This window comes from Sphingopyxis macrogoltabida (genome assembly GCF_001307295.1).
GTDB classification, from domain to species: domain Bacteria; phylum Pseudomonadota; class Alphaproteobacteria; order Sphingomonadales; family Sphingomonadaceae; genus Sphingopyxis; species Sphingopyxis macrogoltabida_B.
In genome coordinates this window covers 625,409-740,751 of record NZ_CP012700.1, presented here as the reverse complement: position 1 = coordinate 740,751, position 115,343 = coordinate 625,409, and the positions used below count along the sequence as shown (strand labels likewise).

Below are 115,343 nucleotides of genomic sequence, written 5' to 3'. Positions count from 1 at the left end.
CGCCGGTGTGGCAATTAACGCACGCCTTGTCGGTCACCGCAACGAACGGCTCGACGTGGCACGACTGGCAATCATTCTTCAGGCTGGCGTGCGCGCTCGACAGCGGTCCGGACAACCAGGCGGTGTCGGCATGATAACCGTCGGGGCGCTCGTCCACTTGTCTGTAGCTGTACCACGCCCAGATCGGCCCGATCAGGAAGGCGGCCAGCATCAAGAGGCCGAACACCCACGCCCCCATGCGCTTGCCGGGCATCACCCCGGCGAGCGAAAAGGCCTTGGCCTCGTCGACGTCCTTCGACGATTGCGACAGCTCGTCGATCCGCTCGACGAGCAGGATGATGTCGTCGCCCTCGCGCGCGATCGTCAGCCGGTGGCCGCCGAAGCGCAGTTCGGCGCCCGCGGCGCTGTCGATATCGGCGGTGTCGACCGAGCGGCCGTTGATGTCGAAGCCCAGCCCTTCGCTCGCCGCGACGCGGACGTGGCGCCCGTCGGCGCTGCTGATCGTCGCATGATGGGGATTTACCGCGAGATCGGCGACGTGGATCGTGTTGCTGCCCTCGCGGCCGAGCGTGATCGTCTCGCCGGGCAGCGGCGCATCGCGGATGATCTGTTTGCCCGTCTTCGTCGTCGAGATGCGGCGCAGGATGAAGCTCATCGGTCCCGCCTCACCAGTAGAAAAAGACGCTGACGATGTGCGCCGACAGCGCCGCGATCAGCGCGAAGGTCAGCGGCACATGCACATAAAGCCAGATTTCGAGCAACGCGCGGATGCGAAGATGCTGGCGCAGCCGCCCGAGCGCCGCCTGCTTCTGCGACAGCAGCCCGACCACCTTCTCGCGCGCCTCGGCATCGCTGCTCCGCGATGCGGAAAGCGCGCGGTGCGCCGCCGCCGTCGCGCAATCGGGGTAGCGGCCCGACAGCCGCGCCCCGATGCCACCCGCGAACGGGTCCTCGTCGAGCGCCGCGAGCACCGGCGCCGTGTCCTCGGGCGTCAGCGGCTGCGCCGCCGTATGGAGCTGGCGGTCGAAGGCGCGGATCGCCTCGAGCATCTGCATCTGCGTCATCTCGTCGCGGTTGTTCGACAGCGCCGCGGGCAGGGTCGCATAGACGACGACACCATAAAGCCCCGACAGAATGACGAGCATCATCAGCGCCCAAGCCAGCGTGTGGACGTTCCAGCCGAGCTGGAAGCCGGTGTGCCAGGTGCCGATGACAATCAGGCTCAGCCCCAGATAGACATGCGCCGAGGTCCATGCCTTTAGCGACCAGTGATCGCTCGTCATCTTGCGCTTGCGATAACCCAATGCGGTGAGCCACAAGATCAGCCCGGCGCCGATGGTGCCGAGCGTATAGCCGTACCAGCTCCCGCCATTATGCCGCGGCGTCACGTCGACCAGTGCGTAGCTGACGATCACGAGCAGGCAAAGGCTGGCCGAGATCTTGGCCCAGCGGAAACCCGCATAGCGCAGGAAACCCTCGTGCCGCCGTTCGCGCACGCGCTCGACCTGCGTGGCCTTGTTGCGGCGGCGCTGGAACAGGCTCGCCATCAGTCGGCGTCCTCTTGCAGCCGCGCGATCGACAGGAACTCCTCGGGCGACACGCGGATTGCGGCGCCGGTCGGGCACGCCCGCACGCAGGCGGGCCCGCCCGCGATGCCCTTGCACATGTCGCATTTGACCGCGATCTTCTTCGGCTTCTCCTCACCCAGCTGCTTCTTCGTCCATTTGGGCGACGGTTCGCCGGGGCCGGGGCCGAAGCCGGTGAGCAGCCAGCGCAGCAGGCTCGGCTTTTGGGGTGGCGCCGCCTCCATGCGGATCACGCCATAGGGGCAGTTGCGCATGCAGTTGCCGCAGCCGATGCAACCCGGCTCCATGAACACCTCACCATCGGGGCCGCGGTGGATCACGTTCGGCGGGCAGTCGGCCATGCAGTGCGGATGCTCGCAGTGGCGACAACTCGTCGGGACGTGCAGATGCGCAAAGGTCTTGCCCGCCTCGCGGTCGAGCCGAGACAGGCCTTCGTGGCTGTCGGCGCACGCTTTCTCGCAATTGTCGCAGCCGACGCAGAGATTCTCGTCGATCAGGAGCGCGTCGGTCGCTTCGCCGAGCCCCTCCTTCATGATGAAGCTCGCGGTGTCCGAATAGAGGTCGACCGCGCTCGAATAGCTTGCCTTGCGCGATTCGATAAAGCTGTTCATCTGCGCGCGTTCAGCGACCGCCGCCTCGGTCGCCTCGCGCACCTGCGGCCGCGCGGCGAGCATCTTGCGAAAGCTTTCACCAGTCAGCTTGATGAGTTCGGCGCCCACCGCCGCCTTCACCGTGGCGTTGCGCGGCTCGCCGCTCAGCACGCCCATCTCGCCAAAAAAGCTGCCCGCGGGCAAATAGCGGAGGAAGATCGGCTTGCCGCCGATATCCTTCTCGACCACCATCGATCCCGAGCGGATGACATAGACGTCGTCGCCCTGCTCGCCCTCGGTCAGCACCGTCTTGCCCGCAGGCACGCGCTCGACCTCCGCCGTGTCGACGACTTCGGCCAGATCGTCGACCGTCAGCCCGCCCTTGAAGATCTGCAGCAACTGGCGTTCGAGCGAGATGCGGTTGATCACGCGCTTGGCGCCGGGCACCGCCGCCATCAGCTTGAGCGCCGCGGTGCGCGAGACCTCGACGAAGATGCTGTCCTCGCCGGCGCGGATCGTCGCGCCGCGCTTGCGGCCCGAAATCAGCCCGACCTCGCCGAAGATCGATCCCTGTTCGATCGGCACGGTGATGCCGGGACCGACCTCGACCTCGGCATGGCCATCGGCGATGGCGAACAGCGACGATCCCGGCTCGCCCTTTTCGAACACCACATCGCCCTTGCGATAGAAAGCGACCTTCGAATCGAGCATGAATTCGCGCATCTGGAGCGGCGAGACATCGGCGAAGATGCGGATGCGGGTGCGCAGATACTCGAGCCATTCGCTGACCGGTTTCTGCTGCGGCAGCCCTGCGAAGATTGCGGCGAGATCCTTTTCGTCGGCGGGGGTCAGCGCGGTATTGCCGTTGATGAACTCGACGACATCATAGCCCTGGTTCATGCAATGCTTGATCAGCGGATAGCCGGCGAGCGCACCGATCACGAAAATGCCGGGGACGGTCGATTCAAAGGTCGGCGACAGCTTCGGAAAGGCTTCGCGGTCGGGCCCGGTGAACTCGATCCCCATCGATTCGACGAAACCGCGCGGCGCGACCGAACCCAGCCGCGCGACGATCACGTCGCACTGGATCTTCTCGTCGCCGGTCGGCGTTTCGAGCGTCAGCCAGCCGGGCTCGACCAGTTTCGGCTGTGTCTCGGTGCGGATCGACATGAAGCCGTTCTCGCCCGCCTCCATCATGTCGGAGACATTCTTCGCCTTGGCGCGCGCGAAATCCTTCGAGCGGTTGAGGATGGTGACGGTATTTTCGAGCGCTTCTTCGGCGACGCCGAGGGCGTTTTCGATCCCCGCATCGCCCGATCCGACGACGGTGATATGCTTGTCCTTGAAATCCTCCGGGTCGTCGACCTGATAGATGATATGCGGCAGGTCGGCGCCGCCGCAGCGCATGCGGTTCGGATTGCCCTGCGTGCCGATCGCCAGCACGATATTCTCGGCCTTGTAGACCTCGCCCTTGGCGGTCTTGATCTCGAACGCGCCCTGCTGCCCCGTCACTTCGGTGACTTCGGCATGCTTGACGACATTCACCTTGTTATTGGCGGCGTCCTCGTCCCAGTTGCCGAGGATATATTCGCGCGCGCCCTCGGCGAAACGGCAGTCGGAACGCAGGTCGAGCCGCTCGGGCGTCGCAAGCACGCGCTTGCCCTTCTGATATTTGAAGATCGTATCGGAAAGATGGTCGGTCTTTTCGAGCAGGACGTGGCTCAGCCCGAGCTGCCCGGCACGCGACGCGGCGCTGAGTCCCGCGGGGCCCGAACCGATGATCGCAACCTTGACCGCGTCACTCATGCACGCGCGCCTTCGCGGCCGAAAGCCCTGATCGAAAAGACATGGAACGCGTGAACGGGCATCCTATTCCCCCCAACCGCTTGCCCCCAAGCGACCTTCATATGGATGCGACCCGGACTTATGTCCTGAAGATGAAGCTATGCCCTTGAAAGCGGGAAAAGGTCAACCGGCGAGGCGGAGCTGCGAGACGTTCGCAATAGCCCGATTCAGGCGAGCTCGAAAATCGCCGCGATGCGGTCCGAAGCCACCGGCTCGAACCGCGCCCAGCCGTCGGGGCCCAGCTTTTCGAGCGGGCGGAAGCGTGCCTTGTACGCCATGCGCGCCGATCCCTCGATCCAGTAGCCGAGATAGACATAGGGCAGGCCGGCGTTCGCGGCGCGGATCACATGGTCGGCGATGATATAGGTGCCGAGCCCCTCGCGCATCGGGTGCGCCGCGTCGAAGAAGCTGTAGATCATCGACAGCCCGTCGCCCTGCCGGTCGGTCAGGCAGCAGCCGACGAGGCGGCCCCGGCTGCCGTCGGCGGTCGGCTCGCGATATTCGATCATATGGCTGTCGACCGGGGTCTGTTCGACCATGTCGGCGAAATCCTGATCGTCCATGTCGGCCATGCCGCCGGTGGGATGGCGCGAGGCGAGATAGGACTGGAGCAGGCTATATTGCTCGTCGGTCGCCCAAGGTTTGCAGGCGGTCGCGATCAGGTCGCCGTTGCGGCGCAGGTTGCGCTTTTGCGAATTGCTCGGCTTGAACTCGCCCGCACAGACGCGGACCGACACGCACGCCGAACAATCGGCGCAGCTCGGGCGATAGGCGACCGACTGGCTGCGACGGAAACCGATACGGCCCAGCGCGTCGTTGAGTTCGTTCGCATTGTTGCCGCTGAGTTCGGTGAACACCTTCCGTTCGGTCTTGCCCTCCAGATAGGGGCAAGGCGCCGGGCTGGTGACGAAGAAACGCGGGAAACGGAACGGTGCGGACACGCGTGGGAACCTCCGGGCTTTTGCGATGCCGATCCCCCCGACGCGGGTCCCGACGCGCTACATGCACCGAATATGCCGCGCCCGGTCAATGGTGCAAACAGCATTTACCATTTTTGTTCGTCCCGTTCTGACTCAACTTCGCAAATTACTGAATCGGCGGGTAACTTTTGTGCCAGAGTGAATCAGTCAGGCGTATCCGCGCAGCTCGTCGCCGGTCAGCGTCGCGACATGCAGCACGTTGGTCGATCCCGGCGTGCCGAACGGCACCCCCGCCATCATCACCAGCTTGGCGCCCGCCTTGCCGATGCCGTGGCGCAGCGCCATGCGCTTGCCCTTGGCGATCATCTCCTCGAAGCTGCCGATATCGCGGGTCGGCACCGCATGCGCGCCCCACAGCAGTCCCATGCGCCGCGCCGCCTCTTTCTTCGGGGTCAGGACGAGCAACGGCGCGCCCGGCCGCTCGCGCGCGACGCGGCGCGCCGTCGACCCCGAGAAGGTGAAACAGATGATCGCGTCGGCGGCGATCGTGCGCGTAATGTCGCCCGCCGCCTCGGCAAGCGCGTCGGCAGTCGTCGCGTCGGGGTGCGTCTCGGTAAAATGTAGGCGGCGGAAATAATCGGGATCGCTTTCGACCGAACGCGCGATCGAATCCATCATGGTGACGGCTTCGACGGGCCAGGCCCCCGCCGCGGTCTCGGCCGAGAGCATGATCGCGTCGGCCCCGTCGTACACCGCCGTGGCCACATCGCTGACTTCGGCGCGCGTCGGCGACGGCGAGACGATCATCGATTCGAGCATCTGCGTCGCCACGACCACCGGTTTGCCCATCCGCCGCGCAGTCGCGACGATCCGCTTCTGCAGCGGCGGCACGGCTTCCGGGGGCAGTTCGACCCCCAGGTCGCCGCGCGCGACCATCGCGGCGTCGGCAATCTCCAATATCTCATCGATCCGCTGGACACCCGACGGTTTTTCGAACTTCACCAGCAAGGCTGCCTTGCCGCCGATCAGCCGCCGCGCCTCGGCGACGTCCTCCGGGCGCTGGACGAACGACAGCGCGATCCAGTCGACATGCTGCTCAAGCGCGAAGGTCAGGTCCTTGCGGTCCTTTTCGGTCAGCGCCGCCAGCGGCACGACAACGTCGGGGACATTGACTCCCTTGCGATCCGAAATCCGGCCGCCGACCTCGACGATCGTCTCGATCCGGTCGGCGCCAACCTTCTTGACCCGCAGCACCAGCTTGCCGTCGTCGACGAGCAGCCGCGTCTCGGGTTCGAGCGCGGCAAAGAGTTCGGGATGCGGCAAGTGGACGCGGGTCGCATCGCCCGGCGTCTTGTCGGCATCGAGAACGAACTTCCGACCCTTCACCAGCTCGGCGGGGCCGTCCTTGAAGGTGCCGACGCGCAGCTTCGGTCCCTGCAGGTCGACGAGGATCGTCGTCGGGCGCCCCGTCTCTTTCTCCAGCGCCCGGATCGCCGCGATGACCTTCGCGTGACCCGCATGATCGCCGTGACTCATGTTGACGCGGAAGGCATCGGCGCCGGCGCGGTGCAGCGCCGCGATCATCTCCGGGTTCGCGCTCGCGGGGCCGAGGGTCGCGAGGATGCGGACCTTGCGCTGGCGGGGCGTAAAACTCTGGACCACGGGTGCTCCGACAATTGGAAAGGCTGGGCGGCTTGCCTAGGGCGTATATCCCCGGCAAGGCAAGCCGCGTATAGCTATTCATCTGCCGACCAGAAGGAATTCCGCCATGTCCTGCAGCGACGACCAGACTCCCGCGAACGACGCGCTCGACGGCCTCGACGATGCGGTGGCCGCTGCGGCCTTCCGCCGTCTCGTGCGGCTGCTCCAGCATCGCAGCGACGCCGCGAATATCGACCTGATGGGGCTCGCCGGTTTCTGCCGCAATTGCCTCGGCGACTGGATCGCCGAGGCGGGCGACCTCGAAAAGGAAGCCGGCCGCGCGATCGTTCACGGCATGCCGACCGCCGAATGGAAAGCGCTGCATCACACCGCGGCGACCGCCGAACAGCTCAAGCGGATGGAAGAAAGCATGGCGAAGAATCCCTGACGCCGCTAGGACGCGCCAGCCGCGATTCTCGCGTCACATCTTTCCCATCACCGGAGCCTGAAATGAGCGAAGCCACCACCACCGACCAGCAACTGCGCCTGTTCATCGAGCGCGTCGAACGGTTGGAAGAAGAGAAAAAGGGCATCGCCGACGATATCCGCGACACCTATAACGAAGCCAAGAGCAACGGCTATGATCCCAAGATCATGCGCCAGATCGTGCGCCTGAGGAAAATGCCGATCCACGACCGCAAGGAAATGGAAGCGATCCTCGACGTTTATAAATCGGCGCTCGGCATCGACTGATGCCGGCGCCACGGCAAGCGGATGCATCGCTGCAAAAGCCGACCAGAATGACGCGGGCAGACGCCGGCGTTGCTCGCCTCGCCCTGGGTATCGCGAGGCGCGAACCGGTCGGCTTTTGGTTGCTGGGAATGCTGGTGCTGCGGGCCGCGCTGGCCATCGTCATCATGCTGACCGGCCAGACGCAAATCTGGCTGGCGCCCGCAAACATCGTCAATCTGGTACTGCTCGCCTGCTTCATAGTCTGGTTGGCGCATACATCGGCCGCCCCGTCCGGTAGCCCGCACCCCCGCTGGATCGTCACGATCGGCGCGATCCTGGCCTATTTCATCATCGACAGTTATTGGCCGATGGCAGCGAGCGCGATCGTGAGCTTGATGATGCTCACGATCGTCCCCGCTTATTCGGCCTTCTTTCTGCTGGCCGCGGCCGGCAAGCTGCTCGTGCTTCCGCTGCTTCTCGCCGCGATCTGGGCGGCGGCCGGTACCAGGCAACCGACGTTGCACGAATTCTTCCGGATGATGTGGACAGAAACCGGCCGCTGGCTGCCGGCCTTTCTGGCCTTGGCGATGCCTTCCATGGCGCTCGCCGTCTATTTTTCCTATCGCCATGACGGTCAGGAATTGACGCGCGGCATGTTCCTGCTGATGCAGCTCGGCGACGGGATCTTCCGCTTTGCATACACGGTTGTCGCTGCGGCCATCTTCGTCGCCCTTTGTCGCGAAGCCCACGACAGAAGGGCCATTTTCGAATAGCAGGACGAAGCCGCCGGATTCGCGGCGCCGCTGGGAGGATGAAAACGTGTTTAGCACCACCACCAACAATGTCGAAGGCCGTCCGGTCCGCGAATATCTGGGCATCGTCACCGGCGAGGTGATCGTCGGCGCCAACCTGTTCCGCGACCTGTTCACCAGCATCACCGACATCGTCGGCGGCCGCTCGGGCAAATATGAGGACGTCCTCGCCCGTGCGCGCAAGGAAGCGATCGCCGAGATGGAGGCCGAAGCGACGCGCCTCGGCGGCAATGCGGTAATCGGCGTCGACCTCGATTACGAGGTGCTCGGCCAGAACGGCTCGATGCTGATGGTCTCCGCCAGCGGCACCGCCGTGGTTGTCTGATCGGCGCGGCCGCGCTAGGGCGGCCGCCATATTTTTCGATCCGATGGAGGTAGGCTGTGGCCGGCCATAGTAAATTCAAGAACATCATGCACCGCAAGGGTGCGCAGGACAAAAAGCGCAGCAGCCTCTTCTCGAAGCTCAGTCGCGAAATCACCGTCGCCGCGAAGATGGGCCTGCCCGATCCCGACGCGAACGCGCGCCTGCGCGCCGCGGTCAACGCCGCCAAGGCGCAGTCGATGCCGAAGGACAATATCCAGCGCGCGATCGACAAGGCAGCAGGCAACGATGGCGATAATTACGAAGAAATCCGCTACGAAGGCTATGGTCCCGGCGGCGTATCGCTGATCGTCGAGGCGCTGACCGACAACCGCAACCGCACCGCGACCAACGTACGGACCGCATTCAGCAAGAATGGTGGAAACCTTGGCACCAGCGGCAGCGTCAGCCATGGCTTCGACCGGCTCGGCCTGATCAACTATGGCGTGAGCGCGGGCGACGCCGACACGGTGTTCGAAGCCGCGCTGGATGCCGGCGCCGACGACGTCGAATCGTCCGAGGACGGCCACGACATCTGGACCAGCGTCGACAGCCTGCACGAAGTCGCAAAGGCACTCGAAGCGAAGCTCGGCGAGGCCGAAGGCGTCAAGCTGGCGTGGAAGCCGACGCTGAAGAGCGAAGTCGGCGACGAAAGCGTTGCACAGACCTTGTTCAAGCTGATCGACACGCTCGACGACGACGACGATGTCCAGACCGTCTGGGGCAATTATGAAATCCCCGATGCGGTGATGGAGAAGCTCGGCTGATCATCCTCGGCCTCGATCCCTCGCTCAGTTGTACGGGCTGGGGCGTCATCCGCGTCGAGGGCAGCCGGATCAGCCATATCGCCAACGGGCAGGTAAAGACCGACGCGAAGACGTCCCTGCCCGACCGGCTCGCGCATCTCGATACGGTGCTCGCGGCCGTAATCGCCGATCATGCACCGACGTGCGCAGCGGTCGAGGAAGTTTTCGTCAACAACAATCCGCAATCGACACTGAAGCTCGCACACGCCCGCGGCGTGGTGCTGCTCGGCTGCGCGCGCGGTGGGTTGCCCGTCACCGAATATGCGCCGCGGCTGGTCAAGAAGGCGATCGTCGGCACCGGCGGGGCGGCGAAGGAACAGGTGCAGGCGATGCTGCGCGTCCTGCTCCCCGGCGCCAAGGTGGCGGGAGCCGACGCCGCCGATGCGCTCGCGATCGCGATCTGCCACGCAAATCACCGCCCGCGCCTCTGAATTTCGTCACCCCGGACTTGATCCGGGGTCGATCGCCGCGTCGCAGATATGGATGCCGGATCAGGTCCGGCATGACGAAAGAGGGAAATTGATTCCCTTTTCGTTCTCCTCGCGCTAGGCACGGGCCATGATCGCGAAACTCACCGGACGGCTCGATTCCAGCGGCGCAGGCCATGCGGTGATCGACGTCGGCGGCGTCGGCTATCTGGTCGAAGCCTCGGCGCGCACATTGGACGCGCTGGGCCCGGTCGGCGGCGGGGTCACCATCCATACCGAAATGCTCGTCGGCGAGGATTTCCTGCGCCTGCTCGGCTTTGCGAAGGCCGAGGAACGCGACTGGTTCCGCCTGCTCACCAGCGTGCAGGGCGTCGGCGCCAAGGTCGCGCTCGCCATCCTCTCGGCGCTCGAAATCGGCGACTTGCAGCGCGCGCTTGCGAGCGGCGACAGCGCGATGATCGCGCGCGCCAACGGCGTCGGGCCGAAGCTCGCGCAGCGGATCACGCATGAGCTGAAGGACAAGGCGGGGGCGCTGGGAGGAATTGCGGGGAGCGGCCCATCCTTGGCAGCGACCGCTGGCCCACTCGGCGACGCCGTCACCGCGCTCACCGGCCTCGGCTTCAAGCCCGGCGAAGCGAGCGCTGCGGTTGCCGCGGCAAGTGAAGAGCTAGGCGCCGGCGCGAGCCTTGATGCCTTGGTACGTGCCGCGCTCAAGAAGGCAGCGAAATGAAAAGGCCAACCGCTCATTCCCTCGTCATGCTGAACTTGTTTCAGCATCCATGGCCGTAAGCGCTCCACCATGCGCGATACGTTTCAGCCCTGCACCTACATCCTCGCCACCCACCGCAGCGGCACGCTCTACATCGGCGTCACCTCCAACCTTGTGCAACGGATGTGGCAGCATCGAAATGTCGCGACAAAAGGTTTTGCCGACCAATATCGTGTCTATCGCCTCGTCCATTTCGAGCTTTTCGGCACAATGGCCCTTGCTATCGCGCGCGAAAAGCAGCTCAAAAACTGGCATCGCCCATGGAAAATCAATCTCATCGAGGCCGACAACCCCGAATGGCGCGACCTCGCCTTCGAAGTCGGCGCAGGGCCGATCCGCCGGGCCATGGATGCTGAAACAAGTTCAGCATGACGAAATTCAAGGATATCGCAAAGCCGTGACCGACACCCCCACCCGCAACGCCTCCTGCCGCTGCGGCCAGCTCCGCATCGTCTGCTCGGGCGAACCGATCCGCGTATCCGTCTGCCACTGTCGCAATTGCAAGGCGCGGAGCGGAAGCGCCTTTTCCGCACAGGCGCGCTTCCCGGCCGATCAGGTTCGCACCGAAGGCGAAGCGAAATTGTACCAACATGCCGGCGGCAGCGGCACGCTCGCGGACTTCTACTTTTGTAAGGACTGCGGCTCAACGCTCTGGTTTCTCAACCGCCCGGAACTCGACAGCTATGCCGTGCCGATCGGCAATTTCGAACCCGGCCATGACTTCGAGCCGCAATTTTCAGTCTATGAGGATCGTCAGTTACCTTGGGTTTGTATCCTCGGCGAGGCAATAGAGCGTTATGACTGAGCCCGCCCTTACCACCCCCATTCGCACCCCCGAGGATGCCGATGCCGCGCTGCGGCCGAAGTCGCTCGCCGAATTCGTCGGCCAGGCGGCGGCGCGCGAGAATTTGCGTATCTTCGTCGAAGCCGCGAAGGCACGCGGCGACGCGCTCGACCATGTGCTGTTCTTCGGACCGCCCGGGCTCGGCAAGACGACCCTCGCGCAGATCGTCGCGAAGGAGCTCGGCGTCGGGTTCCGCTCGACCAGCGGCCCGGTGATCGCCAAGGCCGGCGACCTCGCCGCGCTGCTCACCAATCTCGAGGACGGCGACGTCCTGTTCATCGACGAAATCCACCGGCTCTCGCCCGCGGTCGAGGAAATCCTCTACCCGGCGATGGAGGATCGCGCGCTCGACATTATGATCGGCGAAGGACCGTCGGCGCGCAGCGTCCGCATCGACCTGCCCAAATTCACCCTCGTCGGCGCGACGACGCGGCAGGGCCTGCTGACGACGCCGCTGCGCGACCGTTTCGGCATTCCGGTACGGCTCAATTTCTACACCCATGCCGAACTCGAACAGGTGATCACGCGCGCCGCGCGGCTGCTCGCGCTGCCGATCGCATCCGACGGCGCGCTCGAAATCGCGAAGCGCTCGCGGGGGACGCCGCGCATCGCCGGGCGGCTGCTCCGCCGCGTGCGCGATTTCGCGACCGTCGCGGGGCACGCAGTGGTTGATGCGAAGGCGGCCGATGCGGCGCTCAACCGGCTGGAGGTCGACGCGCTCGGGCTCGATGCGATGGACCGGCGCTATCTGACGATGATCGCCGATATCTATCGCGGCGGGCCGGTCGGGGTCGAAACCCTCGCGGCCGGATTGTCAGAGCCGCGCGACACGATCGAGGATGTCGTCGAACCCTATCTGTTGCAAATCGGGCTGATCGCGCGCACCGCGCGCGGCCGCATGCTCAACGCCAGCGCATGGAAGCATCTGGGGCTCAATCCGCCCGCCGGATCGCAGGATGGACTATTCGATCAGCAAAAATAGGCGGATTTCTGCCGATTTCATTCTGCCAACCGGCTTCGATCTGCGACGAACCGTTTAAGAGGGGTTTGCGACGAGTCGTTGCCCCGCTATCGATCAGACAATGGCAAACGTCCCGCCTTCTTTCGTCCCCGGTGCTTTTGTCGGGGCCGCGCACCATTATCGGGCACGCGTCTATTTCGAGGACACCGATCTCAGCGGCATCGTCTACCACGCCAATTATCTGCGCTACATGGAACGGGCACGCTCGGACATGCTGCGCCTTGCGGGCATCGACCAGCGCGCCGCGATGGAAGCCGGCGAGGGCGCGTGGGCGGTGACCGACCTGGCAATCAAATACCGCAGCCCCGCAAAGCTGGACGACGACCTGCTGGTCGTCAGCACCGTCGAGGCGGTGCGCGGGGCTAGCGTGATCATCGCGCAGCGCATCCTTCGCGGGACTGACACGTTAAGCGGCGAGACATTAACGGACGGGCAGGTCACGGCAGCCTTCCTGTCGCCCGGGGGGCGGCCACGCCGCCAGCCGGCGGGCTGGGCCGACCGGTTTACCGCCATCATGAATGGAGAGAATATCCCTTGCTAGACAATATCAAGCTGGCCGCCGACGCGGCGACTTTGTCCCCCATCGCGCTGTTCCTGCAGGCCGACTGGATCGTGAAGGGCGTGATGATCGGGCTGCTGCTCGCCTCCATCTATGTCTGGGCGGTGATTTTCACCCACGGCCGCAGCGTCGGCAAGCTGATGGGCGCCTCCGAACGCTTCGAACGCGATTTCTGGCGCGCCGGCAATCTCGACAAATTCTATGACGAAAATGGCCGCGAGGAATTGCCCAGTGCAAAGATCCTCGCCGCCGGAATCAGCGAATGGCGACGCTCGACCGCAGGCAAGAATGTTGACCGCGACGGCACGCGCGAACGGCTGGGCATCGCGATGAACGCCGCCATCGCCGGCGAGGTCGACAAGCTGGCCGAAAAGATCGGCACGCTCGCGACAATCGGCGCGGTCGCACCCTTCGTCGGCCTGTTCGGCACTGTCTGGGGAATCATGCGCAGCTTCACCGCGATCGCCGCATCGAACAACAGCAGTCTCGCGGTCGTCGCACCGGGCATCGCCGAAGCATTGTTCGCGACCGCTATCGGCCTGTTTGCCGCCATTCCCGCGGTGATCGCCTACAACGCCTTTTCGCAGCGGCTGAACCGGCTCGAATCGCGGCTGGGGCGCTTTGCCGACGGGTTGCACGCCACCTTCAGCCGCGAGCTCGAGGTCGAAGCCTGATGGGCATGACCGGTCCTTCGGGGAGCATCGGCGGACGACGCGGCCGCGGCAGCCGTCGCGCGCCGATGTCGGAAATCAACGTCACGCCGCTCGTCGACGTGATGCTGGTGCTGCTGATCATCTTCATGATCACCGCGCCGCTGCTAGCCTCCGCCGTTCCCGTCGATCTTCCCGAAAGTCGCGCCAAGCCGGTCGAGACCGAGGAACAGGAACCGGTGCAATTGTCGATCACCGGCGACGACACGCTCTATATCGGCGAGGAACAGGTGAGCGAGGCCGAACTCCCGGCCCGGCTCGACGCCATCGTGCGCGAGCAAAAGGAGGGCGAACGCCCCCGGCAGATCATGCTGCGCGCCGACAAGGGGCTCGATTACGGCCGCGTGATGCGCGTGATGGGCGAACTCAACCGCGCCGGGCTTTCGCGGATCGCATTGGTCACGACGGGCTCCGACACCGAACCCGCCGTGGTCACCCGTGGTTCAGAAACCGGGCAATAGGCTGGAAATCATGGCCGTAACACGGGCAGAGAGGGGCAATCAGCGAAGCGGCATCATTGTCGCAGTGGTCGCGCATGTGCTGATCATCGGCCTGCTCTCGGTACAATGGACCGCGGGCGAGCGGCGTTTCGATAATCCGCCGATGGAGGTCGACCTGATCGCCGAAACCGCCGCGACATCCAGCGCGCCGGTGATCAGCGAAACCCCGCCTGCCGCGCGGCTGGGCCAAGAGGATGCCATCGACATCGCGGCGCCCGAACCGATGCCGGCGCCGCCCGAGCCCGAGCCGATCGTTCGCCCGACCCCGGCGCCGGCGCCGAAACAGGTCGCACGTCCGACGCCGGCACCGCCCAAGAAGACCCCGCCTGCGGTCAAGAAGGCGACGCCCAAGGCGGCGCCCAAATCGGCTCCGGCCAAAAAGGCAACGGCGCGCCCGACCGGCCGCCTCGATGGCATCACCGACGGGCTCGGCCGCGAACAGACCAAGGCGCCGAGCAAGGGCGCCCCCGCCGCGAAAACCGCTGCGGAAGTCAAACGCTCGATCGACGTCAGCATCAAGTCGGCGGTCGCGCCGCGTTGGAATGGCTGCCGCGTTTCGGGCGTCGATGTTGACCAGCTCAAGACAGTGGTGAAGTTCCGCCTGACCCAGTCGGGCGCGCTCGCGGGCTTCACCAGTGTCACGACGACGGGCGAGAACGACAGCAACAAGTTCCAGGTCCAGCGCCACCAGGAATGTGCCAAACGCGCGGTCGAACTCGCCGCGCCCTTCGACCTGCCCGAAGAAAATTACAGCTTCTGGCAGAATTACACGCTCGATTTCATCAAGAGGTAAGAGAAATGACGCTCCGTTCCATCAGTCTGTCGCTTGCCTTGCTGCTGACCGCAGCGCCCGTATATGCTCAGGAAACACCTGCCCCCGTCGCGCCCCCCGCGACCGTTCAAACCGAACCGCGCGAGACGATCGAAGGGCAATTGTCGCAGGACCGCACCGTCATCGCCATCCCGGCGCTGGCCACCCCCGCGGTCACGACCGTCGCCGGGATGCGCACCGACAGCCTCGGCCGCCAGATCGCCGAGGTCATCGCCGCCGACCTCGAACGCAGCGGGCTCTATGCCCCGCTCGGTCCGGGCAGCGTCCGCGCGATCACCATGCCCGAAGTCACCGCGCCGCGCTTTGCCGACTGGCAGGCGCGCAATGCCGAGAATGTCGTCCATGGCTTCGTGCGTACCAACAGCACCGGCGGGCTGATCGTAGGCTGCTACCTTTACGACACCGCCCTCGGCAGCGAACTGGTGCGGCAGGGGTTCGAAATCCAGCCGGGCGACTGGCGCCGCGCCGCGCATAAATGCGCCGACGCCATTTATTCGCGCCTGTCCGGTGAAGCACCCTTCTTCGACAGCCGCGTCGCGTACATCGCCGAGAGCGGGCCGAAGGGGAACCGCATCAAGCGGCTCGCGATTATGGATTCGGACGGCGGCAACCACCGTTTCATCACCAACGGTCAGGCGCTGGCGATATCCCCTCGCTTTTCGCCCGATTACAAGAAGATCGTCTACGTCAGCTATCTGAACAACCGCGTCCGCGTCTTCATCTATGACGTCGCGAGCGGCTCGCAGAAGCTGGTGACCGAAAGCGGCAACGCCACCTTCGCGCCGCGCTGGTCGCCCGACGGCACGCAGATCCTCTATTCGATGGCGGTCGGCGGCAACACCGACATCTATCGCATCTCGGCCAATGGCGGGACGCCGGTGCGGCTGACGACCACCGCGGGAATCGACGTCGGCGGCAGCTTCTCGCCCGACGGCAAGAAGATCGTGTTCGAAAGCGACCGGTCGGGCAGCCAGCAAATCTATACGATGAACATCGACGGATCGAACCAACAGCGGATCAGCTTTGGCGGCGGGCGTTATGCGACCCCCGAATGGTCGCCGCGCGGCGACCTCATCGCCTTCACCCGCATGGGCGGCGGCGAATTCCGCGTCGGCGTGATGACCCCGGCGGGCGGCGGCGTCCGCCTGCTCACCAATAGCTGGCAGGACGAAGCGCCGACCTGGTCGCCGAATGGCCGCGTCATCCAGTTCTTCCGCACCTCGCCCGGCCGCGAAGGCAAATCGAGCCTGTGGCAGGTCGACCTGACCGGTGTGAACCTGCGCCGTCTGCCGACCCCGCAGGACGGCTCGGACCCGAGCTGGGGCCCGGTGCTCCCCTGATCGACGAAGCCCGAGGCGGAACCAAAGGAAATCCGCGGGGTTGAATCGCCATCCCGATGCGGCTTAACTCCGCATGGTCACCATAAGAGTGCAACAACAAGAGGACAGAAGACATGACGATACGCAAAACCACCGCGATGATCGCGGCGATCACCATGCTCGCTGTTGGTGCCTGTTCGAAAAAGGCCCCTGACACGCTGCCCCCGGCCCCCGAAGGCACGGGCACCGATACCGGACCCAGCACCGGCGGCGTCGTCCCCGGCTCGCAACAGGATTTCATCGCCAACGTGTCTTCGGACCGCATCTTCTTCGGTTTCGACCAGTATAATGTCGATGCCGAGGATCAGGCCACGTTGCAGAGCCAGGCGCAGTGGCTGCAGCGCAACCCGGCGGTCCGCGTCCTGCTCGAAGGCCATGCCGACGAACGCGGCACCCGCGACTATAATATCGCGCTCGGGGAACGCCGTGCCAATGCCGCGAAAAACTATCTCGCCTCGCTCGGCATCGATCCGAACCGGATCCAGGTGATCAGCTATGGCAAGGAACGCCCCGCTGCGGTCGGATCGAACGAGGAAGCCTGGGCGCAGAACCGCCGCGCGGTGACCGTCGTTATCGAGCGCTGATCAACGACAGCCAGACCGGCACCGCGATCCACGCCGCGGCGCAGAGGAAAACGCCGAAGGGGACGCGCCGCAACGCCAGCGGCGCGTCCCCTTCCCTTTTCTGCGCAACGAGCACCCACGCAATGCCGCCCAGACTGGCGAGGAGCAGCATCAGCGGCAGCGCCTGCCAGCCGAGCCAGGCGCCGACCGCCGCGACGAGCTTCGGGTCGCCGCCGCCCATGCCCTCGGCCCCGCGCACGCGACGGTAAAGCAGGGCTATGGCCGCGAGGACCAGTCCCCCGGCAAGTGCGCCGATCCAGCGATCGAGCAACGGTGTGCCGAGCAGCGGGCCGGCGAAGAGCAGGCCCACCATGGCGAGGAGGGCATTCAACCGGTCGGGTAGCCAGAAATGGCGTGCATCGAGCAGTGCGAGCGGCAGCAGCAGCCAGCCGAACAAGGCCCAGAGCCAACCCGCCGTCCCCGCCATCGACACCAGCGCCACGGCGCCGATCAGCGCCGAGACGATCTCGACCCGGCCGTGAAAAGGATCGATCGGCGCGCCGCATCGGCGACATCGTCCGCGCGACCATAAAGCCGACAGCAGGGGAACAAGGTCGCGGACGTCGAGCGGCTGGTGGCAGGCGTCGCATTGCGAACGCCCGAGCACCGATCGCCCTTGCGGCCAGCGCATCACCAATGTCGCGATAAAGCTGCCGAGGACGAGCCCGATCAGCGCGGCGAAAGCGACACCGATGCCCACGGGCAAGGCGCCCGGGTCGGGCACCTCAGAAACGGCCCGCGCTGGTCAGGACGAAACCGCCCTGCCCCGGCTTGAAACCCAGCGCGGCAAGCGCCGCCGCCATCGCCGGGTCGCGGTCGACATTGATCGCCAAGCCGGCGCGATAGGCGCCGCGGCCGTCGAACGACAAAGTCAGCCGCTCCATTCCAGACTGGCTGGCGAGCGTGGCTTGCGCCCGTCCGCCCGCGCAGCGGAGCGGTCCCGACAGCCCGCGCGACAGATCGAGCCCGGCGATCGTCGTGCCGACCACCAGCTGCAAGCGGCCGGCCGCTTCGACGCATTTGCCAGCCGCGTCGAACCGCGCCGTCGCGCCCTCGAAGCGGATGGTATCCACGGGGATGAGTCCGAAGCCGCCCGCCAGCGATGTCATGCCATTGATTTCGGACATCCCGCGCGGATCACTGCCATGGAGGCGCCCCGCAAGCGCGCCGAGCCGCGCGTCGGTGCGCGAGAAGACGAGTTCGGTGCGCCCGCCGAGCAGGGCGAGCGGCGACAGGCTGGCGCGCACGGTACCGAGCGGCAGCGCGCCGAGCCGCGCGTCGACCAGCTCACCCGACCATATCGAACCGCGAATTTCGCGCGCCGATATCCCCGCATCGGTCGCACCCGACAGGCCCAGCGCGAGCCGCATCGGGAAGGTCGCGATGATGAGGATCAGCGCCAACAGCACCGCCGCGATCGTCATGCGCCGCCGCATCGTCACTGGCCGCCCTTCCTCAGTTCGGCCGTCATCCCGACGGTCCCGTCGACCGCCGGCGTGATCGTCAACTGGTCGACGACAAAGCCCTGTCCTTCGAGCGACGCGAGCCAGTCGGTGAGCACGGGCGCTTTGGCGGTGGCGATGGCGATCGTCGCCTGCCGCTGCCCGCGCGCCTCGTTGCGGTCGAGCGTCAGTCCGATCTCGCTCGCCGACTGCGCAAGATATTGGTCGATCGCTATCGCATCGACCGCCGCGGCGACCGATTTCGCCGGGCGCTGCGCCAGCAATTGCACCTTGGCCGCGACGCGCCCCTCGCGCTCGACCGCAGCGCGATGCTCCCCCTCGAGGTGGGCAAAGACGGCGAAGGCCGGGCGGCCGATGCCCCACAGGATCACGCCGAGCGCCAGCACGCCCGCAATACCGACCAGCCAGCGCTCGCGCCCCGAAAGCCCCGTCCACCAGTTCTGCAATTTCTCGGTCATGGCACCGCCCGGATCGTCACATTGGCCATCTGCAGCCCGTCGGTTCCCGCCATCGGCTGCGCAGTGACGCGATAACCGCGCGCCTGCAACGCCAGCAGCACCTTGTTCACATCGTCGACACGCGGCGCCGCCAGCGTCGTCGTCAGCGTCCCGTCGGTGCGGTGCGAGAGGCTTTTGAGCGTGACGCCGGGCACGTCGCCCATCGCTCCGTAGAGCGCCGAGGCGGGCACCGAGAAGGCGAGCGGCCCGCCCCCGGCGGCGGCGAGCCGGCGGTCGAGTTCGGCCTCCGCCGCCGACGCGTCGACCGCAGCGGCCCCCGCCTTCTTCGCCAGAGCGACGACGGCATCGTCGGCACGCACGCTGTCGCTCGACAGGCGGATCGCATGGATGACCGGAATGAGCAGGCTGACCGCGGCCAGCGCGATGAACAGCCGCTTCGCAAGCCGCAGCATCGCTGGATCGACCGACCAGCTTCGCTTCGGTTTCCACCCGCCGCTGAGCAGGTCGAGCGGCGGCACGGCGAGCGTCAGCAGCAATGCCTCGCGCATGCGATCGGCATCGAGCGGCGCGATATCGTGCCCTCCCGCGATCAATCGATCGAGTTCGGGATCGGATGCATAGGCGCGGTCGGCGGTGCGCACGATCTGCTCGCCGCCGAGTTCGGCGGTCCATAGCGTCCCCGGTTCGGGCGGCGGCACCGTCGCCGCCGCAGGAACGATCGCCGCGGGATCGAACCCCTGCGCCTTGAGCCAGCCCGTCCATGCGGTCATTGCCGCGTGGGTCGTCACGGCGACGGGCACCGCCTGCCCCGTATCGGCGGGCTGTCCCGACACGATATGCAATCCGGCGGCATCGCCCAGACTGTCTTTCAGCGTATCGATCCGCGCCGCCGCGGCCGCCTGCGCCGGCGCCGCATCGGGATAGTGCCGCCACTGGATCGGCACGTCGGCGGCGGGAGCAAGCGCGACAAGCCGGTCGTCGGCACCATCGTCGTCCGGCTTTTCCCACGCATCGACCCAGCCATCGTCCTGGCCCGAATCGACAATCACGCCATCGTCGACGCGCAGCCACGCCGGCCGCGTGCCTTCGTCGTCGAGCGCCGTCAGCGGCGGAAGCCACAGAATGAGCGTCCGCGCCACGTCAGTCGCCCTCGCCCCAGTCGCGGCGGACGATCGACGGCGGCGCGGTACCCGCAGCGGGTGCACCGCCATTGGCATCGATGAGCGAAACCGAAGTCAAGAAACCGTCCCCCATCGTCACATTCGTCGTCAGTGTCAGCCAGCGGCTCGTCATCCCCGCCTGTTCGGCGGCGTCGCCCGGGTCGATTCCGGCAAGCGGCCCCGCCTTCCAGAATCGGACGCTGCTGCCATAGCCGTCGGCGGGCCGCGCTGCCAGCGCGGCGCGTGCATTCGCCACCCCGATCTCGCCAGGACGCAGCATCGCGACGAGCGGCGCCTGTTCGGGCGCCAGCGTGTTGACGTTGAGCCGAATCGGATCGGCGACCGGCAGCACGCAAATCCAAGGCTTAAGCCGCGCATAGATTTTCGGCGTCACCCCGTGCACCGCGCGCAATTCGCTGATATCGGCCATCTTGCGGTTGCCCGGCAGATAGGATGTCTGCATCGACCGGTAGACGCCGTCCTCGGCGCCCAGCGGCCCTTCGTTGCTGTCGCTGTCGATCCAGTCGGCGGCGGCGGCCGCGATCGCCCTCGCCTGACCGGGATCGATACCGAGCAGGGTCATCAGTTCGGCGAACTGCGCCACGGCGCTGGCGCGCTGACTGAGGCGCCCGGGCGCCGCTTCGACAACGAGCGCGTTGAGGTTGAAGCAATTGTTCGCATCGGTCAGCCGCGCCCGGCCTTCGCCGCCCGGCAAAGGCAGGACAAATTCGCGGCCGAGCCAGCCACCGGCAAGCGTCAGCCGCGACGGATCGCGCCCGACCAGATCGGCAACGCGGCGCAGCGCAATCTGTTCGGCGGCAAAGCTGTAGGCGCGGCCCTGATCGATCGTCGACGCGCTGCCCGCGATCCGCGTCGCGAGCGTCAAGCGGTCAAGCGCCGTCGCCGCAATCACCGCCATGACCGCGACGAGCAGCAGCACGCTGAGCAGCGCGGCGCCGCGTTCGCCTCTCGCCAGCGGCCTCATGACGCAGGCGCCTGCAAGGGCGGCGGCGGCAATGCCGGGGCGGTGAGGAACAGCATGGCGAGCGGCGCGCGACCGCGGCGGGTCAACCGCACTTCGACCGCACGCGGCAGGCGGTCGCCGGGCTCCGACGTCCAGCTCTCGCCCCAATTGCCCCTTTCGTCGCGATAGCGCACGGCGACCGCGTCGACCTCGCCGATCAGGCGATCGCCGTCGCTCAGCACCGCGCCGTCGAGCATAGGCTGTACCGCGCGCCGCCATTCGCCGCCGGTCAGCGCATAGGCGACGCGTTCGACCGAGGGTCGCGGCCCGCTGTACTGCGACGGTGCGCCGCCATGGACGAAGGCGAAGCCGGTGGACGAACCGATGAATGCGGGCACGGGCTCCCCCGCCTGCCCGCGCGTCGGGCGCTGCACCGCCTGCGCAAGGTCGTTCGCCATCAGCGCGCGGACCCGGTTGATACCGCCCATCGCCTTCAGGCGAAGCTGAACAGCATCCTGAGTATCGATACTGCTGCGCAGCAGGCCAACCCCCATCGCGGCGATCGCCGCAAAGATCGACAATGCGACGAGCATTTCGACGAGAGTGAAGCCGCCTTCGTCCTTCATTGCGACGGCCTGATGATCGTGAGCACCGCCTGCCCGCGTCCGCTTTCGGGCTGGACGGTCAGGTCGATGCGGAGCAGGCTGTCGTCGGCGGTCCGGGCGACGCGCTGTTCGACGCGCCAGTTGCGGCCGGCATTGGCGACGCCCGTCGCGCTGTTGCCGATGGTCGGCGGCGCCGGATCGGTCCACAGTTCGACGGCCCGATTCTGCGCGACGATCCCCGCCATCGTGCTTTCGTCGAGGTCGCCCGCGGTGCGCACCGCGAAGGCATCGAGACGGACGAGCGTCAGCGCGGCGATGCTGATGATGCTGAGCGCGACGAGCATTTCGAGCAGCGTAAAACCGCTTTCATGGTCATTGGCCACGGCTGACCTCCCCCGTCGCCGAAACGCGCACCGTTTCGCGCGCATCGCCGCCCGCAAGGACGACGGACTGCGGCGTCGGGCTGGTTCCGACGCGATCGAAAAGGATGCGCGACACGCCCTGCCCGTCGCCGGCAACGAAACGGACATCGCCCGGCCAATTGCGCTGTTCGAACGCGCGGCCGGGCAGCGGCTGCCACGCTCCTTCGACCCGGCGCTCGAAGCCATAGCCCGACGGCGCGAAGTTGACCGCGACGCTGCGCCCCTCGATCACCGCCACGTCACGCGCGGCGGCAAGGCGGCCGGCAAGGCGATCGGCCTCGCTGCGCACCGTGCGTTCGTCGCCGGGGATCGTCAGCACCACTGCGGCAGCGGCAAGCGCGAGGATGGCGAGCACGACCATCAGCTCGACCAGCGTGAAGCCGCGCTGGCCGTCAGGACAGTGCGCCCCGGTGGGAGCCGGGGCCCATGAAAGATTGTGCGGGCGCAAATGGGCCCCGGCTTTCGCCGGGGAACATCCAGCGAGCGCCTCAGCCTTCTCCGCGAATGTCGGCATTGTCGTCGGTCCCGCCGGGCGCGCCGTCGGCGCCGAGCGACCAGACGTCGAACGCCTTTCCGTTCGGCCCCGGCGCCTGATAATTATAGGGACGGCCCCACGGGTCTTCGGGCAGCTTCTTGATATAGCCGCCGCGGCGGTAGCGTTCGGGCTGGGCGAGCGCCGGCGGCGCCGAAACAAGCGCATTCAGCCCGTCGGTGCTCGCAGGATAGGTGAGATTGTCGAGGCGATATTGTTCAAGCGCGGTTTCGAGCGTCGCGATATCCGCCTTCGCCTTGGTCACCATCGCGCGATCCTGGCTCGGCAACACGTTGATCATCACCACGGTCGCGAGCAGCCCGATGATGAAGATCACCACCATCAGTTCGGTCAGCGTGAAGCCGCGCTCGCCCTGCTTACGGCGGCTGGCGGCGGACCGGCCAGGATCGAGCATCAGGCGAAAGAAAAGCTGCATAAGCGACATATTATAGACCTGCGAGGTTCTGCAACTGGAGGATCGGAAGCAGGATGGCGAGAATGATGAGCGCGACGCAAGACCCCATAAGGACAATTATGACAGGTTCGAGAAGCGCCATCGAGGCGGCGGTAAAACGGTCGAACTCGCGTTCGAGATAGTCGGCGGCGCGTTCGAGCATCTGTTCCAGTCGCCCCGCGCTTTCGCCGCTGGCCGTCATATAGACGAGGAGCGGCGGGAAGACGCCCGCGTCGCGCAGCGCCGCGGACAGGCTGCCGCCGGCGCGCACCTGATCGACGATCGCCGCGGTCGCTCCGGCTAGCGCCGCGTTGCGGATCGTCGGGACGGTGAGACGCAGCCCTTCGACGAGCGGCAGCCGGCTCGACACCATCGTCGACAGCGTGCGGGCGAAACGGGCGGCGTAGAGATCGCGGAGCAGTCGGCCGAGCAAAGGGAGGCGGAGCAGCCGCGCATCGACCCGCGCCTTGAACGCCGGGCGGCGCATCGCGGTGACCCAGCCAAAGGCTCCGGCCGCCAGCAGCAGCGCGATCAGCCACCACCAGTTGGCGGCAAAGCCCGAGATCGCAATCACCGCGCGGGTCAAGAAGGGCAGCTGCTGTCCCGTGTCGGTGAACTGTTCGACGACGCGCGGGACGACGAAGATCATCAGCGCAGCGACCACCCCGATCGCGACCACAGCGAGGACGATGGGATAGGCGAGCGCCGCGACCAGCTTGCCGCGCACTTCGGCCTGCCGTTCGAGCAGGTCGGCGAGCCGCGCGAGGATCGTCGTCAGGCTGCCCGTCGTTTCGCCCGCCGCGACCATCGCGCGATAGAGCGGCGGGAAGCTCGCGGGCTGGCGCGCCATCGCATCGGCGAGGCGGCGGCCTTCGAGCAGGCCGGCGTGGACGTCGGCGATCACCGCCCGCGCGCTTTCGGCTTCACTCTGGCGCATCAGCGTGCGCAGCGCTTCCTCGAGCGGCGCCACCTCGACCAGCGTCGCAAGCTGGCGCGTGAACAGCGCCAGTTCCTTGCGCGACAATTTGCTGCGGCGAAAGGCGAGCAGCGAACGCGAAGCAGGGCGCGACCCCGCCGCCTCGACCGCAACGATATGGAATTTCCGCCGCACAAGGTCGGCGCGCGCAGCGTCGTCGTTCGCCGCGGTCAGACGTCCCTTGCGCTCGCGCCCCTGCGGGTCGATCGCGACATAGCGGTAATCAGGCATCGACGTCCTCGCGCCGCGCGACGCGGATCGCCTCCTCCGCGGTCGTCAGCCCCTTGGCGACCATCGCGCGCGCCGCCGACGCCAGCGTCGGCGCCTTCAGAAAGGCATGTTTGGCGATCATCGCCTCGTCGCCGCCGGCATAGATATAACGGCGCACCGTCTCGTCGACCTTGATCGCCTCGAACACCCCGATACGGCCCTTGTAGCCGCTGCCGCCGCACTGGTCGCAGCCCTTGGGCCGCCAGATGACGGTGCCGATATCGAGCCCGAGCATCGCGGCGACGCTGTTGTCGGCCTGCACCGGTTCGCGGCAATGCTCGCAGAGCTTGCGGACGAGCCGCTGCGCAATGACGGCGCGGAGCGTCGAAGCCAAAAGAAAAGGCTCGACCTTCAGATCCTTGAGGCGCGTAATCGCACCAACCGCATCGTTGGTGTGCACGGTCGAAAGCACGAGGTGGCCGGTCAGCGACGCCTGCACCGCGATGTCGGCGGTTTCGCGGTCGCGGATTTCGCCGACCATCACGACATCGGGGTCCTGGCGCAGGATCGCGCGTAGCCCGGCGGCGAAATCGAGCCCGACCTTGCTGTTGACCTGCGTCTGGCCGATGCCGTCGACGGCATATTCGACCGGGTCCTCGACGGTCAGGATATTGCGCTGGCCATCGTTGAGCTGCTTCAGCGCGGCATAAAGCGACGTCGTCTTGCCCGATCCGGTCGGCCCGGTGACGAGGATGATACCATTGGGTTCAGCGAGCGCCTCGCGCAGGATGCGGTCGGCCTCGCCCGACAGGCCGAGCACGTCGAAATCGATCCCCGCCGTATCCTTGTCGAGGATGCGCATCACGACGCGTTCGCCCGCACGGCTCGGCAGCGTCGAAACGCGGACATCGACCGCCTTGCCCGCAAGCGTCAGGCCGATGCGCCCGTCCTGCGGGATACGGCGTTCGGCGATGTCGAGCCGCGCCATCACCTTGATGCGGCTCACGACAACTGGCGCGACATGCGGCGGCATGCGCAGATGCTCGCGCAGCACCCCGTCGGTGCGCATCCGCACCACAAGCCCGCTTTCATAGGGCTCGATATGGATGTCACTGACGCCCTGCCGCACCGCTTCGGCGATGATCGCGTTGATCAGGCGGATCGCGGGGGCATCGTCGGCGCTGTCGAGCAGGTCTTCGGCGCTCGGCAGGCTGAAATCGAGGTCGCTGCCGTCGAGCGATCCCGCCATTGCCGCCGCCGAGGCATCGACGGCATAATGATCCGACAGCAGCCGATCGAAATCGGCGACGCTGGCGGTCGCGACCTTGAGCGGCTGCGCAAGGTAGCGCTTGACCTCGATCAGCACCGCCGGGTCGCTGTCCTCGCGGAGCGTCGCCAGCCAGATGCCGCCGTCCCCCGGCGCGATGACGACGCCGTGCGCGCGTGCAAAGCCATAGGGGATGTCGACCGGCGCCGGGGGTGCGGCGGTCGGTTCGGGCTCGGTCACGGATAGTCTCCGGTCGGCGGCGCGGGCGCGTTCGAGATCGAAGGCGGCACGTCGGTGCTGATCACATTGCCATCGGGCCCGCGCAGCGCGGGCAGATCGACGGGGGTGACGGTCACATCGCCGGCCGAGGGCGGCGACGGCGGCGTCGTGCCCATATAGTCGCGGACCAGCGTATCGATCGCCGGCTCCTGATCGGGGTTCCGCTGCAACTGGAAGTTGCGGACATAGCCATAACGCCGCGCGGTCAGCGCAGCATTATCCTCGCGATTGCGCAGGACCGTCGGGCGGATGAAGACCATCAGGTTGGTCTTCGAGCGCGACCGGCTCCGCGACTTGAACAATTCGCCGATCAGCGGGATGTCGCTGAGCAACGGAATACGCTCGATCGTCTTGCGCTCGTCGTCGTTGAGCAGGCCGCCGATCGCGAGGATTTCGCCGTCGTCGACCGTCAGCACCGTCTCGAACGAGCGCTTGTTGAGGATGAGGTCGCTGTTGCGCGACGACACCGGCCCGGCGACGCTCGACACTTCCTGGCGCAGGAACAGCTTGACCTCCCCCGCGCCATTGACCTGCGGCGTGACCTCGAGCTTGATGCCGACCTCTTCGCGCTGGACGGTGCGGAAGGCGTTGTCGAAATTGTCGCTCAGCGCCTCGCCCGTCGTGATCGGCACTTCCTGTCCGACGAGGAATTTCGCCGCCTGATTGTCGAGCGTGACGATATGCGGGGTGGCGAGCAGGTTCGACGTCGTGTCGGATTTCACCGCGTTGATGATCGCGCCGAAGATCGTGTTCTTGCCGATATCGCCCGCAAACCCCGCAAAACCGCCGGTCGCCTGGAGCAGCGACGCCGCCGCCGCTTCCTGCAGGCTGCTGCCGAGCGCGCTGTTCGTCTGGGTCACCGTGGTATTGCCGTTGACCGTCGTCGTTTCCTGCGACAGCCGGTTCGCCGCATAGGCGCCGCCGAGCGTGAAGATGTTTGGCTGGGCATTGCTGTAGTTGGTCGCGACGAACGGGATATTCTTGCCGCCGAGCAGGAACTGGACGCCGAGCCGCTTTGCCGCATCGTCGCCGATCTCGACGACGATCGCCTCGACCAGCACCTGTTCGCGGCGGCTGTCGAGCTGGCGGATCAGTTCGCCGAGCATTCGCTGCACTTCGCTGTTGGCGGCGACGATGATCGCATTGGCGCCTTCATAGCGGGTGACGATCGCCGGCCCGCGCGTCGAGATGCTGCCGCCGGCGCCGCTGACCGAGGTCGGCGCGCTATTCGTTGCGACGGCGGGCGCGGCACCGGCGCTGCCCGACGACGAGGAAGAGGACGAAGCCGGCGGCAGTCCAGCCTTCTGCGCCGGATCGCTGCCGCCGCCGATCAGTTGCTGAAGCGTCGGCAACAGCGTTTCGGCATTGGCATGTTCGAGCCAGTAGACGCGCAGTTCAGTGCCGCCCGCCGCCTTGGCATCGAGGTCGTTCGCCATCTGGACGAAGCGGGCGACCATCGCCTGATCGCCGCGCAGCGCAATCGCGTTGCTGCTGTCGATCGGCACGATGGCGACGGGCGATTGCGCGCCCTCCCCGGCTGCGGGCACCAGCGCCTGCAGCGCGGCGGCGATCTCGCGCGCGCCGGCGTTTTTCAGCGTGACGATCTGGCTCGTCGAACTGTCGCGGTCGATGCTGCTCGCGAGCGCGCGGATGCGGCGGATATTGTCAGCAAAATCGGCGACGACAAGGCTGTTGGCGTTGCGGTTCGCGGTCAGCGATCCCTGCGGGCTGACCAGCGGGCGGAGCGTTTCGACCGCCGACACCGCGTCGATATGGCGGAGGCGGATGATTTCGGTGACGAACTGGTTCTGTGCCGCGCCGCCGCTGCCGATGCGGCCGGGCTGGGCGGCGGCGCCGTCGATCGGCTGGACGCGATAGCTGCCGTTCGGTCCCGGCACCGCGACCAGCCCGTTCGAGCGCAGCGTCGAAAGGAAAATCTCGAAATATTCGCTCCGCGACAGCGGCCGGTCGGTCACCACCGACACTTTGCCGTTGACGCGGCCGTCGATGACGAAGGTGCGGCCGGTGATCCGCGCCGCATCCTGGATGAACGCGCGGATATCGGCGTCGCGGACGTTCAGCGTATATTGCGCGAGCGCGGGTCCCGGCGTTGCGGAAACGAGCGCGGCGGCGAGCATCAGGGACAGTTTGAGACGCATAAACCTATTGCTTCGAGAGGAAGATGGCGACGGGGACGACGCTGGCACCGCGCTCGACCTCGAGCGAGATGCGCGCCCCCGGCGTGAACTGGCCGGCGAGCGAGGCGGCATCGCCCGCCGAGCCGATCGGGCGGCCGTTGACCGAGCGAATGACATCGCCGGGACGCAGCCCCGCGGCGCGGAACACGGCGCCGTCGCCCTGCGGCTGGACGGCGAGGCCGGTGACCTTGCCGCTCTCGGTCCGCGGCGCAAAGCCGACTCCGGCCTTCAGAGCCGCGGGCGACATCTCGCCGCCGGCGGAGACACCGCTCGCCGGGGCCGCAGCGGTTTCGGGGGTCGGCATGGCGGGGGCGGCCGCGGGGCTGGCGACCGGCGCCTCGCCGCTCTGGTCGAGGAACAGGCTTTCGCGCGCGCCGCCGCGGTCGAGCAGCACATGGTCGAACGCGACGCCCACCAGCTTGACGCCGGGCGCGATCTCGTCGCCGACGGCGTAGCTGTTCTGCACCCCGTCCTCGCCGGCAATGATCGCCGAACCGCTGCCCGTCGCTTCGTTGATGTTGACCCCGAACAGGGTGAGGCCGAGCGCGGTGACGGTGGCGCTGGCGGGGCCTTGCGGTGCGGTGCGAAAGAAAGGGTCGAGGCCGACGAACAGCGCGCGGCGCTCGGCGGGCGACGCAATGACCGCCGCCTGCGGTTGCCACGCACCGAGCGGCGACAGCGGCACGATGAGGGTCCAGAGCAGGCGGACGCATTGCCAGACCAGCAGCGCGCCGAGCAGCGCAACCAGCAGCAGCGGCCAGATGTCGCGCGGCGCGCGTTTGGTCCGCAGCCAGACGGGCAGGCCACGCGGCAGCCGAACGGCCGATCCGGGCATCAGCGTCGCCATGAAATTTTCCCTGTCCCCCAACTGAAGTGGCCGTTCGCGAATCGCCTAGGGGCGATTGATGACAATCAGTTGACGGGAAGATTACAGTTTTTTGTCAGCCGGGCGAGTCCGGCGCGATGTTGAGAATGATCCTCCCTGTGGCCTAGCCATAGGGGGTGGCAGCCCGCAGGGCTGACGGAGGGGCCGTAACGCAACGGCGACGCCCCTCCACCACCGCGTCGCGGTGGTCCCCCTCCCCATCGCTTCGCGACGGGGAGGATTTTTACCTCAGAACTTCACCGACGCGCTCAGCGAGAAAGTGCGGCCCAGCTTGTAACGGTTGAAGAAGATCTTGTTATCGCCGGCGGTCTGCACTTCCTGATATTTGCGTCCGGTCAGGTTACGCGCCTCGAACTTCAGCTCAATTTCCTTGTTCAGCAGCGTCAGCCCCTGCCGCGCAACGAAGTCGAGCTGAATGCCCGGCTTTTCCTCGAGGTCGGGCTGGCCCGACGGGCCGCGGCTGGTGACGCGCGGGCTGGCATAGGTCAGCAGCAAGGTCTGCTGCGACAGCTTGTCCTGATCCTCCAGCCCGATCTGGAAATTGAGCAAATGGTCGGACTGACCCGTCATCGGCGCGCCGTCGAAGAAGAAGTTGGCGGCATTCTGCACCACGCCGTTGATCACCGTCGTGTCGCCGTCGCGGACCCGGATTTCGGATTTGGTGTAGGTATAGTTGCCGATCAGCACGAGGCGGCGGCTTTGCCAGAAGGACGCGTCCGACAGCGTATCGAGCGGGAAATATTTCTGCACCTCGACCTCGGCGCCGTAGAGCGTCGCCTTCGGCGCGTTGGCGTAGCTGCTGTTCACCGACGAGTCCGAAATCGAGGTATAGGTCTCGATCGGATTGTCGATCGACTTGTAGAAGCCGGCAACCGTCAGACGCTGATCCTTGGCGAAATACCACTCATAGCGCGCTTCGGCGTTCCACAGCTCGCTGTCGGTCAGCGACGGGTTGCCGCGGAACAGGCGGTTCGATTCGGGGTCCTGATAGACCTGCGCCACCAGTTCGCGGAACTGCGGCCGCGCGATCGTCTTCGATCCGTTGACGCGCAGCTGCATGTCGGGCGCGACTTCCCAAGTCAGCGTAACGGCGGGCAGCCAATAGTCGTTGTTCAGGTTGGTCGCGACGATCGCGGACGATCCGGTACCGAACAGGTCGATCGGAACGACGGTCTGCTTCGCTTCCTCGTAACGCACGCCGGCGTTGACGTTGACGCCCGGCACGATCTCCGCCTGGATCTGGCCGTAGCCGGCGTGGGTCGTCAGCTTGGCGTCGAAAGCCGCGGTGCCGTCCTGCGCCGAGGTTTCGAGCAACGTGATGTCGTAAAGCTGGATCGTCGCATCGGAGAGCAGATAGTCGGGGCGCAGCTGCTGCACCGCCAGCGGCAGGTTCGAGGCGCGGAACTGGAAGGTCCGGCGCTCCGAAACGCGATGCGTGTCGCTGTAGGCATAGCCGACCGTCGCTGTGATCCGCGGGGCGAGTTCGTACGACAGGTCGACGCCGCCCGACCACAGATCCTCGTTGAGGTCCGAAAAGGCGATTGTCGCATCGCCGCGGTTGCCGCCAAGGTCGTTGACGAACTTGTCGCCCACCGGGTCGCCCGGCTGGTTGGTACGGACATAGGTGAAGCCGCGCTCATAGGGCGCTTCGCGCTGCGAATTGGCGTAGGCGCCGCGCAGGTCGAGCTTCAGCCGGTCGAAGTGGAATTCGCCGACGAGCTGGGTGTTGATCAGCTGGCGCTCGTACCACGCCGTATCCTGCTTCATGATGTCGCGGTCGGACTGGTTGGCGTCGGTACCGAGCGCAAGGCGCGCCTGCTTCAACGTGTCGCGGATATAGAGGTTGGTCCAGCGGATTTTGTGATCGCCGAGTTCGAGCCCGAAACCGAGCAGCCCGTTCACCACGACGCGATTGTCGGTGATGACGCGGTTATAGCTCGTCTGCGGATCGCCCGACAGATCGTCGTTGACCGACGTCTGCTGCAACGTGTCGCGGGTGCGCCACTTGTTGCTGATCCCCGCGGTCGCGATGATCCCGAGTTCGCCGTTCGGCAACGCAATCGTCGTGCCGCCGGTGATCCCTGCCGACCAGTTGATCGGGATATGGTCGTTCTGCTGGAGCAGCGTCGTTTTGGCGTTGACCAGCTCCATCTGGATCGCCTCGAGCTGGTCCTGGGTGAAGTCGGCACCTTCCAGAATCGGCTTGCCACTGGCGAGCGCGGCCTTGAGCAGCGGCGGCACGTCGCGCGTGCCGTCGTCGAAACCGGTCCAGTCGGTATCGCTGCCATAATAGGTATAGCCGAGCTGGTTCGTCGTTTCGCTGTCCCAGCCGATCCCGCCGCTGAAGGTCAGGAAGGGTTCGCGCGGCGTCGCCTTGGTCGTGAGGTTGATCACGCCGCCGCCGAATTCGCCCGGGAAGTTCACCGAGAAGCTTTTCTGGACCAGCGTCGAATCGATGACGTTGGTCGGGAAGATGTCGAGCGGCACGACGCGCTTCAGCGGCTCGGGGCTGGGCAACGGCGAACCATTGAGCAGCGCCAGCGAATAGCGATCGCCAAGGCCGCGGACATAGACGAAGCCGCCGCCGACGACCGACAGGCCGGTAACGCGCTGCAGCGAGCCCGAGATATCGCCCTCGCCGGTCCGCGCGATGTCGGCCGACGACAGCGACGACACGACTTCGGGGGTCGAACGGACGATGTTGGGGGTATAGCGGCCCGTGACGACGATCTCCTGATCGGCGCCGCCCGGAATCGAAATATCGGCTTCTTCGTCGGCGGGCGCGGCGGCGTCGGTGGCCGGTTCGGCGGCGACGGGCGGCGTGTCGGCGGCGGGTTCGGCGCTCGCATCCTGCGCAAGGGCGGCAGGCGCGACGAGCGCGGAACTGAGAAGAAGCAGGCTGGCGAAGATCGGCCGCTTGGTCATGTGAAAGTCCCCGAGGAATATGCAGGTGGGGAGCGGGCCGCCTGTGTCAGGCCTGCCCGCTCCCCATTTGGCTTGCGAGCAGCGGTCAGGTGACCGGGAGCGCCGAGCAGCTGCCGCTGCTGGTGCCGAAGTCCGCCGTCGCCGAGTTACAGGTCCAGCCCTGATACCAGGTGTCGTTGGCATCGCGGACCGCGCCGACATAGGCCGTCGTGTCGAAGAAGGGCGCGATCGTCTTGGCATCATAGGCCGCGAAGCCCGTCTCGGTCGCGCCGTTGATGAACAGGTTCGCGAGGCTCGGCGTATAGTCGAAACGGTTGTCCGTGCCGGCGTTGAAGATCGCCTGGACTTCCGCGTCGGTCACCGCCGGGCTGCCGCCACCGCGGAACGGACGGTCGGCGCTGCACTTCAGCGATACCGAGAAGAAGCGCGGGGGCCCCTGTTCGTCGGCACCCGCCGTCTGCGTCGTCGACGTGCTGTCGATGCGAATACACGAGGTGTCGCTGGTCATCAGGCCGTTGACGAAGCTGTAGTCGGCGCCGCCGCGGATGCGGATGGCGGCGGCGTTGCTGTTGTTGGCGTTGCGATGGATGAAGGTGAAGTTCGAGATGGTGACGTTCTGGCGCGGAACCGCCTGTTCGTTGCCGTCCGAGTCGATTTCCATCATCGAGTCGCCCACCGTTCCGCCGGCGCGGCCGATCGCGATCGCATATTGGATGTTGCCCTTGTAGCCGACGTCGGTGTCGAAGCTGTCATCCTCGGCGCCGGTGACGACCATATGCTTGAAGTTCGGCCGGCCGCCGAAAACTTCCATGCCGTCGTCCGAGCTGTTGTGGATCTGGATGTGGTCGAACTGGGTGGCCGAACCGACACCCGACGGGGTGAGGCCCTGCAGTTCCTTATCGGCGCTCAGGATGAAACCCGAATAGCGGATCTGGACGTACGACATGCGGCCCGAATTGTCGGCCGGCTGCGCGCCGCCATAGAGCGCGTTCGACGTGCCCTCGGTGTCGCGTTCGCAATCCACCGTGCCTTCGGCGGCGCCCGGCGCGAGGCAGTCGGTGATCGGCGCACGCCCGAGCAGCACGACGCCGCCCCACAGCTGCGAGGTGCTGTCACCCGCCGAACCGACGACGTTGCCGCGGCCCGTGAAGATGATCGGCTGGGTCGGGGTGCCGACGGCATCGATCTTGTTGCCGCGGTTGACGACGAGGTAGGAAACGCCCGTCGAGCCGAAGACGATGACGCCCGGATCGATGGTCAGCGTCGCGACGGTGTTGGTGCTCGCCGCACCCTGGTCGGTGCCGACGTCGACGCGGCCGGGCAGCGAGTAGATGACGCCGTCGACCTTCGGGATCGCCGTCGTCGAGTTGAAGCGCGCGGGGAAGCCGCAGTTGCGCCACGTGCCTTCGTTGCCGGTGATCGTGCCGAGGTCGGTGAGCTGGTCGGCGCCCGCGATGGTCGGGCAGTTCGCCGCCGGGGTGACGCCCGTCGGGGTCGGCGTCGGAGTCGGGGTCGGCGTGGGCGTCGGGGTCGGCGTCGGAATGACGATCACACCTTCGCCCGGCGACGCGACGCCGTCGGCGCCGCAGGCCGCAAGAATGGAACAGGCCACGCCGCTGAGCATGACCAAACGAACGCGTGCGAAAGCCGCCATGAAAATCTCCGTTCCCGGTGCGCCTTCGCGCCCCACATGAAAAACCACCGATCAACGAGAAATGTCTGTGCTCGCCCCCGGTGACGCCGCCACTAGGGTGATTCGATGACGGTCTGACGCCAGAGCGATGACAGTTGAGTGACGGTTTCAGGACGCTTTGGTGACACGCCCGGCGCGCGGGGCCCGGCATTGCCGTGCCGCGAAGAAACAAATGCTGCGAAGCTCGCTTGCATCGCCCCGAAAGCTTTGCTAGGCGCCCGCTCCTACCTGGTGCCGGCCCGTCCGGACCATCATGATGTGCGGTCGTGGCGGAACTGGTAGACGCGCAACGTTGAGGTCGTTGTGGCCGAAAGGCCGTGGAAGTTCGAGTCTTCTCGACCGCACCATTATCGCCATTTCATGGCGTATTTTTCCCGATTCTGCGGCCTTCCGCGGTCGCCCATGGCCGTTCTTCCAATGCTGGCGGACGGCGTCGCCATCGCATCCGGCCCGCCGCGCCCTATCGACGGCAGTACAAACCGGGGTGCCCATTTCGATGGCCATAGAAGTTATGCACCGCGAATGAAGGCGCGCCGAACTTGATCGCGCCATCGGCTTGCGCGCATCGGCGCATCGGCTAAAGACAGCCGATGGATCAGATCGTCATTCGCGGCGGCCAGCGACTCAAGGGCCGAATCCCCATCTCCGGCGCGAAGAATGCGGCGCTGACATTGTTGCCCTGCGCACTGCTCACCGACGAGCCGCTGACGCTCCGCAACCTGCCGCGCCTCGCCGATGTCGACGGTTTCGGTCACCTGCTCAATCAGCTCGGCTGCTCGACGACGATCGAAGGCTCGCGCCCCGAGGATTTCGGGCGGGTGATGACCGCGCGCGCGACCACCCTCACCTCGACCGTTGCCCCCTATGACATCGTCCGCAAGATGCGCGCCTCGATCCTCGTCCTCGGCCCGCTGCTCGCGCGCGCGGGCGAAGCGACGGTGTCGCTCCCCGGCGGCTGCGCGATCGGCAACCGCCCGATCGACCTGCACCTGAAAGCGCTCGAAGCCTTTGGTGCCGAGATCGAGCTCGCCTCGGGCTATGTAAAGGCGAGCGCGCCCGGCGGACGCCTCGCCGGCGGCAAGTTCACCTTTCCCGTCGTGTCGGTCGGCGCGACGGAAAATGCGGTGATGGCCGCCGTCCTCGCCAAGGGCACCTGCATCCTCGAAAACGCCGCGCGCGAACCCGAGATTGTCGACCTCTGCAATTGCCTCGTCGCGATGGGGGCGCAGATCGACGGCATCGGCACCGAGACGCTGACGATAGAAGGCGTCGACCGCCTGCACGGCGCGACCTATCGCGTCATGGCCGACCGGATCGAGGCAGGCAGCTATGCCTGCGCCGCGGTGATCACCGAAGGCGACGTCGAACTCGTCGGCGCCAAGGCCGCCGAAATGGAAGCGACGCTCGCCGCGCTGCGCCAGGCCGGTGCGACGGTCGAGGAAACGAAGGGCGGCATTCGCGTCGCCATGTCGGGCCGTGCCGAGCCCGTCACCCTGTCGACCGCGCCCTATCCGGGCTTCGCGACCGACATGCAGGCGCAGTTCATGGCGATGGCGACGCTCGGCAAGGGCGCGTCGCTGTTCACCGAGACGATCTTCGAAAACCGCTATATGCATGTCCCCGAACTGGCGCGCATGGGCTGCGACATCGACGTGCGCGGCCGCAGCGCGGTGGTGCGCGGGGTCGACAAGCTGATCGGCGCGCCGGTGATGGCGACCGACCTGCGGGCATCGATGAGCCTGATCATCGCCGGTCTCGCCGCCGAAGGGACGACCGAGGTCAACCGCGTCTATCACCTCGACCGCGGCTATGAACGGCTCGAGGAAAAGCTCCAGGCCGTCGGTGCCGATATCGAGCGGATCAGCGCCGGCTAGCGTCAGGACCCGGCGTCGCCGTCAGATGTTCGGCGCGGCCGTATGTGCCGTGCACGTCGCCCCTGATCCAGTCGCCGAGCAGTTTCAGATAGCCGTCGGTGATGCGGGTCGCGCTGCGCGATCCGTCGGCGGCGGTCGTATATTCGACCATGCCATGGTCGGTGTCGGGAAAGAGATAGACGTCGAACGGCTTGCCCGCCTTGGCAAGGTCGAGCAGCGCGGCGCGCGTGGTCTCAATCGGGGCTTCACGATCCTCCCCTGCGAGCACCCAGAGCAGCGGCGTGTCGAGCTTCCGAAGCGCTGCGACCGCGTCATAATCCCAGATCAGTTCGACATTGTCGAACCGCGCGCGGCCGATCCGCCGCAGTTCGTCGTCGGTCATCCGCACGATATCGCCGCTATATTCGCCGTCGATCTTCGCCGCCCAGGGCTTGTCCGCCATCTCGCGCCGGACCGCGTCCAGATCCTCATATCCGGCGGTAAAATTCGACATCACCAGCTTCGCCGTCGCCGCCGACAGCCGGTCGACGAGCGCCACCGCATCGTCGCCGAGCCCGGCGGCGCGGACCTCCGACACCATCTGTTCGCGATCCTCCTCGATCGGCGAGGCGACAAGGCCGAAGCCGATCGCAACGAAATCGGCCTTGGTGCGCGTCGCGGCGAGCGGCGCGACCCAGCCGCCCTGGCTGCCGCCGAAGAAACCCGCGCGGCCGAAGCGGCCCGCCGCCATGCTCCGCGCTTGTTCGAGCGCATGCGCCGCGTCGTCGGCGAGCAGTTGGAAATTCTGCGTATATTCGCCGTCCGATCCGCCGGTGCCGCGCTTGTCGTATACGAAAACCGATATGCCGTGCGCCGCCATCGCATAGCCATAGACACCGCCGATCGGCGACGTCCGTTCGGACCCGTGGACCATGACGACCAGCGGCCGCTTCGCATCGGGCGCGCCCGGCGGCTCGATCAGTACGCCGTTCATCTTGGTGCCGACGCTGTCGAAGGTCGCGGGTGTCTCGCGAAAGGCGATCCGGGCCCAGCGGGCGCCACCGACCGTCACCGCGTCGCCGCTGCACGCCAGCGGCACACCGGCATCCGTCGTGGCACCGCGGCGCCCGTCGCGAAACAGGTAACGCAGCCCGGGCGCCGGAATATTGGGCGCCTTGGCGAGAACGACGAAATCGCCGCCGGGCGCCCGATAGGCGCCGGGGGTGCAATCGGCGGCGGTCTGTGCCGACGCCGGCGCGATCGATGCGAGGGCGAATGCGAACCCGAACAATATGTTTTTCATCGCGCGGGTCTAGCGCAGGCCGACGGGGCCTGCAAAGGCCCCGCGATCACTCGGGCCGGTCGACCGCCACCGCGACCATATTGCCGCTCACCGTCGGGCGCTCGGGGCGCTTGGCGACCGCGATCACCAGCCCGACGAGCGCGACGACGCCGCCGGTGATCGACAGCGACGACCAGCGATAGCCTTCGAAGGCGGTCGAAAACCCCATGGCGATGATCGGCACGAGGACGCTCGACCACGCCGCCTGCCCGGGTCCGACGGCGCGGATCACGTTGAAATAGAGCGGAAAGGCGAGCGCGCTCGCGATCACGCCGAGATAGAGGACACCGCCGAGATAGGCGAAGGTCGGCTCGATGACCGGCGGGCCCGTGGTGACCCATGCATAACAGCCGTCGAAGAGCGTCCCGAACAGCATCGCCCACGCGATCATCACCGTCATCGATTGCGCGCGCGCGATGCCCGTTCCCTGCATCACATTGGCGACCGACGCGCTCATCACCCCGGCGAGCGTGAAGGCGGTACCCGTGAGCACCGCTGCCGGCCCGAGCGCCGCGGCGCGATATTCGTGCAGGATCATCATGCCGACGCCGACGATCGCAATCCCCGCCCCGGCCAGAAAGCGTCCCTCGAGCGGCGTTTTCAGGAAAGCGCGGCCGAGCAGCGTATTGGGAACGATGAGCAGCGCGAAGAGCACGGCGACGAGACCCGAGGTGATATGCTGTTCGGCGCGATAGACGAAGTTGAAGTTGAACGCGAACTGCGCCGCGCCAAGGATGACCGCGAACGCCATCGCGCGCGGTTCGAGTCCCAGCCGTTCGCCGCGGACCAGCGCAAAGGCAAACATCGCGAGGCCCGCAACCGCGAAACGATAGGTCACCGACCAGCTTGGCGGGACGATGCCCAATTGGCCGGTAATGACGATCCAGGTCGATCCCCAGATCAGCGTGACGAGCGCGAAGGGAATGAGGACGCGCGGACTCAGCAGCGAATGCGCTGCCGCGCCGCTCATAGCGCCGCGATGGCGGCCGCGAGCGGCGCGACCGATTCGCTATCCTGGTCCCAACTGGTGACGAGGCGAGCCGCTCCGGTTCCCCAGTCGTAGAAATCGAAGCCCGCCTTCCGGAGCCGCGCGGCTTCGTCCGCGGTCAGCTTGACGAACAGTTCGTTCGCCTCGACCGGATACATCAGCCGGTCGCCGCATGCCGCAGCGAGCGCTGCCGCGCCTGCATTGGCCGCACGCGCGTTGGTGAGCCATAGGTCGTCCTTCAGCATCGCGCGGATCTGCGCCGCAACGAAGCGGCCTTTGCTGAGCAAATGCCCGCCGCGCTTCTTGAGTTCGCGGACGCCCGCACCGCCGCTGCCGCCGAAAAAGACAATCGCCTCGGCCATCATCGCGCCGTTCTTGGTAAAGCCGAAGGACAGCGCATCGACCCCGGCACGCCACGTCACATCGGCTGGCGCACATCCGGTAAAGGCAACGGCATTGGCGAAACGCGCTCCGTCCATATGGAGCTTCAGGCCTTCGGCACGCGCAACCTCGCTGATCGCGCCGACCTCGCCGGGCCGCCAGGCGAGGCCATATTCGGTCGCATTGGTGATGCTGATCGCCGCCGGCTGGACCTGATGGACATCCTTGCGGACCATCGACAGGCGGGTCTTCAGCGCCTCGGCGTCGATCTTGGCCCCGCGCCCGGGCAGCGTCATCAGTTTCGCGCCGCCCGAATAAAAGGCGGGCGCGCCGCATTCGTCGACCTCGATATGCGCTTCCTCGTAACAAAGGATGCCCTGCCAAGGCCGCACGAAATGAGCGAGGATGATGCTGTTGGCGGCCGTTCCGGTGGGTATCCAGACGACTTCGCAGGTCGTTTCGAACAGATTCGAAAAGGCGGCATCGAGCGACTGGCTGAGCGCATCGCCGTCATAGGCGGTATCGACATGGTTGGCAGCCGAAAGCGCCTCCATCACCGCAGGATGGACGGCAGCGGCATTGTCGGAAAAAAAGCGGGTCGCAGTCATGAGCGGCGCCTTAGCGCAGGTGATGCGTCATGCTAAGTCTTCATTTGGATTGCTGTAGATCATCCTCGTCGGCTCCCGCCCCGCGCGCTACGCTGGCGCCGCCGGCAAGACCGAGGCCGCCGGCCATTCCCATGCCGCCACCTCCCGCGCCGCCGCGGCCGCCACCGCCCCCGCCCGATTCGCCGCCGCGCCCGGCTCCGCCGCCCCTGCCGCCACTGCCGGACGGCCGCGCCGGCCCCTGCACCGGGATGCTGACGTCGGCGGGGACCGGGTCGAGATCGAGCGCCTTGCGGATGAAATCGCGCAGCGCGACGACCAACTCATGCACGTGCACCGGCCGGCCGGCGGTCAACTCCTCCGCGGCCCGACTGGCGAGGCGAACCTGCTCCGCCGTCCCCAGCAGGATGATGTCGGACAGCGCTGCCTCGACCGCATCGCGAATGCGGCGCGGCCGGTCCGATTCGCCCGCTCCGCTCTCGCTCACCGACGAATCGGCTACTGGCGCACCTTCGGGCTCGCTTTCGGCCTTTGCGCCCGTTTCGCGCCGCAAGTCACGCAAATGCCGCGGATCGACCGCGAGATTGCCGGTGAAGGAACCGCCGAGTGTCTTGTAGGCGGCGATCAGCGTCCGCAGCCGCTCGTTGATCTGGCGGTTCATCCGCTCGCGGCGTTGCTGGATCGTCATCATGATCATCAGGCGGATACCAACGCCGAGAAAGGTGACCAGCGCCAGTCCAAGCAGGGTCGTCCCGATGCTTTGCCATGAAGAAGAGTCGAACAGGCGCATTGCAGAGGCTCCCCTGACGAAGGCTTGCCCCGTGCCGGAAAGCGCGCGCTGCAAGCACGGCCGGTTTGGCGCGTTCAAACCCGCAAGGCCACCATGTTTTTCAGGTCAAGGCCGTGCCCTCAGGCGCGGCGGTAAATCCACTGCCCCAACGTCCGCGACCGACGGACCAGATAATGACCCGGCATGATCACGCGGGTGCGCGGCCCATGGCGGCTCAGGATCAGGCCGACACGCGGCAGAACGAAGGAACAGGGTTGCCAGTCAAAGGCATCCTGATCGACAGATTGTTGATTTGCCATGATAAATCTTCCGCTAAAACAGCGGCATCCTCTCCCGGAATATCTTGTGCCGGAATCGCGAACGACCCCGGCGATATGAGTCAGGGATAATCGAGGCAGAGGCAAATTTTGTGACAGACGGCGGGCGCGGCTTTCCATCGCTTGGGCGCGATCGGACACCCAAGCGCGATGAGCCGAGTCGGCAGGACCGAATCGTGCGCGCAGTCGGCCCGGGACCGACGGCTCAAGCGTCGCCTAGCGGTCGCGCTTTGCGAGGAGCTTCAGGCGCAGCGCGTTGAGCTTGATGAAGCCCGCCGCGTCCTTCTGGTCATAGGCGCCGGCATCATCCTCGAAGGTCACATGGCGCTCGCTGTACAGGCTGTGCGGCGATTTGCGGCCGACGACGCTCGCGTTGCCCTTGTAGAGCTTGAGGCGGACGGTGCCCGACACCTTTTCCTGACTGTGGTCGATTGCCGCCTGCAGCATCTCGCGTTCGGGCGCGAACCAGAAGCCGTTGTAGATGAGCTCGGCATATTTCGGCATCAGCTCGTCCTTGAGATGCGCCGCGCCACGATCCAGCGTGATGCTTTCGATCCCACGGTGCGCCCGGGCATAGATTTCGCCGCCCGGCGTCTCGTACATGCCGCGCGACTTCATGCCGACGAAACGGTTCTCGACGAGGTCGAGGCGGCCGATGCCATGCTTGCGGCCAAGGTCATTGAGCGCCGCGAGCAGCGTCGCGGGCGACATCGCCTGTCCGTTCAGCGCGACGCCGTCGCCGCGTTCGAAATCGATCGTGATATATTCGGGCGTGTCGGGCGCATCCTCGGGGTTCACCGTGCGTGAATAGACATAGTCGGGGGTCTCTTCCCACGGATCCTCGAGCACCTTGCCCTCCGACGAGGTGTGGAGGAGGTTCGCGTCGGTGCTGAACGGACTTTCGCCGCGCTTGTCCTTGGGCACCGGGATCTGGTGCTGCTCGGCCCACGCGATCAGCGCGGTGCGGCTGGTCAGGTCCCAGTCGCGCCAGGGTGCAATCACCTTGATATCGGGATTGAGCGCATAGGCGCTGAGTTCGAAGCGCACCTGGTCGTTGCCCTTGCCCGTCGCGCCGTGCGCGACCGCATCGGCGCCGGTTTCTTTGGCGATCTCGACCAGCCGCTTCGAGATCAGCGGGCGCGCGATCGACGTGCCGAGCAGATAATCGCCCTCGTAGCGCGCATTCGCGCGCATCATCGGGAAGACGAAATCGCGGACGAATTCCTCGCGGACGTCGTCGATATAGATATGCTCGGGCTTCACCCCCATCAGCACGGCCTTCTCGCGCGCCGGGCCCAATTCCTCGCCCTGCCCGAGGTCGGCGGTAAAGGTCACGACTTCGCAGCCATAGGTCACCTGCAGCCATTTCAGGATGACGCTGGTGTCGAGCCCTCCCGAATAGGCGAGGACGACGCGCTTGATGGAATCGGACATGATGGTTCCCTTGGCGAGAAAAGACGGTCGCGCGCCTAACAGGACCGCCCCCGCGGCGCAACGCCTTGGCGCGTTCTTACAAGTATCGGATGCGAATATGCGGCAAGATGCGATGGGGTATGTGGGGGGAGAAATTTGTCATGCGGACGATATTGGCGATAGCGGCGCCCTTGCTGGCGCTGGCGACAGCATCTTCGACGACCGGCGGCGGCGGGTCGATGCCCGATCCGGCGCGCGAATATCATCAGAATGTCGACTGCCATAACGCCTATGACCGGCTGGTGAGCGACCTCCACGCCGGCACCGCGATTTCGCCCGCTGAGCGCGAATGGGCGGTGGCGCACGAAGCTGCGGCGAATGGCGGCACGCCCTGCGCACCGCCGCTTCCCGAAATGATCGCGCGCGGCGACGCGTGGCGGATCCGCACCATCGAAGGCCGCGACACCGCCGCCGCCTTTTACCACAAGCAAAAGGACCCGGCGGCGCTCAGCGAACTGGGCATGGCGTGGCTGGGCGGTACGGTCGAGGGCGGCACCCCGCAAGAGGGGCTGGAAATGATCAACGAGGCGGCAAAGCTGGGCGACCCGGTCGCGCTGTTCACGATGGGGACGGTATATGCGGCGGGCGCGCTGGGGGCGAAGCAGGATTATGCCAAGGCATTCGAACTGCTCAGCCAGTCCGCGGCGGCGGGCCACATCGACGCCATCTATCGCGTCGGGCTCCAGTATCATGAGGGCCTTGGCGTCAAGAAAGACTATAAGAAGGCCTTCGAACATTTCCGCATGGCGGCCGAGCGCGGCCATTTCTACGCGATCATCATGGCGTTCGACATGATCAACGGCGACCGCGGCGTGAAGCAGGACTTCAACCTCGCCTACCGCCTGTCGCGCACCGTCGCCGAACAGGGCGAACCCTATGGCGCCGTAATGGCGGCGTCGTCGCTCCTCCAGATGAAGGACCCGCTCAAGAATGAGGACGAGATTCTCTATTGGATGGACGAGGGCATCAACAAGGGCGACGAGAATATCCGCAACCAGTTGATCCCCCTGCGCGAGCGGGTCGTCGCCGCCTTCACCAAGGCCAAGGCCCCGCCGCAATATGTACCCCGGGCGTTCAAGGCCTGTCCGATGAAGACGGTGTGCACGGTCAATCATTATTCGGGGCTGCAAAGCTGCACCACGAACAAGGATTACTGGAACGACTGCGACGGTTAAGAACGGCGCATCAGGCGGGGATATCGACGCCAGATGGTTCGATGACGGCGCTCGTCGCATGGACGGCGTGATATTCCTTCACGATCTCCGAAAGGATCGAAAGCGCGAGTGTTGCCGGATCGCGCGTCGCGGGAATGAGGCCGACTGTCTTGCGAAGCCGCCGGATAAGATGGTCGGGCGTACCCGCCGACCGCAAGGCATCGCGCCGGATCGCCTGCGTCCGCGGGCTTCCGATCGCGCCGACGTAAAAGCCCGGAAGGCCGAGCGCACGCGGCAGCAATTCCTCTTCCCAGTCGCGGTCGTGAAAGACCGAGACGAACGCGGTCCACGGGTCGCTTGCGAACGGCGGCAGATGCGCCCGCGCGATCCATTCGACGGTGTCGATTCCCTCGGCGGTAAGCCCGGCCAAGGCCCCCCGGTCTGGCGAAACGGCGCAGGCCTCGGCACCGAAACCCGCGGCGAGGCGCGCCAGTGCGGTAAGCTCCTCGCCCTGCCCCATCGCGAGGAGGCGAAGCCCTGGTAGGTAGCGGATATGGAAGCCGTCGCCTTTCCAACCGCTGGCCATCGCGTCATCGACGCTCACGCCTTCGTGCGACAAGCGCAGCGCCGCCGGTTCGCGGCGATCGTGCCGTGCCAGCACGCGGGCCAGCGCCGCAGGGTCGGGGTGCGGATTGAACAGCAGATCGATGCCGCTGCCGCACGGCAGGCGGATGTCGAGATAGGGCGAACCGGCACCGAAACGCACGAGTTTCGCCCGGCCGTCGGCGAGAGTGCCGACCGCTTCGGCGACGACCGCCGCCTCGATGCAACCGCCGGAGAAGGATCCGGCGTAGCGGCCATCCTCGGCCACCGCCATTTGCGCACCGATCGCGCGCGGCGACGATCCCTCGACATGGGTGAGCGTGACGAGCACGATGCCCCGCCCTTCGTCGATCCGCGCCGCGGCGAAGCGCAATATATCGGCCGGGGTGGTTGCTATCATCGGCCTATTGCGCTGAGACAGTGGAGGAAAGGCAGGCCCGAATGAACGACGCCGCGAACATCGTCGCCGTCCTGCTCGCCGCCGGCCGGTCGCGGCGCTTCGGTCCCGAGGACAAATTACTGATGCCGCTCGCCGGCGAACCGCTGGCGCTGCACGCCGCGCAGCGGATCGCCGAACTGGCGCCGGCGCGCCGGATCGCTGTCTGTCCCGAAAGCGACGGCGAATTGGCCGAGATGTTGTCCGCGCTGGGGTTCGAGATCGTAGTCAATGCCGATCCACAATCGGGTCTCGCGCAATCGCTGTCGCTCGGCATTGCGGCCGTCGCGCGCGGCCCCGAGCGCGCCGCGCTGGTCTGCCTCGCCGACATGCCCTTTGTCGGCACCGGCCATTTGCAAAGCCTGCTCGCCCGCTTCGATCCGGTCTCCGCGCCGGTCGTGGCGTCGAGCGACGGCGAAACCGCGATGCCGCCCGCGCTGTTCGACCGCGCGCTGTTCGACCGCCTGCGCGCGAGCGAAGGCGACCGCGGCGGCAAGGCGCTGCTGGCGAATGCGGCGCTGGTCATGGCAGGCCCCGGCGAACTGGCCGACATCGACCGGCCGGGCGACCTGCACGCAATCTGACCCTTCGTCCGCATGGCATCATGCGATGTCCGGCAATTGGCCGAGCAGCTTGTCGAGCGTCACCGGATAGTTGCGCACGCGCACTCCGGTTGCATTATAGACGGCGTTGGCGACCGCAGCGGCGACGCCGCAGATGCCGAGTTCGCCGACGCCCTTCGCCTTCATCGGCGAGGTCGTCGGGTCGGTTTCGTCGAGGAAGATCACCTCCTGATGCGGGATGTCGGCGTGGACGGGCACTTCATAGCCCGCGAGGTCGTGGTTGACGAAAAAGCCGAAACGCTTGTCGACCGCCAGTTCCTCCATCAACGCCGCGCCCGCCCCCATCGTCATCGCCCCGATGACCTGGCTGCGCGCGGCCTTGGGGTTTAGGATGCGGCCCGCGGCGCAGACCGCGAGCATCCGGCGGATACGGATTTCGCCCGTCATCGCATCGACGCCGACCTCACAGAAATGCGCGCCGAAGGTCGATTGCTGATATTTTTCGGCGAGGTCGCCATATTCCATCATGTCTTCGGCGACGAGTTCGCCGTCGGCGGCCGCATCGCCAAGCGCCGCGCTGCGCTTACCCGACTTGACCTTGCCATCCGCGAACACGGCGTCGGCGGCATTCATGCCGAGCTTCTGCGCCACCGCCTCGCGCAGTTTCACGCAGGCGGCATAAACGCCGGCGGTCGAGCTGTTCGCGCCCCATTGCCCGCCCGAACCCGCCGAGACGGGGAAAGCGGAATCGCCGAGCTTCACGACGACCTTGTCGAGCGGCAGTCCCATCATTTCGGCGGCAGTCTGCGCGATAATCGTATAGGTGCCGGTGCCGATATCGGTCATGTCGGTCTCGACCGTCACCACTCCCGACCGGTCGAGCCGGACCCGCGCCGCCGAGGGGCCGTTGAGGTTGTTGCGAAACGCCGCCGCGACGCCCATCCCGACCAGCCAGCGCCCGTCGCGCGCCATCCCCGGCTTGGCATTGCGCTTCGCCCAGCCGAATTTCTCGCCGCCCACCGTCAGGCATTCATTGAGCTGACGCTGCGAGAAGCGCCGCTCGGGTTTTTCAGGATCGACCTGCGTGTCGTTGAGGATACGCAGCACGATCGGGTCCATGCCGAGCTTTTCGGCCAGTTCGTCGACCGCAATCTCGAGTGCCATCAGGCCGGGCGCCTCGCCGGGCGCGCGCATCGCATTGCCTTCGGGCAGGTCGAGCACCGCGAGCCGCATCGCGGTCATCCGGTTCTCGCCGGCATAGAGCAGCCGCGTCTGCGCCACCGCAGTTTCCGGGCCGCCGCCGGGCAGGTCGCCCGACCAGCTTTCGTGACCGATCGCGGTAATCTTGCCTTCGGCGGTGGCGCCGAGCCGGACGCGCTGGATCGTCGCCGGCCGGTGCGTCGTGTTGTTGATCATCAGCGGCCGCGTCAGCGCGACCTTGACCGGCCGGCCCGCCGCCTTGGCACCGAGCACGGCGAGCAAGGCATCGGCGCGGTTGAACAATTTGCCGCCGAAGCCGCCGCCGATATAGGGCGAATCGAAGCGGATATTTTCCTTCGGGATGCCCAGCGTCTTGGCCATGTCGCCGACCGACCAGGCGATCATCTGGTTCGACGTCCACACCGTCAGCTTGTCGCCCTCCCACGCCGCGATCGACGCATGCGGTTCCATCATCGCATGACTGTGGTCGGGGGTGGTGTAGCGCGCGTCGACCTGCACCGGCGCCTCGGCAAAGGCGCCAGCGAAATTGCCGATGGCGGTGTCGGGTTCGACCCCGAAGGACGCCGCCGGCTTGGCCGCGCCGTCCAGCGCGGCGGCGAGGTCGTAGCCGCCCTTGCTGCGCGCATATTCGACGCGAACGAGCGCCGCGGCGGCGCGCGCCTGTTCGAAGCTTTCGGCGACAACAAGCGCGATCGCTTGATGATAATGCTCGATCGCCGGGCCGCCGAGCAATTTGGCGGTATTGAAGTCGCCCTTGACGAGCTTGCCGGCATTGTCGGCGGTGACGATCGCGAGTACGCCGGGTGCCGCCTTGGCGTCGGCGAGGTTCATCGATGCGATCCGTCCCTTGGCGATCGCCGCGCCCACGACGAAGCCATAGGCCTGGTTCGCCGCGACATCGTGGCGTTCATAGGCATAAGGCGCGGTGCCGGTCGTCTTGAGCGGGCCGTCGATGCGGTTGGTCGGTTTGCCGACGACCTTGAGCTGGTCGATCGGGTTGGTCGTCGCGGGGGTCTCGAATTTCATGGCTCAGCCCCTCGCCTCTGCCAGCACCCCGGCGAGCGTTCGCTCGACCAGCGGGAGCTTGTAGGCATTTTCATGGGTCGTCTTCGCGCCCGCAAGCAAACCGGCCGCGGCCGCCTTGGCGCCGCGCGGCAACTCTGCTTCCGCCGCCTCGACACGCCACGGCTTGTAGCCGACCCCACCGAGCGCGACGCGGCCCGTCCCGTCCTTCTGCACGATCGCGCCGACCGAAATCAGTGCGAAGGCATAGGAGGCGCGGTCGCGAACCTTGTGATAGACATGCGTGCCGCCGACCGGTCTGGGCAGCGTCACCGCGGTGATCAGCTCGCCGGGCGCCAGCGCGGTTTCGAGATGCGGCGTCGTGCCGGGCGCGCGATAGAAATCGGCGATCGGGATTGCGCGGGCGCGTCCCCCCGCATCGACCGTCTCGACCGCGGCGTCAAGCGCGCGCATCGCGACCGCCATGTCGCTGGGGTGCGTCGCAATGCATGCTTCGCTGGCACCGACCACCGCATGCAGCCGGTTGAAGCCGCCGATCGCAGCGCAGCCGCTACCCGGCTTGCGTTTGTTGCACGGCTGGTTGGTGTCGTAGAAATAGGGACAGCGCGTCCGCTGGAGCAGGTTGCCAGCGGTCGTCGCCTTGTTGCGGAGTTGCCCCGAAGCACCCGCAACCAGCGCGCGCGAAAGCAGGCCATAGTCGCGCCGCACCCGCGCATCGCTGGCAAGGTCGGTGTTGCGGACCATCGCGCCGATGCGCAGGCCGCCTTCATCCGTCGCCTCGATCTTGTCGAGCGCAAGACGGCTGACGTCGATCAGATGCGCCGGCGTCTCGATCTCGAGCTTCATCAGGTCGAGCAAATTGGTACCGCCCGCGATAAAGCGCGCGCCGGGCGCGCGGGCGAAGGCGGCGGTGGCGGCGGCGGGCGTATCGACGCGTTCGTAAGTGAAGCTTTTCATGCCTTTACCCCCGCGACATCGGTGATCGCATCGATGATGTTCGAATAGGCGCCGCAGCGGCAGATATTGCCGCTCATTCGCTCGCGCAGTTCGGCGGCCGTTACCTTGGGCCGCGCGGTCAGGTCGGCGGTGACGTGGCTCGGCACACCCGCCTTGATTTCGTCGAGCACCGCAACCGCCGAGCAAATCTGCCCCGGGGTGCAATAGCCGCATTGATAACCATCATGCTCCACGAAGGCCTGCTGCATCGCATGCATGTCGCCGGGCGTGCCCAGCCCTTCGATCGTGGTGATCCTGTCGCCGTCGTGCATCACCGCCAGCGTCAGGCAGCTGTTGATCCGCCGCCCGTCGACGATGACGGTGCAGGCGCCGCACTGGCCGTGATCGCAGCCCTTCTTCGTGCCCGTCAGATGCAGATGCTCGCGCAGCGCATCGAGCAGCGAGGTGCGCGTATCGAGATCGAGGCTATGCGCCGTGCCGTTCACCTCGAAAGCGACCTTGGCCGTGGGCGGCGGCGTGGCCGCGGGCCGTGCGCCTTCGGCGGCTTCGGCGGGCACCAATGTCGCGGCCGCGACCGATGCCGCGCTGCCCGCGAGCATACCGCGCCGCGACAGCTCGAATTCCCCGGGGTTCAGCATGCGTGTCTCCGATTCTCTTTTCTGTTTGCCGGCAGGCGTGGAACCTGCGGGAAAGGTCAGGCAGTCGATGCCGCGCGGTTCTGTGATGACCGCGTCGGCGAAGAAATTTCGGACGTGTTTGATAACGGTATCAGATTGGCGTGCGCGCGAACAGATAGCGGGTAAGAAATCTTCTTCAGCGAACTCCGCAATCGCGCGCAACCGTGACGCATCTGCGAGGCCAATCGAAATTGGCGCCATTGCCTGCTACGAGGGTCGACCGAAGGGATTAACATGTTCGACTTCTTCGCCTTTCTCGCCATCATCACCCTGTCCATCCTGCTGATGGATACGCGCAGCCGCCTGAAGCGATCCGAGGCGATGTGGAAGGACACGGCAAAACGGATCGGCGCGCTGCAACGCCAGCTCGGTGTGACGGTGATCGACGAAGCCGAGGCACCCGTTACCCCGGCCCCCGTCCCCCCTGATCCCGCGCGCAACAAGCCCGCTATCGCAGCGGCGATGACCCCGCCTGCTGCCGTATCAGAAGCCATGCCGGATGAGGCACCCGATACCGAGAAGACCGAACCCGCACCGCTGGCAGCCAAACCGCTCGCGCCAAAGAAAGTCAAAACCGCCGCGCCATCCGAACCGCCGCGCAGCCTTGCGTCGCGGTTCGAGAATCTGTTCGGCAAAACGCTGCCCATCTGGGCCGGCGGCCTGACGCTCGCCATCGCCGGCGTGCTCATCGTCCGCTATGCGATCGATGCAGGTTTCTTTGCGCGCGTCTTCACGCCGGGGGTGCAGATCGTCACCGGGCTGCTGTTCGGCATCGCGCTGATCGGCGGCGCCGAATATGCCTGGCGCAACGAAGCGAAGCTGCGCGACGTGCGTGTACCGCAGGCGCTGTCGGGCGCGGGGATCGCGACGCTCTATGCCGCGATCATGGTCGCGGCGAATGTCTATCAGCTTGTCGGACCGCTGCTGGCCTTTTTCGCGCTCGCACTCGTCACCGCGGCGGCGCTCGGCCTGTCGCTCCGTTTTGGTCCGCCGAGCGCGCTGCTCGGCCTCGCAGGCGGGCTCGCGGCGCCGGCGATGGTCGGCGCGGTGGAGCCCAATGTGCCGCTGCTCGCCGTCTACCTCGCGCTGACGATCGCGGGGCTTGCCGGCGTCGCCAAGGCCCGGCGCTGGCCGTGGCTCGCGCTCGCCGCGCTGGTCGGCGGCGCCGGCTGGGGCGTGTGGATGGTGCTGACAAGCGCCGCGCTCGACACGCTCGCATCGCTGTCGACCGGCGGTTTCGTGCTGCTCCTCGCGATTGCCGTGCCGATGCTCGGCTATGACGGCCCGCGCGCGGCGATGCTGCGCGCGGCCTCGGCCATCGTCGGGGCGCTGCAGCTTGCCCTGCTCGTCGGCTATGGCGGTTTCGCCCCGCTGCACTGGGGCCTGTTCGCATTGATCGCCGCTGCCGGCCAGTGGCTGGCATGGCGCGAACGCGGCTTCGCCATCGTCCCGTCGATCAGCCTGCTGCTGTCGCTAGCGCTGCTCGCCGCCTGGCCCGACCCCACACCATTCTGGTTCGGCCTGATCGGCCTTGCTCTGCTGGCGATCCACGCGGGTCCGCTTCTCGCGCGGCTGTGGGCTGTGCCAAAGGAATTGCGGCGCACATGGGAAGTCTGCGCGCTCGCCGTCGCGCCGCTGCCGCTCACCAAATGGCTTTTCTGGGATATCGCCGACAATAGCCTCGCCCTCGTGGCGCTCGGCGGCGCTCTCCTTGCGGCTGCGGGCATCGCGCGCGGGTGGCGAGCCCCCGATCGCGGCAGCGACGGCCGCGTTGCATGGCTGGCGGCGACCGCCGGTGCGCTGCTGGCATTCGCGCTTCTGCTGATCCTGCCGATGTGGACAGCGCCGCTTGCCGTCGCGGCCATCGCGGCAGGCCTGCTCTTCTTCGGCAAGGCAGCGGGCGACCGGCGCATCGAGCGGGTGGCAACGGGATTTTTGGGGGCGGCAATTGTTGTCCTCCTCGCGACGCCACTGGCGGTCGACGAACTGCCCCGACTGGTCGAGGGCGCCGCCGGTGCGGATGGCCAGGCGCTGCTCCGCTGGATCGGCCTCGCCGCAGCCGCGCTGCTGTTCGCGGTCCGCGCGGAGGGCGCGGTGGTGCGACGGATCGGGCAGGCCGCAGCGGCGCTGCTCGGCTGTGGCGCCTGTGCCCAGTTCCTTCCCTCGCGCGCGCTGATCCTCGTCCCGGCGCTCGGCGGCGCGGCGGCGCTGCTCGCGGCGCGGCGGGTGCGGCTCGACCGGGTCGATGCCGCGGCCGCAAGTTTCGCCCTCCTCGGCCTCGGCTGGGCCGCCCTCCCGATCGCCTCCTGGACGACGGAGGCGTTGCTTTCGCTCGCCGCCATACCGATGCAACTCGACAACAGCCTGTTGACCGCCGAACCGCTGTTGCTCCGGCTCTTGCTTCCCGCGCTGCTCTTCGGGGTTTCGCTGTGGCTGATCCGCGACAGCGTGCCGCGCTGGCTCCGGATCGCCGGCATCGCCCTTGCCGGAACCGTCGGCGGCATCGCGCTGCACGCTTTCTATCGCCTCGGCTTCGCCGCGCTGGCGGGCGATGATTTCGTCGCAACCGGGATCGTCCAGCGGCTTGTTTGGGAAGGCTTGCTGATCGGCGGCGGCTGGCTAGCGCTGCGCCGCGGCATGACGGGCCTCGCCCGCCCGCTTGTCCTTGCAGGCACGGCGCACGCCCTGCTTTACGGGCTTGTCCTCCACAATCCGTTGTGGTCGGCGCAGGCCGTCGGGGCGTGGCCGCTCGCTAACCTGCTGCTGCCGCTGTTTCTGTTGCCGTGGTTCGGGCTGACGCAGGTGCCGGCGCTCTTCGCCAAGCCCCCGGCCGCGCTCGACCGGTTCGTGCAGATCGCCGTCATGCTGCTCGTCGCGGGTTTTGCCTGGGCGACGCTGCGCCAGTTGTTCCACGGCACGCTGCTCGCGGAGGACGGGGTGACCGACGCCGAGAATATCCTGCGGTCGATCCTGCTCCTTGGGCTGGCGCTCGGCTTCCTGCTCTGGGGTATCCGTACGCAGCGCCACGACTGGCGGATTGCATCGCTGGTGCTGATGATCGGCGCCGCCGGCAAGGTCTTCCTGTTCGACGCCTCGGGGCTCGAGGGGCTGGCGCGGATCGGTTCGTTCGTCGCGCTCGGCTTCAGCCTGATCGGGATCGGCTGGCTCTACAGCCGCCAGCTCGCGCCGGACGCACCGCGCGAGTCAGCGTCCGGATAGGGCATGGCCGGCAGCCCGGCCGGCCATGCCCCTCACGGCCATCAGGCCGCGAGTTTACGGATCGTGTCGCGTCCGTCGGCGAACGACAGGCCGAGCGCCTCGGCGACCGCTTCGTTGGTCACCTTGCCGCCCGAGACGTTCAGCCCGGCGAGCAGGTGCGGGTCTGCGTCGAGTGCCGCGAGGCCCTTGTCGGCGAGCGCGAGGCCGAACGGCAAGGTTGCGTTGTTGAGCGCCTGGCTCGACGTCAGCGGCACCGCGCCCGGCATGTTCGCGACGCAATAATGGATCACGCCGTCGACCTCGAAGGTCGGGTTTTCGTGCGTCGTCGGGCGCGAGGTTTCGAAGCAGCCGCCCTGATCGATCGCGACGTCGACCAGAACCGAACGCTGCTTCATCCGGCCCAGCATTGCACGCGAGACCAGCTTCGGCGCGCTCGCGCCGGGCACCAGCACGGCGCCAACGGTGACATCGGCGTCGACCAGCTCTTCCTCGATGCTGTCGATCGTCGACATGCGTGTCCGCACGCGGCCGCCGAACAGTTCGTCGAGCTGGCGCAGGCGCGGCACCGAACGGTCGACGATCGTCACTTCGGCACCAAGGCCTACTGCCATCCGCGCGGCGTGCGTGCCGACGACACCGCCGCCGATCACGAGGACGCGCGCCGGCGCGACGCCGGGAACGCCGCCGAGCAGCAGCCCGCGGCCGCCCGCATGGCGGCGCAGCGCCGAACCGGCCGCTTCGATCGCCAGACGCCCGGCAACTTCGCTCATCGGCGCCAGCAGCGGCAGCGCGCCGGTGCGGTCGGTGACCGTTTCATAGGCGATCGCGTGGCAGCCCGATGCGAGCAGGCCCTTCGTCTGTTCGGGATCGGGGGCGAGATGGAGGTAGGTGAAGAGGATCTGGCCCTCGCGGAGCTGGACCCATTCGGACGGCTGCGGCTCCTTGACCTTGACCACCATCTCGGCGCGCTTGAAGACTTCGGCGGCATCGCTGGCGATGGTCGCACCGGCGGCACGATAGGCATCGTCGTCGGCACCGATGCCGAGGCCCGCACCGGTTTCGACGAGCACTTCATGGCCGCGCGCGACATATTCACGCACCGAGCCGGGGGTCAGGCCGACGCGATATTCATGGGTCTTGATCTCTTTGGGAACGCCTAACAGCATAATGCCTCCGGTCATTGGGGATTGAGCCGGACGCGCGCCCGGCGGCTGGGGCAACTACCCTCCCCACCCCCGCCCCGCGCAAACGAGTAATGCTGCTTCCGAGGGTGAGTGTTTTTCATCCTGCCGCGAGTTTGCTTCGGTGGCGGCCGTAGAGCGTGTAGATCAGGATTCCGACGGCATTCCAGACCAGACACCACAGCAATGTCTGCGCGGGCAGGCTGAAGAAGAGATAGAGGCAGCCGCCGACCGCGCCGAGACTGACCAGCGCGACGGCCGGGACACGAAACGGACGAGGCAGGTCGGGAGAACGGCGACGCAGGATGATCAGGCAAAGGCCGACGGCGATGAAGGCGATCAGGGTACCCGCATTGGCGAGCGCCGCGATCTCGCCGATCGGCAGCAGCCCGGCAAGGATCGCGACGAGCACCGCGGTCATCACCGTGATCCGCGTCGGCGTGCCGCGACTCGAAATCCGCGCCCACCCCTGCGGCAGAAAACCGTCGCGCGCCATTGCAAGGAAGATGCGGCTCTGCCCGTACAGGAAGGCGAGCAGTACCGTCGGCAGCGCAATCACCGCCGCGGTCGCGACGACGTGTGCGACGCCTGCTTGGTCGATCGACCGCAGGATCAGTGCGAGCGGCTCGGGGCTGTCGGCAAACTGCGTGAAGGAAACCGCACCGACCGCGGTCGCGGCGACGAGCAGGTAGATGAGCGTGCAGACGACCATCGACCCGATGATGCCGATCGCCAGATCGCGCTCGGGCCGCTTGGTCTCCTCCGCCGCGGTCGAAATCGCATCGAAGCCGTAAAAGGCGAAGAAGATGATCGCCGCCGCAGCCATCACGCCGCGCTGCACGCCATCGTCGCCGGCACCCGCCGCGAAGCCATAGGGCATGAAAGGATCAAGGTTGGCGGCATCGAAATGCGGCAAGGCGTAGAAGACGAAGAGCGACAGGGTCGCGATCTTGACCAGCACGAGCACGGCATTCACCCGCGCGCTCTCGCGCGTCCCGAGCAACAGCAGGGCCGTGACCACGGCGATGATGAACACCGCGGGCAGGTTGATGATCCCGCCGAGTTCGGGCCCCTGTGTTAGCGCCGCCGGAAAACCGATGCCGGTGAGCAGCGGCGAGGCATAGCCCGACCAGCCGACCGCGACCGTCGACACGACCAGCGAATATTCGAGGATCAGGCTCCACCCGACCACCCATGCGATCGCTTCGCCGAGCACCGCGTAGGAATAGCTATAGGCGCTGCCCGCCGCCGGCATCATCGCCGCAAGCTCGGCATAGGCGAGCGCCGCGCACGCGCACACCGCTCCGGCGATGACGAAGGACAGCAGCACCGCGGGACCGGCGCGGTCGGCACCGACCCCGATCAGCGTCAAGATGCCGGTACCAACGATCGCCCCGACGCCCAGCGCCATCAGGTGCGGCCACGACAGGGTCGGCGGCAAGGCGTCGGGGTGGCGTTCTCCGGCCGGGGCGATCGGCTTGCGGCGTGTCCAGCTATTCAATGCGATTCTCCGGGAATGACCTATTCGTCGTCCTGCGAAGGACGGCATCTCAACGGTGCATTATGATGCAAGGCCGAGATCCCGGCCTGCGCCGGGATGACAATTCAAGATGATCGAAAGACGTCTTAGCGAGCCATCGCCGTCGACTGGTCGAGCGGAACGACGGGCAGCCACACACGGCTGGGCGTCTTGCCGCCGCGTTCGATCGTCACCGTCGCGGGCCGATAGTCCGATGGCTTCGCGTGGAAGATGTTGGGGACATAGGTCTGCGGATTGCGGTCATAATAGGGAAAGAGGCTCGACTGGACCTGCACCATGATCCGGTGCCCCGGCTTGAAGACGTGGTTCACCGTCGGCAGGCGAAACTTATATTGCTGCACCTTCCCCGCGGGGATTGCCGAGGGATGCTCAAAACTCTCGCGGTAGCGGCCGCGAAAGATTTCGAGCGCGATCGCAAGCTGGTAGCCGCCCATCTTCGGCTCGCTCGAATTTGTCGCGGGATAGACATCGATCACCTTGACGACGAAATCGCCATCGGTGCCGGTGGTGCGCGCAAAGATGTCGGCGATCGGCGTACCCGACACGCGCACCGCTTCGGTCAGCACTTCGGTCTGGTACGTCATCACGTCGGGACGCCCGTCGAACGAACGCTGATCGCTGGTCAGCCAGCTCTGCCAGCTACCATCGTCGAAATTGACCGGCCGCGGATAATGCGGAACCGGCTTGGCAGGATCGGCGACATAGGCGTCGCCGCCGGCCGCTCCGGTCTGAAAGCCCAGCCCGCCATTGGCGCCGAGATAGATCGGCGTCAGCGGCGCCGGGCATCCCGTTTCGCAGGCGAGCGGCCAGTTGGACAGCCGTTCCCAGCGGTCTTCGCCGGTATTGTAAGCGGTCACCGCCGGAATATTGGCAGGCGGACCACCCTGCAGATGCTCGTTGAAGAAGGGCAGGATCATGTCACGCCAATATTGGGTGATCGTATTGCTGCTCCACTGGAGCGGGCCGAGGTTGCGGCCGACGTCGTTGCGGTTCACCTGGCTGTGCGACCAGGGCCCCAGCAGCAGGTGGTTGTTGCCCATCTTGCCCTTCGCCTTCAGCACCTCCCACGAACGGATTGCGCCATAGATATCATCCTGGTCCCACAAGGGCTGGACCCACAGGGTCGGCACGTCCGACGGGTTCGCCGCGAGCAGCTTGTCGAGCGCCAGCCCCTGCCACACCGCATCATAGGCCGGATGCTCCTGTAACCGCCGCCAGAAGGGCAGACGGTCGTATCCGCGCGCCTTGCCCCAATCGCCCGCCGATCCGGCGGCGCGGAAGTTGTCATAATCGTCGTAACCGCCGCGCGACGCAGCCTTGGCGATCGACCGGTCGCCCGTTTGCTGCGCAATATAATCGGCCATCACCTGCCGGAAGGCGCCGTTGTGGAACCAGTCGTCGCCCGTCCACGCATCGACGAGCGGGCTCTCGGGCGCCGCGACCTTGACCGCCGGATGCGGCTTGATGAGCGCCTGGACGACCGTCGTGCCCTCATAGGACGAACCGATTATGCCGACGCGGCCGTTGCTTTCGGGCAGGTTCGCCTTGTTCACCAGCCAGTCGATCGTGTCATAGGCGTCGGTACCATTGTCGACGCCGGTATCGTTCAGCGGACCGACCATGGGCCGCGTGACGACATAATCGCCTTCCGATTTATACTTGCCGCGAATATCCTGCCACACGCGGATATAGCCCGCCTTCGCGAACTCGCGATCCTCGAAGGGCACCGCGTCGACCATTACCGGGCTCGTCGTCCGCAACACCCGCGCCGTGGCATTATAGGGCGTGCGGTTAAGCACGATCGGCGCGTCTTTCGCTCCCTTGGGGACGAGGATGACCGTATAAAGCTTCACCCCGTCGCGCATCGGGATCATCATTTCGCGCCGTTCGTAATCGGCGTCCGCCGGCAGCGGGCTGTAATCGCCCGGAATGTCGCCGCCCGGCCTGACAATCGGCTCGGCGCCCGCCGCCTGCAACATCACGGGCAGGGGAAGCACGGCAGCAAGCGTCAGCACGACCAGCAGCGATTTCATCATATTCCTATGTCCCCGGCACGCCCAGTTTTTCCAAGGGTGCGCGCGGGGCGGAGATGGCGCAATGCGATTATTCCTGCGCCTCTGGACCAGAATTGCTGCCTCTTGCCGTCACTCCGCCGCGCCGTCCGGCGTCGCCTGCTCGACGATCCAGTCGATGAAGGTTTCGGCGATGTCGGACAGCGGCGACGACGCCTTGGTCAACAGGTAGAATTGGTTGCCCGCTGCCACCCGCTGGTCCGAAAGCGGTTGCAGCCGTCCCTGTGCGATCAGGTCGGACAGCACCGACGTATGACCGATCATGAAACCGCGTCCGCTCAGCGTCGCCTCGACGACCATCGAATAGAGCGAGAAGGTCTGGGTGATCAGATTCGCGGGGCGCGCGTGGCCGGTATGCTGCAGCCACTGCTCGAAATCATTCGCCCAATAGGTGTCGAGCATCAGCGGCATTCCGACCGGCAGCCCGTGCTCGTCGCGCTCCGCAGTCTCGATGAGCGAGGGCGCCGCGACGGGAACGAGCTCGTCGAAAAACAGCGGGCGGGAATCGCAGCCCGGAAAGGGCGGCTGGCCATAGCGGATGGCGACATCGAAGTTCGATGTGCGCAGGTCGACGATCACCGGGTCGGCCCAGATCTCGATCGTCGTATTGGCATGCGCTTTATGAAACTCCTCGATCCGCGGACCGAGCCACAGTTGCGCGAGCGCCGGCAGGATCGTCAGCCGCACCGCCTTGGTGCCGCCCGAGGCCGTGATGTCGCGCGTCGCCATGAGAAGCTGCTCGAGCGGTGGAAGCACGCGCTGCGCATAGCGCTTCCCCGCCTCGGTCAGCCGGACGCCCTGCGGATAGCGCTGAAACAGTTCGACGCCGAGATAGGCCTCGAGCGCCTTGATCCGCTGGCTGACCGCACCCGGCGTCACGCTGAGTTCGCCGGCGGCGAGCGCGAAGCTCTCGGTTGCAGCGGTCGACGCGAAGACGCGCAGCCAGTCCAGATTCGGTAGCTCCCTCGGCATCAGAATATATCTTCCTCAGCAGCAAAATTAGTCGATTGCACAGGCACGCCGTTCGCGCGCCTTATGTCCCCGGACACATAGAGAATCATAAGGCCGCGCTCCGCATGGGCAAGCCCGGAGGAGGATACAGCAATAGTTCCTCTGATGGTAGCCGTCTCGCCGGGGCGCGCCTTCACAGCCATGGAGCGCAGCAGTGCAGACTTTGAGAAGCCTTTATCCGCCGATCGAACCCTATGAAACCGGAATGCTCGACGTCGGCGACGGCCACCATATCTATTACGAACGCTGCGGAACGCCGGGCGCCAAGCCCGCGGTCTTCCTGCACGGCGGCCCCGGCGCCGGCTGCTCGCCCACCCACCGGCAACTCTTCGACCCGACGCGTTACGACGTGCTGCTGTTCGACCAGCGCGGCTGCGGGCGTTCGACGCCGCACGCCGAGCTCAGCGCGAATACGACATGGCATCTCGTCGCCGATATCGAACGGTTGCGCGAAATGGCCGGGGTCCAACGCTGGCTCGTCTTCGGCGGCAGTTGGGGTTCGACGCTGTCGCTATCCTATGCCGAAACGCATCCCGAGCGCGTCAGCGAGCTCATCCTGCGCGGGATCTTCCTCGGCGCCGACCGGGATGTCGACTGGTATTACAAGTTCGGCGTGTCGCAAATCTATCCCGACAAATGGGAAGCCTTCCTCGCTCCGGTTGCGCCGGCCGAACGGTGGGACCTTGTCGCCGCCTATAACCGCATCCTGACCGGCAACGACCGAGCGGCCCAGTTGGAGGCGGCAAAGGCATGGAGCGTCTGGGAAGCCGGAACGATCACCTTGCTCCCCGACGAGGAGCTGAGCGCCAATTTCGGCGAAGATCATTATGCCATCGCCTTTGCCCGGATCGAAAATCACTATTTCTTCAACGACTGCTGGCTCGAACCCGACCAGTTGCTGCGCGATGCCGGACGGCTCGCCGGTATCCCGGGAACGATCGTCCACGGCCGCTACGACATCCCGTGCCCGCTCCGCCGGGCGTGGGAGTTGCACCAGAGCTGGCCCGGTTCGGACCTCCGCATCGTCGAAGGCGCCGGCCACGTCTTCAACGAGCCCGGCATCCTTCATGAACTGATCGAAGCAACCGACCGCTACGCGCGCGGCGGATAACCGGTTCGCCCGCCGCTATTTCCGTTTGGCGGCGGGCTTGCCCGTCGCGGCGGGCAGACGTCCATATTTGGCAAGGATCGTGCGGAGCTCGTCGTGCGGCAGCGCATGGACCGTGACGCCGTCGCGTCCGGTCATCGTCTTCGCCGCAACCAGCGCGTTGACGATCGATTCCTCGGTCGCATCGACTGCCGCCTCGAACACCTTGGTTATCTCGCTATTCGAGATAGCCGAGACCGCCTGCACGCCCGCGGCGCTTTCATCGAGCGCGCCCGCATTGGCGGTCGAGAAGGCCATGAAGATGTCGCCCGACAGATTATGGCTGATATCGCCCATCCGCCCGATCGTCTGCGTCGGCCGCTTGGCGATGCGCTTGAGCTGGTGCGGCAACAGCGGGATGTCGGTCGCGATCACGACGATGATCGACCCTTCGGGCTCATAGGGCTTCTTGTCGATCGGCGTGCAGCGGCGTTCGGGCTTGTAGACCGCTTTGCCCGGCAGGTCGCTGCACGGCAGGTAGCTGGTCGCTAGTTCCTGTCCAACCGGGGCGCCGGCGATGCGGAGCAGCGGCCGCGCGCCGTAATTGCACTGGACGAGCACGCCGACGGTATATTTGCGGTCGCCGATTTCGACCTTGCGCGACGCGGTGCCGATGCCGCCCTTGAACCCGGCGCACACCATCCCGGTACCGCCGCCGACATTGCCCTCGGGCACCGGCCCGCCGGCAGCGGTCGCGATGGCCTGCAAGGCATGTTCGGTCTTCACATGCTGGCCATTCACATCGTTGAGGAAGCCGTCCCAGGTCTCGGCGACGACCGGGGTGTAGAACAGGCAGCACGCCTTGCTGTCGGCCAGATATTTGACCACGGCATCGCGCACCACACCGACGCTGTGCGTGTTGGTGATCATCACCGGCCCATCGAACGAGCCGCGTTCCTCCATCCAGATCGTGCCGGTCATTTCGCCCGCCGCATTGGCCGTCGCCCACGCGCCGAACACCGGCACGGTGGAATTCTTGCCGCGCGGCAGGATCGCCGTGACCCCGGTCCGCACCGGACCTTCGCCAACCTTGAGCGGGCCGTCGCCGGCGATCAAGGTCGTGTGGCCGACCTCGACCCCCGGCACATCGGTAATCGCGTTGAGCGGGCCGGGCTCGCCATGGAAAGGCACGCCGAGGTCGCGGGCGCGCGGCTCCTCCGCCGCCGCGCCCGGTGCGAGCAATCCGACCGCCATGACCGAAGCCAGTGCCCATCCGAAACGCCGTGCCGTCATGACCAATCCCCTTGTTTCATCGTAAATCAGCTCGCTTCCCCCGCCGCCCGGCGTGCATCATAGGCGGCAATCGCGCGGTCGCGCCGCAACCATAGCAACAGCGCGACGACGAAGGTCGTCAGCGGAATGAGGAAACCGAATTCGTCGATCGCATAGGCGGTGATGTCACCCTTCGGCGCGGTCAGCGGCGTGTAGATCGTTTGGATATAAAGGTTGTGGCTGCCGTGCAGGATCGCGGCAGGCCAGACGCTGCCGGACTTCAACCGGAACCACGCCATGATAAAGCTGAGGTTCATGACCATGACGAAGAAGCAGGTGAGCGCGAACCATTGCGGTGCCCCGCTGTTATAATTGGCAAACAGGATCAGCGGGACATGCCACAGCGTCCAGATGACGCCGGTCACCGCCGCGCCTCCGGTAAAGCCGAACTTGTCGTGCAGCCGCGGCGCCAGGAATCCGCGCCAGCCGATCTCCTCGCCCAGCCCGCGCGCTGTCCCCGCGATGATGCCGGTGATGCCGACGAACAGGAAATAGGCAGGAACGAAGCGCCCCGGATCGGTGAAGGTCCAGCCGAGCCGGTCGGCCAGCGCCGCGATGCTTTCCGGCTCCGCGAAACCGCCCATCCCCGTCGACCAGATGATCAGATAGGCGACCGCCGCATAACCGATCGGCAGCAGATAGCTGTACCATGACGAGCGCGTATCGCGCCACGCGAAGCCGAGCGAGGCCCAGTCGAGCTTCTTCCACGCCACGGTGACGATCGCGGCGAGCGCCGGCCCCCACATCAGCGCAGTGACATAGCCGGCGTTGCCGCCGCCGACCTCGCCCGTGTAACCGATCAGGAAATAGGGCAGCGCACAGAAAACCACCGTGAGCACCAGATAGGTCCAGATTACCGATCCCTGACGCGTGTCGTTCATAGTCGCTCCCCTTTATCCGGCCTGCCCTGTCGGCAGGCTCATTGACGGATCGTCACCGGTCCCCCGATCGCCTGCGCCGCAATCTCCTCCTTCGAGAAGGGATAGGGATGCAGCGCCAGCTTCGAAAATTCGCGCGTCTGATCGGCGTAGTGCGGCGACGCAGGGTCGGTCGATTGCGAATAGGTCAGGATCGCCTTCGCGACCGGCCCTTTGTCGTCGAAGCTGACCGACTGGACATAGCTCGCCCCGTGGACGACGCCGAAACCGCCCTTGACCGGCAGCGCAGCGGTATAGTTGAGCACCCCGGCGGGCGACCCCGAAATCGGGATGCGCTCATCGCCGCGTTCGGCGAACTGCACCTCACCCAACGGCGCATCGAGCGCGATGCCCATCTTGGTCAGCGTATCGGCCGCGAAAGCAAGGTCGGCGAGCAGCGCGGCGCCTGCGGCGCCATCGATGGCGAGCGTGCGCGGCGTACCCACCACGTCGTTGCGGTCGAATGCATCTGCCCACAGATTGGCCCGACGCTCGATCTTCGACCAGAAAATTGCAAACAGCATCGCCCCGCGGCTGTCGAGTTCGGCCTTGCCGTCCCATTTGGCGAGCGCTGCGCAGGCGGGTTTCGGCGCCTCGGGACGCTCGCACAGCTTCAGGACCGCGGGCATGACGAGGTTGCCGGCGAAATTCTTGTTGCCGAGCATCGTCCGGATGCCGACGTCGATATCGAACTTGCCCGATTGCAGGACGCCCCGGATTTCTTGGAGCCCCGACCGGGTGCGCATGCTGGGCAGCAACAGGAAATCGGGACCCATCATCGGCCCCAGTTCGGCGATCGGCGCTTCGATATTCGCCCAGCGATAGCTGTCGTTGCTGTTCTGGACATAGTCGCGCCGATAGATCGCGGCCATCTTCGACGCAGGGAGCAGTCCCGGCACCGGGGTGCCCGGCGTCTTTTCCCAATCGCAGGCCGACCGGCCGCCGTCGAGGACATAGAGCCGCTGCAGAAAACCGGGGGTCGGCGGCGACATCGTGCCGCAGGCGGCAAAGCGCTCGGCCGAGACATTGGCCGCGGGGCTGATGTCGGCATAGAGCGCGTCGCCCTTGCGGTCGGCGGCGAGGGTGTTGAGGAACGGCGCATGCAGATATCGGATCAGCGCGGCGTGGATGTCGCCGACATTCCGCGCCCGCGCCATGGCGAGATAGCCCTCGCCGCTCCGCACATTGCCCTTGTTGGCATCGGCGAGGGCATAGGCGGTCTGCCGCGTCCACGCATAGTCGGTGCCGGGCATCGAGAGGATCGGGCCGTAACGCGACTGGAACAGCGTCCGCACGACGGGCGCCCCGTCCTTCATCGCGACGGCGACCTCGCGGCGTTCCATCGGCACGCGCTTGCCGTCGACGATATAGGCGGTGGGATCGGCGGGATCGAGCGTCAGCTTGAACAGGGTCATGTGCGCCGCGGTGTCGACGGTATGCGTCCACGCGACATCCCTGTTGAAGCCGATCCCGACATAGGGCTGGTTGGTGATCGCCGCCCCCGCGACATCGAACTTGCCGGGGATCGTCAGGTGGATCTGGTAGAAGCGGTTGGGACCGTACCAGGGAAAATGCGGGTTGCCGACGACGAGCCCTTTGCCGTTCATCGTGGCATCGCCGCCGAACGCCCAGCCGTTGCTGCCCAGCTTCATCGATTCCCGGATGTCGTCGGCGAACTGCGGCGCCGCGGCGACCGGCTTGGCCGCAGCCGTAGCAGCTTCGGCAGCGGGCGGTGCAGCCTCCGCGATTTTCGCGGCCGCCATCGCCGATCCCGCCAGCATGGTGAAGCCGTTGAGCGAGCGCAGGACATCGTCGCGGGTAATTTCGCGCACCCATGGCTGGCCCGCGCATCCGGCGGGTAGCTTGTCCCGATTGTCGCGCAGGAAGCGGTTATACCCCGCCACCCAGCCCTCGATCAGCGCCCTTGAATCCTTCGACGTCTTGGCAAAACCGGCGCGCAGCGCCGCGATGTCCTGCATCGTCGCATAATAGAGGTCGCTGTCGATATTCTTCGCCGGGACGAGCCCGATCACCGTCGCGCCGTCCGGACCGAAGTATCGCGAACGCTGGCCCGACGCGCTGACATAGCCGTCCGCCATCAGACAGATATTGTCCTGCGCCTGCGCATAGGCGGCGCCGAACCCCAGCCCGCCGAAATCCTCGGCTTCGACGTGCGGCACGCCGAAGGTGGTGCGGGTGATCGTCGCTTCATAGCGCGGCGCCGCCTGCGCCGCCGGAGCGAGCGCAGCCGAGACTGCGACAAACGCCGCCATCGAGAGACGCGCCCTTCTAAGCAAACGGGGTGCGAAAATGACCGGACAATTCATTTCTTCTCCGTTCCTCCGGTTGGATGACCGTCCGATCCATTACTCAATAATCGATAGAAAGCCGAACGGCCCGGCCATCGCGCGCCCGCGCGATGACCGGACCGCTCTTTTGATGCCGCCCTGAAAGCAAGGGATGCGGACGGCATCGAAATCATGAGACCTAGAAGCGATAGCTGACTGTCGCACCCCAGGTCCGCGGACGATAGACCTGCCGCAGCAGGCGCTCTCCCCCACCCAACGCCAGGCGACCGAGTTCATCCTCCGATTTGAGCAGGTTATCGACGAACACCGAAACATTAGCGCCGCCTGTACGAACGCCCAGTCGCGCAGAAACAAAGTTGCGGGTATCGATGAGGGCATAATTCGGATCGTAGCCCGCGTTACCGGTGGGCGTCGTATAGCCACTGCGGTAATCGTACTGCACATGGCCGTAGCCGACCGTATTTCCCGCGCCCAGTTCGGTTTCATAGTCGGCTGCCAGCGAAATAATCCACGCCGGCGCGAACCGGTCTCCCTTAGTGACGATCGGGAGCGGGTTGGTGGGAACGGTGAGCGTCTGCTGCACCCTTGCGTCGGTGTAGCTGAAGTTGGCATCGAGCGAGAGGCCAGTGATCGGCGTGACGGTGATCTTGCCCTCGACGCCGCGCGCCCGTGACTTGCCCAGATTGTCGAGGAACGGGTTACCGCAATTCAACACGTTGCGCGTCCGCTGCACGTCGGTCCAGTCGATCTGGAACACGTCGCCGGCGAAGGTCAGCCAATTGCCGACACGTCCCTTCGCACCGACCTCATAGCTCCAGGTGCTGTCGGACCGGTACTGACGCGGCGGATACCCGTCGGCATAACCCAAGCTGCGGAGTTGCGCCTGGCACGCCTCGTCGAGCGTACCCGGGGCCGGGATCGAGTTGGTGCCGCCCGGGCGGAATCCCTTGCCCGCAGAAGCGTAAAACATCAGATTTTCGTTCGGAGTATATTCGATGCCGAATTTCGGCGTGATCGGGCTCTCCGACGTGCGGCCGACATTTACGGCGTCGGTCGGCAATTTGAAGCCCGAAACCTGCCTGAAATCGAAGGTTATATAGGAATAGCGGACACCCGCGCTTACCGACAGTTTATCGGTCAGATTATACTCCAGATTGCCGAACACGCCGAATTGCTTGTCGCGCGCCTGATCGAGAAGATAGCCGATGGTGCCGTTGACGACGGGAACCAATCCGAGCAGATCCCACAAAAAGGGTCCGTCTGTGGCCGGCGCGGTATCAAACTCCTCGGCCGTCTGACGCGAATTCTGGTAAAACACACCCGCAACATAGCTGATCGGACCGGTGTCGGGGTTGGACTGGATGCGCAATTCCTGGGTAAAAGAACGCTGGCGCATTTCAAGGTTGATGACCGCGCGTTCGTCGATACCGGGGAGGTCAATATCTGCCGGAATCGGGCCCGGATATCCGAGCAACGGACCAAGGCCGCCAAGTATGTCTATGAAAAACGCAGTTCCATCGTCTTTGTTGACCGCCCGACGATCGGTAATCGCGGTATTGCTGATCAAACTTGCCGGACCAAGATCCTGCTCGATCTTGAGCGAATAAATAGTCGCCCGGTCGCGACCATAGGAATCAAGCCCTTCGCCGCTCGTGAATTTGGGGTAGGCTGGCCGATCATAGGGATTGCTCGCGCGCCATTCCCAGAACTGGTCGCTGTTGTCGCGATCGGCCTGTTGGTGAAAGACGCCCGCGGTGATCGTGGTATCCTCGGTCGGCTTGAACGCCAGCTGCGCCTGCCCGACATAGGTATCGCGCTCGTTATGGTTCTTGCGCGCCGTACCGCGGCTCGGAACAATCGGCACGCGGTCGATATAGCCGCCATCGCGGCGATAATAACCGCTCACCCGAAATGCGAGCTTGTCCTTGATGATCGGGCCCCCGACGGCAGCGCCGCCTTCATAGCTCAAGCCGCCGCCCTCGGTCGTCGCGAGCTCACCGCGCGCGTAGCCGGTGTATTCGCTAAATCCCGGCTTGGTCGAAATGAAACGCACCGCGCCGCCCATGGCGCCGGCGCCAAACAACGTACCCTGCGGACCGCGCAGCACTTCGACACGCTCGAGGTCGAACATCGCCGGATAAAAGTTCGTCGTCAGGCTGACCGAGCGGACCTGCACCGGCGTATCGTCGATATAAACGCCGTTCATCGTCGCGCCGACCGACGAGGAAAGCCCGCGGATCACCAGATATTTGATTCCGAACGTACCCTGATTGATCGAAACGCCCGGCGTCATGCGGGCAAGATCCTCCATATTTCGCACGCCCTTCGTATCGAGCGATTCCTGCGAATAGGCAGTGATGCTGAGCGGCGCGCTCAGAATCGATTCGTCGCGGCGCGTCGCCGTGACGATGATGTCGCTGTTATTTCGCGCCTGCTCATCGGCTGCCACACGTGCTTCGCGTTCTTCGGCCGACGTCTGCGCCGAAGCCATCGACGGCAAAGTCAGTGCCAAGACGGAAATGCCAGTCAGAAAATACTTATTCTTGTACATCATAATATCCCCCTAGTATTTTCAATTAAAATATTGATTTAAATAACTGAAATTCAAATTACTCAATTGCCATGACGTTGTCGTCGGTATTGCGGTCGATATATTTGAGGTACGGATCCAACCCGACGAACAGCGGCTTTGCATTCACGACCAGGGTGATCTTGCGTTTCCCGGTCGTCAGGCGCTGCGATTGCATCGACAGGACATTGGCTTTTCCGAACCCCTTGGCGCTCGGGTTGGCGGTGAAGACGCCGACATCGATCATTGCATCCAGCGGCGCATCGGTCTCGACGCCCTTGCCGTCGGCATAACGCTTGTGCGCCTCGGCGGTCATCGTCACCGTCCACTTGCCGTCGGGACGGCGGCTCGCCTGCGCGCCGGCGACCTTGAGGTCGTACAGCGTGATGTGCTGGAAGGAGTCGGTGATCAGTTGCTGTTGTTGCGGCGTCTTCGCCTCGGCGCGGAGCAGGTCGACCAGATGGCGGCCGGTCGGATAGGGCGGGCCCTTGAACGCGAACTGCTGGACCAGCGTGCGCAGCGCGCGATTGACCTCGGCCTCACCCAGTTGGTCCTTGAGCAGGTACATGATGTTACCGCCCTTCTGGTAGCGGACATAGGCCTGCTCCTGCACCCGCTCGAGCGTCGGTTCGGCAACATTCTCCTTGCCGCGCGTCATGAGATAACCGTCCATGCCGCGCTTCAGAAACTTGCGGATCATCGCATCGCCGTAGCGCTTCTCCATGACCATGATCGCCGAATATTGGGCGAGCGTTTCCGACAGGACGGTGCTGCCCTCCATGTCGGCGCCGGTCACCTGGTGAAACCACCATTGGTGCGCCAGTTCGTGCGCGGTGACATAGGCGATGAAGTCGACGCCGTCCTTGTCATCGATCTTGGTGATGAACCCGGCGCCTTCCGAATAGGGCACGGTGCCCGGAAACGCCTGCGCGAAATTATTGTAGACGGGGAATTCGATGACGCGGAATTGCTTGAACTGGTACGGGCTGAAATTCTTCGAATAATAGGCGAGCCCGTCCTTCGCGATGTCGACAAACCGGTCGACATTATAGGTGTGCGCCGGGTGGTAATAGATTTCGATCCCGATGCCGTTCCACTCGTCCTTGCGCACCGCATATTTGGCCGCGTTGATCGAGAAGAAGTTGAGGATCGGCGCCTCGGTGCGGAAGCGCGCAATCTGGCGGCCGCCCTTCACTTCGCGCGAAATCCGCTGGCCGGGCGCGACGAGCACCTGGTCGACCGGACCGCGCACAGTGACGTCGGCGTTCACATAATCGCTGTCGTGACGCAGGTAGGTGAAGGCACGGGCATGCTCGTCCTCGAGCTTGCTGAGCTTGAGATCGGGGTCGAGCCCGTATTTGCGCCGCGTCGCGCGATCCTGCAGCAGCGGCCAGCGCGACACGCCGAGGTTCGGCGTCAGCGCGAAATTGTTGAGGAAGGTGCCGTTGCCGACGATCCGGTCCTCGTTGCCCGAGTTGCGGAACCCGCGCTGCTCGCGCAGCGTCTCGAACCGCACTTCGCGCTTCTCGCCAGGCGCCATCGGCTTGTCATAGGTATAGACGCGGAAATTATAGTCCTTGAGTTCCTTCGTCAGCCGCGCGCCGGGCACGTCGAGCGACAGCATCTTGATGCCCGGCTCGATCGTCGTGCCGAGGAAGCTCTTCGAGACCGACGGATGCGCCCATTGCAGATAGACCTGGCTGATCGGCTTGTCGGACTTGTTCTCGATGACATAGCTGCCGCGCGTGACCGCCCGCAGCTGGTCGGGATAAAGGTCGACGTCGAGCGTCATGTCGGTGATGTGCGGCTGCAAATGCGCCTCATAGGGCAGCAGCGCCTTTTCGTAATTCGCAGCCCAATGCTGGCTTTCGTTAAACGTCGGGAAGTCGTTCAGGACATAATTGTTGTAATAGATCCAGCTACCGACCGCGACCATGACGGCGACCGCGACACCGGTGATCGCACCGGCGCGCCCGGCCAGCCGCTGCGGCAGACGGCGGATGCGCACCTTGAGCGGCGCCGACGCGCCGCGCCGCCACAGGCCCCAAGCCAGCACGGTGAGGATGACCGCGCCCGCCGCCCAATAGAGGCGGTACCAGGCCGCGTAGCCCGCATATTCGCCAAGGCCGTTCATGTCTGACAGCGGCATCGGCGAGGTGGTGGCGTAGATGTAGAGATGGCTCTCGAAACCCATCGTCGGCAGCATCGATTCCGCGACGAAATAAAGCAGCATGATCAGCAGGCCGACGAACTTGTGCGGCGCCAGCGTCTGCACGAACACGGCAAGCACCGCGTACATCACCATGGTCAGGAACCACGGCGCGAGGAACCATGTAAAATAATGGCCATATTCGATCGCGGTGAAGCCCTTGAGCCATTGCACGGCAATCGCAGCGATGATCGACATCAGCCCCATCGCGAGCAGGATGACGCAGATCGCGAGAATCTTCGGGACCATGAAGGCCCAGTCGGGCGACGGTGTCGAATCGACGATCTCGTGCATCCGCCGCTCGCGGTCGCGCCACACCAGCTCGCCGGCATAGAAGGCGGCGATGAACAGCGGGATCGTAACGAACTGTTCGTGCAGCGCCTTTATCATCACGCGCGTGACCGGATGGATGACCGTCACCGTGTCGTCGCCGGCGAGCCACAGGCCGATCACTTGGTTCAGGAAGGCGAAGCCGAGCAGGACGATGAAAACCGGGCTGCGGAGTACGCCGAGTATCTCGAAGCGGGTCAGCGCGGCGAGCGGCCCCCAGCCCAGCCCGCGATCGGTCGGCGGCGGCGGCGCCGTCGTCGAGACGACCGCCTGCGCGGTCTCGTCCTCGTTCGACTTGCCGCGTGCCGGGCGCCGGTCGGCGCGCGTCGCAAAGCCGGTGCGGATGAACGAACGCCACGCCAGCGCCAGGAAGCCCAGCCCTACCGCCAGCCAGATCGCGCGGCTTTGCAGGATCAGACCCGCGAACGGCGGCAACAACAGGTTGCGGTCGTTGGCGGTCCAGTTCTTGGTCGCATAAGCGAGCGACGAAAGCCCGAACGGATCGCTCAGCGTCGAAAGCGCCCCGAATTCGGGGCGCCCCAGATACATGCGGGTAAAGAGATAGATGGCGAGGACGACGAGCGCCCCGACATAGGTCGCCACCAGCGAACGGGTGATCGTCGACAGCGCGAAGAAGCCAGCCGAGAGCAGGAACAGGGTCGGCAGGCAGAACAGCGCATAGGCGTAGAGATAGTCGCCGATATTGACCGGCCCGATCGTTTCCGGATCGAGCCCCGGCATCAATATCGCCGCCAGCAAGCCAAGCGGTACACTGAAAAACGCCAGCGACGCAGCGGCGAAACCGCCGGTGAAGCGGCCGAACAGATAGTTGAACTTCGACAGCCGCGTCGCCTGGATGATCGGGCCAAAGCCGGTTTCGTCATCGCGCAACACCACGCCGGCGACGAAGGCGACGACGATGAACATCGCAAAGATCGACCAGATCGTCGATTGCATCGCGATCGCGAACGGCGCGTTGCGGAACACCTGACCGCCCCAGCCGATGCGGATGTCGTCGGACACCACCATGCCGAAGGCGAGCAGGAAGAAGACGATGAACGTCCCCCAGAACATGGGCGAGCGAAGCTGGTATTTCAGCTCGAATGCAGCGACGTGGCCAAACATGTCCGGTCCCTCAGGCGGCGCGGCGCAGCGGCAGCAGCGTCGAGAAATAGACGTCTTCGAGATCGCCTTCGGCGGCCGTAAACCCGTTGCCCGGATTATTGTCGGCAAGCACATGGATCACCGTGCGGCCTGACGCGAGGCGGGTCGCAATGATGTCGTACTGTGCGCGGTGCGCGTCGAGCTCATGCTTGTCGATCGTCTTGGTCCACACGCGGCCCTTGACCTGCGCGACCAGTTCGTCGGGCGAACCGGTGGTGATGATCCTGCCGCCCGCGATGATCGCCGCATTCTGGCAGAGATCGGCGATATCCTGCACGATATGCGTCGAGAAGATCACGACGATATTTTCCGCAACTTCGGACAGGAGATTAAGGAAGCGGTTGCTTTCCTCCGGATCGAGACCGGCGGTCGGCTCGTCGACAATGACGAGGCGCGGCTGGCCGATCAGGGCCTGCGCGATGCCGAAACGCTGGCGCATACCGCCCGAAAAACCCGCCACCGCCTTGTTCCGCACGCTCCACAGATTGACCTGGTTGAGCAGCGTCGCGACGGCGTCACGACGTTCGCCACGGTTGCTGTATCCCTTGAGCACCGCGAGGTGATCGAGCATGTCCCACGCCGAAACGCGCGGATAGACACCGAAATCCTGTGGCAGATAACCCAGCGTCTGGCGCAGGGCGTCGGGATCGGCGAGGACGTCGATCGCATCGAACCGGATCGCGCCTGAGGTCGGCACTTGCAGGGTCGCGATCGTCCGCATCAACGTCGACTTGCCCGCACCATTCGGCCCCAGCAGTCCGAACATCCCGGCCGGGACATTCAGCGAGACCGAGTCGAGGGCACGCGTCCCGTTCGGATAGACGTGGGTAAGATTCTCGATCTGGAGCATTAGGGTCCCCGCAGAAATTATAATTAGAGAGATATTCGACCGTAAATTCCTGAAAGATTCAGAAGTATTTATTATTATTACTTTTTATTACTTCACGACTTTAGGTACGCTTGCACTACAAGCGTCGGGTTCCCTGAAAACGGGAACAATGGCACCTCTCTGACTTTTATTGGTAACATCTTGCTGCACCAAAATGGCGCGACGCAAAACACAGTAATTCTGGTCCGTAGCATCAGATAGGCTAAGGGTACGATCGTCGCGCAATCTGGCTGCTCCGCGAGGCTGCGAATGACGCGGCACATGGCGCGAGCATAGAGCTGCGCCCCGCCTCAACAGGAGGTTTTCGGGCGTTTCAAAACATGTAGGGCCGTCGCCGACCGGCGGGTTTCGCGCGCCCGGTCGATCGCGACTGAGACCGATAAAAACAGGGCGTCAGGGGCCCGTGTTTGCCTATCTTCGCGGCGCTATTTGGCGCCAGACGCGGCAGCGTCGAGACCCGATTTGGCGACAGCTTCGTCGTCCTGCGCCGACCCGCCGCTGACTCCGATGCCGCCGACGATCCGGTCGCCGCGCATGATCGGGACGCCGCCGCCGACCAGCGCCGCACCCGGCACCGACAGCAGCGATGGCTTCCCGCCATCGGCCACCTGCTCGAGGATCGAGGTCGGAGCGCCGATCGCCGCCGCGGTCGCCGCCTTCTTTTCGGCAAGCGCAAGGTTGATGAAGGAAGAGCCGTCCATCCGGTACGACAGGATGACCCGGCCCTCGCGATTGACGACGACGATCGCCATGTTGAGCCCCTTTTCGATCGCCGTCTGCTGGACACGTCCGGCAATCGCCTGCGCGTCGGCCAGGCCCACCATCGCATCGCCGGGTTCGGCCGCGGCCGAAACGGACAGGCACGCCGCAACCGCGGCCGAAAACAGGATTCGGGTCATTGGATCGATCCTCAATGGATGCTTTTCAGCGCCGTCGCCGGCTCGACCGCGACGGGTTCGGCCAGATAGGCGTGGATGTCGCGCGCGTCGTTCTTGCTCAATATGTCGCCGAAAGCCGCCATGCCTGCATAGACGAATGCGCCATCGAGCACGATGCTGTTGAAGGCCTCGTGCGTTTCGGGCGTCATCTTCCACAGGTTCGGATAGCCGCCCGATCCCGTCGAATCGCCATGGCAACGCGAGCAATTCTCGGCAAAGAGCTGTCCGCCACGCGCCACCTGCGCCGCCGTTCCGCGGAAGTTTGCCGGTGCGGGGAGCAACGGCATCGGCTTGCGAAGCGCCGCGAGCTTTACCGGTGCGCCATCCAGCTTGAAGACGATCAGGCGCGGGTTGTTCTCGCGCTCGGCGGCGGCCCATCCGGGCATGAAATAGGCGTTCATCGCGCCGCCGAAGCCCGCGGCCACCGCGACATATTGCTCGCCGTCGACCTCATAGGCCATCGGCGCCGCCATGATGCCGGTGCCGATGTTGATCCGGCGCAGCACCTTGCCCGTCCGCCCGTCATAGACGGTGAGGTAGCCGTCGGCCGAGCCCTGCATCACCAGCCCGTTGGCGGTCGTCATCACGCCGCCGCTCCAGAACGGCATCACCTTCGAACTCCAGACGAGCTTCTGCTTCACCGGGTCCCAGGCTTTCAGGACCTGTTCGAACCGCGGCTTGGGCTGGTCCTTGAGCAAGGGCGCCAATGCCTTGTCGTTGGGATCGCCGAAGGCCGGCAGGCCGGTCTCGACCCCTTGCACGACGCTATAGGGCCGATAGGGCTGCGGCTTCATCTGGAAGGTCATCGGCGTTTCGAGGACCGGAATATAGACGAGCTTCGTCTGCTCGTTATACGCCATCGGCGGCCAGTTGTGCCCGCCCGCCTCCGACGGCCAGACCAGTTTCTTGCCCTTGGAGAAATCCGACTGCTCGGTCAGCACGGGGCGTCCGGTCTTCATGTCGACCCGCTCGGCCCAGGTGACGGTGGTATATTTTTCCGCCGACAACAGCTCGCCGGTCACCCGGTCGAGGACATAGAAAAAGCCGTTCTTCGGCGCCTGCATGATCACCTTGCGCAGACGCCCACCGACTTCCATGTCGGTCAGGATCATGTTCTGGGTCGCCGTATAGTCCCAGCTATCCTGCGGCGTCGTCTGGTAATGCCACTTCTTGCGCCCGCTATCGGCGTCGAGCGCGAGGATCGACGAGAGATAGAGATTGTCGCCGCCGGCGGGGCTGCGCTGCCACACCGAATGCGGGCTGCCGTTGCCGGTACCGACATAGACGATGTTGGTGTCGGGATCATAGACGATCGAATCCCAGGCGGTTCCGCCGCCGCCGAGATCCCACGCCGACTTGGGGTCCCACGTCTTGCGTGCCTCGGTCACTTCGGGATGTTCGTCGGGTCCCGCCGCCGGGTCGCCCGGGACGATGAAGAAGCGCCAGGCGAACTTGCCGGTCTTCTTGTCGAAGGCGCTGGCATAGCCGCGGACACCCATTTCGCCGCCGCCGTTTCCGATCACGACATTCTTGCCGGCGACGCGCGGCGCCCCGGTGATCGCATAGCTGCGGCTGCGGTCGGTGATCGTGTCGACTTTCCAACTCGGCTTGCCGGTCTTGGCATCGAGGCCGACGAGATAGCCGTCGAGCGTCGCGACATAGACCATGCCGTCGTCGACCGCGACGCCGCGGTTCACCGCGTCGCAGCAGGTCCGCCGCGCGAACTGGCCGTCGACGTCGGGATCATATTGCCACAGCAATTTGCCCGTCTTCGCATCGAGCGCATAGACGACGCTCCACGGCCCGGTGGTGTACATGACGCCATCGACGACGATCGGCGTCGCCTCGACCCCGCGATTGGTGCGGCCACGCACCACGAAGCCGGTGAATTCCCATGCGACGCCCAGCTTTTCAACATTCGCTGCGTCGACCTCGGACGCCGTATAATATTGCGCCGTTTCGCGCATCCACGCCGCCATCGCGCCCGCATCGTCACCCGATCCGCCGCATGCCGCGAGCGGCAGCGCCGCCGCGACGCTCAACACCAGTTTCCGCCATCCCCGCATGACCGAAATCCCTTCATTCATCATCGAACACCATCAAATTTCCAAAAATAACGAACGTCAGCTTCGGCCACGACCGCCGAGCAGGTTTTTGATCTTCTGGAACACCGAAATCCCGAACACGGCGGTGCAGGTCCAGAAGGCACCCTCGGTCACCACGGCCGCAGCGGTAACCGCCCCGACCCGCTGGCCCAGCGTCGGTTCGAACAGAAGCAGAAAGGCGCCGACCGCGATCCAGCTCAGCACTGCAAGCCCGATGACCGAAAAGGCGATGGTGCGGCCGAAGCGCCCGTGCAGGACGCCGGTCTTGGCCGGGTCGGCCGGCGGCGCGGGAATTTCGGGATCATTCATGGCCAGTTCCTCACCAGACCCGGATGCGTTTTTCGGGCGCGAGATACAGTTTGTCGCCGGGCTTCACGCCATATGCGTCGTACCAGGCATCGAGATTGCGCATCACCCACACGCGCTGGATCGATGGCGCATGCGCGTCGGTCATCAGCCGCTGGCGCAGGTCCGCCTCGCGATAATTACGCCGCCAGATCTGCGCCCAGCCGAGGAAGAAGCGCTGATCGCCGGTGAAGCCGTCGATCACCGGCGCCTCCTTGCCGCCGAGCGACGCGCGATAGGCGTCATAGGCCAGCGTCATTCCGGCGAGATCGCCGATATTCTCGCCGAGCGCGAACTCGCCCTTCATATGCTCGCCGGGCAGCACTTCGTAAGTTTCGGCCTGTTCGACCATCGCCTGCGTCGCCTGTTTGAACGCCGCCTTGTCTTCGGGCGTCCACCAGTTCGCGAGTTCACCCTTCTCGTTATATTGCGCGCCCTGATCGTCAAAATGATGGATGATCTCGTGCCCGATCACCGCGCCGATCGCGCCATAATTGACGGCGGGATCGGCATAGGGATCATAGAAGGCAGGCTGAAGGAACGCCGCCGGGAAGACGATCTCGAGCTGGTTGTAATGGGCGTGGGCGTTGACGGTCTGCGGCGTCATCAGCCATTCCCAGCGCCGCGTCGGCTGGCCGGCTTTTTCGATCATATAGTCGAAGTTGAAACGGTTGGCGCGGACGAGGTTGCCGAACAGATCGCCGCGTTCGACCTGCAAGCCGCTATAATCGCGCCACTGGTCGGGATGGCCGATCTTGACGGTAAAGCCCTTGAGCTTTTCCTTCGCGCGCGCCTTGGTTTGGGGCTGCATCCACGCCAGCTTGTCGATGCGGCGGTCCATGGCAGCGAGGATGTTGTCGATCAAGGCGCGCAGTTCGACCTTGTATGCAGGCGGGAAATAGCGCGCGGCATATTCCTTGCCGATCGCCTCGCCGAACGCCTCTTCCATGAAATCGACGCCGCGCTGCCAGCGCGGTGCCTGTTCGGGCGCGCCCTTCATCACCGTGCCATAGAAGGCGAAATTCTCGCGTCCGATCGCGTCGGGCAGCGCCGCCGACAGATCGTCGAGGCTACGCACCAGCAGCTGATCCTTGAGCACCTGCAGCGGCGCGCGGTCGAGGATCTGCGCCGCCGCCTTGGTCGCGCTCGGCATACGGATCTGGACTTCGGCGATCGCCGGGTTCCACGCCTTCAGCACCGCCGCCATATCGAGCGTCGGGGTGGAGAATCGCGCCGTCTCGGCCAGCGTGAACTTGTTATAGGTCTTGGTGGAATCGGTCGAATCGTCGCGGCTCCAATAGGCTTTGGCGATCTCGGTCTCGACCGCCATGATCGCCTCGGCGCGCGCCTCGGCGCCGGTTTCGCCAGCCAGCGTCAACAGCTTCGCGAGATGCGCCACATAAGCCGTGCGGATCGCCGCCATCTTCGGGGTGTCAGCAAGATACATGTCCCGGTCGGGCATGCCGGTACCGCCCTGTTCGATCACCAGAAGCATCCGCCCCGGCTGCTCGTCGTCGGGCCAAGTGTAGGGCAGCCGATAGCCCGCCCATGCCCCCGACGAGCCATAGACGCCGCTCACCCCGATCTGCGCCGCCTCGGCGACAAGCGCCGAATAGCCTTTGCGGTCCTTCAATCTCCGGACCTTGTCGAGCCACGGCCGGATCGGCGCCAACCCGAGCGTCTCGACCGTCGCGCCGTCGAGATAACTCGCATAAGCGCGGCCAATCAGGCTTTTGTCGTCGGCCCCGGCGGCATCGAGAATCCCGCGCACGCGCTGCTTCGACAAATCGTCGAGCGCGATGAACATGCCGTAATTGGCCTTGTCGGCCGGGATGGGCGTGTTCTTCGCCCAGGTGCCGTTGGCATATTCATAGAAATCGTCGCCGGGTTTGGCCGCACGGTCCATGCCTGCGGTGTCGAACCCGAAACTGCCCCGTTCCGGCTTCGGCGACGCTACGCCAGCGGCGGCCGCCGGCGCCTCCTGGGCCGAAGCTGCGGGCACGGTAGCGGCCAGCGCGGTACCGGCAAGCAGGGCGGCGGCGAACAGATTTTTCATGGGTGGAATGCCTTTTCGATTGGCAGGCCGGGTTCAAAGTGCGTGGCTGATCCGCCCGGCGGCTCGCTCCGCTGTCCGCGCTATTTCCTCTCCGGCATCGGCACTTCTTCGTGCGCGGGCTTATAGATGCGGCCGTCCTGCAGCATCAGCCGGCCGCCGACGAAAGCGGTGCGCACCTTTTCCAGCGCCTTGAAATCCTCGTCGGGGTTGCCGTCGACGACGATGATGTCGGCGAGCTTGCCGGGCTCGATCGTCCCCAGCCGGTCGCCCATGTGCATGATCTCGGCGCTCGTCTTCGTCGCCGCGACCAGCGCCTCGGCCTTGGTGTAGCCGATCTGGGTAAAGCTCTCGAGTTCGTTGATATAGGCGCCGGGCATATATTCGGGCCAGTTGACGATCAGGTCGAGCCCGATCCCCATCTTGACCCCGGCGCGACGCATCTTCTTGCCCATCTCCAGAATCGTCGTCTCGTTGAGTTCGAAGCGGCGCGAGGTCGAACCGAAATAGCCGCCCGACGAGCGGCTGATGATGCGATAGGGGACGAAGGTCGGCACCGAGGCGATACCGCGCTTCGCCATCAGCGCGACCGCCGCGTCGCTGCGCGGCAGCGGATGCTCGATCGAGTCGACGCCGGCCTTGATCGCCATGTCGATATATTGCGTTTCGCTGTCGACCGTCACCGGCAGGCCGAGCGAGTGCGCCTCGTCGACCGCAGCGGTGATTTCCGCCTGCGAATATTCGCTGGCCAGCTTGATCAGGTCCGCCCCCTTGGCGAACTGGATGCGCACCGCTTCGCGCCATTCGTCCGGGCCGGACGCGATCCGCACCATCGAATTGGGATTGTCGTTCGGCTTTTCGGGATAGCCCGGCATCATCGCGTGCAGCGCGGCGTGGCCGCCGGTTTGGGTGATGAGCTGCCCCGCGGTGAAGATGCGCGGCCCGGCGATTTCACCCGCCGCCTGCAGCCGCTTTAGCACGAACGGCGTGTCGCCGTGCGACGCGACGTCGCGCACGCTGGTCACGCCGGCCTGCAGATGGATGCCCATCCGCCGCAGCCCGCGCATCGCCGATTCCGCGCCGCTCAAATGCGCGGCCGAATAGACGCTCGAGTCGGCGACATCGAGGAAGGTCAGATGCGTGTGGAGGTCGATGAGGCCGGGCATCACCGTCTTGCCGGTGACGTCGTAGACGACGGCATCGGCGGGCCAGTTCTTGTCGTCGGGACCGAGGACGGCGGTGATCGCTTTGCCCTGCACGACGATCGTCGCCGGGCGCGCCGCCTTGCCGGTGCCATCGAACAGCCGGCCGCCGACGAGCACGAACGATCCCTTCGGCGCGTTATAGTCGGCGGGGACCGGAATGCGCAGCACATCGTCCGAAAGCGGCACCGACTTGGGCAGCCACTGGTCGCGATTATAGATCGGCCGCGCTTCGGGCCCGTTATCCTGCGCGAGCGCGGGCGAAGCAATCATGGTGGCGGCAAGCAGCAGCCCCGAAATCCGTGCGGCGATCTTCATCCTGTCCCTCTTGTCGTTCTGACGAACGCCCCGCCCGCGAAACCCTGGCGACGCTTTCGAATTTCTGTTTCCCAGCCCCAGTTTATCTTGGGCCTATGCCCCTAATGGGTGACAGCCAAAGCCTGAGGCAACGTAATAAAGCTGACCCAGAGGGTCAGAAATTCTGGGCATTGCCCGGGGCGCGACCCGCCCGCCGAAGCGGGCGGGTCGCGCCAAAGGATCACGCCGCCTTTTGCCTTGCGATCCACTGATCGACGCGGCGTTCGAGCAGGTCGAGCGGCGCCTGCCCGCGGCCGAGGATCGTGTCGTGGAAGCCCTTGATATCGAACTTGTCGCCCAGCGCGTCTTCGGCTTTCTTGCGCAGCTTCTCCATCTGGATCATGCCGATCTTGTAGCCGGTGGCCTGCCCCGGCATGATGATGTAACGCCGTACCTCGGCTTTGATCTGGCCTTCGGAAGCGGCCGAATTTTCGGTGAAATATTTGATCGCCTGATCTTCGGTCCAGCCCTTGGAATGGAGCCCGGTGTCGACAACCAGCCGGATCGCGCGCCAGATCTCGGTCGTCAGGCGGCCAAAGTCCGAATAGGGATCCTTGTAAGCGCCCATCTCCTTGCCGAGCTTCTCGGTGTAAAGGCCCCAGCCCTCCTGATAGGCATTGACGTACAGAAATTTGCGGAAGTTCGGGATGTCGGTCAATTCCTGCGCGATCGCAAAGTTCATGTGATGTCCGGGCAGCGCTTCATGATAGGCGATCACCTCGAGCTGCGGGATCGGCATCGACTTCATGTCGAGCAGATGCGCGTAGAAGACGCCCGGCCGCGATCCGTCGGGGGTCGACATATAATAATGCTGCGCGCCACCGGCGATCTCGCGATAGGGTTCGACGCGTTTCACGATCACGTCGGCCTTGGGCAGAATGCCGAAATATTTCGGCAGTTGCTGCTTCATGAAGGCGATGTGCGCGGTCGCCGCATCTATATATTGCTGCCGCCCCGCATCGGTGTTCGGATAATAGAAGCGCGGATCGTCGCGGACGAATTTGAAGAAATCCTGCAGCGTCCCCTTGAAGCCGACCTGCTCCTTGATCTTCTCCATCTCGCCCTTGATCCGCGCGACCTCGTCGAGGCCGATCTGATGGATCTGTTCGGCGGTGAGGTCGGTCGTCGTCGAACTGACGAGCAGCATGTCGTAATAGGCCTTGCCGTTCGGATTCTTGCCGACCCCGGTCGCGACCGCATCGGCCTTCGGCAACTCGGACTCGAACCACGCGATCAGCGCCTGATAGGCGGGCAGCCATTTCGTGGTCAGCGCCTGCCGCGCGGCTTCCTTATAGGCATCGGCCTTCGCCTGATCGATCTTGCCCGCCTTGACCAGCCCGTCGATTTTCCCGGTGGCATCCGACCAGATCGCGCTTTCGCCCTCGCCGCCGAACGGCGCGCCGGTGATCAGTGCGCGCGCCTGCCCGATCATCGCTTCATAGGAAAAGCGCGGCACCCGCGACCCTGCCTCGGCATTTTTTTTTGCGATGTCGAGCAATTGCAACTGCGCGCGCGCGACTTCGCCGATCCGCACGATATAGGCGTCCATGTCCGCCACATCGTCGACCTTATGCACCTGCATCAGGAATTGCGGGATGCGCGTGTGCGGCCCGTACATCTGCTGGAAGACATAATTGTTGCGCCGGAACTTTGCGTAGCCCGCCGCATCCTCATAGCGGTAGATCCAGAGATCGTAGGAAAGCTGCGCGTCCTCGGGCAGTTTGGCGCGGTCGAACTTCGCCTTCATCTCCTCGACCGACCCGCGCTGCCAGTCCATTTTCCGGTCCTCGGCCTCCTCCGAAAAATCGTCGATCTTGTCATAGTCGGTTTTGTCGCCCTGATAGCCGCGCGACATCGGACTGAACGCCATTTCCTCCTCGAACTTCGCGTCGAACCAGGCGTTGAGGCGCGCCGTCTCGGCATCGACCGCGGGCGCTGCCGCGACGGGCGCCTCGAAGGCAAATGCCGGTGCGCCGCCGAGCCCGGCGAGGACAAGCGCCCCCGCGGCGGCAAGACGAAGCGCCGTCATGCGTCGGCGCGCCGGCTTGTTCATATGGGTCACATTCACGATCAATCTCCCGTTTATACGATGTCACTGCGGCCGAGCGCGACCGCCGGTCATTTCTTCGCTTCTTCCTGCTGCAGCAGGCGCGCCTGTTCGCCCATATAGGCGCGGATGGTTTCGGCCTGTTCGGGGGTAATCCAGCGCGCGAAGCTCACCATGCCATTGTCCTTGAGTGCACCGTCGATGACGATGCTCTTCCAGACCGCAGCGTCGGCGAGCGCGCCCGACCGGCGCAGGTCCGGTGCGGCAAGGCCTTCGTGGCAGGCGGCGCAATTTTCGCCATAGACGATCGCGCCGGCGTTGACCTTGTCGGCTGCGAAGCGTTCCTTGGGCGGATTGGCGGGCGCCGGGGTCAGGTCCTGCTTCGGCCAGGCGGCATTGCCGCCGAGCTTGAACACCATGATCCGTCCGTTCGGCTGCGGCAGGCGCGGCCTTTTGGTGTCGGGAATCCCCATCGCGCCGCCGCCCTTGCCGACCAGCACCGCGACATATTGCTCGCCGTCGATGCTGTAGCTGACCGGCCCGGCCATGATCCCGACCGGCTGCTTGTAGGTCCAGAGCTTCTTGCCGTCCTTCGCGCCGAACGCCGTGAACTCGCCATGCGCATTGCCCGCAAAGACAAGGTCGCCCGCGGTCGCCAGCGTGCCGCCGTTGATCATCTCGGGCTGCTCGACGCGCCAGACTTCACGCTGCTTCACCGGATCCCACGCGATCAGCGCACCCGAGCCATTCGGGTCCTTCTCGTTGAGCAAGACCTGCGCGCCGATATTGAGCCGTCCGGGGCGAAATTTATACGCCGGGTCCTGATCATATTTCAGGCTCCACTGCACGGTCGGGATATAGACGAGGCCGGTGCGCGGGCTGTACGACATCGGCTGCCAGTTGTGACCGCCGACCGATGCAGGCTCGATCATCTTCACGCCGTCTTCATAATAAGCGTTGGCGCTCATCACCGGACGGCCGGTCTTAAGGTCGATATGATCGACCCAGCTCTGCCTGACAAAAGGCTTGGCCGACACAAGCTTCCCGGTTTCGCGGTCGATGACATAGAAGAAGCCGTTCTTCGGCGCCTGCATCAACACCTTGCGCTCCTTGCCGCCAACCGGCAGCGTCGCAAGCATCATCTGCTGGGTATGCGTATAGTCCCAGCTATCGCCCGGCGATCCCTGATAATGCCATTTATACTTGCCGGTATCGGCGTCGACCGCGACGATCGAGGCGAGGAACAGATTATCGCCCTTGCCGTCCGACCGCACCCGCCGGTTCCACGGCGAGCCGTTGCCGACGCCCAGATAGACCTGATCGAAATCGGGGTCGTAGACGATCGAATCCCAGACGGTGCCGCCGCCGCCATAATCATACCATTTGCCGGCCCAGCTTTTCACTGCCGTCGCCATGATGGGGTCGGACGCGGCGCCGTCGGGGCCTTTCGCCGGGTCGCCCGGCACGGTGTAGAAACGCCAGACGAGCTTGCCCGTTTCGGTGTCATAGGCGGTGACGTAACCGCGCACGCCCAGCTCGGCGCCGCCGTTGCCAATGATCACCTTGTCCTTGAACACGCGCGGCGCGCCGGTAATCGTATAGGGTTTTGAATTGTCGGTCGTCTGCGCCGACCATATCTGCTTGCCGGTCTTCGCATCGACCGCGATCAGCCGACCATCGAAGGTAGCAACGAAGACCTTCCCCTTCCACACCGCAACGCCGCGGTTAACGACGTCGCAGCAGCCATAGACGGCGCGGTCGCCATCGACTTTCGGATCGAAGTGCCAGAGCTCCTTGCCGGTCTTGCCGTCGAGCGCATAGACCTTCGACCAAGCGGTCGAGGTATAGATGACACCATCGACGACGATGGGCGTCGCTTCCTGTCCGCGATTGGTGTCGAATTCGAACGTCCAGGCAAGACCGAGCTTCGCCGCGTTTCCAGCGTTGATCTGGTCGAGCGCGCTATACCTCTGTTCGGAAAAAGTTCCGCCGTGCGCCAGCCAGTTCGCTGGCTCGGCCGCGGCATTCAGCAAACGTTGCTGATCGACGCCCTCCGCCCCCTTGCGCGCCCCGAACGAGACAAGCTGGCTGATAATGATCGCCGCGACGACGAGCGCCGCCGCGATGACGAAATATTTTCCCCGGCCCGACAGGATCTTCATAATGCCCCCAACTGTTTTCTGTTTATTGCAACGGAGCGATCAGGCGCCCCACACCTTTTCGAACACGCGCAGCAGATTGCCGCCGAGCACCTTGTGAATTTCCTCGTCGGTCCAGCCGCGTTCCATCAGCCCCTTGGTAACATTGGGATATTCGGTCACTGTTTCGGTATCCTTGACCATGAACCAGGGCGGATTGTTGCTGTAGACATCGCCCGGCCACAGTTCGGGGATGATCGCGACCAGATCCTTGCGACCCCACATGAAGTCGGAACCGAGCGCGATATGATCGACGCCGACGAGCTTCTTCATATAGTCATATTGGTCGAGATGCTTTTCGATCCCGACCTGCGCCGTCACCGGCTCAGGCGAATTGCGCACGCGGGCGTGGAAATCATTGACCTTGGTCAGCCCGATCACGCCGCCGGTCGCGGCGATCGCTTCGATCAGCTTGTCGGTCATGTTGCGCGCATTATCGACCTTCGAGCGCAAATTGGTGTGCGAGCAGATGACCGGCATGCCCTTCGAGATTTCGAGCGCCCCGAACGAGGTCGCCTCCGCCGTATGCCCGCCAACGTCGAGCACCAGCCGCTCTTTGTGGATTTCCTCGACCAGCCGCTTCCCCGCGCGGGTCAGGCCGACATCGGGGTCGAGCGATCCGCCGCCGAACGGGCCCGCGACATTGTAGACGAGACCGACGATGCGCAGACCAAGCTGCTTGTAGCCGCGCAGATTGCCGATCGCGGGCATGACCGGGTCGCCGTCGCGCACCAGAAATTCGGCCGATTGCCAGCCCGACACATGCGCGATCTTGCCCGCCTGGTTCGCGTCGCGGATGTCGCGAACGGTGAGCGCCTGGACGATCCGGTCCGGATGCCGGTCGAGAAAATTATGCAGTTCGACGAAGCTGTCGAACCCGCCCCGGCTCTGGCAAATCACGTCGAGACCGGCGGCCTCCAGCTTGGCGAGATATTCGTCGTTGAGCGTCGAACCGTCGAGACCTTCGACCAACGGCGCTGAATCCTGCAGCTTGCGCGCGTCCTGCACGCTCGCGCGCCGGGCCTGCGCCAGCGCGCCCGGCGCCGCGAACGCCGCCGCCGCGCCCAGCCCTGCCATGAATGCTTCCCTGCGATTCATCATCCCTCTCCTCGTCCAACCGGATTGTTTCGTCCGTCCCGCCCGACCGGGCGGCTCCCGCGCCAGCCAGCGCGGCGTTCATAGGCGGCGCCGAGCGCCAGCAAGGTCACCTCGCTGAACCGTGGTCCGGCGATCGTCATCCCGATCGGCAAGCCGTCCTTCGATAGCCCGCACGGCACGCTGAGCGCCGGCAGCCCGACGAGATTGAAGATCATCGTGTTCTCGATCGAGAACAGCGGCTCGACGCCGGGGCCATATTCGGACGCGACGGCAGCCGTCACCGTTGGCGGCAAAGTCTTGGTCGTCGGCAACACCAGGATGTCGAAGCCGTCGAATGCCGCGTCGATCGTCCGCTGGCGCTGCGCGATCGAACGGATCATGGCGACATGCTCTCCCAGCTTGTGCGACGGGGAACCGCCTTTCGGATCGTCGAGCATTTCGGTCAGCATCTGCATGATGTTGCGCGTCCGCGTCTGATACGCGTCGGGCCGCTCGGCGAACGGGCGGCTATGGTAGCTCAGCAGGTCGGGCGCGGTGAACGCACCTTCGGGCAGGTCGCCCCATCGGAAGTCGACGTCGCGGATGCTGCCGGCGATCGTCGCGAGGGTCTTGAGAGCGGTATCGACCGCACCCGCAACCTCGGGATCGAGCCCGTCGAAGAAGGGACGTCGCGGGACGCCGATACGCAGCGCCGAGACCGGACGGCCCGGCACCGCGGCATAATCTTCGCGCGGCCGCTCGACGCTCGCGGGATCGAACGGATCATAGCCGGTCATCGCCCCGAGCAGTAACGACACATCCTCGACCGTCCGCGCGATCGGGCCGATGGTGTCGAGGATCGCGATGCCCGGGCCGGCGCCGCCGTTCGAGACCAGCCCCGCGGTCGGTTTCAGCCCGACCACGCCGCACCATGCCGACGGGATGCGCACCGACCCGCCGCTGTCGGTGCCGAGCGCGCCGAAACACATGCCCGCCGCGACCGCCGCTCCCGAACCGCCAGACGATCCACCCGAGACATGGTCCTCGCTCCACGGGTTGCGCACCGGGCCGTAATGTGAGGTCGCGTTGGTCGGGCTGACCGCAAATTCGGCGAGATTGGCCTTAGCGACGATGATCGCACCCGCCTCGCGCAACCGCCGCACGACATGCGCATCCTTCGCGGGCACATGATCTTTCAGCAGCGCGCTGGCGTTGGTCGTCGGCGCGTCGGCGGTATCGATATTATCCTTGAGCGCGATCGGCACGCCGTGCAGCGCCGAACGAAAGCGCCCCGTGCGCGCCTCTGCGTCGAGCGCCGCCGCCTGCGCCAGCGCCTGTTCGCGCATCGGCGTGATGATCGCATTGATCCGCGGGTTGCGGGCGTCGATCCGGCCAAGGCAGGCCTTCGTCAGATCGCTGGCCGTCAGCGTACCGGCGCGGATCGCACCTGCCGCTTCGGCAATCGTCAGATCGGCAGGATCGCCTGCCGGCTTGTCCAGCGCAGCGGCACCGGACCGGGACGCCAGAAGCGACTGCCCCCCACCCGCCGCTGCCGCGGCCGCAAAGAGGAGTTCGCGGCGGTTCATCGCAAAGACAAATGCCGGCGCCCGAAGGCACCGGCACCTGCATCGGCAAGCATCGGCCTTGAGAGGACCCGATGCGCCACGATCAGAAACTGACCCCGACATTGACGCCGATCGTCCGCGGCCGCAGCCGGTAGGCACGTCCGGCAGTCGCGCCGAAGATGTTATCGACCCAGGTGAAATCCTTGCGGTTCGTCAGGTTCCGCGCGTAGAGTCCCAGCCTGAAATTATCGACCGTCACCCCGGCGCTGAGGTCGAAGAGATGGTAATCCCCCGACTTCAGCCCCGTTTCGGTGAAGTTGGTGTAATAACCGCCGACATAGCTGTAGTCGCCGCGGATATAGGCTTCGTTTTCGCCGATATCGAAGCGCTTCTCGAGCGCCGCCTTGACATTGTGGTCGGCCGAACCCGGCAGGTTGGTACCCTTCGTGCCCAGCCCCGGGACGGTTTCGTCGAGCGTCGATTTCACCCAAGAGGTTGAGAATTCGGCGAACAACCGGTCGCCGACTTCGCCGAACAGCTCGAACTCGACCCCCTTCGAGATCGCCTTGCCCGCGTTGAAGTAAAAGGCTTCGCCGCGCGCGAGCGACAAGGCGGGCGACACCGGGATGCCGGTCCAGTCGGTGTAGAAGCCGGTGAGACTGCTGCGCAGGCGCCCGTCGGGCGACTGGAACTTGACGCCGATTTCATACGTGTCGACTTTGTCCGGATCGAGCAGGCCGGGGTCGACCGCACGTTCGATCCCGTCGGCGAATTCGACCAGCCCGTCATTGTCGGCATCATCCTGGGGCAGGATCGCGCGCTGGAACTGCGGCTGGCGGAAGCCCTGCGCCCATTGTGCATAGAGGAACACCTCGTCGCTCGGCTTGTACGAGACATTCGCCTTCCACAGAAAACCGTCGGTGGTCGCACTGCGGCCCTCGGCGGTCGTCGGCACCCCGTCGACGCGGGCGATCAGGATATCCTGTTCGAACTTGTAATAGCGCCCGCCAACGGTCAGCGTCAGCGGATCGATCGGGGTCAGCGAGGCTTCGCCGAACGCCGCGAATTGCTTTTGCTTGTTCTTGTTGTCCGCCGTCTCGCGCGGCGCGCTCGCCGGCGGCGGGTTCGCGGTACCGGTATAGCGGGTGAACGCATCGGCCTTCGTCTTACGCTCTTCATAATAAAGGCCGCTAATGACCTGGAACGGCCCGTCGAACTTGGATGCGAAGCGGAATTCGTTGACGAACAACTCCTTGTCGGCGTTGGTCACCGAAGCGACCGCGAGCAAGGTGGGATCGGCAAAACCGAAGAAGCTGAAGTCGATGTCGTTGCGTCCGCGGCTCTTGATCAGCGACGTGGAATTGAGGAACGACCCGAAGCCCGCGTCATATTCGACGACGAGGTTGCTGATGTTGAGGTCCATGTTCACATAGCCGTTGCGCCCGCCATTCTCGCCGACGCGGACGCGCGCCTGCTGATAGGCGCCGGGCAAAGCAAGCTGCACTTCGCGGAAGCCGTCCTGCCGCAGCGCCTGATAGGCGTGCGACAGCGTGATCGACAGATCGTCGACCGGCCGCCACAGGATGCTGCCACGCACGCCGGTGATCGTCTCGCTGCCCGAATGCTTGTCGTCGCGCGCGACGGCACCGATCGCCACCGCATCCTCGACTTCCTGCGTCGGATCGCTGGCCGCCGTATTATTGATATAGCCGTCGTTGAACATGCGATAGGCGACGACGCGAATGCCGAGCTTGTCCTCGATCAGCGGCGCATTGACGACGCCTTCGAGCGCATAATTATGGCTGCCGCTGCGCCCGGTGTGCGAATAGCCTGCGGTCAGGCTGCCTTCGACATCGCGCAGGTTCGGGGCGTTGGGGATGACACGGACGGTGCCGCCCATCGACCCCGATCCGTATAGCGTGCCCTGCGGGCCGCGCAGCACCTCGACCCGGCTGATATCGACCATCTTGAGATCGGAGTTGCCGGCGCCATTGCCGTTGAGCGGCGGCCCGAGGCCCGTCACGGGCACTTCGCCGAAATAGCTGCCCACCGGCGTGTTCGCCGAAAGCTGGTCGGCCTGCCCGATACCGCGAATGGTGATAGTGTTCTGGCCGGCGCCGCGGTCGGCGAAGCTGACGCCGGGCAACGAAGCGAGATAATCTTCCATGCCGACAAGGTTGCGCTTTTCGATCGCGTCGCTGCCGAGCACGCTGACCGCCGCGGGGGTTTCCTGCAGCGTCGTCTCGCGGCGCGTCGCAGTGACGATGATGTCGGTGCTGGTAGCGCCGGCGTCTTCGCCGGCGTCCTGCGCTGCGGCATTCTGAACCGGGCCGAGCAATGCAACGGATGACAAGAGCGCCAGCAGCACTCTTCGGTACGAAATGGCGGAGCCCGAAATTGCGGGAGAATCATATTCGGTAATCATGGCAACCCCTTAAATTTTAAATATTTACGTCAAAATAGTTCCCGCAATTATCATCACTATTTAAGAACTAATTCTGAAGTTATATTTTATTATTATTTTATAATATAAATTCAAATTATGCTGAAAATGCCTCCTATCGGTTTCATGTTTTGAAGAACGCAAATTTTTCTTTTTTATTTGGCCCGCGGCATCGAGCTGGGCGGCGCGCGGCGAACCGGGCGCGAGCCCAATTAGGAATGTTTCGGTTTGCCTGAGCAAACCAATAATGCTGGCGCACAGGGGTAGCTGTTCTGATCCTCGTTCCTGACACCTGCATTCCTCAAGACGCGCAGGTTCAAAATGCGGACACCCAGAAAATCTAGGTGTCTCCCCCAGAATTGGCCATGTCGACAGACGGTTTCACTTCTGTAGACCAGCCTGTTGATGAACCGAGCCAATCGGGAATCGGGGAAGGTAGAAAATGATCCATCACATATCGAAGCGGCAGGTCTGCTGATGCTGCGAGAAACGCCCAATCTCGACTGGCTGCGCGTCTTCGCTGAAACGGCCGCGACCGAGAGCTTCGCCCTAGCGGCAGCCCGTCTAGGCGTCACCCCGGGCGCCGTGAGCCAGCGGATCAAAGCGCTCGAAGCCTTTCTGCGTATCGACCTGTTCCAGCGCTACCCGCAGGGTGTAAAGCTCACCGAGGCTGGGAAACGCTATGCGCAACGGGTTGCCCCGGCGCTCGACCAGCTCACCACCGCAACGCGCGAGATTACGTCGACCAGCACATCGAAGTCGGTGCGCGTCACCATGCTGCCGTCGCTGGCTCAGCTCTGGCTCGGCCCGCGGATGGAGGAATTTCACGCGCTCGAAACGAACACGACCGTCGAAATCTGGGCCGACCCGACGATCATCGACCTGCGCACCTCGAACTTCGACATGGCGATCCGCTACGGCAAGCCGCCCTTCCCCGGCTGCGACTATCGCGAGCTCTTCTTCGATGAACTGGTTCCCGTGGCGAGCCCCAAGCTGATCGAAAGCGCGACGTTCGACGAACAGGGCCTGCCCGTCGGCGCGTCGCTGATGATCGATCCCTATTGGGAGCATGACTTTGCCGACTGGATCGCGCGCACCGGCTCGACCGCGCCAAAGGCGCTGAAGACCCAGACCTTTTCGCTCTATTCGATGACGGTCGATGCCACATTGCAGGGGCGCGGCTTCATGATCGGCCATACCGCGCTGCTCGGCGAATTGCTGAAAACTGGGCAGTTGCAGACGCTGTCGGACAGACGGGTGCCATCGACGAACCAATTCTACCTGCTGACGAAGACAGCGACCCCGCTGACCGCCGCGGCGCAAACCTTCGTCGACTGGCTTCTCGAACAGGCGAGGCCGGGCGTCGCCTGAACCGCCGGGCGCTGCGAACACGCCATGGACGTCGGTTTCCGGCCGAAAGCAGACACGTCCCTCTTCGTCACCCCGGACTTGACCCGGGGCCTGCCTTTTCTTTGATCCGGCGTCGGAAGAAGGAAGGCGGGTCCCGGGTCAAGCCCGGGATGACGACTTAACCAGCGGCATATCCCCACCCAAGCCACACCGCGCTCGGGTTGGCAACGCTGCACCCCGAAAAGCACCGCCCCCGCGCCTGGGGGAGAGACCTGGCGCGGGGGCGACTCTTGACCGGTTGCGGGAGACGACCGGTTAGTTGCGGACGAAGTGCAGCGTCTGGAACTTCTTGCGGAACGCCGTCGCGCGGTCGCGAACGGACGCCGGATTGTCGGCGGTCAGTGCTTCGACGATGATGCTCGCCAGTTCGGGCATATCGTTGGTGGTCATGCCCCAGCGCACTATTTCGGGCGTTCCCATGCGGAGGCCGTTGAAACCGCCGGCAACGGGCTCGATCGGCAGGCCGATGCCCGAGGCGAGGATATTCGCCTCGCGCAGGCGCAGCGCGCCCTGATGACCGCCGCCGAAGCTTTCGGCGCGCAAGGCGAACTGCTGCGACGAGGTGATACCGCGCGAGGTTTTGAAGACCGGCAGGCCCTGCTCGTCGAGCAATTCAGCCAGCGTCGATGCCGTCGCCGCCATTTCCTTGGCATAGGCAGCGCCATATTCCTTCCAGTCGAGCAGCGCGAGCGCCAGCGACGCGGTCTTGGCGACGTCGAAATTCGCGGTCAGACCCGGATAGGCGATCTTGTCGATCCGCTCGGCAAGCGTCGCGTCGTTCGTCATCAACAGGCCCGAGGGCGGTCCGCCGAGGCTCTTGTAGGTGCTGCATCCCATCAGATGCGCGCCCTCCTCGAGCGGCTGCTGCCACGCCTTGCCGGCGATCATGCCGCAAAGGTGCGCGGCGTCGAACAGGACATAGGCCCCGACCTCGTCGGCGATCGCGCGGATTTCGCGGATCGGATGGTGCCACAGGTTGAGGCTGCCGCCGATCGTGATCAGCTTCGGCCGCACCTGCCGCGCCAGGTCGGCGAGCGCCGCGACGTCGACGGTGAAATTATCGGCGTCGACGGGCGCGGTGTGCACTTTCAGACCGTAAAGGCCCGCGGCGCCGGCGGTGTGGTGCGTGACATGGCCGCCGATTGTGTCGGGCGGCGCGATGATCGCGTCGCCGGGCTTGCACGTTGCCATGAAGGTGTAAAGGTTGGCCATCGCGCCGGACGCGAGGCGGAATTCGACATATTTCGCGCCGAAGACCTCGGCTGCGACCTCGGCCGCCAGCACTTCGATCTGCTCGATCGCCTCAAGCCCCATTTCATATTTCGCGCCCGGGTAACCAAGCGAGGGGCGGCTGCCGAGCCCGCTGGAGAGCAGCGCTTCGGCGCGCGGGTTCATCGCGTTCGTCGCCGGATTGAGGTTGATCGCGCCGACGTCGTGAATCTGGCGATTTTCCTCGACCAGTTCCGCCAGCCGCGCATCGACGGCATCCGACGAACTGCCGGCTACCTTGGCAGCGACGCTCTGGATCAGATCTTCGCTTGCTTGGCCTACCCAGGGTCGCCGCGCCAACATCGTCATAATCAATATCCCCTCAGGACGAGCCGCGCACCGATGCGCGCGGCTCGCCGCAGTCAAAATTCAAAAAATGCTTGAAGGTGCTTCAGGCGACCTTTTCGAGCAGGCAATCATCCTCGATCGCCTGAACCGGAGTCAGGTCGCGATGATGGAAATGATCCTTGCGATCGAACTTGGTATGCGCATTCTCGACCGGGTTGAGGATCAGCGAGAAGATGCTGCGGTTCCACGGCGACATGTTCGGCGGCGAACCATGAACGAGGCAGTCGCCGAAGATGAGCGCCGTACCGGCCTTGCCGGTCGCCGCGACGAGCGGGCAGGTCTCGGCGATTTCCTTGATCTTCTCCTGTTCGACGACCCACAGCGCGAAGCTCGTCGACACCGTGTCGTGCCAGGTCGCGACGCTGCCGAACTTGTGCGAGCCCTTGAAGAAATAGAGCGGGCCGTTGAACTCCGTGACATCGTCGAGGAAGATGTGAAGGTTCAGCGCCAGCGGCTGCGGCACGCCGTCATCATGGTGATGCGTCGAGAAATCCTGGTGCCACTGCCACTGATCGCCATCGAACGCCGCCTTGACGTTGATCTTCGCCTGCTGGGCATAAAGCTCCGGACCGGCGATCTGCTGCGCAGGCTCGACGAGACGCGGATGGCGGATCAGCCGGTCGAACAGTTCGTCACGAAGGTGCAAACCCATCGCCGTGCGGACGACACCGCTCTTCTTTTCGCGGATGTTCGCCGGGTCTTCCTGTTCAAAGACGCGGTTCATCGCCGCGCGGATTTCGGCGATTTCCTCTGCCGAGAAGAGGTCGGGAATAATCAGAAAGCCATTTTCCTGATATTCGTCCAAGAGTTCCTGCGAAAGCTTCATAGCTCTACTCCACGGTCCTTATTGCCTGCGTTGATGCCCAATGCCGGGTTCGTGCCCGACATTTTTCGTTGTTCCCATATTTCGGATCAGTCGGTTGCATTCGCAAACCAATAATTTTCGCTCACAGCGTTAGCGATTCTAGCTCTTGGCGCATGCTCGCACCAAATACTCGCGGAACCGGCCCGACGGGCCAGCAGCGAACGGATCGATAGCTACCCCAAACCTGATTCATCGAGGATATTTTCCGCACGCAGCGATAGAATTTCTGATAAATCTCGATACCGGGCAATCGATGACAATATAGGTCACGAATTTCGTCGCAATATCTCTCCCATTCGCGGTACGAAGCACACCATTATTCAGAATGATGGGATCGCAGCTTAAATAGGGAGGCACGGTGCAGCCTTATTTCTTTCGGCCACGCAAGGCCTTCACATATAAACATATGCTGCTGACGAAGAGCGCCTGTTCGGAACCGGTCAGGCTGAAATAACGCCTATCTCTTAAGCCAGCGGTCGTACCAGGCGATGTTGCTGCGCATCCGGTGCACAAGATAGCTCGGCACCGTAAGCCCGTGATTTTCGCCGGGATAGACGATCAACTTCGTCGGTACGCCACGTGTCTTGAGCGCAAGGTACATTTGCTCCGCACCGACGCAGGGCACATTGTCGTCGGCGTCGGCACACTGGAACAGGGTCGGCGCGGTGATCCGTTCGGGGTGGAGGAAGGGATAGCCCAGCTTACGCCAGACCTCGAAATTCTCCCACGGGGTCCCGAGCTCGAGGATATATTCGCGCGCATACATGTCGACGCCGAAGGTCGCCAGCACGTTGGCGACCCCCGCCCCCGACACTGCCGCCTTGATGCGTTTGTCGCTGGCGATCATGTAATCGGTGAGGATGCCGCCATAGCTCCAGCCGCCGACCCCGATGCGGTCGGGATCGGCGACGCCGATATCGATCGCATGGCTGATCCCGGCGCTGATGTCCTTGACGTCGAGGTTGCCCCAGTCGGCATAGATGGCGCGCGAAAAATCGAAGCCGCGCCCCGACGAGCCGCGCGGATTGATCTTGAGCACCGCATAGCCCGCCGCGGCATAGAGCCGCGCGTCGATGTCGAACTCATGGCTGTGCTGGTAAACGGGTCCGCCATGCAGGTCGGCGATCAGCGGGTAGCGCTTCGCCGGGTCATAGTCGGGCGGCAGGGTCAGGAAACCGTGGATTTCCGCATCGCCGCTCTTGAACGCGACATCCTGGATCGAGCCCAGCGCGCGCGTTTTAAGCCAGTCGTTATGATGCGTCAGCAGGCGCATGTCGCCCACCGCCTTGATCTCGGCCGGACTGCTCGCGTCGGTGTCGAGCACCGCGATCCGGCCGTTCGTGGCGACGGCATAGTCGTACCCGAGCCGCGCGCCTTCAGTCAGATAGGTGATCGCGCTGGTGCCCGGATCGATCTTTGCCAGCCAGGTGTCGCGATCCTGCTCGATCAGCGCGATCAACTGGCCGTCGGGGGTCCAGCGCGGATGATAGAACCAGCGGTCGATCCGCGCCGGCCGAGAGGTTGTACCATCGACGACGTCGGCAACGACCATCTGCGGCGAGCCATAATAGATCCACTTGTCCTCGGCACCTTCGAGCCAGACGAGCTTGCGTGAATCCGGTGACCAGGCCGGGCCCGAGCCCCAGTCGGGATCGCCGTCGGCGCCCGGCGAGGTGCTGATCCGGCGCGGTTCGCCGCCTTCGGGCGCGACGACGAAAATATCGTAGTTCAGCGTCCGGTCGGCGTCGCCATGATCCTTGGCGGTATAGGCGATCCATTTGCCGTCGGGCGACCAGGCCGGATGCCAGTGGTCGCGCGCGCCGGCTGTGACCTGCGTCGCCTTGCCGGTCGCGATATCGACGACGAACAATTGCTGGGTACGGTCGTCGAGATAGCCCCGACCGTCTTGCTTGAAGAAGAAACGCTCAGTCTCGACCGGGGGCGGCGTCTTCGCCTTGCTGCCGACATGCTTGCCGATCTCCGCCACCACGACGGCGCGCTTGCCGTCGGGCGACAGCGCGTAGTCGCTGATCCCGCCAGCGAGCGTCGTCACCTGCCGCGCCGCGCCGCCGCCCGCGGGCATGCGCCACAACTGCGTATTCTCGTCTTCCTCTTCCTTGGTGTCGTCGGGGTCGGCGCCCGGCTTTTTCTGCGCCCCCGCATCGCTCAGGAACAGGATCGTCCTGCCGTCGGCGCTATAGCGCGGCTGCCATTCGCTCGTCGCGGGGGTCTTGGTGAGCTGGACGGGCGCCCCGCCCTGCCACGGCACCGTCCACAAATCGCTCTTCTCGGCATCGAGCTTGGTGTCGTTGACCGCCACGCTATAGGCGATCCGGCTGCCGTCGGGCGAAAAGCTGGGCCCGGCGACATCGGCGAGCTTGTGGATATCCTCAAGCGTGACCGGCGCCGATTGTGCCGCGGCAACCCCCGGCATCGCGCCAAGCGCAGCGCCCGCGAGAATGAGTGTCCGCATTCGCCCCTGCCTCACTTCGCTGCCCCCAGCACGACTTTCACGCCCGTATAGAAGTAGCGGCCCATCGCCGAAACCGGATAGCTTGCGTATCCGAAAGCCGGCTTTTCGTCGAAGAGGTTGTTGACGCCCGCATAGACGTTGAAGCGGTCGCCCACATCGATGCCGACCTGCAGGTCATGCTCCCACTTCTCCTTCACCTTGAAGAAGCGCGGGTCGCTGTAATCGGGATCGCCCGCCAGATCTTCGGCGACGAAACGGTCGGTCTTGCTGAACCAGGTGATGCCATAGGCGACGGTTACCGGCCCCTTTTGCCAGCCCAAGTCGAAACTGGCGCTATACTTTGGAATATATTGCTCGCCGCGGTCGGAATCGAGTGTCGCGCCCGGGCTGGCGACGAATTCCAGCCGGTCGAGATAATTGCCGACGAGCGAGATGTTGAAGGTGCCGAGATTATCGGTGCGCAAACGATAGGCGAGCGTCAGGTCGAGCCCGGCGGTCCGGAAACCCGCGACATTGTCGGGCTTGACGTTGAAACCGATGATATAGCCCGTATCCGGGTCGCGGGTGATGCCCGGGCAGAACTGATTGTCCAGCGTCGGCTGGTCGACGCATAGCTCTGCCAGTTCCTCGGCCTGCGGCGTGTTGATCGCATCCTTGATCTTGATGTCGTACCAGTCGGCCGACAGGCTGAACCCAGGAAGGAAGCTCGGCCGCAGCACGACGCCTGCGGTCCATGTCTTCGCGGTTTCCTCGCGCAGGTTCACATTGCCGCCCGCGAGACCTTCGGTGAAGACGCTTGCCTGGGGGGTGCTCGACGGGCTGAAGGTGGTCGGATCGACGCCGAGCGCGGTCAGCAGCGCGGCGCAATTCGCTTCGCGGTTCGCGGTGCCGTTGTTCGTTTCCGCCGTGTCGCACGGATCGACGATGAAGTTGTACGACGAGCTCGCGGGCGCAAAAAGCTCGGCGATGTTCGGCGCGCGCACCGCCTGCGAATAAGTCGCGCGGAACGAGATGTCGCGCACCGGGGCATAGACGCCATCGACCTTCCACGTCGTCGTGTTGCCGATGGTGCTGTAATCGGAAGAGCGGATCGCGGCGCCGAACGACAGGAGGTGCGCGAACGGCATTTCCTTCAGCAGCGGCACGTTGAGTTCGCCGAACGCTTCCTTGACCGTGAAGCCGCCCGACGCGGGCTGAACCGCGCCCGCCCAGGTCAGCCCCGCCGAAATCGCCGGATCGGGATCGAAACGGCTGCGTTCGCGGCGATATTCGCCGCCGATCGCAAAGCCGATCGGCCCGCCGGGAAGCTCGAACAGCGCCCCGAAATCGCCCGAGATCGAGCCCGAGACGACCTGCTGCGTCACCTTTGAGAAGCTGATGCTGTCGGTCGTCACGAAATCGATCGCCGCGGGATCGCGGACATTCTCGCCATAGATATTATAGGGGATGCAGCCGTCGAGTTCGGGCGGCGCGTCGGGGTCGAGGCTCGACCGGCAGACCGGCAGCCCGGTGTCGGGATCGGTGACCACGTCGATCGCCGCCTGCCACTGCGCCTCCAGCCGGTTGCCGCGCGACAGCACGCGCGTCTTCGTCTGGCCATAGACATAGGACAGCTCATATTTCGCATGCTCGGAGATTGCGCCATTGACGCCGATCACGCCGCGCAGCGTCTTGCGCGTCACATCTTCGGTGTTGATGCCCATGTCGAAATTGTCGCGGGTGATCAGCACCCCGTCGGGCGTGTCGGGATCCTCGAAATATTCGGCCGCCGCCCCCGGCACGATCGCATCGCGGATCGACTGCGGCATGAACGGGTTCTCGGCGGTCTGGAAAAGGTAGAAATCATAATTGGGCTGCGACAGGCTGCGCGTCCGGGTACGGACATATTTGCCCTCGGCGAACAGGTTGAACGCGTCGCTGAATTCATAATGGCCGAGCGCGTTGACGAGGTGCCGCTCGATGCCGGGGAACAGGTCGCCCTGATAGCCGTCGACCGGCGTGCTCGACCCGCCCTGCGTATAGCCGCCCGATTCCTCGAGCACGAGGCCGCGGTCATAGACGCGGCCATTGCCCTCGAAATCGGCAGCGAAATCGAAATCGACGTCGACCGCGCCGAAGCGCGAACTGTCGGCATAGCGAACGTCGTTATAGATGATATTGTCGGGGATATTCGGGTCGTCGGGAATGTCGCCCTGGTTGCGATAGAGGTTCGCCGCCACCGGATTGCGCAGATACGGCCGGTCCTGATCCGACACCCGCGCATCGCGATTATATTCATAGGCGACCGCGATATTGCCACGCCCGCCGGCGAAATTCTTGCCCCAGGTCAGCGCGCCGAACTGGTTGCCGCCGTCGCCATATTCCGAAATACCGATCTGCCCGCGCGCGGTCAGCCCCTCGAAATCATGCTTGAGCCGGAAATTGACCACCCCCGATACGCCGTCGGCACCATAGATTGCCGACGCCCCGCCGGTGAGCACGTCGACCGTCTCGACAAGGTCGGTCGGGATCGCATTGATGTCGACCGCCGCCGATCCCGCCAGCCCCGACACATGGCGGCGTCCGTCGACGAGCACCAAAGTGCGGTCGGTGCCGAGGTTACGCAGGTTGAGGAGGTCAAGCCCCGCCTCGCCGAAATCGGGGTTCGAGCCGCCGGTCAGGTCACCGGTGCGCGAGCCGACAAGCGCCGGGCTCTGGACGAGGAAATCGGCTAGGCTGGTCTGCCCCGACTGTTCGATCGTCGCCGCCGAATAGGAGGTGACGGGATTGGCGAAATCGAGCTCGGGCCGTGCGATGCGGGTACCGGTGACGACGATTCCGTCGCGGGGGGTGTCGCTGCTACCCTCGTCCGCCTGATCGGATGCGGGCGGCGATTCCTGCTGGGCGATCGCGGGCGTGATCCAGCTGGCACCGGCCAGCAGGGCGGACATGGCAAGCACAGGCTTCATCGGACGCAACCCCCTATTGATTGATTCAATCGATCGTCGACCCTTGTTTCATTTCCTCAAATTGCGGACAGCAGGACAACCCGGGCCGCCTTCCGGCGACCCGGCGGCGCATCAGAGCGCCGCGCCGCCGAGCTTGTAGGTCAGCTGCAGGAAGACGCTGCGGCCGATGCTGTCGAACCAGCTCGTGTTGTAATAGGGATAGCCCGACCACGTGGGATCCTTTACCGGGTTGGTGTCGAACAGGTTCCGGATCGTCAGCGAGCCACGCATATGATCGGTGAAATCATATTGCAGCGTCGCGTTGAATAGATAGCTCGCCTTGATGAAGGCATCCTCGTCATAGTTCGGCAGCTTGCCGAGACGGGTGCCCGAGAAGGTGAATTGCAACCCGTCGCTCGCCCAGGTGATGCTGCCGTTCGACTTGTCGCGCGGCAGGTAGAAGCCGCTGTCGAACGCCAGCTTGTTCTCGATCGGATCGCCCGGATATTGCTGGAAGCTGTGCTTGAACACATGGCTGTGCGCGAGCGACAGGGTGAAGTCGCCGATACCGGTCGGCAACGTGCCGCGGAAAGCAACGTCGATCCCGCTCGTCTTTTCGCGCGCGATGTTGATCGGGTTGACCCGGATCGAAGAAATCTGGCCGGCGAGCCCGCCACTGGTAAAGCGGGTTACGCGGGCGATCGCATCCTGGCAGGTCGGCGAATTGGGATCGAGTTCGATATTGCCATCGGCGTCGGGACGGCACGCCGCCTCGTCGCGGGCAATCTGGTCGATGCTGAGATCGTCGACCTGATTGTCGAGCGAGACGCGGAAATAATCGACCGAGAAATGGAGGCGGCTCGACGGCGAAAAGACGAACCCGGCGGTCAGCGTCTTGCCCGTTTCGGCCTTGAGGTCGCGATTGCCCGTCCGGTTCACCACGATGCCGGTGCCCGAATAGCTGCAATCGCCGACTTCTTCCTCGGGCTCCTCGATCCCGCACAGATAATAATCGTCGACGCTGCTCTGGACGTTGCCCGGGCCGGTGAAGACATAGTGGAGATCGGGCGCGCGGAACGCCGTGCCATAGGCCGCGCGGAACAACATGCTGCTGGTCGGGCGCACCTCCAGCCCGCCATTATAGGTGAACTTGCCGACGTTGCGCCCGCCAAAACCGAAGCGGTCATAGCGCCCGGCGGCAGACAGCGTAACGAAGTCGAGGACGGGAACGCGAAGCTCGCCGCCGATGGCGGCATGGCTGCGCTTGCCCCTGCCGTCGCTGTCCTTCCAGCTGTAATAATAATCGGTCAGCGCCAGCGGGTCGGGGCGCAGGTTGTAACCCTGCTTGCCATATTCGGCGACCATCGCGAAGCCGACGGGCCCGGCGGGAAGCTGGAACAATTCGCCGTTGGTCAGAGTCGCCTGCAGATTGTTCGTCCAGCTGTACGGGCGATAGACGGTATCGGCCGAAATGCTGTCATATTCCGCCGGGGTCAGCGCCCGGTAAAAATAGACGTCGGGATCGCGGTTATAGATCGGATAGCCGCTGTCCTCGTCGATCCCGAGCTGGGGGCCGAGGAAGAAGTCCTGCGCCTTCTGGTTGATGATCTGCGGCCAGCGCACGACCGACTGATAGCGGCTGTAATTGAACGACAGTTCATAGTTCCAGGCGTTGCCGAAATTGCCGCGGACGCCGGGGGTGATGCTGTAGGTCGTCTGCTTGATGCGCTGCATTTCGAAGCCGCCGGTTTCCTCCGGCGCGAACTGGCGCGACCAATCGTCGATCGTCCCGTCGAACGCATTGTAGAAGCTGTTGTCCGAACTCGACGACGAATTTTCGAACGCCCAGCTCGTCACGTCGTACATCAGGCGGACCTTGCTGATCCCGAACTGGAAATCGGTGAACAGTTTGGCGTTGTCCGACAGTTCGTAAGACATGCTGCCAAAGCTGTTGAAGCCCTTGCGCCCCGACACGATCGTCCCATAGGCGATCGACGATTTGCTGCCGCAATAATAGCCGGGGCCGTAATCATCGATGACCGGGTCATAGTCGCCATAGCGCGGCCGCGAGGTATAGATGGTCGAACCGCGATTGAGATGGGATAGCCGCGCGCAGGTGTCGGCGCCCGGATCGATATAGCTGTCGTTCTCGATGCTGTAGCGAAGGAAGGTACGCCGCGCGATCGTGCTGACCGGATTATCGTCGGTGCTGTCCTGGATGCTGCGGTCATAAGCCCAGAGCGGGCGCTGATCGAGATATTCGATGCCGCCGACGATATTGAAACGCCCCGACGACCAGCCGCCGGTGGCGGTGAAGCGATGCGACATGCCGCCGCCGTGCTGGGTCCGCCCGTGGCGATAGTCGAGCGTGATGCCGTCGAGCTTTTCCTTCATCTTGAAGTTGACGACGCCGGCGATCGCGTCGGAGCCATAGATCGCCGACCCGGCACCGCTCAAAATCTCGACCTTGTCGATCAGGCTGACCGGGATGTTCGAGATGTCGGTGAAGTTGCTGCGGCCGATATAGGGCAGCGGGAAATCCGCGATGCGGCGGCCGTTGACCAGCACCAGCGTGTGGTTGGGGCCGAGCCCGCGCAGGTCGACCTGCTGCGCGCCGGGCGTGAAGTCCGCGCTGCTGCCCGATTGCGGGCTCTGCGTCTCGCCGCTGTTCTGCGTCATCGCCGCAAGCAGTTCGGGGACGCTGGTATAGCCGTTGGCGCGGATCGTGTCGGAATCGATCGTCGTGACCGGCGACGGACCCTGGTCGCGGATCGTCGGGATGCGCGAACCGGTGACGATTATCTCGTCGTTCCCGCCCTCGTTCTCGGGGTCCTGCGCCCAGGCGGGCGTGGCCAGCGCCGGCAGGCAGACGCCCAGCCCCAGCAGGATTCGAAGCGGCCGCGTACCCAGAGCTTGCATCAAAATTACCCCTTTATGTCCCCCGGCGCGACTCAAGGCGCGCCCGCGCCCATTTGACGCATTTTCGTTTCACCAGAAAGCTCCGATAATTTCAATCAATATGACGTTTTACGGAATCATATTGTCATTATCTGCGCTTATTATGTAACATCGTGCCATCGCATCGGCGCATCGGGGGAGAATTTTGGATGTTGGCTATGATCGTGCGCAGGCTGCTCCTGCCGCTACTGGCGGCGCTGGGTCTCGCACTCGCCCCGGCGGCGGCAAAGGAAGCAAAGCCGAAACCGTACGAACATTATGTGTTCGGCAAACTGAACACGCCGACCCCGGGCCCGGTGTCGGGCGGGCTGCTCCTGATGGGCGGCGGCGATCGCAATATCGATTCGATGAAATGGTTCTTCGGCAAAGCCGGAAACGGCCATATCGTCGTGATCAGCGCCTCTTACGGGAAGGAGATCGGCGAGGAATTCTTCGACGAGGTCGGCGGCATCCAGTCGGCTGAAATCTTCGTCTTTCACGACCGATCGCAATCGACGAACCGGAAGATTCTCGACCGGCTGCGCAAGGCCGACGGCATCTTCATCGCGGGCGGCGACCAGTCGCGCTACGTCCGTTACTGGCGCGGCACCCCGGTCGCCGAGATTCTCGACGCGCATGTCGCGGCGGGCAAGCCGCTCGCGGGGACGAGCGCGGGCCTCGCGATGCAGGGCGAGAAGCTTTACGGCGCGATGGACGACGGCAGCATCAAGAGCCCCGAGGCGCTCGCCGCCCCCCTCGGCCCCGCCAACACGATCGAGGGCGATTTCGTCCATTTCGCGCTGCTCAAGGGCATTGTCACCGACACCCATTTCAAGGAACGCGACCGCCTCGGCCGCCTCTTCGCCTTTCTTGCCAAGGCGCAGGTCGGGCGCCCCGCCGACCAGCCCGCGATGATCGGCCTCGGGGTCGACGAAAGTGCCGCGCTCGCGGTCGAACCCGACGGCAGCGGACGCATCTATGCGACCGCGCCTGACGGCTATGCCTGGGTGGTCGACGGCTCGACGCTGCGCGGCGTCACCGGCCGCGGCCCCCTCGATGCACCGCGCGTCAAGGTGGTCGGCGTCGGGCCCGGATCGGTCGTCCACCTCCCGTCGGGCCGCGTCGACAATCCGGTCTTCGAGCGCCACTATGCCGCACGCGCGGGCGAAATCGTAGAGGTGCCGCGCTGGTCGCTGGCGATCCACGGCGGCGCCGGGGTGATCGAGCGGGGGACCCTCTCGCCCGAAAAGGAACAGGCTTACCGCGCCGGGCTCGACGCCGCGCTACGCGCCGGCGCGGCAGTGCTCGACAAGGGCGGCGCGGCACTCGATGCGGTCGCCGCGGCGGTCCGCGTGCTCGAGGACAACCCGCTGTTCAACGCCGGGCGCGGCGCGGTCTTCACTGCCGAGGGCAAGAACGAACTAGACGCGGCGATCATGGACGGCAAGACGCTGAAGGCCGGCGCCGTCGCCGGCGTCACCCGCACGCGCCACCCGATCGACCTTGCGCGTGCCGTCATGGACAAGAGCCCGCACGTCATGCTGGCGCGCGACGGCGCCGACCGCTTTTCGGTCGAACAGGGGCTCGAACAGGCCGACCCCGCCTGGTTCCGTACCGAGGAACGCTGGCAGCAATTGCTCGCCTGGCGCGCCAGACAGCAGGCGGCGGTCGATCCCGCCCATTTGTTCGGCACCGTTGGCGCGGTCGCGCTCGACGCCGAGGGCAATCTTGCCGCCGCCACGTCGACCGGCGGCATGACGGGCAAGCGCTGGGGTCGCATCGGCGATAGCCCGATCATCGGCGCCGGCACCTATGCCAAGAACGGCCAGTGCGCGGTGTCGGCGACCGGATCGGGCGAATATTTCATCCGCGAAAGCGCCGCGCGGCAGGTCTGCGACCGTGTCGCATGGAAAGGCGAAAGCCTGAAGGATGCGGCCGACGACACAATCATGGCGGTCGGCGCGATCGGCGGCGACGGCGGGCTGATCGCGATGGGCCCCGACGGGCGCCCGGCGTTCGCGATCAACGACCTCGGCATGTACCGCGGCCAAATCACCGTCGGCGGAGCGCCCGCAACGGCGATTTTCGCCGACGAAAAGCTGGCCGACTGATGCCGAACGGCGGCGTCACCCTCGACGAGATCGACGAGCGGCTGCTCACCCTGCTCCGCGACGACGCGCGCCAGACGATCGCGCAACTCGCCAAGGAACTCGGCCTGTCGCGCGGCGCGATCTATTCGCGTCTCGCGCGGCTGGAGGAAGAACAGGTCGTCGCGGGCTATACGGTGCGGCTCGGCCGTGCCTTTTCGGCAAGCCGGGTGCGCGCGCATATGATGATCAAGACGCTGCCCCGCTATCATCGCGAGGTCGAACAGGCGCTCGCGGCGATCCCGCTCGTGCAGGCGATCCACGCGATCAGCGGCGAATATGATATCATCGCAATGCTCGAAGCCGAAGACACCGCCCAGCTCAACGAGCTGATCGACGAGATCGGCCTGCTCGACGGGATCGAACGCACGACCACCTCGGTCATCTTGGTGACCAAGGTCGAGCGGTAGAAGGCGGCGCGCGCAGGGAACCGGGGCGGCCGCTTGCCGTTATCATCGCAGGAGGGAACATCCATGCTTCGACGCCCGCAATCTTTCCCGCTGAAATATGTGTTGCCCGCACTCGCCACCGGACTGGCGGCAGGGGCCGGGATATTCGCCCTCTGGCGCCGCCGCCGCGATGGCGAGGCGCCGCAACACGCCGCCGCCTTTTCCGCTGACGAGACCGATCCCGAAAATTTCGTCCAGACCCGGTCGGCAGGCCCGGCCGCGATGCGCGATCCCGCACGGCGGCGCTGGGACGAGGTCGATCAGGCAAGCGACGAATCCTTTCCCGCGAGCGATCCGCCCGCTTATTGAGGACGCACGAGCGTAACGACGGCGGGGAACGGACATGGGGATCTTGCTGGGGCTGATCGCGGCAATCGGCCTGCTGCCGTTGGCAATCGCCCTGTTGCGGCTGCCCGCCGGGGCCGGCGCGAAATCCGCCGATAGGCGCATCTTCGCCGCCTCGACGCTGCTTTGCGCGCTCGCCTTCAGCCTGACCTTCTTCGTTCAGGAGGTCGGTCTCGTCGTGCCGAAGGCGCTGGTGCCGGGGCTCGACCCCATCCTCTACCACAACGACCATGACTGGCGCGGCGACGCGCCGGTGGCCGAATTGCTGCAGGGCGGCGGCGCAATCGCCACCCTGCTGAGCGGCCTCGCCTTCCTGTGGCTGGCCGGACGGATCGGAACGGATCGTCCGGCATGGCGGCTCTTCGCTTTCTGGATGGCGTTCCAGGGATTGTTCCAGGCGCTCAGCCAGGCCGCCGTCGGTAGCCTGATCGCCGGAAACGACGTCGGGCGCGCGCTGACCTATATGGGCATCGGCCCGCTGCTCCGCCTTGCGCTGCTTCCGCTCACGGTAATCGGCCTGTTCGCCGCCGGCCGCGCGCTGGCGCGGCGCTATCCACTCGCGACGGGCCAGCCGGATCGGGCAACCGCCCTCGCCCTGCTCGCGACGCTGGCACTCGCCACGCTTCTCACCATCCCGTTTCGCGTCCCGCGCGAACCGGTCGAGGTCGTGCTGATCCCGCTCGTCGTGCACATCGTCGGCCTCGGCTGGCTGACGCTCGGACTGGCGACCACCACCGCGGCCCAGCCACCGCCCGGCACAGCCGGGCTGGCCATACCCGCCGCCGCGCTCGCTGCCCTGCTCGCCTTCTTCCAGCTCGTGCTGCGTCCCGGCGTCGCTTTCTAGGCGGCGGTCGCCAACTCGCCGCGCGCCTGCCGGAAGACGTCGAGGCTGCCCCAGATCGCCAGCCCCGCCATGATCGCCGCGACGACGAGATCGGGCCAGCCCTGCCCCGTCCCGAACACGCCGAGCGCCGCCGCCATCACCGCGACATTGCCGATCGCGTCGTTGCGCGAGCAGATCCACACCGACCGCATGTTGGCGTCGCCGGTGCGGTAGCGATAGAGCATCAGCGCGACCGCGACATTGGCGGCGAGCGCGAGCGCGCCGATGATCCCCATCGTCTCGGCGTGCGGCGCACTCCCGCTCACAATGCCCCAGATCGCCGAACCGAACACCCAGAGCCCGAACGACAGCATCGTCACGGCTTTCAGCAGCGCCGCGCGGGCACGCCAGGCAAGCGCCATGCCCGCAACGCCGAGGCTGATCGCATAATTGGCGCTGTCGCCGAGGAAATCGAGCGCATCGGCCTGCAGCGCGCGCGAGTCCGCCGCAACCCCGGCGACGATCTCGACCCCGAACATCGCGGCGTTGATGACCAGCGCGATCCACAGCACGCGCCGCCACTTCGGATCGTTGAGTGCGGTCTTGCCGCTTTTCCCTGCACAGCATTGATCGGCCATCGCCGAAATCTCCTGTTATCTTCGAGTCGGCACCCTATATGGACCCTGTAGCAACTACAGGGTCAAGCAATGAAAATCGGCGAACTGTCGCGTGCCACCGGCACCAACATCGAAACCATCCGCTATTATGAGCGGATCGGCCTGCTCCCGGAGCCCGATCGAACCGCGGCCAATTACAGAAGCTATGGCGGCACGCATCGGGCCCGGCTGTCGTTCGTCCGCCATTCGCGCGACCTCGGTTTCACGATCGAGGAAATCCGCTCGCTGCTCGACCTTTCCGATCATCCCGAACGCGATTGCGGCGAAGCCGACCGGATCGCCAGCCTGCATCTGGCGCAGGTCGAGGAAAAGATCGCGCAGCTTGCGCTGCTCCGCGACGAACTGACGCGCATCGTCGGCCGCTGCCGCGGCGGCGTCGCCGCCGACTGCCGGGTGATCGAAGCTTTGGGCGACCACCGCCTATGCACCGTCGAGCATCCCTGACGCCAGCTTTTCCACTCGCTTCGTCGAACCGCGGGGAACTTGCCGCCCCGGCGCGCGTCGGTCTGACAGGTTGGGGGCTGCGGCCCCCGGCCGTGCCACCAGCCGCTTCCCCAGACGAGACGAGGAGATGCAAGGTGGAACGGCAAGACTATAAGGGTCGTAGCGGCAACGAGGATAAGGACGATCGTGACACGCGATCGGAACCGCTCCACGATTGGAATGCGAACCGCGAAGAAGGCGGCCACGCATATGGCGGCTACCCCGAAGCCGGCTTCGGACCGCGCGACGTGCGGCGCTACGGCGGTTTCGATCCAACGCGCGGCGGTGGCCGTTACCGCGGCGGGCAAGCACGCCGCTACGGCGCGGACAGCGATCGCCGCGAACACGAACATTGGGACCGCGAACAGGGCGGCTACGCCGGATATGGCTTCGGCGAGCGCTACGACAGCGACAGCGATTACCGCGGCCGGGGCCGGGCGTCGCGGCGCGATTGGCGCGACGATTATGACCGTGTGCCGCTCTGGCTCGCGGGCAGCTATGCCGACCTCTACGGCTGGCCGACTGCCCTGCCCCATGCGGCCGCGGATTTCGGACGCTCGACCTATCGTCGCGATGTCTATCCGGCCACCGCCCGGCACCATGAACGCGGTTTTCTCGAACGCGCTGGCGACGAGGTCCGCTCGTGGTTCGGCGACGAAGAGGCGCAGCGCCGTCGCGACCGCGACCATCGCGGCCGCGGGCCGAGCGACTATATCCGGTCGGACGACCGCATCCGCGAGGATGTCAACGATCAGTTGACCGAGGACAGCTGGATTGATGCGTCGCGGATCAGCGTCGCAGTGTCGGACGGCGAGGTCACGCTCGGCGGACAGGTCGACAGCAAGCACGCCAAACGCCGCGCCGAGGATTTGGCCGACGACGTGACGGGCGTGAAGCATGTGCAGAACAATCTGCGCGTCGACACCGGATATGTGCCGCAAGGGAGCTGAAGGTTGCGCCGAAGCTGAAGCAAGGGAGCGGTTCGCCGCTCCCTTTTGACCTACCGCGAAGGGAGAAGGTGGGACGATTCTGTTGCCCGGCTCGTCCCCAGCCGCTGGTATCCGATTCTGTTGCCCGGTTCGGTCCGAACCGCGTTCTATTTGTCTAACCTTAGGCCGTGAGGCTTATCGGTTAGGCAGCAAGAGCGAGTGCTTCGTTATCGTTAGCACTTATCGTTTTGAGCCTTGAACGGGTTACTCAGCCCGGAAGAAAATATCGCCTTTGAACACACGTCGATCCTGGTTCGGCCCCCTCAGAAACCCGCGCGCCCCAAAAGCAAGCGCGGGTTTGTGGTGGAGCCGCCGGGTACTGCCCCCGGGTCCGCTGTGTCTATTCCACGACACCATTTATCCTCATAGCCGGCCGAAACCGGCAAGACTGATATAGGAAGCCCGCCCGCGCTTGGAAAGAGCGCAGGCGGGCATTTTCGTCTCGTTTCTGCACCGGCCCACTCCCCCGCCCAGCCTCCCAATCCAGTTTATCCTGTGGGAGGCCGGGCGGGGGAGCGGGCCGGTGCCGATCCGGCTATAGCCGGAAGCGCACTACTTCTTTTTCAGTTCGTCGCGGATTTCCGTAAGCAGGTCGACTTCGGTCGGACCGGCGGGCGCAGCGGGCTCTGCGGGCGCCTTGCGGAGGACACGGTTCACCATCTTGACCATCAGAAAGATGATCCATGCGAGGATCAGGAAGTTGATCACCGCGGTAATGAAGGCGCCATAGCCGACCATCGCGACCCCGGCTTTCTTGAGCGCCGCATAATCGGTCGCCGCAATACCGTCGGGCACGCTGCCGAGCAGGATGAACTGGCTGGTGAAATCGACTCCGCCGAAGATCCAGCCAACAACCGGCATGATCAGATCCTCGGTCAGCGAGCCGGTGATCGTCGCAAAGGCGCCGCCGATGATGACACCGACCGCAAGGTCGATGACATTGCCGCGCGCGATGAATTCCCTGAATTCTCCCAACATCTTGGCTCTCCCCGGAAGGTTGGTGGTCAGCAACGAAACTGCCGCGTGGATTGCACAAAGGCAAGCGCCATCCTATTATGTGTATTGTTGCGGCAAAACGCCGCGCGAGGGAGCATTGATGACCATGACCTATCGTTCTGCCCGCTGGCTGATTGTCCCGGTTGCCGCACTGTCGCTGTCCGCCTGCGGCATCAACAGCGTTCCCACCAAGGAAGAGGCCGCCAAGGCCAAATGGGCGAATGTCGAGGCCGCCTACCAGCGCCGCGCCGACCTGATCCCCAACCTTGTCGAGACCGCGAGGGGCGCCGCGAAGATCGAGCAGTCGACGCTCGAAGGCGTGATCCAGGCCCGCGCCTCGGCGACGCAGGTGAAGCTCAGCACCGACGATCTCGAAGATCCCGCCAAGGTACAGGCGTTCCAGCAAGCGCAGGGCAATGTGTCGAGCGCGCTCGGCCGCCTGCTCGTCACCGTCGAACAATATCCCGACCTCAAGAGCCAGGCGCGCTTCGCCGATCTGATGACGCAGCTCGAAGGCACCGAAAACCGGATCAACGTGTCGGTGCAGGATTATAACAGCGCGGTACAGGACTATAACACCACGATCCGCACCTTCCCCGATATCATCGGCGCCAAGATCGTCCATGGCGCCAAGCCGATGACGCCGTACCGCGCGGTGACGCCGAACGCCAACGTCGCGCCGAAGGTCGACTTCGGGCAATAAGGTGGCCCTAACCACCCTGTTTCGCCCGCTCGCAACAGCCGCCCTCACCGGGCTGCTGTTGCTGACGGCCGCACCCGCCGCCGCTCAGACCTTTCCCAAGCTGACCGGGCGCGTCGTCGATCAGGCCGACATCATTCCGCCGGCCGAGGAGGCCAGTCTCAACACGCAGCTCGAACAGCTTGAGACGACCACCGGCCACCAGTTGGTCGTCGCGACCGTCAGCGACCTCGAGGGCAATGACATCGCCGATTACGGCTACAAGCTTGGTCGCGCCTGGGGAATCGGCGACGAGGCGAAGGACGACGGCGTCGTCTTCCTGATCGCCCCGAACGAGCGGCGGATGAACATCTCGGTCGGCCTCGGGCTCGAACCCGTGCTCACCGACGCGCTGTCTGGGCGGATCATCCGCGACGTCGTGACGCCCAAATTCAAGGCGAATGATTATCCGGGCGGCATCCAGGACGGCGTCAACGCGATCGCCCAGCAGATCCAGCTCCCGCCCGAGGAAGCCGCCGCGCGCGCGCAGGCGGCCGCGACCGAAGAACGCGACCGCGCCGACGACGGCGATATCGGCGGGCTGATCTTCATCGGCTTCATCGTCTTTTTCTTCTTCATCCTGCCGATCCTCTCCAGCCTCGGGCGGCGCGGCAAGAAGCATCGCAAGAACCGCCCGTGGGGCGGTGCGCCGATCATCGTCTGGGGCGGCGACGAAGATGACTGGGGATCGGGTGGCGGATCGTCCTGGGGCGGCGGCGGTTCGAGCTGGGGCGGCGGCGGCGGAAGCTTCGGCGGCTTCTCGGGCGGCGGCGGCAGCTTCGGCGGCGGCGGCGCGTCGGGCGGCTGGTAAGGGAGCAGGGCCATGAAAGTCAGCCATGTCAGCGAAGCCGACCATGATCTCGTCACCGTCGCGGTCGCGGCGGCCGAGGCGCATACCAGCGGCGAAATCGTCACCGTCGTCGCGGCGCAATCGAACGACTATGACGATGTCGCGCTCGTCTGGGCGAGTGTGATCGCCTTTCTCGCCATGTCGGTGATCGCGCTTTTCCCCGAATTTTACCAGGGCCTCTATTATCGCCTCACCGGCGGCTGGGGGCACGAACTCACCGCCAATGAATGGCTTGGCACGGTGATCGCGGTCGGCGTGCTCAAATGGATCGGCATGTGGCTGATCTTGTTGTGGCAGCCGCTCCGGCTGGCGCTGACACCGCGCGCGATTCTGGCGGCACGCGTCCGCGCCCGTGCGGTCGACCTGTTCAAGGTCGGCACCGAGGCGAAGACCTTGGGCCGCACCGGCGTGCTCCTCTACCTCAGCCTCAAGGAACATCGCGCCGACATCGTCGCCGACGAGGCGATCGCGGCCAAGGTCGTGCCCGAGGTCTGGGGCGACGCGATGGCGGCGCTGATCGACGAGGTTCGCGCCGGACGGCCGGGCGCCGGCATGGCCGCGGCGGTGACGCAGATGGGTCTCGTGCTTGCCGAACATTTCCCCAAGGGCGACGAAAATCCCAATGAGTTGCCCGACCGGCTGATCGAAATCTAAAAAGGACATTTCATGGCCCGCCCTGCCCCCGACGCCCCGATCGAGACCCGGTGGGAAGGAAAATTCGTCACCGTCAAACAGCAGGGAACGTGGGAATATGTCTCGCGCTCGCGCGGGATTCACGCCGCGGTGATCCTCGCGATGGATGAGGCCGCAGACGGCCGCCACGTCATCCTCGTCGAGCAATTTCGCGTGCCGATGGGCAGGAACTGCATCGAGCTTCCCGCCGGCCTCGTCGGCGACGACACCGCCGGCGAAGCCGCCGAAATTGCTGCCGAACGCGAGCTGGAGGAAGAAACCGGCTATCGCGCCGCCAACTGGCGCACCGTCGGCGAGTTTTTCAGCTCGCCCGGGATGGTGAGCGAAAGCTTCACCCTGCTCGTCGCGAAAGACCTGACCAAAGTCGGCGAAGGCGGCGGCGTCGACAGCGAGGATATCGTCGTCCACCGCGTGCCGCTGGCCGGGATCGCGGATTTCGTCGCGGCGAAACGCGCCGAAGGCTGCGGGATCGACGTGCGTGTCGCGATGCTGCTGGCGGGCGGATTGCTGGGCGGGTAGCTGATTGCGGACCTGAGGCTGGCATTTAAGACGTGTTTCTCAGATTGGGGGCCGTATGAATCCATCTGACAATGAGACGTGGCTTATCGAAATTGGCGACGAAGTTATCGCGAAGAAGGCCGACAAAGGCGAGGAGGCGCTGTCAGCGATTGAGCGCCTCATATATTGCGTTTGGGTCGCGGACTACAGCATGAGAAACGCGGGCGATCTATTGACCGCCGAAGACCTCTACGCGCCATACCGTGAGGAAGGAGAGCGCCTCGCTGAAAGAATAGGGCTTACGAAAACTAGAGCAGCCTTCGGCTTATCGTCGGCAAAGCTGGAAGCTTCCTATTTTAGTGCCTTCGAAGGAATATGCAGCGAGCTTCAATCCTGCCTGGCCCGTTGACGTCCGTTTCCCACGCCAAATCCGACGCCCAATCCAACCGGCACTACCGCCCCCCGAACCGCCAGCGGAGCAAAGGCCGCGCGAGCAGCAGCCCGGCGAGAAAGCCGCCGACATGCGCCCAGATCGCAATGTTGCCGAAACCGCCGCCACCCGCGATGCCGATCAGCAATTGCAGCCCGATCCACGCCGCCGCGAGCCACAGCGCACGCACCCAATGGCCGGGGATGGGCCCGATCGCCTGCGTCCGCGAGCGGCTGAAGATCAGTGCATAGACCGCGATCAGCGCCGAGATCGCGCCGCTCGCGCCGACGACAACGGTGGTCGACGCGGGATTCGCGAGCCACTGCGCCAGCGACCCCGCATAGGCGCCGGCGATCAGCAGCACCGCCATCGGCCCCGAACCCAGCGGCGCTTCGAGCTGGCGGCCGAGAAACAGCAGCACCATCATGTTGAAGGCGAGGTGCAGCACCCCGCCGTGCAGGAAAGCCGAACTCAGCGGCGTCAGGAAAAAGGGCAGCATCGTGCCCGGCGGGGCGATCAGCTCGGCGCCGAAGCGCGCCGGAATAAAGCCCGCGCCGATAAACGCCTGCTGCTGGTAGCCGGCGATCGACAGGACGATGAACAGCAGGGTGCAGGCGATCGCAAAGCCCGTGACCACGGGCGCGTGCTGCGGGTTCATCGCGCTGCGTCCGCCACTCAGACGAATTCGATCTTGGTCACCAGATAATATTTGTCGCCCGCAGGCACGGTGACTTCGATCTCGTCGTCGACGCGGCGGCCGATCAGCGCGCGGCCGAGCGGCGAATTATAGCTGATCTTGCCGTCCTTGGCGTCGGCCTCGGCCTGCCCGACGATCTGATAGCGCACCGGCTTGTCGTCCTCGTCGGCGAGGGTGACGGTCGCGCCGAACACGATCCGGTCGCCCGACAGCGTCGTCGGGTCGATCACCTGCGCGCGCGATAGCTTGTCCTCGATATCGCCGATCGTCGCTTCGACCTGGCCCTGACGTTCCTTGGCGGCGTGATATTCGGCATTTTCCGAAAGGTCGCCATGCGCGCGGGCTTCCTCGATCGCATCGACGATCAGGGGTCGCTCGGCTTTGAGCGCCGAGAGCTGCGCGCTCAGCTTCTCATAACCTTCCGCCAGCATCGGCACCTTTTCAACGCTTGCCATTATCCTGTTGTCCTTCGTCAATAATCCGCCGCCAGCGAAACTTCGCCGGGGCGGCCGAGCCGCTTTTCCGTCAATGTCGGGGGTGGGAGCGGTCCTTCAATAATAGTCCTGAAGCGGCTTTACTTCAAGAGAGCGCGCGCGAAGCGCCCCGATCGCCTGCGTCGAAGCGTCGCTTGCCGCGGCCGTCGTATAATAGGCGATATCGGCCGCCAGCGCCGATGCGCGGATCGATTGCGAGTCCTGCAGCGACTGCCATCCTTCGGTGGTGTTGAAGATGAGCTGCACATCGCCGTCCTTGATCCGGTCGACGATATGCGGCCGCCCTTCGGCAACCTTGTTGACGCGCTCGACCGCGACGCCCTCGCCCGCGAGATAATCGGCGGTGCCGCCGGTCGCGACGACCTGCCAGCCCCAGCCGGCGAGGCGGCGGACGGCATCGATGATGCGCGGCTTGTCGCTGTCCTTGACCGACACGAAAACGCGGCCCGTCGTCGGCAGCCGGTCGCCGGCGCCGAGCTGTGCCTTGGCAAAGGCAAGGTTGAAATCGCTGTCGATTCCCATGACTTCACCGGTGGACTTCATCTCGGGCGACAGCACCGGGTCGGTGCCCGGGAAGCGCGCGAAGGGGAAGACGGCTTCCTTGACCGCGACATGTTTGATGTCGCGATTGATCTTCGGCAGGTCGGCCAGCTTCTCACCCGCCATCACGCGCGCCGCGATCTTGGCGATCGGCGACCCGACCGCCTTGGCGACGAAGGGCACGGTGCGGCTGGCGCGCGGGTTGACCTCGATCAGATAAACCTCGTCGTCCTTGACCGCGAACTGGATGTTCATCAGCCCGCGAACCTCGAGCGCGCGGGCGAGCGCATCGGCCTGGCGCTCGATCTCGGCGACGATCGCCGGCGACAGGCTGTACGGCGGGATCGAACAGGCGCTGTCGCCCGAATGGACGCCGGCTTCCTCGATATGCTGGAGCACGCCCGCGACGACGACGTCGGTCCCGTCGCAGAGCGCATCGACGTCGACCTCGATCGCGTCGCGGAGGTAACGGTCGATCAGCACCGGCGAGTCGCCCGACACCTGCACCGCGGTCTCAATATAATTTTCGAGCTGCGCCTGATCGTCGACGATTTCCATCGCGCGGCCGCCGAGCACATAGGAGGGGCGCGTCAGCACCGGATAACCAATGCGCGCCGCGACCGCGACGGCTTCCTCGCGGCTGCGCGCGATGCCATTCTCGGGCTGCTTCAGGCCGAGCTTGTTGACCAGCGCCGCGAAACGCTCGCGGTCCTCGGCAAGGTCGATCGCGTCGGGCGAGGTGCCCAGGATCGGGATGCCCGCCTCGGCCAGCGCCTGCGCCAGCTTGAGCGGTGTCTGGCCGCCGAACTGAACGATCACGCCCACCAGCTCGCCCCGCGACATTTCGACGTGCAGGATTTCGAGCACGTCCTCGGCGGTCAGCGGCTCGAAATAGAGGCGGTCGGACGTGTCGTAATCGGTGCTCACCGTCTCCGGGTTGCAGTTGATCATGATCGTTTCATAGCCAGCCTCTTCGAGCGCGAAGCAGGCATGGCAGCAGCAATAGTCGAACTCGATCCCCTGCCCGATCCGGTTCGGACCGCCGCCGAGGATGACCACCTTCCTGCGGTCCGACGGGTTCGCCTCATTCTCGGGCTCGCCGAAGGTCGGCGCTTCGTAGGTCGAATAGAGATAGGGCGTCTGCGCCTGGAACTCGGCCGCACAGGTGTCGATCGTCTTGAACACCGGCCGCACGCCGAGCTTGTGGCGCAGCGCGCGCACTTCGGCCTCGGTGACGCCGCCGGTCATTGCCTTCACCGCTTCGTGGATCAGCCCCGACCCACGCGCGGTTGCGCGGCGCGTGCCGGGGTGAAGGTTCGCCGACTGGAGCGCGAGATAGGCGAGGCGCTTGTCGGAAAAACCCATCGCCTTGAGCTTGCGCAGCCCCTCGGCATCACGCGGCAGGCCGTTTTCGCAGACATCCTGTTCGGCGGCGACGATTTCGGCGATGCGTTCGAGGAACCACATGTCGTAACCCGCAACGCGGTTAATCTCGGCGAGCGGCAGCCCCTCGCGGATCGCCTGCGCGGTGTTGAGCAGCCGGTCGGGGGTGCGCTGTGCGAGTTCGTTGCGGAGCTGGTCGTGCGTCGCGCCCTTGAGGCGGTCGACGAAGTTGAAGCCGCTCAGGCCCGTTTCCAGCCCGCGCAGCGCCTTTTGCAAAGACTCATGGATGGTACGCCCGATCGCCATCACCTCGCCGACCGACTTCATCGCGGTCGACAGCGTCGCCTCGGCGCCCTTGAACTTTTCGAAGGCAAAACGCGGTATCTTGGTGACGACATAGTCGATGGTCGGTTCGAATGACGCCGGGGTCACGCCGGTGATGTCGTTCATGATCTCGTCGAGCGTGTAGCCGACCGCCAGCTTCGCCGCGACCTTGGCGATCGGGAAACCCGTCGCCTTCGACGCGAGCGCGGACGAGCGCGACACGCGCGGGTTCATCTCGATCACGATCAGGCGGCCGTCCTTCGGGTTCACCGCGAACTGGACGTTCGACCCGCCCGTTTCGACGCCGATCTCGCGCAGCACCGCGATGCTCGCGTTGCGCATGATCTGATATTCCTTGTCGGTCAGCGTCAGCGCGGGGGCGACGGTGATGCTGTCGCCGGTGTGGACGCCCATCGGATCGACATTCTCGATCGAACAGATGATGATGCAATTGTCCTTGCGGTCGCGCACCACCTCCATCTCATATTCTTTCCAGCCGAGGAGAGATTCCTCGATCAGGACTTCGGTGGTCGGCGAGGCGATCAGGCCGCCGCGGACGATATGCTCGAACTCCTCGCGGTTATAGGCGATGCCGCCGCCGGTACCGCCGAGCGTGAACGACGGACGGATGATCGAGGGCAGCCCGGTGCGTTCGAGCACCGCAAACGCCTCGTCGAGCGTGTGCGCGACGCCGCTGCGCGCGCTCTCAAGCCCGATCTTGTCCATCGCATCGCGGAACTTCTGCCGGTCCTCGGCCTTGTCGATCGCCTCGGCATCGGCGCCGATCATCTCGACGCCGTACTTCGTCAGCGTGCCGTCGTTGAACAGCGCCAGCGCGGTGTTGAGCGCGGTCTGCCCGCCCATCGTCGGCAGCACCGCGTCGGGGCGCTCCTTTTCGATGATCTTGGCGACGATCTCGGGGGTGATCGGTTCGACATAGGTCGCGTCGGCGAGGTCGGGATCGGTCATGATCGTCGCCGGGTTGGAGTTGACGAGGACGATGCGATAGCCCTCCTCCTTCAGCGCCTTGATCGCCTGCGTCCCCGAATAGTCGAACTCGCACGCCTGACCGATAACGATCGGGCCGGCGCCGATGACGAGGATGGATTGAATGTCGGTTCTTTTGGGCATTATTTTTTCTTCGATCCGGAGGGTTTCGCGTGAAGCCGATCGGGTAGAGTTTCGACCGCTTTGGCTATACAGGCACGGCGCTTCGCCGCAGTGTTTTCAGGCACAATGATCTCAAATTGCGCACCATCGTGGAGGATAACGACCTCACCGCCAGAATATGGCCGGAAATCGATCTCGACCTCACATTTTGCTGCGTCCTCCCGAAGCAACTGTTGTGACGACACGCATGCTGGCGTTCTCGTCGAACACGTCAGGACGAGTGGCTCCGTCAGCAACAATAGCGTTGCAAATATCACTTCAACCCGCCCACGAACTTCTCGAACAGATAGAAGCTGTCCTGCGGCCCCGGGCTCGCCTCGGGGTGATATTGCACGCTGAACGCCTTCTTGCCGGCGATCGCGATACCGCAGTTCGAGCCGTCGAACAGGCTCTTGTGCGTTTCGACCACGCCCTTGGGCAGCGTTGCCGCATCGACTGCAAAGCCGTGGTTCATGCTGGTGATCTCGACCACGCCGTCCGCAAAATCACCGCCGACACGCTGCACCGGGTGGTTCGCGCCGCGGTGGCCCTGATGCATCTTCACCGTCTTCGCGCCCGCCGCCAGCCCAAGCAACTGATGGCCAAGGCAGATGCCGAAGATCGGGACATTGCGTTCGAGCAGCCCCTTGATCACCGGCACCGCATATTCGCCCGTCGCCGCAGGGTCGCCGGGGCCGTTCGACAGGAAGACGCCCGCCGGGCGCAGCGCGACGATCTCGTCGAGGCTCGTCTTCGCAGGCACCACCGTCACCCGCGCGCCCGCCTTCACCAGGTTGCGGAAGATATTGTCCTTCGCGCCATAATCGACCGCAACGACATGCGGCGCGGCATCGCCAGCGCGCTTGTGGTCCGACCCTTCATAACCGGACCCCAGATGCCAAACCCCCGCGTCCCAGCTTCCCTGCCGTTCGCGCGTCACCGTCTTGGCAAGGTCCATGCCCTCCAGCCCCGGCCAGCCCTGCGCAAGCAGCAGCAGGCGGTCGAGGTCGAACTTGCCGTCGGGGCTGTGCGCGACCACGCCGGTCGGGGCACCGCCATCGCGAATGCGCCGGGTCAGCGCGCGCGTGTCGATGCCGGCAAGCCCGATCAGCCCCTGCGCCTTCATCCACTCAGGCAGCGTCTGGACGCTGCGGAAGTTGCTGGGCAGCGTCGGCAGTTCGCGCGTGATACAGCCGATCGCGGCGCGCTTTTCGCGCTCCATATCCTCGGGGTTCGCGCCGACATTGCCGATGTGCGGAAAGGTGAAGGTGATGATCTGCCCGGCATAGCTCGGGTCGGTCAGGATTTCCTGATAGCCGGTCATCGCCGTATTGAAACAAATCTCGCCCACGCCGGCGCCGCTGGCGCCATAGCCGATGCCCCACAGCACCGTGCCGTCGGCGAGAACGAGGACGCCGGTGGCCCCCGAAGGCGGGGTTTTGGGCGCGGCAGAGGGGTTGGCAGGTGCCATTCAACATGCTCCGGACGGGGGGCTAAACGGCCGACCAACTAGGCGGCAAAAAAGTGATTCACAAGCTATCGGATTATGAATCTTCCCGCTAGAGAGGGCCTTTCCGAAATTTGCAGCGCACGAGGACACGCATGATTCGCGATGACATCAAGGCTGCGCAGGTTGCCGCGATGAAGGGCGGCGACAAGGCGCGTCTGGGCACGATCCGGCTGATGCTGGCGAAGATCAAGGACAAGGATATCGAACTCAGGACCGGCACCGCGCCGGCCGACGACGATGTGCTGGTCACCGATGTGCTGCAAAAAATGGTCAAGCAGCGCCGCGAATCGATCGCCATGTACGAACAGGGCGGCCGCCAGGAACTCGCCGACATCGAGGCGGCGGAAGTGGCCGTGATCGAGGATTTCCTGCCCGCGCAGCTTTCCGACGACGAAGCGACTGCGGCGATCAGGGGCATCGTCGACGAACTCGGCGCGACCAGCCTCAAGGACATGGGCAAGGTGATGGCGGCGGTGAAGGACCGGCTCGGCAGCCAGCTCGACATGAGCAAGGCCAGTGGGTGGGTGAAGGCGGCGCTGAGCTGACCATCTCGTAAGAGCCAGCCTCAAAACCCGTTCGTGTCGAGCGAAGTCGAGACACCCATCGGAATGGCGCCAGGTCGATGGGTGTCTCGACTTCGCTCGATGCGAGCGGGTAGAGAGGTGGGATGGCGTTCTGGACATATATCCTGCTTTGTGCCGATGGGCGCTACTACACCGGACATACGGACAATCTTGAGTATCGCATTGGCCAGCATCAGTCGGGTGCGATCGATGGTTTCACTTCGTCAAGATTGCCCGTGCGATTGATGTGGTCCCAGGATTTCGCGACGCGATTTGAAGCACTGGACGCCGAGATGCGGATCAAGAAATGGTCTCAGGCGAAGAAGGAAGCGCTGATCCGAGG

Annotated in this window: 96 protein-coding genes, 1 tRNA gene and 1 other RNA gene (2 of these 98 running past the window's edge); 36 read left to right on the top strand and 62 right to left on the bottom strand. The window is 65.1% G+C overall.

Annotated features, from left to right (window positions below):
- From AN936_RS03530 to pyk, 5 genes are all read right to left on the bottom strand, one after another.
- On the bottom strand, positions 1–655 hold the 5' end (the start) of the coding sequence (locus AN936_RS03530) for a cytochrome c3 family protein (protein ID WP_054586928.1). 1,280 nt of this gene lie to the left of the window's left edge; the window shows 655 of its 1,935 coding nt (coding positions 1–655); its start codon is at positions 653–655; its stop codon lies off the left edge, out of view.
- A 10-nt stretch (positions 656–665) separates the two neighbouring features.
- Positions 666–1,547 carry a hypothetical protein gene (locus tag AN936_RS03525; RefSeq protein ID WP_234715731.1) on the bottom strand — a complete coding sequence of 294 codons (882 nt, stop codon included), beginning with the start codon at positions 1,545–1,547 and terminating at the stop codon, positions 666–668.
- Positions 1,547–3,982, bottom strand: a complete 2,436-nt coding sequence (locus AN936_RS03520) for a cyclic nucleotide-binding domain-containing protein (protein ID WP_054586927.1) — start codon at positions 3,980–3,982, stop codon at positions 1,547–1,549. Before AN936_RS03520 ends, AN936_RS03525 begins: the two co-directional genes overlap by 1 nt.
- 206 nt (positions 3,983–4,188) lie before the next feature.
- Positions 4,189–4,962, bottom strand: coding sequence for an arginyltransferase (locus AN936_RS03515; RefSeq protein WP_054586926.1), 774 nt, complete (start codon positions 4,960–4,962; stop codon positions 4,189–4,191).
- A 186-nt stretch (positions 4,963–5,148) separates the two neighbouring features.
- Positions 5,149–6,603: a pyruvate kinase gene (pyk, locus tag AN936_RS03510; RefSeq protein ID WP_054586925.1), complete on the bottom strand. Its 1,455-nt coding sequence runs from the start codon at positions 6,601–6,603 to the stop codon at positions 5,149–5,151.
- Positions 6,604–6,709: 106 nt separating this feature from the next.
- On the opposite strand from pyk, the gene AN936_RS03505 reads away from it, so the two are divergent.
- The 16 genes from AN936_RS03505 to pal all read left to right on the top strand — a co-directional run bounded on the left by AN936_RS03505 (position 6,710) and on the right by pal (position 16,919).
- Positions 6,710–7,030 carry a DUF1244 domain-containing protein gene (locus AN936_RS03505; RefSeq protein WP_054586924.1) on the top strand — a complete coding sequence of 107 codons (321 nt, stop codon included), beginning with the start codon at positions 6,710–6,712 and terminating at the stop codon, positions 7,028–7,030.
- A 62-nt stretch (positions 7,031–7,092) separates the two neighbouring features.
- Positions 7,093–7,335, top strand: a complete 243-nt coding sequence (locus AN936_RS03500; protein WP_054586923.1) for a DUF2312 domain-containing protein — start codon at positions 7,093–7,095, stop codon at positions 7,333–7,335.
- 47 nt (positions 7,336–7,382) lie between these two features.
- Complete coding sequence (locus AN936_RS03495; RefSeq protein ID WP_054586922.1) at positions 7,383–8,087, top strand: hypothetical protein; 705 nt, start codon at positions 7,383–7,385, stop codon at positions 8,085–8,087.
- 46 nt (positions 8,088–8,133) lie between these two features.
- Positions 8,134–8,451, top strand: a complete 318-nt coding sequence (locus AN936_RS03490) for a heavy metal-binding domain-containing protein (protein WP_054586921.1) — start codon at positions 8,134–8,136, stop codon at positions 8,449–8,451.
- A gap of 56 nt (positions 8,452–8,507) precedes the next feature.
- The gene (locus AN936_RS03485; protein WP_054586920.1) at positions 8,508–9,254 is read left to right on the top strand and encodes a YebC/PmpR family DNA-binding transcriptional regulator; all 747 of its coding nucleotides are present in this window, start codon (positions 8,508–8,510) and stop codon (positions 9,252–9,254) included.
- Positions 9,251–9,724, top strand: a complete 474-nt coding sequence (ruvC, locus tag AN936_RS03480) for a crossover junction endodeoxyribonuclease RuvC (protein ID WP_054586919.1) — start codon at positions 9,251–9,253, stop codon at positions 9,722–9,724. The genes AN936_RS03485 and ruvC overlap by 4 nt, the downstream gene beginning before the upstream one ends.
- A 127-nt stretch (positions 9,725–9,851) precedes the next feature.
- A complete protein-coding gene (gene ruvA, locus AN936_RS03475; protein WP_054586918.1) occupies positions 9,852–10,451 on the top strand; it encodes a Holliday junction branch migration protein RuvA in 600 nt (199 codons plus the stop codon).
- A gap of 69 nt (positions 10,452–10,520) precedes the next feature.
- The gene (locus tag AN936_RS03470) at positions 10,521–10,862 is read left to right on the top strand and encodes a GIY-YIG nuclease family protein (RefSeq protein ID WP_054586917.1); all 342 of its coding nucleotides are present in this window, start codon (positions 10,521–10,523) and stop codon (positions 10,860–10,862) included.
- 25 nt (positions 10,863–10,887) lie between these two features.
- Entirely contained in the window at positions 10,888–11,295 is a 408-nt protein-coding gene (locus tag AN936_RS03465) for a GFA family protein (protein WP_054590082.1), read from the top strand.
- Positions 11,288–12,316, top strand: a complete 1,029-nt coding sequence (gene ruvB / locus AN936_RS03460) for a Holliday junction branch migration DNA helicase RuvB (RefSeq protein WP_054586916.1) — start codon at positions 11,288–11,290, stop codon at positions 12,314–12,316. Before AN936_RS03465 ends, ruvB begins: the two co-directional genes overlap by 8 nt.
- A gap of 100 nt (positions 12,317–12,416) precedes the next feature.
- Positions 12,417–12,896 (top strand): YbgC/FadM family acyl-CoA thioesterase, encoded by a 480-nt coding sequence (locus tag AN936_RS03455; RefSeq protein WP_054586915.1) that lies wholly within the window; start codon positions 12,417–12,419, stop codon positions 12,894–12,896.
- Complete coding sequence (gene tolQ, locus AN936_RS03450) at positions 12,890–13,588, top strand: protein TolQ (protein ID WP_054586914.1); 699 nt, start codon at positions 12,890–12,892, stop codon at positions 13,586–13,588. The genes AN936_RS03455 and tolQ overlap by 7 nt, the downstream gene beginning before the upstream one ends.
- Entirely contained in the window at positions 13,588–14,085 is a 498-nt protein-coding gene (tolR, locus tag AN936_RS03445; protein WP_054586913.1) for a protein TolR, read from the top strand. Before tolQ ends, tolR begins: the two co-directional genes overlap by 1 nt.
- A gap of 10 nt (positions 14,086–14,095) precedes the next feature.
- On the top strand, positions 14,096–14,917 hold the full coding sequence (locus AN936_RS03440; RefSeq protein ID WP_054586912.1) for a hypothetical protein: 822 nt from the start codon (positions 14,096–14,098) through the stop codon (positions 14,915–14,917).
- A 5-nt stretch (positions 14,918–14,922) separates the two neighbouring features.
- Entirely contained in the window at positions 14,923–16,296 is a 1,374-nt protein-coding gene (gene tolB / locus AN936_RS03435; RefSeq protein ID WP_054586911.1) for a Tol-Pal system beta propeller repeat protein TolB, read from the top strand.
- Positions 16,297–16,409: 113 nt separating this feature from the next.
- Positions 16,410–16,919, top strand: a complete 510-nt coding sequence (gene pal / locus AN936_RS03430) for a peptidoglycan-associated lipoprotein Pal (protein ID WP_173585640.1) — start codon at positions 16,410–16,412, stop codon at positions 16,917–16,919.
- Here the strand turns inward: pal and AN936_RS03425 are convergent.
- From AN936_RS03425 to AN936_RS03355, 15 genes are all read right to left on the bottom strand, one after another.
- Positions 16,906–17,664 (bottom strand): prepilin peptidase, encoded by a 759-nt coding sequence (locus tag AN936_RS03425; protein ID WP_420496842.1) that lies wholly within the window; start codon positions 17,662–17,664, stop codon positions 16,906–16,908. The two genes, pal and AN936_RS03425, sit on opposite strands and share 14 nt — an antisense overlap.
- Positions 17,665–17,683: 19 nt before the next feature.
- A complete protein-coding gene (gspN, locus tag AN936_RS03420) occupies positions 17,684–18,394 on the bottom strand; it encodes a type II secretion system protein N (RefSeq protein WP_234715820.1) in 711 nt (236 codons plus the stop codon).
- A 2-nt stretch (positions 18,395–18,396) separates the two neighbouring features.
- Positions 18,397–18,879 carry a type II secretion system protein GspM gene (gene gspM / locus AN936_RS03415; protein ID WP_054586908.1) on the bottom strand — a complete coding sequence of 161 codons (483 nt, stop codon included), beginning with the start codon at positions 18,877–18,879 and terminating at the stop codon, positions 18,397–18,399.
- Positions 18,876–20,018 (bottom strand): type II secretion system protein GspL, encoded by a 1,143-nt coding sequence (gspL, locus tag AN936_RS03410; RefSeq protein ID WP_054586907.1) that lies wholly within the window; start codon positions 20,016–20,018, stop codon positions 18,876–18,878. The genes gspM and gspL overlap by 4 nt, the downstream gene beginning before the upstream one ends.
- Position 20,019: 1 nt before the next feature.
- On the bottom strand, positions 20,020–21,024 hold the full coding sequence (gspK, locus tag AN936_RS03405) for a type II secretion system minor pseudopilin GspK (protein ID WP_054586906.1): 1,005 nt from the start codon (positions 21,022–21,024) through the stop codon (positions 20,020–20,022).
- Complete coding sequence (gspJ, locus tag AN936_RS03400; protein WP_054586905.1) at positions 21,021–21,629, bottom strand: type II secretion system minor pseudopilin GspJ; 609 nt, start codon at positions 21,627–21,629, stop codon at positions 21,021–21,023. Before gspJ ends, gspK begins: the two co-directional genes overlap by 4 nt.
- The gene (gene gspI, locus AN936_RS03395) at positions 21,626–21,991 is read right to left on the bottom strand and encodes a type II secretion system minor pseudopilin GspI (protein WP_257719794.1); all 366 of its coding nucleotides are present in this window, start codon (positions 21,989–21,991) and stop codon (positions 21,626–21,628) included. Before gspI ends, gspJ begins: the two co-directional genes overlap by 4 nt.
- Complete coding sequence (locus tag AN936_RS03390; RefSeq protein ID WP_234715729.1) at positions 21,981–22,478, bottom strand: GspH/FimT family pseudopilin; 498 nt, start codon at positions 22,476–22,478, stop codon at positions 21,981–21,983. Before AN936_RS03390 ends, gspI begins: the two co-directional genes overlap by 11 nt.
- A gap of 40 nt (positions 22,479–22,518) precedes the next feature.
- Complete coding sequence (gene gspG / locus AN936_RS03385; RefSeq protein ID WP_054586903.1) at positions 22,519–23,007, bottom strand: type II secretion system major pseudopilin GspG; 489 nt, start codon at positions 23,005–23,007, stop codon at positions 22,519–22,521.
- 1 nt (position 23,008) lies between these two features.
- The gene (gene gspF, locus AN936_RS03380; RefSeq protein WP_054586902.1) at positions 23,009–24,223 is read right to left on the bottom strand and encodes a type II secretion system inner membrane protein GspF; all 1,215 of its coding nucleotides are present in this window, start codon (positions 24,221–24,223) and stop codon (positions 23,009–23,011) included.
- Positions 24,216–25,709, bottom strand: coding sequence for a GspE/PulE family protein (locus AN936_RS03375; RefSeq protein WP_054586901.1), 1,494 nt, complete (start codon positions 25,707–25,709; stop codon positions 24,216–24,218). Before AN936_RS03375 ends, gspF begins: the two co-directional genes overlap by 8 nt.
- A complete protein-coding gene (gene gspD, locus AN936_RS03370; protein WP_054586900.1) occupies positions 25,706–27,907 on the bottom strand; it encodes a type II secretion system secretin GspD in 2,202 nt (733 codons plus the stop codon). The genes AN936_RS03375 and gspD overlap by 4 nt, the downstream gene beginning before the upstream one ends.
- 4 nt (positions 27,908–27,911) lie before the next feature.
- Positions 27,912–28,793 (bottom strand): type II secretion system protein N, encoded by an 882-nt coding sequence (locus AN936_RS03365; protein WP_054586899.1) that lies wholly within the window; start codon positions 28,791–28,793, stop codon positions 27,912–27,914.
- 267 nt (positions 28,794–29,060) lie between these two features.
- Positions 29,061–31,757, bottom strand: a complete 2,697-nt coding sequence (locus tag AN936_RS03360; protein WP_054586898.1) for a TonB-dependent receptor domain-containing protein — start codon at positions 31,755–31,757, stop codon at positions 29,061–29,063.
- Between the two features lie 85 nt (positions 31,758–31,842).
- Positions 31,843–33,411, bottom strand: coding sequence for a hypothetical protein (locus tag AN936_RS03355; RefSeq protein ID WP_054586897.1), 1,569 nt, complete (start codon positions 33,409–33,411; stop codon positions 31,843–31,845).
- 299 nt (positions 33,412–33,710) lie between these two features.
- Here AN936_RS03355 and AN936_RS03350 point away from each other — a divergent pair.
- Both AN936_RS03350 and murA read left to right on the top strand, forming a co-directional pair.
- Positions 33,711–33,797: transfer RNA gene (locus AN936_RS03350), tRNA-Leu, on the top strand.
- A 243-nt stretch (positions 33,798–34,040) separates the two neighbouring features.
- The gene (murA, locus tag AN936_RS03345; protein ID WP_054586896.1) at positions 34,041–35,324 is read left to right on the top strand and encodes a UDP-N-acetylglucosamine 1-carboxyvinyltransferase; all 1,284 of its coding nucleotides are present in this window, start codon (positions 34,041–34,043) and stop codon (positions 35,322–35,324) included.
- On the opposite strand, the gene AN936_RS03340 is transcribed toward murA, so the two are convergent.
- The 6 genes from AN936_RS03340 to AN936_RS03315 form a co-directional block, all read right to left on the bottom strand.
- Positions 35,311–36,606 carry an alpha/beta hydrolase family protein gene (locus AN936_RS03340; RefSeq protein ID WP_054586895.1) on the bottom strand — a complete coding sequence of 432 codons (1,296 nt, stop codon included), beginning with the start codon at positions 36,604–36,606 and terminating at the stop codon, positions 35,311–35,313. The two genes, murA and AN936_RS03340, sit on opposite strands and share 14 nt — an antisense overlap.
- Before the next feature lie 46 nt (positions 36,607–36,652).
- Positions 36,653–37,615 carry a DMT family transporter gene (locus AN936_RS03335; RefSeq protein WP_054586894.1) on the bottom strand — a complete coding sequence of 321 codons (963 nt, stop codon included), beginning with the start codon at positions 37,613–37,615 and terminating at the stop codon, positions 36,653–36,655.
- A complete protein-coding gene (locus AN936_RS03330; protein ID WP_054586893.1) occupies positions 37,612–38,622 on the bottom strand; it encodes a threonine aldolase family protein in 1,011 nt (336 codons plus the stop codon). Before AN936_RS03330 ends, AN936_RS03335 begins: the two co-directional genes overlap by 4 nt.
- A 40-nt stretch (positions 38,623–38,662) precedes the next feature.
- Positions 38,663–39,409, bottom strand: coding sequence for a hypothetical protein (locus tag AN936_RS03325; RefSeq protein ID WP_054586892.1), 747 nt, complete (start codon positions 39,407–39,409; stop codon positions 38,663–38,665).
- Positions 39,410–39,528: 119 nt separating this feature from the next.
- Positions 39,529–39,708, bottom strand: a complete 180-nt coding sequence (locus AN936_RS03320) for a hypothetical protein (RefSeq protein WP_054586891.1) — start codon at positions 39,706–39,708, stop codon at positions 39,529–39,531.
- A 234-nt stretch (positions 39,709–39,942) separates the two neighbouring features.
- Positions 39,943–41,160 carry an argininosuccinate synthase gene (locus tag AN936_RS03315; RefSeq protein WP_054586890.1) on the bottom strand — a complete coding sequence of 406 codons (1,218 nt, stop codon included), beginning with the start codon at positions 41,158–41,160 and terminating at the stop codon, positions 39,943–39,945.
- Between the two features lie 140 nt (positions 41,161–41,300).
- Here AN936_RS03315 and AN936_RS03310 point away from each other — a divergent pair, with 140 nt between their 5' ends.
- Positions 41,301–42,374: a tetratricopeptide repeat protein gene (locus tag AN936_RS03310; protein WP_054586889.1), complete on the top strand. Its 1,074-nt coding sequence runs from the start codon at positions 41,301–41,303 to the stop codon at positions 42,372–42,374.
- Between the two features lie 10 nt (positions 42,375–42,384).
- Here the strand turns inward: AN936_RS03310 and AN936_RS03305 are convergent, their stop codons facing one another.
- Positions 42,385–43,356: an XdhC family protein gene (locus AN936_RS03305; protein ID WP_054586888.1), complete on the bottom strand. Its 972-nt coding sequence runs from the start codon at positions 43,354–43,356 to the stop codon at positions 42,385–42,387.
- Positions 43,357–43,397: 41 nt separating this feature from the next.
- Here AN936_RS03305 and AN936_RS03300 point away from each other — a divergent pair, with 41 nt between their 5' ends.
- On the top strand, positions 43,398–43,976 hold the full coding sequence (locus AN936_RS03300) for a nucleotidyltransferase family protein (protein ID WP_054586887.1): 579 nt from the start codon (positions 43,398–43,400) through the stop codon (positions 43,974–43,976).
- Between the two features lie 18 nt (positions 43,977–43,994).
- Here the strand turns inward: AN936_RS03300 and paoC are convergent, their stop codons facing one another.
- From paoC to paoA, 3 genes are read right to left on the bottom strand one after another with little or no spacing between them, the layout of a single operon-like run.
- The gene (gene paoC / locus AN936_RS03295; RefSeq protein WP_054586886.1) at positions 43,995–46,202 is read right to left on the bottom strand and encodes an aldehyde oxidoreductase molybdenum-binding subunit PaoC; all 2,208 of its coding nucleotides are present in this window, start codon (positions 46,200–46,202) and stop codon (positions 43,995–43,997) included.
- Between the two features lie 3 nt (positions 46,203–46,205).
- Positions 46,206–47,156, bottom strand: a complete 951-nt coding sequence (locus AN936_RS03290) for an FAD binding domain-containing protein (protein WP_054586885.1) — start codon at positions 47,154–47,156, stop codon at positions 46,206–46,208.
- Positions 47,153–47,794 carry an aldehyde dehydrogenase iron-sulfur subunit PaoA gene (gene paoA, locus AN936_RS03285; RefSeq protein WP_054590080.1) on the bottom strand — a complete coding sequence of 214 codons (642 nt, stop codon included), beginning with the start codon at positions 47,792–47,794 and terminating at the stop codon, positions 47,153–47,155. Before paoA ends, AN936_RS03290 begins: the two co-directional genes overlap by 4 nt.
- Positions 47,795–48,067: 273 nt before the next feature.
- Between paoA and AN936_RS03280 the strand changes: the two genes are divergently transcribed.
- Positions 48,068–51,052 (top strand): DUF2339 domain-containing protein, encoded by a 2,985-nt coding sequence (locus tag AN936_RS03280; RefSeq protein WP_054586884.1) that lies wholly within the window; start codon positions 48,068–48,070, stop codon positions 51,050–51,052.
- A gap of 41 nt (positions 51,053–51,093) precedes the next feature.
- On the opposite strand, the gene ald is transcribed toward AN936_RS03280, so the two are convergent.
- The 4 genes from ald to AN936_RS03260 all read right to left on the bottom strand — a co-directional run bounded on the left by ald (position 51,094) and on the right by AN936_RS03260 (position 56,817).
- Positions 51,094–52,218 carry an alanine dehydrogenase gene (gene ald, locus AN936_RS03275; protein WP_054590079.1) on the bottom strand — a complete coding sequence of 375 codons (1,125 nt, stop codon included), beginning with the start codon at positions 52,216–52,218 and terminating at the stop codon, positions 51,094–51,096.
- 115 nt (positions 52,219–52,333) lie between these two features.
- Positions 52,334–53,734: an amino acid permease gene (locus AN936_RS03270; protein ID WP_149037581.1), complete on the bottom strand. Its 1,401-nt coding sequence runs from the start codon at positions 53,732–53,734 to the stop codon at positions 52,334–52,336.
- Positions 53,735–53,859: 125 nt separating this feature from the next.
- Positions 53,860–55,806, bottom strand: coding sequence for a CocE/NonD family hydrolase (locus tag AN936_RS03265; protein WP_054590078.1), 1,947 nt, complete (start codon positions 55,804–55,806; stop codon positions 53,860–53,862).
- Between the two features lie 111 nt (positions 55,807–55,917).
- A complete protein-coding gene (locus AN936_RS03260) occupies positions 55,918–56,817 on the bottom strand; it encodes a LysR substrate-binding domain-containing protein (protein ID WP_054586882.1) in 900 nt (299 codons plus the stop codon).
- Positions 56,818–57,019: 202 nt separating this feature from the next.
- Between AN936_RS03260 and pip the strand changes: the two genes are divergently transcribed.
- On the top strand, positions 57,020–57,967 hold the full coding sequence (gene pip / locus AN936_RS03255; RefSeq protein WP_201782989.1) for a prolyl aminopeptidase: 948 nt from the start codon (positions 57,020–57,022) through the stop codon (positions 57,965–57,967).
- Between the two features lie 15 nt (positions 57,968–57,982).
- Here pip and AN936_RS03250 read toward each other — a convergent pair whose 3' ends face one another.
- The 16 genes from AN936_RS03250 to AN936_RS03175 all read right to left on the bottom strand — a co-directional run bounded on the left by AN936_RS03250 (position 57,983) and on the right by AN936_RS03175 (position 85,974).
- Positions 57,983–59,236, bottom strand: a complete 1,254-nt coding sequence (locus tag AN936_RS03250) for a P1 family peptidase (RefSeq protein WP_054586881.1) — start codon at positions 59,234–59,236, stop codon at positions 57,983–57,985.
- A 26-nt stretch (positions 59,237–59,262) separates the two neighbouring features.
- Positions 59,263–60,156, bottom strand: coding sequence for a CPBP family intramembrane glutamic endopeptidase (locus AN936_RS03245; RefSeq protein ID WP_054586880.1), 894 nt, complete (start codon positions 60,154–60,156; stop codon positions 59,263–59,265).
- 38 nt (positions 60,157–60,194) lie between these two features.
- The gene (locus AN936_RS03240; protein ID WP_054586879.1) at positions 60,195–62,465 is read right to left on the bottom strand and encodes a penicillin acylase family protein; all 2,271 of its coding nucleotides are present in this window, start codon (positions 62,463–62,465) and stop codon (positions 60,195–60,197) included.
- 214 nt (positions 62,466–62,679) lie between these two features.
- The gene (locus tag AN936_RS03235; RefSeq protein ID WP_234715818.1) at positions 62,680–64,992 is read right to left on the bottom strand and encodes a TonB-dependent receptor; all 2,313 of its coding nucleotides are present in this window, start codon (positions 64,990–64,992) and stop codon (positions 62,680–62,682) included.
- 118 nt (positions 64,993–65,110) lie between these two features.
- Positions 65,111–68,734: an ABC transporter permease/M1 family aminopeptidase gene (locus AN936_RS03230; RefSeq protein ID WP_054586877.1), complete on the bottom strand. Its 3,624-nt coding sequence runs from the start codon at positions 68,732–68,734 to the stop codon at positions 65,111–65,113.
- Between the two features lie 10 nt (positions 68,735–68,744).
- Positions 68,745–69,623 carry an ABC transporter ATP-binding protein gene (locus AN936_RS03225; RefSeq protein ID WP_054586876.1) on the bottom strand — a complete coding sequence of 293 codons (879 nt, stop codon included), beginning with the start codon at positions 69,621–69,623 and terminating at the stop codon, positions 68,745–68,747.
- 464 nt (positions 69,624–70,087) lie between these two features.
- Positions 70,088–70,561, bottom strand: a complete 474-nt coding sequence (locus AN936_RS03220; protein WP_054586875.1) for a heme-binding protein — start codon at positions 70,559–70,561, stop codon at positions 70,088–70,090.
- An 11-nt stretch (positions 70,562–70,572) separates the two neighbouring features.
- Positions 70,573–72,666, bottom strand: a complete 2,094-nt coding sequence (locus tag AN936_RS03215; protein ID WP_084758614.1) for a PQQ-dependent dehydrogenase, methanol/ethanol family — start codon at positions 72,664–72,666, stop codon at positions 70,573–70,575.
- Positions 72,667–72,723: 57 nt separating this feature from the next.
- On the bottom strand, positions 72,724–73,014 hold the full coding sequence (locus AN936_RS03210) for a hypothetical protein (RefSeq protein ID WP_054586874.1): 291 nt from the start codon (positions 73,012–73,014) through the stop codon (positions 72,724–72,726).
- A gap of 10 nt (positions 73,015–73,024) precedes the next feature.
- Positions 73,025–75,106 carry a M13 family metallopeptidase gene (locus AN936_RS03205; RefSeq protein ID WP_054586873.1) on the bottom strand — a complete coding sequence of 694 codons (2,082 nt, stop codon included), beginning with the start codon at positions 75,104–75,106 and terminating at the stop codon, positions 73,025–73,027.
- A gap of 80 nt (positions 75,107–75,186) precedes the next feature.
- Positions 75,187–76,623 (bottom strand): amidohydrolase family protein, encoded by a 1,437-nt coding sequence (locus AN936_RS03200; protein WP_054586872.1) that lies wholly within the window; start codon positions 76,621–76,623, stop codon positions 75,187–75,189.
- A gap of 220 nt (positions 76,624–76,843) precedes the next feature.
- A complete protein-coding gene (locus AN936_RS03195) occupies positions 76,844–78,691 on the bottom strand; it encodes a DUF885 domain-containing protein (protein WP_201782960.1) in 1,848 nt (615 codons plus the stop codon).
- 89 nt (positions 78,692–78,780) lie between these two features.
- Positions 78,781–80,871 (bottom strand): PQQ-dependent dehydrogenase, methanol/ethanol family, encoded by a 2,091-nt coding sequence (locus AN936_RS03190; RefSeq protein WP_054586870.1) that lies wholly within the window; start codon positions 80,869–80,871, stop codon positions 78,781–78,783.
- Positions 80,872–80,910: 39 nt separating this feature from the next.
- Entirely contained in the window at positions 80,911–81,984 is a 1,074-nt protein-coding gene (locus tag AN936_RS03185) for a dipeptidase (RefSeq protein ID WP_234715728.1), read from the bottom strand.
- Between the two features lie 20 nt (positions 81,985–82,004).
- Positions 82,005–83,570 (bottom strand): amidase, encoded by a 1,566-nt coding sequence (locus tag AN936_RS03180; RefSeq protein ID WP_054586868.1) that lies wholly within the window; start codon positions 83,568–83,570, stop codon positions 82,005–82,007.
- A gap of 82 nt (positions 83,571–83,652) precedes the next feature.
- On the bottom strand, positions 83,653–85,974 hold the full coding sequence (locus AN936_RS03175) for a TonB-dependent receptor (RefSeq protein WP_084758144.1): 2,322 nt from the start codon (positions 85,972–85,974) through the stop codon (positions 83,653–83,655).
- Between the two features lie 495 nt (positions 85,975–86,469).
- On the opposite strand from AN936_RS03175, the gene AN936_RS03170 reads away from it, so the two are divergent.
- A complete protein-coding gene (locus tag AN936_RS03170) occupies positions 86,470–87,363 on the top strand; it encodes a LysR substrate-binding domain-containing protein (RefSeq protein ID WP_054586866.1) in 894 nt (297 codons plus the stop codon).
- A 294-nt stretch (positions 87,364–87,657) separates the two neighbouring features.
- Here the strand turns inward: AN936_RS03170 and glyA are convergent, their stop codons facing one another.
- The 5 genes from glyA to AN936_RS03145 all read right to left on the bottom strand — a co-directional run bounded on the left by glyA (position 87,658) and on the right by AN936_RS03145 (position 98,203).
- Entirely contained in the window at positions 87,658–88,980 is a 1,323-nt protein-coding gene (gene glyA, locus AN936_RS03165; RefSeq protein WP_054586865.1) for a serine hydroxymethyltransferase, read from the bottom strand.
- Positions 88,981–89,062: 82 nt separating this feature from the next.
- Entirely contained in the window at positions 89,063–89,845 is a 783-nt protein-coding gene (locus AN936_RS03160; RefSeq protein WP_054586864.1) for a phytanoyl-CoA dioxygenase family protein, read from the bottom strand.
- Positions 89,846–90,341: 496 nt separating this feature from the next.
- On the bottom strand, positions 90,342–92,357 hold the full coding sequence (locus AN936_RS03155; protein ID WP_084758142.1) for a S9 family peptidase: 2,016 nt from the start codon (positions 92,355–92,357) through the stop codon (positions 90,342–90,344).
- 11 nt (positions 92,358–92,368) lie between these two features.
- Complete coding sequence (locus tag AN936_RS03150; protein WP_054586863.1) at positions 92,369–95,305, bottom strand: TonB-dependent receptor domain-containing protein; 2,937 nt, start codon at positions 95,303–95,305, stop codon at positions 92,369–92,371.
- 111 nt (positions 95,306–95,416) lie between these two features.
- Positions 95,417–98,203, bottom strand: a complete 2,787-nt coding sequence (locus tag AN936_RS03145; protein ID WP_054586862.1) for a TonB-dependent receptor plug domain-containing protein — start codon at positions 98,201–98,203, stop codon at positions 95,417–95,419.
- 188 nt (positions 98,204–98,391) lie between these two features.
- Between AN936_RS03145 and AN936_RS25840 the strand changes: the two genes are divergently transcribed.
- The 4 genes from AN936_RS25840 (at position 98,392) to AN936_RS03125 (ending at position 102,006) form a co-directional block, all read left to right on the top strand.
- Positions 98,392–100,332, top strand: coding sequence for an isoaspartyl peptidase/L-asparaginase (locus tag AN936_RS25840; protein ID WP_335337298.1), 1,941 nt, complete (start codon positions 98,392–98,394; stop codon positions 100,330–100,332).
- Complete coding sequence (locus AN936_RS03135; protein WP_054586860.1) at positions 100,332–100,778, top strand: Lrp/AsnC family transcriptional regulator; 447 nt, start codon at positions 100,332–100,334, stop codon at positions 100,776–100,778. Before AN936_RS25840 ends, AN936_RS03135 begins: the two co-directional genes overlap by 1 nt.
- A 63-nt stretch (positions 100,779–100,841) precedes the next feature.
- Positions 100,842–101,126: a hypothetical protein gene (locus tag AN936_RS03130; protein WP_234715727.1), complete on the top strand. Its 285-nt coding sequence runs from the start codon at positions 100,842–100,844 to the stop codon at positions 101,124–101,126.
- Between the two features lie 34 nt (positions 101,127–101,160).
- The gene (locus tag AN936_RS03125; RefSeq protein ID WP_054586859.1) at positions 101,161–102,006 is read left to right on the top strand and encodes a hypothetical protein; all 846 of its coding nucleotides are present in this window, start codon (positions 101,161–101,163) and stop codon (positions 102,004–102,006) included.
- Here the strand turns inward: AN936_RS03125 and AN936_RS03120 are convergent.
- A complete protein-coding gene (locus AN936_RS03120) occupies positions 102,003–102,623 on the bottom strand; it encodes a cation transporter (protein WP_054586858.1) in 621 nt (206 codons plus the stop codon). The two genes, AN936_RS03125 and AN936_RS03120, sit on opposite strands and share 4 nt — an antisense overlap.
- A gap of 69 nt (positions 102,624–102,692) precedes the next feature.
- Here AN936_RS03120 and AN936_RS03115 point away from each other — a divergent pair, with 69 nt between their 5' ends.
- A complete protein-coding gene (locus tag AN936_RS03115; protein WP_054586857.1) occupies positions 102,693–103,106 on the top strand; it encodes a MerR family transcriptional regulator in 414 nt (137 codons plus the stop codon).
- 134 nt (positions 103,107–103,240) lie between these two features.
- A complete protein-coding gene (locus AN936_RS25370; RefSeq protein WP_054586856.1) occupies positions 103,241–104,095 on the top strand; it encodes a BON domain-containing protein in 855 nt (284 codons plus the stop codon).
- Between the two features lie 106 nt (positions 104,096–104,201).
- On the opposite strand, the gene ssrA is transcribed toward AN936_RS25370, so the two are convergent.
- Both ssrA and mscL read right to left on the bottom strand, forming a co-directional pair.
- Positions 104,202–104,557, bottom strand: a transfer-messenger RNA (tmRNA) gene (gene ssrA, locus AN936_RS23950).
- A gap of 129 nt (positions 104,558–104,686) precedes the next feature.
- Entirely contained in the window at positions 104,687–105,112 is a 426-nt protein-coding gene (gene mscL / locus AN936_RS03105; RefSeq protein ID WP_054586855.1) for a large conductance mechanosensitive channel protein MscL, read from the bottom strand.
- Positions 105,113–105,230: 118 nt separating this feature from the next.
- On the opposite strand from mscL, the gene AN936_RS03100 reads away from it, so the two are divergent.
- Genes AN936_RS03100 through AN936_RS03080 form a run of 5 tightly spaced genes read left to right on the top strand, consistent with a single transcriptional unit; the run spans position 105,231 to position 108,319 of the window.
- Positions 105,231–105,833 carry a LemA family protein gene (locus AN936_RS03100; protein ID WP_054586854.1) on the top strand — a complete coding sequence of 201 codons (603 nt, stop codon included), beginning with the start codon at positions 105,231–105,233 and terminating at the stop codon, positions 105,831–105,833.
- Position 105,834: 1 nt separating this feature from the next.
- The gene (locus AN936_RS03095) at positions 105,835–106,680 is read left to right on the top strand and encodes a TPM domain-containing protein (RefSeq protein WP_420496832.1); all 846 of its coding nucleotides are present in this window, start codon (positions 105,835–105,837) and stop codon (positions 106,678–106,680) included.
- A 12-nt stretch (positions 106,681–106,692) separates the two neighbouring features.
- Positions 106,693–107,373, top strand: a complete 681-nt coding sequence (locus tag AN936_RS03090; protein ID WP_054586853.1) for a TPM domain-containing protein — start codon at positions 106,693–106,695, stop codon at positions 107,371–107,373.
- A 12-nt stretch (positions 107,374–107,385) separates the two neighbouring features.
- Positions 107,386–107,931, top strand: a complete 546-nt coding sequence (locus tag AN936_RS03085) for an NUDIX hydrolase (protein ID WP_054586852.1) — start codon at positions 107,386–107,388, stop codon at positions 107,929–107,931.
- Positions 107,932–107,986: 55 nt separating this feature from the next.
- Entirely contained in the window at positions 107,987–108,319 is a 333-nt protein-coding gene (locus AN936_RS03080) for a hypothetical protein (RefSeq protein WP_054586851.1), read from the top strand.
- 43 nt (positions 108,320–108,362) lie between these two features.
- On the opposite strand, the gene AN936_RS03075 is transcribed toward AN936_RS03080, so the two are convergent.
- The 4 genes from AN936_RS03075 to carA form a co-directional block, all read right to left on the bottom strand.
- On the bottom strand, positions 108,363–108,998 hold the full coding sequence (locus tag AN936_RS03075) for a rhomboid family intramembrane serine protease (protein ID WP_054586850.1): 636 nt from the start codon (positions 108,996–108,998) through the stop codon (positions 108,363–108,365).
- A gap of 17 nt (positions 108,999–109,015) precedes the next feature.
- The gene (gene greA, locus AN936_RS03070; protein ID WP_054586849.1) at positions 109,016–109,492 is read right to left on the bottom strand and encodes a transcription elongation factor GreA; all 477 of its coding nucleotides are present in this window, start codon (positions 109,490–109,492) and stop codon (positions 109,016–109,018) included.
- A 96-nt stretch (positions 109,493–109,588) separates the two neighbouring features.
- Positions 109,589–112,909, bottom strand: a complete 3,321-nt coding sequence (gene carB, locus AN936_RS03065) for a carbamoyl-phosphate synthase large subunit (RefSeq protein WP_054586848.1) — start codon at positions 112,907–112,909, stop codon at positions 109,589–109,591.
- Between the two features lie 292 nt (positions 112,910–113,201).
- The gene (gene carA / locus AN936_RS03060; RefSeq protein WP_054586847.1) at positions 113,202–114,398 is read right to left on the bottom strand and encodes a glutamine-hydrolyzing carbamoyl-phosphate synthase small subunit; all 1,197 of its coding nucleotides are present in this window, start codon (positions 114,396–114,398) and stop codon (positions 113,202–113,204) included.
- Positions 114,399–114,529: 131 nt separating this feature from the next.
- Between carA and AN936_RS03055 the strand changes: the two genes are divergently transcribed.
- Entirely contained in the window at positions 114,530–114,982 is a 453-nt protein-coding gene (locus AN936_RS03055) for a GatB/YqeY domain-containing protein (protein ID WP_054586846.1), read from the top strand.
- Positions 114,983–115,104: 122 nt separating this feature from the next.
- A protein-coding gene (locus AN936_RS03050; RefSeq protein ID WP_054586845.1) for a GIY-YIG nuclease family protein crosses the window boundary here: on the top strand, positions 115,105–115,343 show its 5' portion. The gene runs 166 nt beyond the window's last position; 239 of the gene's 405 nt are visible here — the first part of the coding sequence; its start codon is at positions 115,105–115,107; its stop codon lies off the right edge, out of view.

Excerpts from the sequence above, each read along its gene's own strand:
- AN936_RS03525 (WP_234715731.1), bottom strand. The coding sequence starts at position 1,547 with ATGGCGAGCCTGTTCCAGCGCCGCCGCAACAAGGCCACGCAGGTCGAG.
- AN936_RS03520 (WP_054586927.1), bottom strand. The coding sequence starts at position 3,982 with ATGAGTGACGCGGTCAAGGTTGCGATCATCGGTTCGGGCCCCGCGGGA.
- AN936_RS03505 (WP_054586924.1), top strand. The coding sequence starts at position 6,710 with ATGTCCTGCAGCGACGACCAGACTCCCGCGAACGACGCGCTCGACGGC.
- AN936_RS03500 (WP_054586923.1), top strand. The coding sequence starts at position 7,093 with ATGAGCGAAGCCACCACCACCGACCAGCAACTGCGCCTGTTCATCGAG.
- AN936_RS03495 (WP_054586922.1), top strand. The coding sequence starts at position 7,383 with ATGACGCGGGCAGACGCCGGCGTTGCTCGCCTCGCCCTGGGTATCGCG.
- ruvA (WP_054586918.1), top strand. The coding sequence starts at position 9,852 with ATGATCGCGAAACTCACCGGACGGCTCGATTCCAGCGGCGCAGGCCAT.
- AN936_RS03470 (WP_054586917.1), top strand. The coding sequence starts at position 10,521 with ATGCGCGATACGTTTCAGCCCTGCACCTACATCCTCGCCACCCACCGC.
- ruvB (WP_054586916.1), top strand. The coding sequence starts at position 11,288 with ATGACTGAGCCCGCCCTTACCACCCCCATTCGCACCCCCGAGGATGCC.
- AN936_RS03455 (WP_054586915.1), top strand. The coding sequence starts at position 12,417 with ATGGCAAACGTCCCGCCTTCTTTCGTCCCCGGTGCTTTTGTCGGGGCC.
- tolR (WP_054586913.1), top strand. The coding sequence starts at position 13,588 with ATGGGCATGACCGGTCCTTCGGGGAGCATCGGCGGACGACGCGGCCGC.
- AN936_RS03440 (WP_054586912.1), top strand. The coding sequence starts at position 14,096 with ATGGCCGTAACACGGGCAGAGAGGGGCAATCAGCGAAGCGGCATCATT.
- tolB (WP_054586911.1), top strand. The coding sequence starts at position 14,923 with ATGACGCTCCGTTCCATCAGTCTGTCGCTTGCCTTGCTGCTGACCGCA.
- pal (WP_173585640.1), top strand. The coding sequence starts at position 16,410 with ATGACGATACGCAAAACCACCGCGATGATCGCGGCGATCACCATGCTC.
- gspN (WP_234715820.1), bottom strand. The coding sequence starts at position 18,394 with ATGCGGCGGCGCATGACGATCGCGGCGGTGCTGTTGGCGCTGATCCTC.
- gspM (WP_054586908.1), bottom strand. The coding sequence starts at position 18,879 with ATGACCGAGAAATTGCAGAACTGGTGGACGGGGCTTTCGGGGCGCGAG.
- gspK (WP_054586906.1), bottom strand. The coding sequence starts at position 21,024 with ATGAGGCCGCTGGCGAGAGGCGAACGCGGCGCCGCGCTGCTCAGCGTG.
- gspJ (WP_054586905.1), bottom strand. The coding sequence starts at position 21,629 with ATGAAGGACGAAGGCGGCTTCACTCTCGTCGAAATGCTCGTCGCATTG.
- gspG (WP_054586903.1), bottom strand. The coding sequence starts at position 23,007 with ATGTCGCTTATGCAGCTTTTCTTTCGCCTGATGCTCGATCCTGGCCGG.
- gspF (WP_054586902.1), bottom strand. The coding sequence starts at position 24,223 with ATGCCTGATTACCGCTATGTCGCGATCGACCCGCAGGGGCGCGAGCGC.
- gspD (WP_054586900.1), bottom strand. The coding sequence starts at position 27,907 with ATGCGTCTCAAACTGTCCCTGATGCTCGCCGCCGCGCTCGTTTCCGCA.
- AN936_RS03365 (WP_054586899.1), bottom strand. The coding sequence starts at position 28,793 with ATGGCGACGCTGATGCCCGGATCGGCCGTTCGGCTGCCGCGTGGCCTG.
- AN936_RS03360 (WP_054586898.1), bottom strand. The coding sequence starts at position 31,757 with ATGACCAAGCGGCCGATCTTCGCCAGCCTGCTTCTTCTCAGTTCCGCG.
- AN936_RS03355 (WP_054586897.1), bottom strand. The coding sequence starts at position 33,411 with ATGGCGGCTTTCGCACGCGTTCGTTTGGTCATGCTCAGCGGCGTGGCC.
- murA (WP_054586896.1), top strand. The coding sequence starts at position 34,041 with ATGGATCAGATCGTCATTCGCGGCGGCCAGCGACTCAAGGGCCGAATC.
- AN936_RS03340 (WP_054586895.1), bottom strand. The coding sequence starts at position 36,606 with ATGAAAAACATATTGTTCGGGTTCGCATTCGCCCTCGCATCGATCGCG.
- AN936_RS03335 (WP_054586894.1), bottom strand. The coding sequence starts at position 37,615 with ATGAGCGGCGCGGCAGCGCATTCGCTGCTGAGTCCGCGCGTCCTCATT.
- AN936_RS03330 (WP_054586893.1), bottom strand. The coding sequence starts at position 38,622 with ATGACTGCGACCCGCTTTTTTTCCGACAATGCCGCTGCCGTCCATCCT.
- AN936_RS03325 (WP_054586892.1), bottom strand. The coding sequence starts at position 39,409 with ATGCGCCTGTTCGACTCTTCTTCATGGCAAAGCATCGGGACGACCCTG.
- AN936_RS03320 (WP_054586891.1), bottom strand. The coding sequence starts at position 39,708 with ATGGCAAATCAACAATCTGTCGATCAGGATGCCTTTGACTGGCAACCC.
- AN936_RS03315 (WP_054586890.1), bottom strand. The coding sequence starts at position 41,160 with ATGTCCGATTCCATCAAGCGCGTCGTCCTCGCCTATTCGGGAGGGCTC.
- AN936_RS03310 (WP_054586889.1), top strand. The coding sequence starts at position 41,301 with ATGCGGACGATATTGGCGATAGCGGCGCCCTTGCTGGCGCTGGCGACA.
- AN936_RS03305 (WP_054586888.1), bottom strand. The coding sequence starts at position 43,356 with ATGATAGCAACCACCCCGGCCGATATATTGCGCTTCGCCGCGGCGCGG.
- AN936_RS03300 (WP_054586887.1), top strand. The coding sequence starts at position 43,398 with ATGAACGACGCCGCGAACATCGTCGCCGTCCTGCTCGCCGCCGGCCGG.
- paoC (WP_054586886.1), bottom strand. The coding sequence starts at position 46,202 with ATGAAATTCGAGACCCCCGCGACGACCAACCCGATCGACCAGCTCAAG.
- AN936_RS03290 (WP_054586885.1), bottom strand. The coding sequence starts at position 47,156 with ATGAAAAGCTTCACTTACGAACGCGTCGATACGCCCGCCGCCGCCACC.
- paoA (WP_054590080.1), bottom strand. The coding sequence starts at position 47,794 with ATGCTGAACCCCGGGGAATTCGAGCTGTCGCGGCGCGGTATGCTCGCG.
- AN936_RS03280 (WP_054586884.1), top strand. The coding sequence starts at position 48,068 with ATGTTCGACTTCTTCGCCTTTCTCGCCATCATCACCCTGTCCATCCTG.
- ald (WP_054590079.1), bottom strand. The coding sequence starts at position 52,218 with ATGCTGTTAGGCGTTCCCAAAGAGATCAAGACCCATGAATATCGCGTC.
- AN936_RS03265 (WP_054590078.1), bottom strand. The coding sequence starts at position 55,806 with ATGAAATCGCTGCTGGTCGTGCTGACGCTTGCTGCCGTGCTTCCCCTG.
- AN936_RS03260 (WP_054586882.1), bottom strand. The coding sequence starts at position 56,817 with ATGCCGAGGGAGCTACCGAATCTGGACTGGCTGCGCGTCTTCGCGTCG.
- AN936_RS03250 (WP_054586881.1), bottom strand. The coding sequence starts at position 59,236 with ATGACGGCACGGCGTTTCGGATGGGCACTGGCTTCGGTCATGGCGGTC.
- AN936_RS03245 (WP_054586880.1), bottom strand. The coding sequence starts at position 60,156 with ATGAACGACACGCGTCAGGGATCGGTAATCTGGACCTATCTGGTGCTC.
- AN936_RS03240 (WP_054586879.1), bottom strand. The coding sequence starts at position 62,465 with ATGGCGGCGTTTGTCGCAGTCTCGGCTGCGCTCGCTCCGGCGGCGCAG.
- AN936_RS03235 (WP_234715818.1), bottom strand. The coding sequence starts at position 64,992 with ATGGCTTCGGCGCAGACGTCGGCCGAAGAACGCGAAGCACGTGTGGCA.
- AN936_RS03230 (WP_054586877.1), bottom strand. The coding sequence starts at position 68,734 with ATGTTTGGCCACGTCGCTGCATTCGAGCTGAAATACCAGCTTCGCTCG.
- AN936_RS03225 (WP_054586876.1), bottom strand. The coding sequence starts at position 69,623 with ATGCTCCAGATCGAGAATCTTACCCACGTCTATCCGAACGGGACGCGT.
- AN936_RS03220 (WP_054586875.1), bottom strand. The coding sequence starts at position 70,561 with ATGACCCGAATCCTGTTTTCGGCCGCGGTTGCGGCGTGCCTGTCCGTT.
- AN936_RS03215 (WP_084758614.1), bottom strand. The coding sequence starts at position 72,666 with ATGCGGGGATGGCGGAAACTGGTGTTGAGCGTCGCGGCGGCGCTGCCG.
- AN936_RS03210 (WP_054586874.1), bottom strand. The coding sequence starts at position 73,014 with ATGAATGATCCCGAAATTCCCGCGCCGCCGGCCGACCCGGCCAAGACC.
- AN936_RS03205 (WP_054586873.1), bottom strand. The coding sequence starts at position 75,106 with ATGAAAAATCTGTTCGCCGCCGCCCTGCTTGCCGGTACCGCGCTGGCC.
- AN936_RS03200 (WP_054586872.1), bottom strand. The coding sequence starts at position 76,623 with ATGAAGATCGCCGCACGGATTTCGGGGCTGCTGCTTGCCGCCACCATG.
- AN936_RS03195 (WP_201782960.1), bottom strand. The coding sequence starts at position 78,691 with ATGACGGCGCTTCGTCTTGCCGCCGCGGGGGCGCTTGTCCTCGCCGGG.
- AN936_RS03190 (WP_054586870.1), bottom strand. The coding sequence starts at position 80,871 with ATGAAGATCCTGTCGGGCCGGGGAAAATATTTCGTCATCGCGGCGGCG.
- AN936_RS03185 (WP_234715728.1), bottom strand. The coding sequence starts at position 81,984 with ATGGCAGGGCTGGGCGCGGCGGCGGCGTTCGCGGCGCCGGGCGCGCTG.
- AN936_RS03180 (WP_054586868.1), bottom strand. The coding sequence starts at position 83,570 with ATGAACCGCCGCGAACTCCTCTTTGCGGCCGCGGCAGCGGCGGGTGGG.
- AN936_RS03175 (WP_084758144.1), bottom strand. The coding sequence starts at position 85,974 with ATGATTACCGAATATGATTCTCCCGCAATTTCGGGCTCCGCCATTTCG.
- AN936_RS03170 (WP_054586866.1), top strand. The coding sequence starts at position 86,470 with ATGCTGCGAGAAACGCCCAATCTCGACTGGCTGCGCGTCTTCGCTGAA.
- glyA (WP_054586865.1), bottom strand. The coding sequence starts at position 88,980 with ATGACGATGTTGGCGCGGCGACCCTGGGTAGGCCAAGCAAGCGAAGAT.
- AN936_RS03160 (WP_054586864.1), bottom strand. The coding sequence starts at position 89,845 with ATGAAGCTTTCGCAGGAACTCTTGGACGAATATCAGGAAAATGGCTTT.
- AN936_RS03155 (WP_084758142.1), bottom strand. The coding sequence starts at position 92,357 with ATGCGGACACTCATTCTCGCGGGCGCTGCGCTTGGCGCGATGCCGGGG.
- AN936_RS03150 (WP_054586863.1), bottom strand. The coding sequence starts at position 95,305 with ATGAAGCCTGTGCTTGCCATGTCCGCCCTGCTGGCCGGTGCCAGCTGG.
- AN936_RS03145 (WP_054586862.1), bottom strand. The coding sequence starts at position 98,203 with ATGCAAGCTCTGGGTACGCGGCCGCTTCGAATCCTGCTGGGGCTGGGC.
- AN936_RS25840 (WP_335337298.1), top strand. The coding sequence starts at position 98,392 with ATGTTGGCTATGATCGTGCGCAGGCTGCTCCTGCCGCTACTGGCGGCG.
- AN936_RS03135 (WP_054586860.1), top strand. The coding sequence starts at position 100,332 with ATGCCGAACGGCGGCGTCACCCTCGACGAGATCGACGAGCGGCTGCTC.
- AN936_RS03130 (WP_234715727.1), top strand. The coding sequence starts at position 100,842 with ATGCTTCGACGCCCGCAATCTTTCCCGCTGAAATATGTGTTGCCCGCA.
- AN936_RS03125 (WP_054586859.1), top strand. The coding sequence starts at position 101,161 with ATGGGGATCTTGCTGGGGCTGATCGCGGCAATCGGCCTGCTGCCGTTG.
- AN936_RS03120 (WP_054586858.1), bottom strand. The coding sequence starts at position 102,623 with ATGGCCGATCAATGCTGTGCAGGGAAAAGCGGCAAGACCGCACTCAAC.
- AN936_RS03115 (WP_054586857.1), top strand. The coding sequence starts at position 102,693 with ATGAAAATCGGCGAACTGTCGCGTGCCACCGGCACCAACATCGAAACC.
- mscL (WP_054586855.1), bottom strand. The coding sequence starts at position 105,112 with ATGTTGGGAGAATTCAGGGAATTCATCGCGCGCGGCAATGTCATCGAC.
- AN936_RS03100 (WP_054586854.1), top strand. The coding sequence starts at position 105,231 with ATGACCATGACCTATCGTTCTGCCCGCTGGCTGATTGTCCCGGTTGCC.
- AN936_RS03090 (WP_054586853.1), top strand. The coding sequence starts at position 106,693 with ATGAAAGTCAGCCATGTCAGCGAAGCCGACCATGATCTCGTCACCGTC.
- AN936_RS03085 (WP_054586852.1), top strand. The coding sequence starts at position 107,386 with ATGGCCCGCCCTGCCCCCGACGCCCCGATCGAGACCCGGTGGGAAGGA.
- AN936_RS03080 (WP_054586851.1), top strand. The coding sequence starts at position 107,987 with ATGAATCCATCTGACAATGAGACGTGGCTTATCGAAATTGGCGACGAA.
- AN936_RS03075 (WP_054586850.1), bottom strand. The coding sequence starts at position 108,998 with ATGAACCCGCAGCACGCGCCCGTGGTCACGGGCTTTGCGATCGCCTGC.
- greA (WP_054586849.1), bottom strand. The coding sequence starts at position 109,492 with ATGGCAAGCGTTGAAAAGGTGCCGATGCTGGCGGAAGGTTATGAGAAG.
- carB (WP_054586848.1), bottom strand. The coding sequence starts at position 112,909 with ATGCCCAAAAGAACCGACATTCAATCCATCCTCGTCATCGGCGCCGGC.
- carA (WP_054586847.1), bottom strand. The coding sequence starts at position 114,398 with ATGGCACCTGCCAACCCCTCTGCCGCGCCCAAAACCCCGCCTTCGGGG.
- AN936_RS03055 (WP_054586846.1), top strand. The coding sequence starts at position 114,530 with ATGATTCGCGATGACATCAAGGCTGCGCAGGTTGCCGCGATGAAGGGC.